The following is a 113,261-nucleotide window of genomic DNA, read 5'->3' as shown; positions in this document are numbered from 1 at the left end:
CCTATGGCGCTTCCGACTTCGTCTCCTGGTACGATGCCCACCCCGACTACCCCCGCGAATGGCCCCTTAATGCTAAAGAAATTGCGGTACTTGGCAACGGCAACGTAGCACTCGATGTCGCGCGTGTACTTTCCAAGCACGCCGATGACCTGCTGGTTACCGAGATTCCAGACCACGTCTATGAAGGTCTTAAGGCATCGCCGGTCACCGATGTTCACATCTTCGGACGCCGCGGCCCCGCTCAAATTAAGTTCACCCCGCTTGAGCTGCGCGAGTTGGCGCACTCCCGCGACGTTGACATCGTGCTCTACGAAGAGGACTTCCAGTTCGACGCCGCCTCCGAAGAGGCCATGGAGAACAACGCCCAAATTAAGGTCATGATCAAGGTGCTGCGCGGCTGGCTCGAAGACCAAAAAGAAAACCCCGGCACCGCATCCCGTCGCCTGCACCTGCACTTCTTGCAGTCACCGGCAGAGATTCTCGGTGAAGACGGCAAGGTCACCGGCCTCAAGATGGAACGCAATGAACTCGACGGCAATGGCGGCATCAACGGCACCGGCGAATTCATCGAATACCCCATGCAGGCTGTCTACCGCGCCATCGGCTACTTCGGCTCTGAACTGCCCGATGTTGGTTTCGACCCCAACCGCGGCGTCATCACCAATGTCGAAGGTCGCGTGACCGATAACGACGGCGAAGCCGTACCCGGGCTCTACGCCACCGGATGGATTAAGCGCGGTCCCGTTGGTCTCATCGGTTCCACTAAGTCTGACGCCCTCGAAACGGTCACCCACCTGCTCGAAGACCGCGAAAATCTCTACACCGCCAACGAACCGGCACCCGAGAAATTCAACGAATTCCTCGACTCTAAAGGCATCGAATACACCACCTGGGAAGGCTGGCACGCACTCGACGCCCACGAGAAGTCTCTGGGCGAAGCAGCGCTGGACGCCTTAGGTCAGCCGCGTAAGCGCGTGAAGGTGACAGACCGCGACGAAATGGTACGTATCTCGCGCGGACGTTAAGAGAGAGGAGCGAAAGTCAACTACCGTTCCAGCTCAAACATTAATGCTTTTAGCCCGCCCGATTGTTTTTGAGAACGCTATGGTTTTCGAAAACACAGGGCGGGCTAAAAGCGTTAAAACTCGCAAGTCGCCGCAGCTAACTTCCGCTCCCGGGTGATGAAGTGGGCAGGTGGGAGTGTCGTCGTTTTAACTCGGACGTCGGGGCAACATTCCAGGCCCTATTTCGTTAGCCAATCAGCACTTTCTCCAAGTAGGGGTTCAAGAAGATTCCCTGCGGGTCCATCTCCTGGCGCAGCGCCGTAAATGTCTCAAATTCCGGGTAGAGCTTGCGCAACTGCGCGGCGTCCTGCGTATGAATCTGCCCCCAATGAGGGCGTCCCCCATGATGCATGAAAATTTTTTCCAGCCCCTCAAAATATTCTTCAAAGGGCCGACGCCAATACTCACGCGCCGAAATGTAGACTGTCTCTCGCCCAAAAGCGGGGGATAGTGGAATATCATCTGCTGCAGATGTTCGCACCACGAGCGGGAATCCCGTCTGGATTTTTTCTTCGCTTAGGTGGGCGCGCACGTCCTTCATCACTGCCTGAAATTCTGCAATATCGAAGGCGTATTCCATGTTGTTCTGGTGCACAGTGCGGTTCTGCCCAAAAACGGAAGGAGCCAAATCGGCGTAGCGGCGGTTGCCCTTACCCCAGTTCGATACCTTGTTCAGCATGCCCTGACTAGGGGGAAGAGTTGCTCCCACTATGTTCATGATTTCAAAAACGCCGTTATTGAGTACGTAGTCACCCCCGTGGCGTCGCGCCTGAGAAAGACGGGCATGGGGAGCCATGTATCCCTCTGTTAGTAGAGGCAGGCGGGTCAGACGGCGCGTACGCACCTCTTTTGATCCCGGGAACCAGGAAAATTCATAGTGGTCTGCCCCGCGCGAGCGGTCTTCAAACACAGGGACGATATCGGAGTAGTGTCGCCCGCGTTCAGAAGCATGAAGCCGAAAGAGTGGGACTACGCGGAAGGTCAGCGATACCAGCACGCCCAGTGCGCCAAGCCCCACCAGGGAGGCACGGAAAATTTCGGGGTGGGAGGTTTCAGAGCATTCGAGTAAATCACCGGTTGCGGTAATCAGCTTCAGACTGGTCACTTGTGTGGAGAACCCGCCAAACCCTAGCCCCGTACCGTGGGTTCCGGTGGAGACCGCTCCTGCAAGAGTCTGCTGGTCAAGGCGTCCCAGGTTTTCAAAGGCAAGGTTGTAGCTCAGCAGGATTCGGTTGGCGTCGCGTACCGTGGTGCCAGCAAGGAATGTGGCTGTGGATTGATCTGTATCGACATCCACTACTCCTGTCAGATATTCCAGGCTCATCATCGTTTCAGTGGGTTGAGCGATGGCAGAGGAACTCTTGGAGGCACCCACCACCTTGAAACGCTGATCGGTCGAGGCGCAGTAAGCAACGAATTTTTGAAGGTCAGAAAGCGTGCGAGGTTTAAAGACGCGGGAGGGCGTGGAAATATGCCGGTTACCCCAGGTTTTCCATGCGTGCTGCGATGCTTCTGCAGTATCTTCTGATTTCTTCAGATGCGTCATTGCTACTCCCTATAGTGCGTTGATGGTGAGTCTATTTTCTCACTGTGTGCTAGAAACTACCCGAATATTTCCTGAAAAGAAAACTCTGAGTCCGGTGTAGTTTCTATAACTTTGAGGGAGTTAAAGTCACGATTTTATAAAGATTTTGAGGTTCTTCATTACGGTTGTACAACAATAATGGGTTCTCGTCTAAAAAGGTGGAGTTATTTCTCAAAACATGATGTGGTTGAAATATAGACAAGTTCACAGCCGCTTAGGCGAGGAGGAAAAATGTTCACTTCAACCCGTTTTGCACAACGTGCCGGTGCTGTTGCTGGTGTGGCTACTTTACTGGGATTCGGTCTAGTAGCTCCTGCTCAGGCAGCCCCGGAGGCGCCGGTTGATTCTCCCGCCGGTTCCTTACAACCTGCTGGCGATGTGCCCCCTACCTTTGGTGATCCGCTCACCACTCAGCTGTGCGGGGTCTCAGGCGATGGCCTAGCAACTTCTGGTTACCTCGAATGCCATCAGCTTTTCCAAAGCGGCGCTTTGTTTTGGAATGAGCTGATGGGTGCACATCAGGTACAGGGCGCTATCTATCAGGCGTGGGTCAATGAAGATTCACAGCCTGCCCGAGGAGTGGCTCCTGTGAATCAGCTTCAACCCACCACTAACGAAATTCCTGTAGCGGACGGCGTCCAACAGAGCTTCTCCTACGCTGACCAGGGGCGAGTGGTTTACTTCTGGTCACCTCAGACGGGCGCTCACTTTGTAGATGCGGATACCGCAGCTGGTCAGTATTTCCTCAACAATGGCGGGGCTGAAACCCTAGGGTTCCCGACAGGTGAGGTAGTCACTGCTGCCGATGGTTCTTCCGTTTTGCAGACTTCAGCCGGCACTATTCAGGCTAATTTTGGAGCTAACGGGGAGAGCGCTGGCAATTTCACAGCTTTCTAAATGACCCTCAAAAAATTGTAGTAAACACCGCACTATAACGACGTCGCCCCCTTCTCTCAAAGTCGCCCCCTTCTCTCAAAGTCGCCCCCTTCTCTCAAAGAGGAGGGGGTGACGTCGTTTATCTATTCATCTCTCAAAGAAATCCCAGGTCATAGTGGCGAAACAAGGTACCACTGTGAGGTGAGCCATTCTAGAATGGAGGAAGGACCGGCTCTTGAATTTTGAGCAAAAGATCAGAGCTGGAATAACCGAAACTAGGCGAGGAGAATTCCATGACCGAGAACTCATCACAGCACAAATCATTCGGTACCCAGGCTGTTGCCGCTCGCGATACCGGGGTAGATCTCACTAAAATTTCAGGCGAAATTATTGTGGGCATTGATGGTTCCGAGCAGTCGTATGGGGCGCTCATCTGGGCGGTTCACGAGGCTAAACGCCGTGATGTTCCTGTTCGTCTAGTGACCGCTTATTCGCTTCCGGTTTTCACGGGTACAGGTTTTGACGCGGGGTATTCGGTAGTGGATGAAGAAGCGTTGCGCGACGGCGTGGCGCAGATTCTTGACGAAGCTATTTCTCGTGTCGGTGAGACTGATGTTGAGCTGCGTGCCACGGTGGAAACGGGGGATGCTACCGGCGTCCTTTTGGAGCTTTCTAAGCGTGCTGAATTGATGGTTGTTGGTTCGCGTTCGCATGGCGGGTTCTTGGGACGCTTGCTGGGTACGGTTTCTACGTCGTTGCCCGCTCACTCTCACTGTCCTACAGTGGCGGTTCCTATGTCTTACGGGGACAAGATTGATAAGGATCGTACGCTGTTGAACCACAGTAAGACGATTGTGGTGGGTTCTGATGGTTCGGATCAGGCACGCGTTGCGATTTTGAAGGCCGCGGAGGAGGCTGATCGTCGTGGCGTAAAGCTGACTTTGGTGAATGCATTGGCTCCTTATACGGGTGCGTTGAATTGGGTGCCTGCTGCGGTTGATTTTGAAGCAATGTATAAGGAGATTGCTGATTTGCAGCGTAAGGCTGCGCACTGGGTTCGCGGTTATTATCCGGAGCTGGAGATTGAGTTTAAGTTGATTGACGGCTCGCCTGTTCAGGTGTTGTTGGAAGCTGGTAAGGATTCGAGTTTGTTGGTAGTGGGTACTCGCGGCCGTGGTGGTGTGGCGGGTATGCTGCTGGGCTCGACGTCGCAGGGTGTTTTGCATAATGCGGAGGTGCCGGTGATGATTGTGCCTGAGTTGGACGATGAGCGTGCGGATGAGGCTCCCACCGCTGAGATTAGTTGGGGATGAGGTTAGCGGGAGCGAGCGCGCGAGATGGAAGCAGATTTTCCGAGCGCGCGAGGAAGTAAAAATCTGTTGGAATCGGCGGAGCTTGCATAGCCGTAAGAGCTAACCGAATTGGACAGCGCTAGCCTATGTTTCGAGTTCAACCGGTTTCGGAAAAATAATTGAATAGTTGGGCAGGGGAGTTGCGCCGGGTTGTTGTCTATTTTTGATGGATTGCGGTCCCGGCGTAGCTCTCTTGCCGTCTCTGAAGAAAAAGTTGAAATTTTTTTGAAGTTTTTTGCGAGCGGGTTTTCTCCTTGATATTCCGCGGTTTTTAGTCGATTTATTGGCGGATAAATGACTTGTTTCGTGTTCCACGTTACAAGATTTTGAGCTGAAAATGGCGGGTGGATGAACTTTCGGTTTGCGCGTTAAAAAAAACTGTCGTAAGCTAGTTGAGGTTCGAAGGACGGGCAAGAGAAATCAAGCCGGTTCATCTACCTAGCCCCTATCGTCTAGCGGCCTAGGACGCCGCCCTTTCACGGCGGTAACACGGGTTCAAATCCCGTTGGGGGTACTGTAAATCTTCGGATTTACGGCCTAGTTGATTGAAACTTTGGTTGATTTCAACGATGGCCCCGTAGCGCAGTTGGTTAGCGCGCCGGCCTGTCACGCCGGAGGTCGCGGGTTCAAGTCCCGTCGGGGTCGCTCCGACCGTGTTTCTTTTAGAAGAAGCGCGGTTGTGGCATATCTAAGGGTATGCCTGGCTCTGTAGCTCAGTTGGTAGAGCGCACGACTGAAAATCGTGAGGTCACCGGATCGACGCCGGTCGGAGCCACAAATCCACTTGCATGGGCTTCTAACATGCAAGTGGATTTCTTTTTAAGCCTCAGCTTTAGCTGGGGCTTTTTCTTTTTAAGTAGGTGCGGAGGCTGAGATACCAGAGAAGTAAATGAGGTACCGCGTGGAGGCGGTATCTGGCACGTCTTTCTGGTATTTGGTATGAGGTACTCGTTCAAAGGAGTACCTCAATTCGTTTGGTGCCCCACCAAAAATTACTTCCCAAGGGGAGCGTCATATTACAAAAGATGACTCACTCTGCGTCATAAACTGTGGGTTGATAAGCGGAAGTACTCCCGAAAAGAGTAATTTCTGTCCCCACTATAGTGGAAGTTGTGTGAATACTACCCGAAGTTCACTCACTGTTCAAGGGCGCAGGGTTACCTTTAAATAACTATCTATCTACATCTCGCACTCCCCTTGAAAAGGTCGCAGCTTTGTCAACCGCGCTAATTAGCAACACCAAAAGGTCAAAATTTCGGTTCAAACGAACAAAATTCCTTTATCAGTTTCTTCTGTATCTCTCCCCGGTAATTCTTCTAACCACTATATTCCCGCTGGTCACCCCGCGGATTTCTGAGGTAACGGTAGGGCGCACGCAGCTCACCGAAATCATTCTTGCTGTTTCCATTACGGTGCCGTGGATGTCGCAGAGCATCTGCTTGCCCATCTACCGGTCTATGGGAGATTTGCTCGCAGACCGCGAAATGGACGCCTGCATGCGCCGGTTTGCCGAGTATTGGCTCAGTACCTGCGTAGCGGTTTTACCGGTGTTGCTGGTCTTTGCCGCACCTTTCTACTTTGCCCTGAACTGGGATTTCGCCGCCCTATTTGCCTTCCTGCTCTTGGGATTTTTGAATATGGCATTCGGGCAGCTTTTGGTTATTGCTAACCTTCCGACCACTAACCGCAATACCTGGGCTTTTGCTTGGCTGGCTTACGCGCTGGCATTGCTTTTGTTCCCTACCGTGTGGTTCCTGCCTCCGCTGATGGGCATGTTGGTGATGCTTTTCGTTCTCCGCCGGCATCTGCGCTATCTCACCGCTTTCAAGAGTCTGAACTATTCAGATATCGCTAAAGAAATGTTGCGCGGTTTCTTGCTAGGAACCGTCCTCTGGGCAGATAAGTATGTGCTGTTCATTGTTCAGGACGGGCACATGGATGTCGTCGCCGTTTACATGGGTCTGGTTCCGGCAGTTATCGCCTACAACTATTTCTTTGCGGCAGAGGCAACTAAGGTTGATCGGGCGGTGGCTCGTCTGCGTGAGACCATCCAGTCCAAGGGCTACCGCCAGGTGCAGAGTTATTCTGCCAAGGTTGAAACTCGCGTGGTTGATTCCACCCGCCGTACGCTGATGGTCGCCGCTGTCAGTTCGGCAATCGTTGCGCTCTTGATGTTCATCTTTGTTCACGAATCTTTTGCGCTGGCGCTTGCCGTCATCGTCTCGTCCTGGTTGTTCCTTGCCGTCACTATTTACAGCTATCAGGTGGACTACCTCGGCTCGCATACGATACCGCAGATGATTGGTTTAGCCCACCTGTTGCTGTGCATTATCGCCTTTGGTCTAGTGCCGCATACTGGCGGTTACTTCATCATCATGGTGGGGGAAGTTGTTCTGATGATGGTTTCTTATGTTGCCTTTCGCCGCATCTGGAAAGCACCTGCATATGACCTTTTCTGGCGCCACGCTATGGCCTGGTAAAACCCCCTGAACGCCTGGGGATGGGCGTTTATCAACAACACAAACACTCGCTGAAAGAGGTAGTCCTTTGACTGCAACCACCGTTTACAAAGAACTTCGCACCCCTGAAATTAACGAACACTATTCGGATCCTCAGTATGAGGACGTCGACGTCGCTATCGTCATGGAATCCACCTACCCGTTTTTGAAGGGCGGGGTATCGGCGGTGGTGCACGATATCGTGACGACCAATCCAGATATTTCTTTTGGAATTATCCACATTGCCTGGAACAAAAATTCTCCCTCTGAAGACCTCTACGGTGTGCCTGAGAACGTGCGCTGGGTGAAGACTATCTTTATCAGCTTGGAGGAGCATAAGGATGGGTTCGCCTACTCGACGAAGGACCTTAAGCTCAACGCGCGACAGCGTACGGCGGAGTCGCATACGATTATTGATGCGTTGCTGGCGCTGGTCAATGACGCCGATACGAACCCACTCTGGGAGGTCTATGACCGTATGTTCTCGGAGAAGAGCCGGCAGTTCCCCGGTTGGGCTCTTCTTGGAACTAAAGAGTTCATGCAGGTGTTTTTCAGTCGCATGTCGGTGGGGACTATGAGCTTCTCTGATGCGTTTTGGTTGCTGCGCACTTTCTTCTCGCTAGCGTATGCCCTCTTGCACGAGCGCATGCCCTATGCGCGCGTCTACCATGCACACACCACCGGTTACGCTTCGCTCATTAGTGCTGCTGCGGCCCGCGATAACGGTGGTTCGTTCTTGCTAACTGAACATAATCTTTACATCCGCGACACCATCAATACTCTGCTCGATCGCAATATGTCTTACCCCGTGCAGGTGGGCGATCCGGATGTTTTTGATGTCACCGAAGAACAGCGTGCGTGGATGATTTGGTGGATTCAGATAGGACGCTTCTGCTACCCCAGCGCCGAAAAAATCACTTACCTCTACCCCAAAGCGATTGAAGAAGCGAAGGGTCTAGATGGCATCGAAGAACGCTCTGTTATTTTGCCTAATGGAATGCTGATTTCGGATGTGAACGAAGCCTACGCCATGCGTCGAACCGCCCGCGAAAAAATTGAACTACAAGGTAAAAATCACCACTGGAAGTTTGTCTTCATTGCTCGCGTGGTACCGATTAAGGGGTTGCTAGACCTCATCGACACGGTAGATCTACTCAAAGAAGAAGGGTATTCGCTGCACATCGACTGCTTAGGACCTACCCAGCATGTGCCCTGGTACTACGACCAGTGCCGCGAAGCCATCGCGGCGAAGGGCCTAGAAGATTACTTCACCTTCCACGGCACGGTGAATGTGCGCGAAAAATTGGGCGAATTCGACGTCCTCGTCATGCCCTCTTACAACGAAGGTCAGCCGGTTGTGGCGCTGGAGGCGATGAGCGCGTCCATCCCCGTCATCGGCTCGGACGTCGGCGGCATGTCCCAGCTCCTCGATGACACTCTCATTACCGACGACGGCGATATGGTGGAACGCTGCGGAATCTTGACCCAGGCGGGGGACCCTGAGGGGTTTGCGCTTGCTCTCAAGCAGGTGATGGATAGCCCTGCATTCTATGAGGAGCTCTGCATCAACGCTCGTGAGCGCGTCATTAAGTTCTTCCAACTTCACGATGTGATGGATCGCTATAACTTTATTTACCGCGAACTCGGTGGTCTGGAACTTAAACCTGAGCAGCAGGGAATGACCATTGAATCGGTGAAGAGTGTTCCTTCTGAGCCTCTCCTGCCTACGCTAGCCGGTGAGAACGAGCAACTATCAGACACTTTCGTTCCCCAAGGTCAGCGAGAGCATAAGAAACCTCGGCGGATTGATAAAGAGCGCACCAGCCCCGTTCTGTTCGACCTTTCGTCTCAGTAGGGAGTATTTTGCCAAACCAGCGTAGGAGCAATGGGTTGTGGGTTCGCTACGGAGGAGAAGAAATCACAGATACGCAGGTGAAGTTCGCTGCCGAACACTACTCGGTGGCGATTCTGCAACCGCGCGAGGTGGACGCCGCGCGTCGTCTGAAAGAGCTCAACCCGAACATAACGGTGCTGTGCTACAAATGTCTCTCATCAACTCGCGAGTATGAGGGGCAGGCACCGTTTACATCGGGTGTCTCATTCGCCGAGGCGCAGGAACAAGAACGTGCTGGTCAGAGCTGGTTTGCGCGGCGCAAGGATGGCCAGCTTATCGAATGGGATGGCTACCCGGGGCACTTCCAAATGAACGTGTGGAACCCCGCCTACCGCAAGCAGTGGGTAGCAAACGTGAGCGCTGAGCTCGCGGATTCGCCCTTTGACGGCGTCATGGCAGATAACGACTTCTTTGGCGACTACTACGGGCTGAACCTTCCCATTCGCGGAGCGCGGCAGCTCCGTACCTTCCACCGCGGGCTGGATCGGCTGATTCGGGACGCCGGCAAAGCACTCAACCGGCAGGGCAAGATCCTGGTACCCAATATCGCGGAAGCACGCTGCGACCCCGGTAAATGGGAGCGCCACAGCGCCTTCGGTGGGGGCTTTGAAGAAGTCTTTATGGGCTGGGGCGCTGAGGAATTTCTCGACGTCGCCTCCACCATGGCACAGGCGCATCAGATGATGAAAACTCATGCCCCGGTCAAGCTTGTGCAAGCGGATGGAACCCGCCTGAAACAGCCGCGGCTCACCCTCCTGCGCGCGTCCACCGACGGTACCAACCGCCACCCCAATTTTCGAGCCGCATTAGCTGCGTTCTGGGTGTGGGGCGCGGGGGAGTGGACGGCGCTCGCAGGCACCGCACACGATGCCCACAACAGCACACCGTGGGTGCAGGAACTCGCCTGGGACTTGGGCAAACCTGAGGGGAAGTACCAGGAGAAAAATGGTGCGCTCGTCCGTCGATTCTCTAAAGGGTGGGCGGCAGTAAATATTTCAGACCACCCCTCCGGCAACATTCCTGTTCCAGCCGGATTAGAAGCCGCTCACGGCAAAGCTGTGCCCTCAAAGGTGGTGCTCCCACCCCACCAGGGAGCTATCTACCGCAACAGAAAACACTGATGCACCTTCTCTTCGCTTCGACGGCGGTAAAGTGTGGAGATATGCAGTATCTCTAGGCGAAGGAGCAGGTCATGACCGAACACGTAGGGCAAGAGTCCCAGATTCTCTTTGAAAACCGCGGAACTCTGGGCGTTATCACCGTCAACCGTCCGCGCGCACTCAACGCACTCAGCTATGACATGCTCCGAGGAATCGACCGGGCGCTCACCCAGTGCGAGAGCGATAGCCGCGTCAAAGCAGTGCTCATTCAAGGCGCTGGTGAGAAAGGGCTGTGTGCAGGGGGCGACGTCGTCTCGCTTTACCACCTGATTGACTCGGGCGATTTAGGCGAGGGCGAAGAATACTTTCGCGCCGAATACACCTTGAATAACCGAATTTCTAAGTCCCCTAAGCCTATCGTGGCTATCATGGACGGCATCGTTCTCGGCGGCGGAGTGGGGATCTCCGCGCATGCTTCCCACCGCGTGGTCACTGAAAAAACTAGGCTGGGCATGCCGGAAACCGGAATTGGTTTCGCTCCAGATATTGGTGGGCTCAAGCTACTTTCACAGGCGCCCCGCCAGCTCGGCACAGCAATGGCGCTGACAGGTCGGTACGTAGGCGCGGCAGATGCGATAGTCTGCGGACTCGCCGACTACTATGTGCACACCGAAAAACTTGGCGAACTTATCTCCTATCTCGAAAGCGCCACCGACGCTCAATCAATCGAATTGGTGATCTCCAAGTTCGTGGGCAACACCCCTGAATCGGTGATGGCTTTGAATGCCTTTTGGATTAACACGGCGTTCGCCGGGAACAGCGCCGAACAAATTCGCGACGCCGTGGCAGAGCACGCAGAACAGGGCAACCCGCTGGCGGCAGAACTCATCGAAGCAATGCGCCACAACAGCCCCACGGGAATTAAAACAGCCCTCTTCGGTATCCGCCGGGCAAAGACTGCGACCCTCGCAGAGACTCTCAACCGTGACTACAACATGGCAGTTAACGCTATGAGATCACACGATATGAAAGAGGGAATTCGCGCCCAAGTCATTGACAAAGACCGTGACCCCCAGTGGGATCCTGCGACCCTTGAAGAAGTCAGCGAAACCTATGCCGCTAGTTTCTACAATCAGCCAGACGGCATCGCAGGTCTTGGGCTAAAAGACTACTAACCTCGGCGTCTTTGCCGGACAAGAAATAATAAATCTGTCCCGCGCGTTATACAACCCGGGTAAAAAATGCTGATAAAACACCTACCGCAGAACAAAGGAGGAGACCAGCATGAGCAAACATGAACCTGATGACCTCAAACAGGCGCAAGAATTTTTGGTGAGCGTTGCAGAGAAACTGGACCTCGACCCCGCTATCGTGAAAGAAACCATGCCCTACCTATTGGGCATGACCAAGCACGTAGCCCACGACGCCGTTCGCCCCGCAGCGCCTCTGTCGGCTTTCTTGGTGGGGTTGGCAACAGGAACCGCGGGTGCCACCGACGCTCAGGGCGTGCGTGACCGTATCGAAAAAGTAGAAGAAGCAATGAAAGAGTTCTCGCATGGGCAGAGTTAACATATCGGTTCCCGCCACCAAAGTGCGCCGAAATGAAGACGGCTCGTACTCGGTAGACCGTCGTGCGGACGCGATTACCGCAGAGGAACCGCTGGAAATTCGGCTCTCAGGTGCCACCATCACTACCACCATGCGCACCCCCGGTAATGATTTGGAACTGGCGCATGGTTTCTTGCACTCGGAGGGTCTGATTCGCCAGGCACAGGATGTTTCGAATGCCCGTTATTGTGCTGGTGCTACCGGTCCCGATGGCCAGAACACCTACAATGTGTTGGACGTTCAAACTGCCAGTTATGTGCGTGCCCCCGGTCTTGAAAACCTGCGGTTGACTACCACTAACTCTGCATGCGGAGTGTGCGGGTCAGCATCCATTGGGTCAATTATGGACAAAGCCTACCGCCCCGTTCAGCCGGTCAAACTTTCCCCTGATTTGATCCTTTCTCTGCCGGAAGTGTTGCGCGGGGAGCAGAAACAGTTCCGCCGTACCGGGGGTATTCATGCTGCCGGTGCTTTCGAATCTGACGGCACGATGATTGTGGCCCGTGAAGATATTGGTCGCCACAACGCTGCCGATAAGGTGATTGGGCATCTAATGCTTGAAGATACCCTTGATACTCCCGGGCGCATTCTGGTGATGAGTTCGCGCGCTTCTTTCGAGTTGGTGCAGAAGGCAATTATGGCGGGTTTCTCGGCGCTGATTGCGGTGTCGGCGCCGTCGTCTCTCGCTGTTGAGCTGGCAAAGGAAGCCGGACTGACGCTGGTGGCTTTCACCCGCGAAAACCGGTTCAACCTGTATTCCGGAGAACTGGATATATAGGTTTGACGGGCGAGTGACCGTCTGAGCCTGTTTTGACCAGGTATACGTGGTCAAAAAGAGCTACGCCGGTCACTCGGCTAGTTAGTCCTCTAATTCTGCTTCCAGACGCGCGGTGTCAGACGCCCGAACTCGGTTCATCTTTTTCACGGCGTCCGTCCCACCGATAAACGCACCAAGGAGTCCTCCGGCAATTGCTCCTCCTATCAAGAGCGGGAAGAGTTCAAAATTTGAGGTTTGGCGGAGTACGACGTTGTACAAAATTCCCACTCCTTGAATCAGCTCCAGAACGACGACGATCGCTAAGGTCCCAGGCAGAATAATGGGTTTGGGGCGAGGAGCATAATGTTTACTCCACCCTTGGCCAAAAGCGATGCCAATTAACAGCGGGAAGAATACGAGTAGCGAGAGTAGCGAACGGACGCCAGGAATGGTCCATGTCAGGACTGCTCCCATTGAGTAGAGCGTGTAGGGCAAGGTACTGACGAAAACTGTATTTGACTGATTTTCGATTTTCTCTTGGTACTCGTCATCTACATATTCTTTGACAGTTCAGTATGAAAATCTCCAAAACGTTTGATGAGTGCGCTCACTGAGTTTCCTGTTCTTTCCCGAAAATTTGTTCCACTGATTTCCCCAGTACCTGGCAAATTTCTAATGCAAGGTGTACAGAGGGCGAGTAATTCCCTTTTTCGATATTTGCAATGGTCTGCCGAGAGACTGCAATTTTTTCTGCTAATTCACTTTGTGAAATATCGTTCCATCGCCGCCACCTACGGACTGAGTTAGGGGGTTTTTCATCCATGTTTGAGAAAGTTTCTTCGTAGAGTGTTTTCTTTAAATGTAAAGAATACTTTCCATTTAAGCAAGAAAAATTGCCCTGTGCTTTGAAATCGTCAAGAGAACAAAAGAAAAGTACATTCTTCCAGTAAAAATACATGCTTGAGCTTGTACTGATGTACGCGAAAATGTACAGAAACCCCAGGCAGCGTTCCGACGTCTCCCCCCTGTGACTTCATTTTCCTGATCAACCTTTCGCAGTCTCTAAAAGTTGCTAGAACCTTAATTTCCCCTCAGCAACCTGCTAGATTTGAAAGTATGAATGCGCCTCAAGAAACCTCAACACTCCCTACGGTAAGTAGCGTCAGCGAAGTTGCTAACGCCTACGACTACCCGAAAGTTGGACGCCGCGTAACTTCCGCAGCCGGACTCGGCGGCGTCTACCACGCCATGGAAATGGCAGGTAAAAACCGCGGACTTCTGCCCCTGCTGAAAATGAACCAGCACGGCGGCATCGACTGCCCTTCTTGCGCTTGGCCTGAGCCAAACCAGAATGACATGAACGTGGTCGAATTCTGTGAAAACGGCGCAAAAGCTGTTTCAGAAGAAACCACTCCAGACCGTGCCGACGCCGATTTCTGGGCAAAGTACACCGTCCAGGAACTGCGTGACCAGACTGACTTCTGGCTGGGCAAGCAGGGCCGTATTACCGAACCCATGCTCTATGATCGCTCCACTGGCGACGAACATTACCGTCCCGTCTCCTGGGAAAAAGCGTTCGCGCTCATTAAGGATCAGTTGAAGTCTCTGGACGATCCTAACCAGGCTGTTTTCTACACCTCGGGCCGTGCGTCCAATGAAGCTGCGTATGCTTTCCAGCTTCTCGCTCGTCGTCTGGGCACCAACAACCTGCCTGACTGTGGCAACCTCTGCCATGAATCAACCGGTGTAGCGCTCTCCTCGACTGTTGGTTTGGGTAAGGGCTCCATCACCATTAATGACCTTGAAACCACAGACTTGCTGATTTCAATCGGTCAAAACCCCGGCACCAACCACCCCCGTTCGTTGACTTCTTTCAAGAAGCTCAAAGAAAACGGCGGCAAGATGGTTGTTATCAACCCCATGCCTGAAACCGGTCTGATGGAGTTCAAAGAACCTCAGTCGGTCAAGGGAATGCTCGGTGTTTCGGAGAAGCTTGCCGACGAGTACCTGCAGGTTCGTCTTGATGGTGACCGTGCTTTCTTCCAGCAGCTTAACCGCGAACTTCTGCGCCGCGATGCCATCGATAAGGTATTCATCGAGAAGTTCACCTCCGGTTTTGATGCGACTGTTGAGCACCTGATGTCGTTGGACGACGCCGTCCTCGAACGCGGCTCGGGTATCTCGGCAACCGAGGTGAGCCGTATTGCCGACATGGTCGAAAAGGCTGAATCTGTCATTGTTTCTTGGACTCTTGGCGTTACTCAGCATAAGAACGCTGTTTCCACTTTGCGTGAAGTTATGAACTTCCTGTTGATGACCGGCAACATTGGTAAGCCCGGTGCCGGTACCGCGCCTTTCCGCGGTCACTCCAACGTGCAGGGTAACCGTACCGTTGGTATCTGGGAGAAAATGCCTCCCCGATTCTTAGATGCGCTGCAGGATTACTTCGGTTTTAATCCTCCGCGCGAAAATGGTCTGGATTCAGTGGATTCACTGAAGCAGATTCGCGACGGCAAGAATAAATTCTTCATGTCTCTGGGCGGTAACCTGGTGCGTGTTGCCTCTGATACCTCGGCGGTTGAGCGTGGCATGAGTCAGCAGGAAATGACCGTTCATCTTTCCACTAAGCCCAACGGCGCTCATGCTTGGCCTGGTGAGAAATCGCTGATTTTGCCTGTGCGTGCTCGTACCGATGAGGACATCCAGGCAACCGGCCCGCAGAAAATTACCGTAGAAAACTCTGCTGGTGTGGTTTCCGCTTCGATTGGTAAGCGCACCGCGAATAATGATCTCAACCTCAAATCAGAGGTCGACATCATTTGCTCCATCGGTCGCGAGACCTTCGGGGACGATTTTTGGCAGCCCATGATTGACGATTACGGCAACATCCGTAACGCAATCGAGGGAACCATCATTGGTTTTGACCGCTACAACGAGAGAATCGAACGCCCTGGCGGGTTCTACCTGCCTAACGGTCCTCGTCAGCGCGTATTCAACACCTCCGACGGTAAGGCTCATTTCTCGGTCAACGAGACCAACGTTATTGACCTACCTGAGAACTACTTCTTGATGTCCACGGTGCGTTCACATGACCAGTACAACTCGACCATCTACGGTCTGGACGATCGTTACCGCGGTGTTCGCCACGGACGTCGTGTGGTTTTCGTGAACCCTGAGGATCTCGAAAAGCGTGGTCTGAAGGACGGTGACCTGGTAGATATCGTTTCTGTTTGGGAGGACGGCGAACGTCGTGCACCTAACTTCCGTGTGGTGGCTTACGATCATGCCCGTGACTGCGTGACCACGTACTTCCCCGAGGCGAACGTGCTGGTTCCGTTGGATTCCTCTGCTGAAGAATCCAACACCCCCGTTTACAAGTCGGTTGTTGTTCGACTAGAACCTTTGGGCATCAACATGATGTAAATCTGGTGAGGCGCTAGAAAAGCCCGGTTCCGTTGCAGGCGGTGCCGGGCTTTTTTGTGCTGTTTGGGTTCCGGAAAGAAGAGGGTCACTAAATCAGTGAAAGTGCACTCAAATAAGTGCACTTTCACTGATTTAGTGACCCATTAGCGGTTGGCGCCCGCTAATCCCTAGCCAACTTTGGGGAAAGTCGGCACGGTAGCGCCAGCCATCTTCTCTACCACCCGGATAACCTGGCAGGAGTAACCGAATTCGTTGTCGTACCAGACGTAGAGAATCGCGGTTTTGCCGGTGACGATGGTTGCCAAACCGTCAACGATGCCCGCGGTGCGTGAACCAACGAAATCTGTGGAAACAACCTCATGGGAATCGGTGTAGTCAATCTGACGGCGCAGCGGGGAACGCAAGGAGGTCTCGCGGAGCAATTCGTTGAGAGCGTCCTTAGATTCAGGAGCTTTCTCCAACTGCAGGTTCAAAATCGCCATGGAGACATCGGGGGTGGGAACGCGAATCGCGTTACCGGTGAGCTTGCCCTCCATCTCGGGCAGAGCCTTCGCTACTGCCTTAGCCGCACCAGTTTCGGTAATGACCATGTTTAGCGCTGCCGAACGTCCACGGCGGTCGCCCTTGTGGAAGTTATCAATGAGGTTCTGATCATTAGTGAAGGAGTGAACGGTTTCTACGTGACCGTGAACCACGCCGAATTCATCTCCCATGACCTTCAAAACGGGGGTGATGGCGTTGGTGGTGCAGGAAGCGGCAGACAGAATCTGGTCTGAATCAGTAATGATGTTGTCGTTGACTCCGCACACGATGTTCTTCAAATCGCCCTTACCGGGAGCGGTGAGCAGAACGCGGGAGACACCAGGGCACTGCAGATGCTGGGAAAGACCTTCGCGGTCACGCCAGCGACCGGTGTTATCTACAACTATGGCATTATTGATGCCGTATTCGGTGTAGTCAACGGAGGCAGGGTCAGAGGAATAGATGAACTGAATGGGTGCACCGTTCGCTACGATGACGTTGTTCTCTTCATCCACGCGGATGGTTCCGCGGAAGGCGCCGTGTACGGAGTCGCGGCGCAGGAGTGAAGCACGCTTGTGAAGGTCATTCTCGCCGTTCTTGCGCACCACAACAGCACGAAGGTTCAGGCCTGAACCGGAGGAGCGTTCCAGCAGGATGCGAGCGAGAAGGCGCCCGATGCGACCAAAACCGTAGAGAACGACGTCCTGCTGAGCTAGCTCGACTTCGCCCTTCTTGTCGACGACCTCAGAGAGTTCGTTGCGAAGCCAACCTGCAAGGTCATCTGAACCGGATTCAACGAACTTGTGCCAGAGCTGGGCAATGCCGATGGAGCAGGGGCCAAGGTTGAGTGCAAGGAGCTCGTTGAGAATGGCGAGGGAGTTCTTGGGGTCTAGCTCTTCGTCATCAATCTGACGGGCAAAACGGTGTAGCTTGAGAATCTGAATGACAGAGCGATTGACCAGTGAGCGGCCGTGGATGCTTACCACCACGCCGTTTTCACGGTTGAGTTTGCCGATGAGCGGAATCATCGCTTCGGCATCAGCCTCGCGGTCGAGCCATTTTTCGTGTGCGTTTTCTAGCGCAGTGGCCACTGAAAAACCTTCTTCCTCGATCGAACGCCTTTGTATCGATCGGTTAGCGTGCAGGAGGATCTTATTCGTTCAAAACGCACGATGTGTCTGCACACGTTCGAGACGTTTTTGAATCGAATTGCACATCAAGCATAACTGGTTTGGGCGGCGTGTTCTGTATGTTTCAGGTGCTGTGGGGTATGAATCTGTTGCCGGTGTTTTGTCTGTTTGGTCTTGTGTGGGGGAGTGTGTGAAGTTGAGAGATAACACAGACGGTTTTCAGACATAACCGCACCTGCGCACGGGTAGAATGTGAGCATGCTGACAGTTATTGGCGAAGCCCTTGTAGACGTTGTAAATAAGCCCCACCAGCCGTTGCAGGCGCACCCGGGTGGTTCCCCGATGAATGTGGCAGTTGGGGTCTCTCGACTGGGCCATGACGCGGAGTTCATCGGTCGGTTTGGTCGCGATGAACACGGGCAGATGATCGTGGCTCACCTGAAAGATTCAGGCGTGAAAATTCCGATTTCTGCGGATGACAAGAAAACCTCTGTCGCACAGGCAAATATTGGTGAGTCTGGCGCGGCTGAGTATGAGTTCGATATTGACTGGTCGCTGGAATCTGCCCAGGATGAGCTTGCTTATGCTACGCGCCACTCCACCGCCGTCCACGTGGGGTCTATCGGAGCCATGTTGGAGCCCGGTGCATCTTCGGTAGTTCAAACGGTGAAAGATGCCGCAGAGACCGCGCTTATTTCGTATGACCCAAATTGCCGACCCACTATCATCCCGGATTCTTCGCAGGCTCGTGCGTGGGCGGAATCGGTGGTGCCGCACATCGACCTCATCAAAGCATCCGATGAGGATTTGCTGTGGCTGTACCCGAATCGCTCTATCGAAGAGACCGCACAGGCATGGCTTGAAAAAGGCGCCTCGTTGGTAGTGGTGACGCGCGGTGAGATGGGAGTGTACGCCATCAATTCCTCCATGGCTCCTTCTGGCGTTGAGATTCCCGCCTTTCGGGTTGAAGTTGCAGATACGGTAGGCGCCGGTGATTCTCTCATGGCAGCACTTATTGCTTATCTGCTAGACCGAGACATTGAAGGGGCCGCTGCCGCTGAAAAGCTGGCTGCTCTCTCTGTTGATGAGCTGAAGAAAATGCTGACCTACGCCACAACCGCCGCAGGTATTACAGTATCGCGTGCTGGTGCTAACCCGCCCTCGCGCGAAGAGCTTGAAGAAGTACTAAGCCAGGGTTAGTTTCGCTAGACTTAACCCAGTGATGAAACTTACCTAAGGAGAAACATGCTTGACCGCCAGCCTTACCAAGATTTGCCCGAATTGCCTACCTTCGAGCTTCGTTCCAGCGGTGTAGAAGACGGCGGATTGGCCGAAGACTGGATGCTTTCAGCGAAGATGGGAATCGAAAAGGGTACCGATACCATGCCGCAGCTTTCCTGGAGCGGTTTTCCTGAAGAAACCAAGTCATTTGTGGTGACTTGCTTTGACCCGGACGCCCCTACCCCTTCAGGGTTCTGGCACTACAGCGTGGCTAATCTTCCCGTTTCCACCACTTCCTTAGAGCGCGGTCACGGCAATCAGCTCCCTGCAGGTGCTGTTGCCCAGAAGAATGACGGCGGCTCCTTGGAATTCACCGGCTTTGCTCCTCCTGCCGGTCACGGCGCGCATCGCTACACCTTCTGTGTCACCGCCGTAGATACCGCAAAGTTGGACGTCGACGAGAACACCACCCCCGCCGTCGTCAATTTCAATCTCTTTACTCACGGTATTGCGCGAGCATTCCTTACCGTGATTCACGAAGAAAAATAATTCATGATCAAGCTGATCGCCAGCGACTTAGACGGTACGCTGCTGGGAAAAGATTTTAGGTTTCGCCCCCGCACGCTTGCCGCTTTAGAGGAAGCGGCGGGTGCCGGTATCGACATTGTGTTCGTGACCGGTCGCCCGCACCGCTGGCTGGATCCGTTGCGTGATCAGATGGAACATGACGCCTTTGCAATTTGCTCTAACGGCGCGGTGCTCTACCACCTAGGTACCGATGAGGTGGTTTCCACTGAGCTGACAGATATGAAAGACATCGCCGCTGTGCATCCCACGCTGGCGGCAGAATTTCCTGAGGCGTCTTTTACCCTGGAAACAATGGACACCGTATTTATCCAGGGGAAATACGAGTACGGTCCGGTGCTAGAGGGAGCCCAAATAGTTGAGGGTTCATTCGATGAAGTACTGGAGCGCGCGGACGGCGTCGTGAAATATCTGATGCAGGTGGACGGCGCTGACCCCGAGACTCTCTATTGGCGTACTTTGCCTTTGGTGGAGGATTACCTTGCTCTCACCATCGGAATCAACGGTGTTCCGTTGATGGAGATGGCACGCAAGGGTATGCACAAAGGGAAGACGCTGGCAAAGTTTGCCAGTGAACGCGGCATTAAAGCTAGTGAAGTCATTGCTTTTGGTGACATGCCTAATGACTTAGAGATGTTGCAGTGGGCGGGGGAGGGCTACGCCATGGCATCGGGATCACCGCGGCTTATTGAAGCGGTGGGTAGAACCTGCCCTCGATTTGATGAGGACGGCGTGGCGCAGATGATTGAGCGCGTTGTAGCTAGTCAGCCCAAAGTTATTTAACTGATGCAGCGTGGATAAGTATGCGTTCCTTAACCGTAATATTGCCTAATGAAGGGTCAGTTTTGGGTATTTATGCAATAAAAATCTTCTATAGTCGAATCTAAGTTACTGCCCGGTAGTAAGCTAGGAGTATGAATACTTTCGGCAAACCTGTCCCCTTTACCGCATCTTTTGAGCCTTTTGCGCATCGCGGTTTTGCGCTGGACGTACCCGAAAATACTATCGCCGCTTTTCAGAAAGCAGCGGCGCTGGGCGTGCGGTGGATGGAAATTGACGTTCATACTACCTCCGACGGTGTCGTCATCGTTTTTCATGACAGCACTCTCAACCGGATGGTGGGAATTTCTGGGAAGGTCTGCGACAAAACGTGGACTGAAATTCAAGCTTTTGATTTGCCAGGTGGCCACAAAATTCCCACGTTAGAACAAACGCTGGTTGAGCTCCCCGAGCTTTTCTTTAACATCGATGTGAAGGACGACGCCTCAGCGCAAGCTCTGCCTGAGGTAGTGGCAAAAACCGGGGCAATAAATCGTGTTCGCATTGCTTCTTTCTCAGAGAAGCGCAGAGCTGCGACCGTCAAAAAAATGCGAGCACTTGCACCAGATAGCGTTATTAAGACCAGTGCATCTGAGCTCGCTATGTATGGATTTTACGTAGCGGCGCATACCGTGCCCGCGTTGTGGCCTGTGATGAAACGGCTGGCAAGTCCGTTCTTCGAAGATTTTGAGTCAATGCAGATTCCACTGACTTATAAGTTTTTGGGCAAAAACTTTACGGTGGTTACTCCCCAACTGGTACAAACCGCCCACCGTTTCGGGTTGACTGTGCAGGTATGGACTATCGATAATCCTCAGGTAATGCGTGACCTACTCGAAATTGGAGTGGATGGCATCGTGACCAACCGATCGGACGTTTTGCGTGAAGTGTTAGACGCCGCCTAAAGTTCTATTTCCGAAAAACATGAAATCCCAGGCTTTTCCCAAGGTCTATCAATCCTCTTACAAGGTAAATGGGGTTATATATAAGTAACGGTTTGAGAGAGCCGAGCTGAGAAGCGAAATGTGTGTGAGTGATTCACCGTTTCTGTAGGTGAATCAGCAAATGGCCGTGCTGGGGAGCGCGGCCATTTGCTTTTAACGTGAAAGGTTATTTACCGAGTGAATCGACTCGTGGCTCCAGCGGTTCTGGCGCCGAGTTGCGGCGTCGGGCAATGAAAGCCATGAGGTGATATGTAATCAGGGTGGCGGCAGTTCCTAGCGCGATACCGGCGAACTGCAGGTTACCAATATCCCAGGTGTAGTCGGCGATGCCCACGATGAGGGCCACGGAGGCGGCGGTGAGGTTCACCTGATTGGAGAAATCCACTTTGTTCTCTACCCAGATGCGTACACCCAGCATACCGATCATGCCGTAGAGAACTGTGGCTGCGCCACCGAGTACGCCGGCGGGTACTGATGCTACTGCTGCGCCGAAGACGGGCAGGATGGAAAGCAAGATGGCGAAGATTGCGGCTACCCAGTAAGCAGCGGTGGAGTACACTTTGGTAGCTGCCATGACGCCAATATTTTCTGCATAAGTGGTAGTACCTGAACCGCCGCCTGCGCCTGCAATGGTGGTTGCTAGACCGTCTGCCATGAGCGCGCGTCCGGAGTATTTGTCGAGGTTGTCACCGGTCATTAGCGCTACGGATTTTACGTGTCCGATATTTTCTGCCACTAGAACAAGAATGACGGGAATGAACAGGCCCGCTAGATTCCAGTGAAATTCGGGAGTCTGGAAATGCGGTAGTCCAAAGAGCCCTTGGTTTTCCCAGGCTTCGTGGATAGCGGTGAAGTCTACTTCGCCACGGATGACGGCGGTGATGTATCCGATTACTACGCCCAGTAGGATCGAGAGTCTGCCGAAGATTCCTTTGAAGAGAACCGAAATCAGGATAATCGAGACCAGAGTGACGAGCGCTGTGACAGGAGCTTCCATAAAGTTCGCTTTGGCGCTGGGGGCAAGGTTGAAACCAATCAGCGCCACAATAGCGCCGGTGACCAGCGGTGGCATGAGTTTGGTGAGCCATCCGGTTCCGGCTATTTGCACGATGAGCCCCACGAGGAAGAGCGCGATACCCGCCATCACGATGCCACCGAGCGAACCGGCGGGGCCGTACTGGTTAGAGGCCGCTGCTAGCGGCGCAATGAACGCAAAGGACGAACCGAGGTAAGACGGTACACGGCCGGCTGTGAGTAGCAAGAAAAGGATAGTGCCAATACCCGAGAAGAAAAGGGTGGTGGACGGCGGGAAGCCGGTCAGGAGAGGAACGAGAAAGGTCGCTCCAAACATTGCCACTACATGCTGAGCACCAATGCCGATGGTTCGCCCCCAGGTGAGGCGTTCATAAGGTGCGACGACGGCACCCGGTGCTACCGTTTTGCCGTCGCCGTGTAGCCGCCAGGCAAAGGCAGAATGGCGCTCGGAATGTTCTGAGCTCATAGAAATGCTCCAAAAATCAGGGGTGTGAGAATCGTTGATTATTCTACGCGCCTGAATAAAAAGTGCAGGGATGTAGCTAACCGTAGAGCATCTAGCGAGGTGGAAAAGTGGCAGGAAAGAAGTCAGTGTATTTTCAGTCGATGAATGTATTACCTATTGCACCATTTGTAGCAACCTAAAATAAGCGAAATTGGGGGTGATTTACACTATCTTTCCCTTCCGCCGAAATGGTCAGATGGCTTACAATTAGGGGAGGTTCTGCCCACGATTCCAAAGGCTATCTCTGTGGTAACAATTCTTCTAGCTTTTTTCGTGGTGTGGCTGTGCACGCCGCTTATCTATCGAGGCTTGGGTCATAAGACTTTCTACGCACTGGCATTACTTCCTGCCGGTGCTTTCATCTATGTGCTCACCAAAACGTCCCAGATTATGAATGGTGAGCCCTGGGTTGAAAAATTCGAGTGGATTCCCGCTCTCAATCTAGAGCTGACTTTTCGTATGGACGTGCTGTCTTGGGTGATGAGCTTGCTTGTACTGGGCGTTGGCTCGCTCGTACTTTTTTATTGCACCTCGTATTTCAGTCACTCCTCGGAGAGCGTTGGCGGTTTCGCCGCTCACCTGTTCAGCTTCTGTGCGGCTATGTTCGGGTTAATCACGGCCGATGACTTTATAGTCATGTTCATCTTCTGGGAAATCACCACCATCCTTTCCTATCTGCTCATTGGCCACGCCCATAACAGGTTGTCCGCTCGTCGATCTGCCTTGCAGGCCTTGACGGTCACAACAGCCGGTGGCCTCGCCATGTTCGTCGGAATTATCATGTTGGGCCAGAGCGCCGGCACCTATAGCTTGGCAGAATTGGTAGTTCGCGGACCCCAGATCGTGGCAGATGTTGAAGCCGGGCACGGAATTTTGACGGGCGTGCAGCTCTCCGCCGCCCTCTTTCTGATTCTGTGCGGTGCGCTGAGTAAATCGGCGTTGTTCCCGCTGCATTTCTGGCTCCCCGGGGCGATGGCGGCACCTACGCCCGTCTCTGCTTACCTGCACGCAGCGGCAATGGTGAAAGCGGGTATTTACCTGCTGATTCGCTTCTCACCCGGCTACGGCATGGTCGCCATTTGGGAAAACACGCTGGTTATTTTCGGCGCTTTCACGATGGTTTTTGGTGGTTGGGTTGCTCTCAAGCAAACAGACCTCAAACTCATTCTTGCTTACGGCACCGTGAGCCAGCTCGGTTTTCTCGCACTGATTGTCTCAGCGGGAACACCTAATGCGCTCTACGCAGCTATGGCTATGATGCTGGCGCATTCACTCTTCAAAGCAGCGCTCTTCCTCACCGTAGGAATTATTGACCATCAGTCGGGCACACGAAATATCCACAAACTCTCGGGTATCTTTCGCAGAGCCCCTGTACTGTTTGCCGTCGGTCTTATCTCCGCGGCGTCCATGGCAGGTATCCCTCCGCTGGCTGGTTTCGTGGCCAAAGAAGCAGTACTGGAAACCTACCTTGAACGACTCATGCATGCAGAAAACGGTAGCGTGCTATTGCTCGATCTCGTGACTGTGGGCGCTATCGTGCTGGGCTCCATACTTACTTTCGCCTATTCTGCGCGTTTTGTGTGGGGAGCTTTCGCCACAAAACCTGCAAGCTTTATGGAGAATATTGATGAGATCAAGTTCTGCCAGACTCATTATGACCGCAACCCTGCAAAACTTGCTCACCTCGAAAAAAGCCCCGATACTCTTTTCCACCGTGTGAACTTCACCTTCATTGCATCGCCGGTGGTTTTGACCTTACTGACCATCGCATTCGGGCTATATCCCGAGCCGGTACACCACTGGATTTCTAGCCACCTGAAGAAAATAGGCGAATACGATCTTCACCTAGCCCTCTGGCACGGAGTGAACCCCGCATTCCTCACCAGTCTCGGCATCATGACGGTGGGTATGGTGCTTTTTCTTGCTCGCAACCCCATAGAAACGTTCCAAAACCGTATTCCCACCTGGCCAGCGGCGTCCACCGTCTACCGCAATATTGTTGACGCCTTGGATCGCCTAGCAGTATGGGTCACCGGTCAAACTCAGCGTGGTTCACTCGGCTTCTACCTGGGCATTATTCTGAGCACCGCGGTGACCGTGCCGACTATTGTGCTCTTCCTGGCAGAAACCCCTCCGCTAGCTAATATTCGCGTAAACGTGAACCCCGCTGAATGGGCTATCGCGCTGGTGATGATTACCGCAGCACTGGTAGTGCTCTGGGCACGCAAACGTTTCTTGGCGATCTTGATGGTCTCGGTAACAGGCTACGGCATGGCAGCACTCTTCGCTGTGCGTGCCGCCCCCGACCTTGCTATTACTCAGTTCCTAGTAGAAACCCTCTCGCTCGTCGCCTTTGTGTTGGCTCTACGAGTACTACCTCGAAACATCCGTAAGCAGAAGCTGACGGGCAAGCGCGAACAAACCCACCAGAGTATCCGAATCGTCATCGCTATTGGTTTCGGCATTTTGACGATGGCGCTTGCCATGTTTACCTTCTCCTCGCGGAGTCTGCAGCCCATCTCACTAGAACTACCCAAGATGGCGTACGAAATAGGCGACGGCACAAACATCGTCAACGTCATTCTCGTGGACACTCGTGGCTGGGATACCTTCGGCGAAATTTCAGTACTGGCTCTTGCCGCAACCGGTGTGGCATCCCTACTTTTCATTGAAGGGCGCCGTGACCGCGGCGCCTCTAAGAACCTGGATACTCAGGTGCTTCAAATCTTTGAGAAGCGCTACGCTGCACGCACGAATTTGACCGCTGAACAGAAGGTTGCCGGCCGTTTCTCTAGCGTGCACCGCGATCCTTTCATTGTTGCTGGTCGAACCCTGCCGCCCGAGCGTCGTTCAATTCTGTTAGAAGTCATGACACGCCTGCTCTTCCATACGCTGATTATGGTCTCGCTCTACCTGCTGGTGGTCGGTCACAACCTGCCTGGTGGCGGTTTTGCTGGCGGTCTGCTGGTCGGTCTCGCCTTTGCCGTGCGGTATTTGGCAGGCGGTGGGCGTGAGCTTCGTGCGGCATCCCCGATTCCTCCCGGCGTGTTCCTGGGAACGGGTCTTGCCGTTGCCGCGCTCTACGCTGCCACACCCCTACTCTTTGGCGATCCCGTATTTACCAGCTACACGCTCAAATGGTCTATGCCGGTGTTTGGCGACGTCAAATTCGTCACGGCAACTATCTTCGATATCGGCGTATATCTGCTGGTTATTGGGCTAGCGCTCGACGTCATCCGCTCCTTCGGCGAAAAGATCGATGTGAAAATTGATGAAAACCGCAAACAAGAAACACGGCGGCGCAACAATGCGGTGGCGGAGAAAAAACGACAGATCGCAGATAGAAAGGCAGCTACCGGTCAGCAATCCACGCAAGTTCTAGTCACTGAAGAAGGAGGCAACCGGTAATGGCAATTGATCTTAGCCTCATTCTTGTAATGGGCGTCATGTACGGCGTTGGCGTGTACTTGGTGCTCGACCGCACCATGACCCGCGTGATGCTTGGCCTCATGCTGCTGACTAACGCCACCAACATGCTCATTTTGCATGCCGGTGGTCCTGCCGGTCTGGCTCCTATCTTCAATAAAGATATAGCCGCCGGAGACTACTCAGACCCCCTACCGCAAGCACTGGTTCTCACCTCGATTGTGATTTCCTTTGCTGTAACCGCCTTAATGCTTGGTCTCATCTACCGCGCATGGGTCCTCTCCCGTGGCGATGAAATTAAGGACGACGCCGAAGACCGCAAGGTGGCAACGCAACCTTCGTACGACCCGGAAGAAGACACTCCGGCATCGACTGACAGCTCAGAATTTGATGGTGATGAGCAAACCCGCGAAAGGGAATTCAAAATCAAAGAGGAGAAAAGAAAATCCTCCGGTCGCGAATCGCAGAAAACTACGGCGCACATCGCTAAAGATAGTTCTGATATAGCAGGGCAGAAGGAACACGCATGAATACAGTAGCTTTAGCGCCCCTGTGTGTGGCAATTCTTTTCCTCGCGGCAGCGGTGACTTTTATCCTTTCATACCGGGTGCGTTTACAACGCTTGGTCTCGCTCGTTGCCCTGGTGACTGTTCTGTCCTTGGAAGCTACTTTGGTGGTCTCAGCGTGGGATGGCGAGCCGCAGGCAGTGTTGCTGGCTAACTGGCCGGCGCCTTTTGGTATCACTATGGTGGTGGACCAGCTTTCCTCGCTGTTGCTGGTGGTGAGCTCAATTATTTCGCTCGCCGTGTTGATTTTCGCTTCCGGTCAGGACATCGCAGATAACGACCACGAAGTGCCAATTTCGGTGTTTTACCCGACCTACCTGCTTCTTTTAGCGGGCGTCTCTAACGCCTTCTTAGCAGGCGATCTCTTCAACCTGTACGTGGGATTTGAGATTCTGCTGATGGCAAGTTACGTGCTCATTACAATGAATGCAAACACACCGCGTATTCGCTCGGGTACCACTTACGTCGTGGTATCGGTGGTTTCCTCGATTCTGTTCTTGACTGCTATCGGATTCATTTATGCCTCGGTGGGGACCGTCAATATGGCAGATCTTTCACTGAAACTGCAGACTTTACCTCTGGGTACTCAGCTTCAACTCCATCTGATGCTCTTGATTGCGTTTGGTATCAAGGCGGCTGTCTTCCCGCTTTCGCTGTGGCTTCCGGACTCTTACCCCACCGCCCCGGCGCCCGTTACTGCGGTCTTCGCTGGCTTGCTCACCAAGGTGGGCGTGTATGCGATTATACGAACAGAAACCCTCCTCTTCCCAGGGGGTGCGCTGGACGGGTTGCTCAGCGTGGTTGCTATCTTGACCCTTATCGTAGGAATTTTGGGCGCATTGGCTCAGGGCGACATCAAACGTATGCTCTCTTTCATTCTGATTAGCCATATCGGCTATATGATCTGGGGCATCGCGTTGAATAACCAGCTAGGCATGACTACAGTGGTGTTCTACATTGCCCACCACATCGTGATTCAGACCGGACTGTTCCTGGTGGTCGCGCTCATCGAACGACGCGGCGGATCAGCGAACGTTGAACGCCTCGGCGGCATGCTCAAGGTAGCCCCCTGGCTAGCGGTTCTCTACTTCATCCCAGCAATTAACCTGGGCGGTATTCCGCCGTTCTCAGGATTCATTGGAAAAGTCGGCTTGCTCCAGGCATCTGTTGAAGCTAATACCGGGATGGCCTATGCCATGTCTGGGGTGGGCGTCTTGGTCTCGCTTCTGACTCTGCTTGCCCTCACCCGCGTTTGGAACAAAGTATTTTGGCGCTCAGCGACCAAAGCAGAAAAACCCACCAAGGTTATTTTGCGAGCTGAGCACGATGCCACCGCAAAGGGAAAGAACCAATTGGATCGTCACGACCACAAGCCAATCCCCGTTTCGATGGTTGCTTCAACCGTGGGCTTAGTAGCAGTGGGTACTTCAATTACTTTCTTCGCTGCGCCGCTATTCCAGCTCGCTGAACATGCATCAGATAACCTCATGCATCCTGACCGCTATATCGAATCGGTTCTAGGACCTCAAACGCCTACCCGTGAGGACTACCTCGGTGAATTCCTGGACCAGCAAAACGCCGTAGATAATGAGGACGCAAGTAACGACGGCGAAGTGGTGACCGAATAATGACTCACTCCAATCATTCACTGTTGACCCGATTCCTCCACGGAATCCCCTCTTTTCTGTGGCTCACTTTCGTATGGTGTGCCGCCTGGCGAGATTTCGGGCTACCTAGCGTAGCGTTCGGCGCGATTCTAGCGCTTCTAGTGCTCTTGGTTTTCCGCCTACCCACGCTGTACCTCTCCAACAGGTTTAACATCTGGTATGCCCTGGTGTTTTTGGGGTACTTCACTTACCAGGTTGCCCGAGCCAGTATGGAAGTTTTCTGGTTCGCGTTGACCTACAAAGCACCTCTGCGTAACTCAGTTGTTGCGGTGAAACTTCGCACCGAATCCGACCTGTGGATTACCGCGATTTCGCATGCTATGTCGCTGATTCCGGGCTCTCTCGTCGTTGATGTTGATCGCGGCAACTCGATTCTTTACTTCCACGTACTGAATGCTTCGGGTCAAGACGCCGCGGAAGAATTTCGTGTTGAAGCCCATCGGATTGAAGCGATGATTCTCAAAGCGGTAGGGAGCAAAGAAGAATTCGCCATGATTACAGCGGACGAATCTCGTAGCAAGACGGCGAAAGGAAGTCACCGCGCATGAGTACTACCGTGATTTGGATCTGCGGTCTGATTTTGACCGTAGCGGCTTGCGGGACCGTGTACCGCATTTGGCGCGGTCCCACGCTTCTAGACCGGGTGCTTGCCAGCGACGTTCTCGTCTCGATTATCGTGGCGGTTCTGTGCGTGAATATGGTGGCTAAGGATTCCTACGAACTCATCACGCTGATTCTGCTGATTTCGATGGTGGGTTTTATTGGCTCAGTGACCGTTGCCCTCTACGCTAACAATGCGCCCTCCCGCGAGAAACGCCTGGAACCTTCCCGTATTCAGGAAGTTAACCGCAATGACCCGCAGGCTGCCCAGCGCTTGGCTGAAGCTAAACGTGTGGCGAAAGCTCGCAAACGCAAGAAGATTAAGGAAGGTAAATGATGGATGCTTTTCTCAATGTTCTAGAGGCAGTTTGCTTGGTTCTCGGGTGCCTGATGTCCTTGGGCGCCGCCATCGGTCTGATTCGGTTTCCCGATATTCTTTCCCGCCTCCACGCCGGCACCAAGCCTCAGGTTTTTGGTCTGATGCTTCTCTTGCTGGCTGTGCTGATTGATACTCGCAGTTGGGCGTATCTGCCGGTGTTGGTGGTCTCGCTCCTGCTGCAGCTGCTGACTATTCCTATTTCTGCGCATATGGTGGGCCGCTCCGGTTACCGTAACAAGCACTTCCCCGCAGGGGACTTGAAGCAGGATGATCTGCGTACCGTCATCGAAGAGGCAGAAGCCGAAGAGAACGCGACAGACCCCCAGGGTGAGGATTCGCAGCCGGAGAGCGACGTCGATTCTATGCGGACTTCGTAGTACCTCCCGAGTTTGATACAAACTCGGGGTGGGGACGTCGCACCCCGTTATTTTGCCCCGAAACCGCCGTTGGAGTGGAGGAGTTGGCCGTTGATCCAGCTGCCGGCGTCGGAGAACAAGAAACGGACTAAATCTGCGGTGTCTTGGGGTTTACCCAGATGCCCTGCGGGGGTCTGGGCGGCGAGATATTGTTCTGTTGCTTCATCCATCCACCCTGTATTGATGGGGCCAGGATTGATGAGGTTGCAGCGGAAACCTCGTGCGCCCAGCTCGATCCCGCTGGCAATCACTAGGCGATCGAGAGCTCCCTTAGACGAGCCGTAGGGCAGGTTATGTGCGGTGTGATCGCTGGTCAAGCCCAGTGAGTTCTCCAAATCCTTGCTCACGGTGGAGTTTTTCTGCGTGGTCAATAAGCTTCTGCGGTGTGGAAGGGTCTTCGAGGTTGACTGGGAGCAGCTCAACGTTTACACTTTGTTGGCGAGCAAATGTGACAAGTTCGTCGAGGTCAGCGTTGCTGCGGGGTAACTCCAGCCGGTCGTCGTAGGGGTGCCAGTAGTTCAGCAATAGGTCCCAGCCTTCGGATGCGAGTTGCTGGGCGACGGCGTAGGCAATGGAATTGCGGCGTCCGACTCCGGTGATTAGCGCTAAACGATTCATAGATTTCCTTACTGCTCACAGACTTTGTATCAAATCTCTTTACTACCGCAGCACTTTTTGCGCGGCCCAATCTAGCACCATACCGAGCGCACCGATTACCAGGATGACGGCGAGCATCTCGTCATAGGCTAAGCGGTCGCGTGCGTTGAGAATTTCATAGCCTAGCCCTGAAGAAACACCGAGCATCTCTGCGGGAACAATAATGACCCAGGCAATTCCCAACGCCAACCGAATCCCCGCGAGCACGTAAGGCTTAATACTGGGAACGACGACGGTGCGGAGCACCTCTGACGGGGTTGCCCCGAGAGTTTGGGCTACTTGGAGATGTTGCTGGTCGAGTGCACGCACGCCAGAAACCGTGTTCAGCGTGATAGGCCAGATTGCAGCCATTGCCACGAGAAAAATAACCGGTGATGAACCTACGCCAAAGAGTGCCACTGCAATGGGCGCCCAGGAGAGGGGTGACACCATGCGCAGAAACTGGACCAGCGGGGCTGAAAACTGGTTAGCGGCTTGAGAAAAACCGATGAGTAACCCCAGCGGAATGCCGACTAGTACGGCGATTGCAAGCCCGGCAAGTAGTCGCCAGAGGCTTACCCCAATATCAGAGAGCAGCACCCCGCGCCCTATCAACGCCGCAAAAGCTGAGGGAATATTTTCTGGAGCGAAAGCGGTGAGCATGGTGTTTCCCCGAGCTGAATGGGTAAAAACCCACCAAAGAGCTACCGCAAAAATAATTCCTGCGGCGCCCCACACCCACCCTGGAACGGTAGAGGTTCGCCGATTTTTTACCTGATGCGGGGTAGCTGAAACCGCTTCTTCTGGCTGCTCAGAGGTGAGTAGGCTCATGGGGTAACTCCTGAAGTTGTTTCGCCGTCGATCTGTTCTTGCCGGGTAGGTCCTGATTGCCCAAAAACTCCGAATCCGCCCACCGATGCAATCGCATGGGTCACTAATTCTTCATTCACTAGATCCCGGTGCACGCTGACAGGGTCGAGTTTGTTCAAGAAGTCAGTAGGAGCATCCATGAGCGTCTCGCGCATATGAACCACCAACTCTTCGGTGAAACTTGCGTACGGGTAAGGCTGGAACTGCAAGAGCTGCCCGCCCCAGGACGGATTCTTGACGGCGTCGCGGTGCTCTGAAAGATGATCGGTCATGGCACGTTCGATAGCCTTAGGTTTTTGCGGCAAAAAGTTATCTGAGAGAATCTTTGCCGCTTCTTTTCGATGCTCGCGGGCAAAAATCTGTGCTTCGACGAGAGCGTTAGTAAAGTTTTGGGCAATCTCGCCTTGTTGTTCGATAAGCGAGCCACGCATGAGTGTAACGCAGCAGGCGTGGTCGCGCCAGACGTCGCCCATGAAGCGGTGAATCCTACCTACCTTCGATGCCACTGCCGCTGCGTTGAACGGGTCAGCTACGGTGAATCCGGCGATGGTGCCGTTGGCAAGGGCGGGAATCATGTCAGAGGGAGCCATGACGACGAGGGCCACCTCGCCCCGATCGGCGTCGGCAGTTTTACGGATCACCGGGGTGAGCCCAGCCTCGCGCAGAATCTTCTGCACCAAAATATTATGAATCGAAAACCAGCCGGGAATAGCTACGGTTTTACCCGCCAGTTGAGCGGTCTCCACAATCGAGGGCGCAACCGTGAAAGCGGACCCGTTGACGTGATTCCATGCGACGATTTGAGCGTCAGCACCCACATCGTACTTCAGGTAAACCGCCATGGGCATGAGCAGATGAATGACGTCCACCGTACCCGAAATAAACGCTTCGGTCAGCGACGACCAGGAACGGAACATGACCGGTTTCGCCACCGAGATTCCGTGTTGGGTGTAAAGACCTTGCTTGTGAGCCAGCAGGAGAGGAGCGGAATCGGTAATGGGAAGGTAACCGATTTTGAGCGCTCCACCCACTTCGACACCCGCTGCTTCCTTACCCGACGCTCGTCCTAATGCTGCCGCGCTCGCCAGGGAGCCTCCGGCTGCCACGGTGCCGCCGGTAGCCCACAGCGCTGTGCGTCGAGAGATACGTCTACTCTTCTGGTGGGACACGTCTGTTCCTACAAAGTTGGGGAGTGGGCAGGTTTATCGGGCAGATCTTTCGCTGACTCATCGCGTAGTGAACCACTAAACGTAGCGCGGTCGCTATCCCCATCATTCCGGTAGTATTCGAGGATTTCCTCGTGGGTAACCTGCTCATGGGCGGGGGACCAAAATCGCGTAAAGCCTTGCTGGGCGCGGAAGAAACCGATTCGATCGCCTACCGTGAGCGCTTCGGAAATGTCGTGGGAAACCATCAGTACGGTGAGGTCGAGTTCTTCAATTAGACTGCGTAACCACCCCTGTAGTTCGCTACGGGTAGCGGGGTCGAGAGCGGAGAAAGGCTCATCTAAGAGCAAGAGCGACGGTTGAATCGCCAGAGCCCGACCAATCGAAACCCGTTGTGCCTGACCCCCTGAAATTTCATTGACCTTGCGATCTTCTAACCCCTGCAGACCCAACCGTTCGATCAGCCGATTAACGGTGGGAGCATCGACTCGTCCCGCGTTCTTCTTGTACTGAGTACCGAGCGCAATATTCTCTCGTACGGTGAGCCAGGGGAACAGCGCAGCCTGTTGAAAGACGACCGCATGGCGAGTTCCAGGCGCTACGTGCACGCTTCCTGAATCTAGTTCTTCAAGCCCTGCGACAGCACGTAAAAGGGTGGATTTTCCAGACCCTGTGTGTCCGAGGATGACGAATGCTTCACCGGGATTGAGGTCTAGCGAGACGTCGTGGAGAGTTGGCTCACTGGCACCGGGGTACGTTTTGAAGGCGTTAGCGATGGTGAGTGCGGGAGTGTTCATGAGTTGCTGCTGTGGCTGTTACTGGGCATGGCTGAGTTCATATCGGAGATGGCCCTCAGTAGGCGACTGCACCGGCAAGAACTGTGATTCGCGCAGTCTGCGTGCTGAGGGACTGTTGGTTTTGTAGGCTTTGCCGCCGACGGTCGCCAGTTCGATACGGGTGGCGGCGGTGGCAAGATGCGCGGCGTCAAGTCGAAGCTGCAACACGCGGCGTCGTTCAACCTGCTGGGGATGTTCAGCGAGCTCGGTGATTTCGGTGCGTAGACGTTCGTATTCGGCGCGGATGGTGGCGAATTCATCACGGAATATACCCTGGGCGACGTCGAGGTGATCAGCTGCAGAGTTCAGTGCGGCAGCGCCGAGCCCGAGGCAGAAAGAGGATTGCACCAACAGGAAAGGGGCGAGAATCTTCTGGAGAAAACCGGGGACGTCGCGGGTCATGATGTCGGCTTCAGGCACGAAGAGGTTTTCGATCTTGATAAAACCGGATTCGGTGGCATCCAGAGCTAGAAGACCTTTTTGGTATTTCACGTTGAAGCCGTCGGCGTCTACACGGGTCTGCACAATGTATTTGGTGGGTTCGCCTGCTGCGGCGTCGTCCACTATGACCGGGAGAACCACCACGCCGCCGGGGTAGAGGTTGGATGCCCAAGAGATAACTCCGTTGAGTTGCAAGCCGCCCTCTACGTGGGTGGCGTGTACCTGAATTTCACCGACTCCCGAGGAGTCCTTGAACGCCGCCGCCATGGCGGTAGTGCCGGTGGTTTCTCCGGTTGCTAGACCGTCCGGTAGCGGCAAATCAAGTGCATCAAAGAACGCGATGGTTGAGCGGTGCGCCCAGAGCGAGAAAGCTGTAGATGCGCATTCTGTGGCAAGATCAAATCCCACTGCGACCTGGGGCAGTAGTGAGCCATCCCTGCCCAGGGTCAACAATCCCTGGGAACCGAGTGTCCGCAATGTATCAAAAGGTGAATACTTATCGTGATCGACGTCTTCGGCGTGCTCTCGCGCCAGATCGAGTACCTGCTGGCGCTGGGGGTAATCAAAGAGAGGTTCAAGAGTGAAATCAGACATGGCGTGCTCTTTCTAGCGGCAAAACTTCTTGAAAAGCGGGGTGTAAATGCGAAAAAAGGGTGTAAAAACGCCGCCGCGCAGACTTATCACAAGCGGCGGCGGCGTTGCTAAAAGAAACCCTTATGCTTCGTTCAGCTTGAAGATGCGGTCAATAGGGGTGTTGACTGCTTCGCGTGCGCGGCGCAGAGCATCTTCATCAGGGGCGTCATAGAAGCAGAGGCACTTTGCGGTATCTTCGCGGACGTAGGTGCGCAAGAAAGAAACCTCGGGAACTTTTGCGTAGTTAGGGGAGTTTGCCTTCTTACGAGCGAGGTACTGATCCATGGTAATTTCCGCGGGAATGTCCCACTCAATCAGGTATTCGGCGTTGGACTTGAGCTTCTTGATATCGTCCAAATCTGCGCCGACGAGGCGAACTTCGTCCGGTCCTGCCAAGGAGGCCTTGCCATCGAAAGCAGTCTTGAAAGCATTGGCAAATACGCCGGGGTTGTTTGATTCTACGATCACGTAGATGGTCTTGAAATCAGAGGTTACCTGGGTTTCAATGAGCTCAGCTTCGGTCTGCTGCAGAGCCTGATCAGCATCTTCAATGAGCGCGGTTGCGTTCTCTTTGGAGGCGTCTTGCGGGGTGAGTTCTACGAGGTAAAGAGCCATGGTTGTTTCCTTTCTTGGACGTCGAATTCTGTAATGATCAACGTGTTTCACTGGAGAATGTACGCCACCTGCAAGGGCAGATGCTAGAGGTTCTTTATAAGAAGTAACTTGGTGCAAAGAAAGTTAACATGGGCTTGACGAGGTAGCTCTTTTCCGTTTCCCCAGTTTGTAACAGACTTTTGGGGCTGTACCAGGAAAGTCATGGTACAGCGCGGAAAGTATCGTACGAACTCGAGGCGGGGAGCCTCGCGGGGACTTTGGGCCAGAAACATGAAAGCGGACCGCATTCTATGCGGTCCGCTTTCACATTTCTGATACAAACTGGGTTAAGTCCAGCTCCCACAACCGATTAGCGGTCGATAGCTCCACCGCGAATGAGCTTCTCGTTGGAGAACTCGTAGAAGCCCCACTGGGTGAGTTCGCGCCCGTAACCGGACTTATTTACGCCACCGAAAGGTAGATCTGCCTGGGTGGTTACGTGCTCGTTGACCAAGGCCATACCCGTTACTAACTGATCCGCAACCTCAAAGCCGTGTTCGACATCGTCGGTCCAGACCGATGCCTGCAGGCCGTACTCGGAGTTGTTGGCGAACTTGATAGCTTCTTCTTCGTTCTTAACCTTGTAAATAACCAGGGCGGGTCCAAAGAGCTCGTTGCAGGAGAGGTCCGCGTCGAAATCAACACCTGTCAGTACCGCCGGGCTCATGAACCAGCCGGGGCGGTCAAGCTTTTCGCCACCGAAGTGCAGGGTTGCGCCGTCTTTCACTGCCTGGGCAATGCGCTCTACAGCTTCATCACGAGCGCCCTCCGAGGAGAGGGGACCCATCTGGGTAGATTCGTCTGAAGCGTCGCCTACTTTCACGCTCTGAGCGGTCTCAACCGCAGCTTGAACGAACTCATCATAGATGCTCTCCAACACGATAACGCGCTTGGGTGAGGTGCAGACCTGACCAGCATTCGCAAAACGCAGGAAGGTGAGTTTCTGCGCTACCTTGGCGACGTCCTTGACTGAATCCAAAACGATAGCGGGGTCGTTGCCGCCCAGCTCCATCACAGACTTCTTGACGTTCTTAGCAGCTGCCATTGCCACAGCGGTACCTGCACGCTCAGAACCGGTAACAGATGCTCCCTTGACGCGGAAGTCTTCTAGCACGGTCTCTACGTCTTCAGCGTTGAGGTAGAGGTTCTGGTAAGCGCCGTCAGTCAAACCTGCTTCGGAGAGAACTTCTTCGAATTTTGCGGAAGAAACGGGGCAGATAGATGCCTGCTTCATCAAAATAGTGTTACCCAGCAGAAGGTTTGGTGCGGAGAAGCGGGCAAGCTGGTAGTAGGGGAAGTTCCAGGGCATGACGCCGATGAGCACGCCCATCGACTCGTGGCGAACCAGGTTGGTGGGAGCACCCTTGGCATCAAGCTTTTCGTCTTCGAGAAGTTCTTCAGCATGGTCTGCATACCACTCAAAGATGTTAGCAACGAGCTCAATTTCACCCTTGGCATCGTTGACTGGCTTACCCATTTCTTTGCCGATAATTTCAGCAAGTTCTGCGCTACGATCGCGGAAGATTCCGGCGGCTTTGGTGAGAACTGCGGCGCGCTCGGTTGCAGGTTTCTTGTGCCATTCTTGGTATGCCTTATCCGCGGTGTCAATAATTCCGGGGATTTCGGAGGGGTTGATGGAGTCGAATTTCTGCTCGACTTCACCGGTGTTTGCGTTAGTTAGTGCGTAGGTGCCCATGAAGTTATTCTCCTTTTATCTCGGATAGAATCTAAGTCTGCTTCATGTTACTTTCTTAAACCTACCGCGGTATCTTCTTAAAAAACAGGTGTTGAAGAGGCTCTCTCAGTAACTTAAAAGCAAGGGGGTCCCTCGAAACATCGAGGAACCCCCTTGCTTAGATGGGGCAAAAACCGCAAAGATGTTTAGCGAATGCCAGCCATCTTCTGAGTAATCCACTTGTTCATACCCCAAAGCAAAAGACCGACCACAATGGTGCCGATACCCAGCGTGGTGAAGTAAGGAACTTCGGTTTCTACCGAGTAGAACTTAGCCAACCAGCCAGCGAGCACGGTACCTAAAGCAACTGAGGTGAAGTACAGCGCCACCATGTTCACTCTGTGACGTGCGGGAGCCAACTTAGTGGAGAGCGACGTGCCCACTGGAGAGATTGCAAGCTCAGCGATGGTGCATACGAACAAAATCAAAACGATCCAGCCAACGTTCACGCTCATGTTTCCTGCCTGAGTAAGGAAGATGAGGAACGCGATACCTACGCCGATGATGCCCAAGGCAAACTTGACCACAGTGGTGGGCTGGCGCTTGCCGAGGCGGTCCCACATGATGGTGAAGAGGGGCGCGAAAATGATGATGAAAATGGGGTTAATGGAGTTCACTAAGCTGGGCTTGAGCTCCATGCCCAGGATATTCCAGTTCAAGCGGGTATCTGAATACAGTGCCATTACAGTGAACTGCTGCTGGTATAGAGCCCAGAAGACGGCGTTACCAATCCACATGGGGATGAATGAAACCACGCGGGAGTGCTCCACCGAGGTGATTTGCTTGTCCCTCAAAATAACGGTGAACAGCGAAACCGCACCAATAGCGATGAACCCCATAACCCAGCTGGCGAGGTTACTGGGGGTAATGATGCCGGTGAACACCAGAAGAAGAATAACGACAAGAATAGCTACGCCCAGTAGTGAGTACTTCTTCTTTTCTGAAGAAGTAAGTGGTGCGGAGAGCTCATGCGCTGATTCAGGAAGGTTCTTGCGGGTCAGCGCGTACTGGGTCAGGCCAATTGCCATACCGATCGCTGCTAGTAAGAAGCCGGCGTGGAAGCCCCAGAGACCCCACCCAAAAGTAGTGAGCAAGGGGCCTAGGAGGGAGCCGATGTTTACACCCATGTAGAAGATGGTGAAGCCACCGTCGCGGCGGGGATCATCTTTGGCGTAGAGGGTGCCCAAGAGTGCCGAGGCATTCGTCTTTAGACCACCGGATCCGATAGCTACGAGAAGTAGACCTGCGATGACGCCGGCGGCACCGGGCAGCAAAGCAAGCGAGATATGGCCCGCCATAATCAAAATGCAGGAATAGAATAAGGTGCGTTCGGGGCCAAGAACGCGGTCGCCAATGAAGCCGCCCAAGATAGCAAGCAGGTAAACGGTGCCACCGTAGGCACCCATGATGCCTGCTGCGGTGGTCTCGTTGACCAGTCCAGATCCACCCTCAGTTACTGCATAGTAGAGGTAGAAGATCATGATGCCCTGCATGCCGTAGTAGGAGAATCGCTCCCACATTTCTACGGAAAACAGGTTTGCTAACATGCGCGGGTGACCAAAGAAGGTTTTACCGCTGGGGTTTAGCTCGCTGGTGGTGCGAACTGCGGCTTGGGAGCCGGTATCGTGCGGAGATGTCGTCATTTTTTCAACTTAGAACAGGGAACGCGCAGGGGATAAAGCGAGCTCCGGTGCAATGGTTTTTCCGTGTAATTCTAAACCTTAATTGCTTTCGGAATCATCTTTTCTATGCGATGAGATGCATAAATTTACGTTCTGGGTAAATGAGAATCCGGGGGAGAGTAACACTTGGGGGATAGTGAAAGGGGCTATTTTGATGCCCTTTGACCGGTGCAAAAGGTGAGAGAGATGAATACCTCAAAAAATAATACGCCACCTTAATATTTTTCCCACACTCCGGATGCGGATTATGGTTGACTGAAGTTATGACTACTACACCTCATAACTCGAATGAAAATAATATTCCTTCAAATCCGAATAATGCGGGTAGCAGCCGAGCTGTGAATTCCGATTCTGTTCACGATTCCGTTGCTGGAACCCCCAACAACACTCAGCAGTACGGTGAGCACCACAACGGGGCTCAGGCAAATGGCGCGCCCGTCGCACCGCAGTACACGGAGAACAACAACCATTACGTGAACGAACATCAGTATGGTCAGGTTAATGCGGCTAACGAAGCTGGCGTAAGTGCAGCACAGACTTCCAAGGTCGTGGGCATTATTGCTCTTATTCTTTCCATCATTCCTATTTTCTTCCCCGTCACTCAGATTATTGCAATCGTGCTGGGTATCGTAGGAATGTCTAAAGCAAAGAAAGCTCAACGTTTCGGTATCCCTGCTAAGGGCGGCAAAATTATGAGCATCATTGCAATTGTTATTGCGCTGATTTGGATCGTACTCGGTATTATTGGCTTCATTATGCTGGCTAATAACCCTGACTTCCAGGAACAGATGCGCCAGTTCCAGAACCAGTAATAGTTTTTAGCTTGAGAAAATCCGCTTCGGTTTCACCGGGGCGGATTTTTTGTTGTCCGTGTTGCTCCGCGTCGTCGTCCGTGGAAAAGTTAGATTTGATAGACCATCAACCTAAGGAGAAAACATGAACGACGATTTGCGCCAGGTAACTGTGGACGAAATCCCTGCAGATGCCAAGATTTTGGACGTGCGCGAGGACATGGAATGGGAAGCAGGCCATATTGAAGGCGCCCAGCACATTCCCCTCGGCGATGTTCCCGCCCGTTACGGTGAGGTGCCCCTGGATGAAGATGTGTATATCATCTGCCGCTCTGGTGGGCGCTCATTGAAGGCAACCGCCTACCTTCAGGATGCCGGTTTTGACGTGCTGAACGTTATAGGCGGCATGGGTGCATGGCAGGACGCCGAGAAGCCTATGGTCTCTGAAAACGGTGAAGACGCGCGCGTGATGTAGCTGCCGCTTTTCACCTAGACTGTTGAGATGACTCGTTCTCTTAGACTGCGTGCCCTCGATTTCATGGTGAATCCCCAGCTAGCTTTTCCTCTTATTGCTGGCGATTCTAGCTATGCCTTTTGGCTGGATTCTGCTCGCCCTGAATCACCTATGTCTCGCTTTTCTTATGTGGGCGTAGTGCCTAATCCCGCCCAGGTATTGCGGGTAGAAGAGGCGGGCGAGCAGAATCCGTGGGAGTTACTTTCTGAAGCTTTGACATCTGCACCGCAGGTGGATTTTGAAGATGTATCTGTGGAAGTACGCAACCACTTGAAAAGTGAACTGTTAGGCGGATACGTAGGGTATTTCGGTTACGAGTCGCGCCGTGCGCTGGGATTTTCCACACCCTATAGCGCGGAAACTCCCGATGCCCTCTGGATGCCCGCCGTCCGCTATCTCATGCTCGATCACATTGTGCAGCGCGCCTATCTGGTGGGAGATAGCGAGTGGATTGAGACAACGGCGCAAGCTCTAGCGGAAATCGCGGAGCAAAGTTCATCTGAAAATGAGGCGCCTTGGGGCGATACTCAGCCGCAGGCGGGGCTTCACTTTGCTGACCCCGACCGCGCCGAATATTTAACCGCTATTGAAGACTCTCTGCACGAGATTTATGAGGGTAACACCTACGAGGTCTGCATGACCGCAGAGACCCGCGCGTCATTACCTCGTGAAATAAATAGCCCGCGCGGCATATTCGATCTGTACTGCGCGCAACGTCAGCATAATTCGGCGCCCTATGCTGTATTTTTGAAGTGCGAGGACCACTGGGTTCTGAGTTCCTCTCCCGAGAGGTATCTCACGGTATCTGCGAATGGGCGCGCGGAAACTAAACCCATTAAGGGAACCATCGAACGCTTTGCCAATCCGCTGGAAGATTTACGTGCCGCCACCTGGTTACGGGAAGATCCTAAGACACGCGCGGAGAACCTCATGATCGTGGATTTACTCCGCAACGATTTATCGATGGTTAGTGAACCCGGCACGGTTAAAGTACCGGTGCTGATGGGCGTGGAATCTTACTCGACGGTGCACCAGCTTGTTTCCACGATTTCCTCGTTACTGCGCCCGGAAGTTTCTGCGGTTGACGCTGCCGCCGCTTGTTTTCCCGGTGGCTCCATGACCGGCGCGCCTAAGCCCTCCACCATGGAAATTATTGACCGATTAGAGCAACGTGCCCGCGGAATCTATTCGGGGTCGCTGGGATTCTTTTCGGCGTCGGGTGCGGCGAATCTTTCGATTGTCATTCGCACGCTGGTGGTTTTACCCAGCGGCGAGGTATCGCTGAGCGCCGGTGGCGCGATTGTTGCCGATTCTGATCCCGACGCCGAGTACGAAGAAATGCTCGCTAAATTGCGGGCGGCTCTCCCCGACGTCGCTACTTCTTAGCGATGTAGAGGGCGCCCGCAATCATGGGTAGCTGCATGGGTAGACGGCGCAGGCGCTTGGCGTCGGTGTCGAATACTCCGGGTATGTCGATTTTAGCGGTGTACTGGTAGACGTTAGCGGGAAAGACTGCTGCGAAGAGGGCTGCGGCGCCTAGCCCAGTCGCTCGACGTGCGCGCGGGGCAGTCAGCATTCCGAGCCCCAGAGCTAGCTCTGCGACGCCCGAGAGGTAGACGATGTCTTCTGCTTTGCCGGGAACCCATGGGGGGACGATGGAAGCGAAGTTTTCGACGGCGTCCTGCTTGAAGTGAAGGGCACCCATAATCGTGAGCCCCGCACCCATGCCGAGGCGGGTGAGTTTCTGGCCGGTGGATTCGCTGGGATCTTTGGAAAAAATGCTCATGGTTCTAGACTACCGAACCTCGCGGGTCACCAAATCCGTAAAAATGCACCCAAATACCTACACTTTTACTGATTTAGTGACCCGGGCCCGCGAAGCCACCCCGTTCGCTACACTTAAACCATGACTAAGCTTTCTGAAACCCTGCCCATTGACGAAGCACGCGAACGCCTGCGCCAACTCATCATGGAACTTGCCGTCGTCCGCGGCAAAGTAACCCTTTCTTCCGGTAAAGAAGCCGACTACTACGTCGACCTTCGCCGCATCACCCTGCATCATGAGGCATCACGCCTTGTCGGACAGGTTATGCTTGACCTCCTGGATAACGCCGGCATCGAATTCGACGCCGCAGGCGGTCTCACCATGGGTGCAGACCCCGTAGGCAACGCCATCATGCGTTCGGCAGGTGACCAGGACCGCGCTATCGATACTTTCGTGGTGCGTAAAGCTCAGAAGTCTTATGGCATGGGACGCCAGGTTGAGGGCCCCAGTGTTGAAGGGCGCAACGTCGTGGCTGTTGAAGACACCTCCACCACCGGCGGATCAGCTCTTACCGCAGTAGAGGCGCTCAAAAAAGCTGGCGCGAACGTGGTAGCTGTTGCAGTGATTGTTGACCGCGCAACCGGCGCCAAAGAACACATTGAAGAAGTAGCGGGCGTACCCTGCCTTTACGCATACTCAAAGACTGATTTAGAACTCGAAGACTAAGATTTTTACTTCACATGAGAGGGCGGAAAACTGCCCTCTCATGTGCGTTAACGCAGCAGAAAGCTTTTTCATGATTGACCCCGAAAACCCCTCAGAGAACCCCGAAACCTCGAACTCTCCACAGGTTCCCCTCACAGAGACACCTACTCCAGAAACCGACGGCGCCGCCGCCACCCAGTTTGAACAGTCTGAACACAACGTGGGTGTGGGGCCGTGGAAGGGTGAGCTACCCGAAGGCGACCACTGGGATCCCGAGCTGTTAGAGAAAGGCGACCGCCGCAACGTCGTCGACCAGTACCGCTACTGGAAGATGGATGCGATTATCGCCGACCTTGATTCCAAGCGCCACAAATTTCACGTAGCGATTGAGAACTGGCAGCATGACCTCAACATCGGCACCGTAGTGCGAACTGCCAACGCTTTCCTCGCCAAAGAAGTGCACATTATCGGCAAAAAACGCTGGAATCGACGCGGCGCTATGGTCACCGACCGCTACCAGCACGTGCGCCACCATCCCACCGTGGAGGAGTTCGTGCAGTGGGCGCAGGGGGAGGGGCTCACGATTATTGGCATCGATAATTTCCCCGATTCCAAGCAACTGGAAACCTATGATCTGCCAGAGAACTGCGTCTTTGTCTTCGGGCAAGAAGGTCCGGGGCTTTCCGACGAAGTGTATGAAGTCGCCCAAGATACCCTCAGCATTGAACAGTACGGTTCTACCCGCTCGATGAATGCCGCCTCAGCCGCCGCCATCGCCATGCACGCGTGGATTCGCAAGTTCGAGTTCGGTCAGCGAGTTAATTAGCCGCTTTCCGCCCGCTTGCTAATGCTCCTTGGATAGAAGCATGGCGTATGTCGCCAGCGAGGGTAATCTTGTTGCTTTTTGGAACAGGGTTAGAGTCTGCGCCGATGATGGGAAGAGCATGTTCTATATGATGGGTCGTCAGCAGCTTCCAATCATCAGCGTTATCGGCTCCTAGAATCTGGGCAGAACGTGCCGCAATCTGTTGGGGGTCATCGTTACGTAAACCGGTAGCGCTTACCTCCACCAGGTGCTTGCCCAAGGGCGCGTAAGAGGGAGCAATGTTAGATACTACGGCCGTGTGATTGAACAGAGGCTGTCCCGAGAGATCAAGATGAAGGTAACGGGATTCGGTTGGTCTAGTCGAGGTCGCAAACCACCAGGTAGTAAGAGCTCCCGTGGCGGGTTTATTGATGCCAGTTAAGTAAGACGATGCCAGAGGGTCAGCCGCAACAATCACGCGGTTAGCGGTGAGCGTAGATCCGTCAGAGCAAACTACTTCTACACCGGCAGGAGCTTCATTAATTTTTTCGACTGCGGTGTTAAACCGAATTGATTCTTTCACGCCCTCCAGAAGTTGCTTTACTATAGCTTCCATACCCTGAGCGGGCAGGGAAGGCGAACCCAGCACGAAGTACTTCATGAGATCCCTGGCGAATTTCACAGAACAAGACAGCTTCTCGTCCGCTACCACGGCAGCAAGAAAAGTACGAATCGTGCGATTCATCAATGGGCTGAACTGCGATTTGTCTAACGCATCTGCAAGGGTGATTTCGGAGGGAACTCTCAAAAATTCGAGAGCTGCCCGCGCGTCTTGACCTTTGAGCGTGCGCAGTAATCCACCAGCATTGTGTGGGGCGCGAGTGGGGTCTGCGAGAGTAATCTGTTTGCCCTGATGCCACACTGTAGCCCCGCGATCAAAAGCTTGTAGACCCAGGGATTTAAGATTTAGTTGTGAACGTGCCGCTGGGTAGGCAGGATTGAGAAGCTGAAAACCTACATCGCAGGTGAACCCCTCAATTTTCTCAGATGCGATACGCCCACCGGCCCTATTGCTTTTTTCAATAATTACAAAGTCAGTACCTTGGCGTTTGAGCTCTTGTGCCGCGACTAAACCGGAAATTCCTGCACCAATAATGATGGTGTTCATTGGTGACCTTTCTACATGAAGAACGTTATAGAAAGCTTATTATGCAAAGCTGAATCAAGCTATGGACATCGAGAATACTTGTACCTATAAATGCGTTATAAGCTGAGATAGATTAACCACCATAATTCGCTGGAGAATGAATGGCCTTACCTCAACCCGCTATTTCCTCTAAGAAGCTCTTATCAGCTCTTCTTATCCCACTCTTTATGGCGCTTTTGGCTGTATCTGTGGTGAATGTGGCTCTCACTCCTATAGGTAATTCATTGGGAGCTTCTTCGAGCCAAACCCAGTGGGTGGTCTCCGGGTACGCGCTCGCCTTTGGTGTTCCGCTGGTTGCTGCGGGTAGATTTGGCGATGCCACTGGACGGCGTCGCATGTTTATTCTTGGCATCACGACGTTTACCGTGGGTTCGTTGATAAGCGGTTTGGCCCCCAACGTAGAAGTATTGATTGCTGCGCGCGTGCTCCAGGGGCTTGGCTCAGGCTTTCTCAATCCTCAAACCACTGGCATTATTCAGAGTAATTTCTCCGGGCAAGCGAGGGCACGTGCCTACGGGATGTTTGGAACGGTAGTAGCTCTTGCGGTAATAGTGGGGCCTGTGATGGGCGGTTTCCTCATTCAGCTCTTTGGCGAATCTTTGGGCTGGCGCATGATGTTCTTGGTGAACGTGCCTATCGGTTTGTTGGGTATCTATTTGGCGATGAAATGGCTCCCTAACGATCGTCATGCAGCTGATTTGAGTAGCAATCCCCGCCGACGACATATGGATCTTGACCCTGTAGGCATGATTACCCTCGCGGTGGCAACTTTAGCGGTTCTGTTCCCCTTCGTACAGCGTAGCCAAAACCTGCTGATTTGGGCTTTGCTTCCCGCAGGTATTCTTCTTCTGGTCTTCTTCGTGGTGTGGGAAAGTCGCTATAAGAAGGCCGGGCGCCCTCCGATGGTGGACATGGACCTTATCAAAGAACCCGCCTTCCGCAACGGCATTTTGATTGTGACTCTTTATTTCTTGGGTAACACGAGCGTATGGCTGATTGTTCCTGTCTACCTGCAGTCGCATATGCATCAGAGCGCGCTGGTGGCGGCGTCCATCGGTATTCCCTCATCCATCCTCTCGGCTTTTGCCGCACCGTGGGCAGGTAAGCGTGTGCTCGGTGCCGGACGCCGTATGGTGATGGCTGGATTTATCTGCTCGATGCTCTCCATTGCCGGGGCTATGGCAATGATTGGCCCGGTTGAATCTGGGGCAGTTCCCGTGTGGGCGCTTGCGATCCCGTTGCTCTTGCTTGGCGCTGGTGGTGGTCTGGTGATTTCTCCCAACCAAACGTTGACTCTCAAATCGGTACCTACCAATATCAGTGGTGTTGCCGGCGGTATTCTTTCGCTGGGTCAGCGTATGGGTACGGCAATCGGTACCGCTCTCATTCCCAGCATTATGTACGGAATGGTGGCGGCGGGATACCACTGGAATATAGGCTTTGCCGCCGCGTTCGGCGGAATTCTGGTGTTACTAGCGGCTGGTCTGTCGGTTACTTTCCTCGACCGACGTCGTGAGGTCGCTGAAAATCAGCAGGGCTAAAGTTCTTGTTCGCATAAACCCATAATCCCCAACCTGTGAGTGGATTTTACCGGGGAATTCTTGGTCCAAATGCCCCAATCCCACACAAATAATCTGGTATTAGGTGGGTTTATGTGTGAAATAGTATGTCGATAACTCTTTAGTTTGCCCCTCTCCTTGGTAGAATTAGAGCAGATGAGCACCTCGTGCTGGGAGGGCTTCACCGCTAGCTCGGTGCGATGTGCTTTATTGAAGAAACCATCAAAACGGTGGTTAACATTTGACCCGAAGGAGTCAGCATGCCTATTGCAACCCCGGAAAAATATGCAGAAATGCTTGAAAATGCTAAGTCAAAAGGCTTCGCATACCCTGCCATCAACGTAACCTCTTCCCAGACCCTCAACGCAGCACTTCAGGGCTTCGCTGAAGCTGGTTCAGACGGCATCGTGCAGGCATCTACCGGTGGCGCAGCTTACTGGTCTGGTGCTTCTAAGAAGGACATGGTTGCTGGCTCTCTCGCATTCGCAGCTTACGCACGCGAAGTTGCTAAGCAGTACGACGTCAACATTGCGTTACACACCGACCACTGCCCTAAAGACAAGCTAGACGGCTTTGTTCTGCCCCTGATTGAGGAGTCCGAGAAGGCTGTTGCTCGCGGTGAAGATCCCATCTTCAACTCCCACATGTGGGATGGCTCAGCTATTGCGCTCGATGAAAACCTCGAGATCGCACAGCAGCTTATTGCTCGTACCTCTAAGAACCACCAGATTCTCGAAGTTGAGATTGGTGCAGTGGGCGGCGAAGAAGACGGCGTTGAAGGCGCTATCGACGACTCGCTCTACACCACTACTGCAGATGCTATTAAGACTGTAGAAGCTATTGGTCTGGGCGAAAAGGGCACCTACATGGCAGCTCTTACCTTCGGTAACGTTCACGGCGTTTACAAGCCCGGTAACGTTCACCTACGCCCCGAACTGCTCAAGCAGATTCAGGATGAAGTTGGCGAGAAGTACGGCAAGGATAAGCCTTTCTACCTCGTATTCCACGGTGGTTCAGGCTCCACCGAGCAGGAAATCGCAGATGCAGTTTCCTACGGTGTTATTAAGATGAACATCGATACCGATACCCAGTATGCATACACCCGTCCCGTTGCAGGTCACATGTTGGCTAACTACGACGGCGTCCTGAAGATTGACGGTGAAGTTGGTAACAAGAAGGTTTACGATCCTCGCGTTTGGGGTGCTAAGGCAGAAGCTGGCATGACCGCTCGCGTGGTTGAAGCAGCTCAGCAGCTTGGCTCCGTAGGTACTTCACTGAAGTAACCGCACGCTAGAAAAATGCCCGCTCTCCTGGAGGAGGGCGGGCATTTTTGTGTCTTTGCTGGTTACCCACTTCTTTTTCCTGAGGAGGAATCTCGGTAGCATGGGACTGTAAAACAACGAAGAAACGAGGATATTTAGAATGTCACTTGCTGGTAAAAATCTTCTGGACGGCCCAGACCCCACTTTCCTGCCTCGTGAGGCTGAGCTAGAGAACCGCATTCAATCGGCAGATCCTGCCGCAGAAATTGTCAAAGACTTTCCGAAGTCTTCTCTGGCATGGGCAAACCTCGCCGAAGAGGCCCTCGCCGCTGGCAACACCGTGGAAGGTTACGCCTACGCGCGCGTCGGCTATCACCGAGGCTTGGATGCGCTGCGCGGAAACGGCTGGAAAGGTCACGGGCCTGTACCCTTCTCTCACGTTCCTAATCAAGGATTCCTCAAAGCCCTATATCTGCTAGGCCAGGCGGCAGCAGAAATTGGGGAGACTGACGAAGCTGAACGAATCGATAAGTTTCTCGACGATTCAGACCCCACCGCTAAAGAGATGCTCGCAGGCGAAAGCGCCTAAACGTATCGTTTCTTAATACAGTGAAGCCCTGCATCGTAAAAGATTGCAGGGCTTCACTTTTTCACCAGCGCAAAACGCCAACCAGAGATTTATGCGGCAGGCAATTCGGGGAACGCTTCGGCTACTCCGGCAAAAGTGATTTTGCCGCCGTCGGTGTTCACCCCGAGCTGTAGCGTGGGGTCCGCTTCGAGTGCTTCCCGCACACCCTCTGCCAAGCGGAGAATATAGGGGAGAGTGGCGTCGGTGAGCGCGATGGTGGACGAGCGTGGCACCGCACCGGGCATGTTAGCCACGCAGTAATGGCGAATGCCATCGACCTCAAAGATGGGGTCTGCATACGTGGTAGGGCGGGAAGTCTCAAAGCAGCCGCCCTGGTCGATTGCAACGTCAATCAACAGGGTATTTTCTTTCATGTGCTTGAGGTCTTCGCGGCTAATAACGTGCGGCGCTTTAGCACCGGGGACCAGTACGGAGCCGATAATGACGTCCGCGTTCTCAATTTCCCTGCGAATGTTTGCGGGGTTTGAGGTGAGCACGCGAGCAGAGGAACCGAACTGGTCGGATAGCTGGCGCACGCGCGGGCCGTAGCCTTCAAGGATGGTTACTTCTGCGCCCAAGCCAACAGAGATTTGGGCTGCCTGGGTGCCAACATTTCCGCCGCCAATAACGACCACACGGGCGGGCGCAACACCGGGGGTTCCGCCGAGCAGGACGCCGGGGCCTCCTTCAGTGCCGAGCAGGTATTGTGCTGCGGCACCGGCGGCTAGCCGGCCTGCCACTTCGCTCATCGGTAGCAGGAGGGGGAGCAAGCGTCCGTCGCGCACTGTTTCGTAGGCGATTGAGAGAGTCTTGGAATTCAGAAGAGCTTCGGTGAGGGGCTTATCCGCCGCTAAATGCAGGTATGTGAAGACAGCGAGATCTTCCCGAAGATACTTGTACTCAGCCTCGATGGGTTCTTTTACTTTGACGAGAAGTTCCGCCTTGCCCCAGGCGTCGTCCTGAGTAACGAGCTGGGCGCCTGCCTTCTCGTATTCCTCGTTGGAGAATCCGGCGCCTTCGCCAGCTCCGGTCTCAACAAAAACTTCATGGCCTTTTGCGGTGAGCGCGAAGACTCCATCGGGAGTCATGCCTACACGCTGTTCCTGGGGCTTAATTTCTTTGGGTACGCCGATGCGCATTTTCTTTCCACCTCACGTCGTTGGGTAGCGGTAGTTCTTTAATACTCTCGCAGATTGAGGGCTAAGCCAACTGTCCCTCTCAATGTGAAGTGTGGTCAATTTTTTGGTGTTTTGGCGCTCAAAAAGCCACAAAATTGACCATAGTTTGACACACGTGGGGAGGCTACATTTCCTGGGGTGGAAAATGCTCGGATCGGGGTTCTTTGTAGACCCAGGGCATCAAATAGTGAATCATTAAGGTGAAAGCTAAAGCGCAAATAATGCAGATAAGTCCTAATGTAGCAGCATGGGGAATTGTGTGAATAAAGCAATATAAAAGAATTAAAAAAATAATGAGAAAAAAAGTATGGAAAAGGAAGGTTTTTCTAGGGTTAGTAATTTTTAGATCATAGGTGTATCCCCATGCAGAATTTTGCCCCAATGTCCATTGAATAAACCACATCACCGGAAGGAAAATCAAAACAACAGGAAGATTATAAATAATTTGTATCTGAGCAATTAGTGGGGTTAATCCGTAGACTGTTCCCATAAATATTGCGCTTTTCCAAGGACCTCCTGAACGGAGAACCCTTATCTGGTTGGTGATAGTAACGGTGCGGGATTTAGGCATGGTGGTCTTTTCTCAACGGATAGCGCCAGGGTATGAGCTTGCGGAAGTAATACAACGAGAGCGCAAAAATGATGCCGCCAAAAACGAGACTAGCCAGTACATTACCGCCCGAGGAGGTTATCGTGAGAACCAGAACCAGCAGGGGGATGAATACCAAAAAGACACCGGACGTCGACTGGGTGGCGCGCGGATAGGAGCCCTTATCTCCCCACCAGCGGTAATTCAAGGGATCAATCCGAGCAAGAATCACAATCGCCGCAAAGCTCAGAAGTGCTACTAGGAGAAGCCAGAGAATTCCATACGAAGCAGCCGCCGGGAGGAGCGCCATCATGGCTGCGGTGCCGAGAGCATTGGGCCAGGGCATGCCATAGCGTTCCTCATAGCGGACGCCGTCAAACACGCCCGTTTTGTCGGGTGGCTCTTCGGAAGGAGTTTCGAAACCGGGGTAGTAGCTTTCCATGTTTGCTCCTTTCCATAAGAATCAAAAACCGGTATAAACGGTAGGCTGCAAATATTTAGTGCTCAGGGTGACTGCCAGAAAAACTAAAAATACCCATATCTCAACTGCTAACTCGGATATTTCTAGGACCGCGAAAATCATTGTGAGAATGAAAGAAAACAATAGAATCAACGCGTTAAGGGCATTTTTCAATTTTTGAGTTTCGTTGGGAAATCCATCTTGATTCCAGCGCGTTAGAACAAAAATAGTGCCCAGATGGCCGGCAAGAGCAATAGCCAAAATTATGGTGGGGACGTGCGCCAAAAATGCATACATGAGCAGGGAATATGCCGCGCCGCGAGCATACGCCACGTGCCACGTTGTTCCGTTGATGAGCGGCCCAGGCGATTTTTCCTGGGCGCTAAGCTGTGGTTCGCTCAAAACTGCCTCCTCACGTGGTGTTCCTCCTATTGTAAAGGTTGTCACTTAAAGGAAGACAGGCCCAGAGAACCTAAGGTTCTCAGAGGTGGTATCCCCGATGCTCACCATCGCGCGTCGAACTGTGGTCAATTTTCTGGCGTTTTGACGCTCAAAAAGCCACAAAATTGACCATACTTTAGGAGTTTCTCGCCCGCAGAACTTTCATCACTGCTTTGGGTATCATTGCCCCACGAAAATATTCAAAATTGTAGAGATCAGCCGCAAAAATACGCACTTCAACCCATCCCGCTATATGAGTGCGTGCTCTGCGCTCTTCGTCCAATCGCATCTGCCGTAAACCAGTATGATGGACCCCTTCGTACTGGATGCTTATCTTTCGAGCAAAATCTGCCAGATCAGGCTCACACACGTACCTGCCGCAGCCATCACGAATCACCGGATTCACAGCTAACTCTGTGATGCCATATTCGCCTAAAAGTAGCCTCAGCTCTGTTTCTTTGACAGAATCGACCCCCTCTGCTGCAAGGTCTAGTGCCTGAAGGCAGACTTCTTTGCCGCGATGATTTTTCTTGTGTTGGAGATACTCCAACAAAGAATCCTTCGTAGTAAGAGAAACTCGTCGCCTTTGAGCCGCCGGCAACAAACCATCCGCCACATACACTAGTTGACGAGCGCTCATCATCAATCCCAGGTCTAGAAAAGTGCGCTCGACTGTAGTGATGCAATGGCTGTCATCTTCGGTGATTTCAGACTGGCTCAGCTTGCCTCGCAACTGCTTGATACCGCGGCGTCTCACCCGTTTGTTGTTAAGGGTATATAAATAAACATCAGTTGTTTCTTGCTGTTCTGGAGGCGTCCGGAGTCCATAAATTACAGAGGCTGATGGTCCTGCAATAACGCTACTTTCCACGCTTTGCGCAAATGTGTGGATTTTTTGTTCTGCTGAGATTTCAGCTCGGTTTAGAGCATAGATTTTATATCCCAGCCGTCGCACTTCCACTCGATGGGAAGCATAGGGCGAAACGCCGTCGGCTAAATTATTCGTCGTGAAGATAGGCGGTAAGTCGTCTACTTTGGGAGTGTTCACCATGAGTACATAGTGACCCAGAATCGTGCCTCTGGGACGGGAAGATCTAAATCTGTGGATAAACATGAGCTGTTTTGAAGATTATTTTTAATTGTGGAAAAAGTTTGGTCAATTTTTTGGTGTTTTGGCGCTCAAAAAGCCACAAAATTGACCAAACTTTCAGGCGCGAACGCAATCTAAAGTAAAAGAGAATCTACACTGGAAACCATGCGCTATACCTTCCTCGGCCCCGCCGGCACGTTCACCGAAACCGCTCTTCTTGCTGTACCTGAGGTGGCAACTTCCGAGCGTTTTCCTTCTAACTCTGTACCCGGCGCGTTGAACGCCGTCCGTGCTGGGGACGCTGACGCCGCGATGGTACCTATTGAGAATTCGGTGGAGGGCGGTGTGACAGCGACCCTTGATGCCATTGCTCTCGATAACAGCCTGCGCATCGTGCGGGAAATTCTTGTGCCCATCCAATTCGTGCTGGTGGCGCGCGAACACATTTCTCTTGAAAACATCACGAAAATTTCTACCCACACCCATGCCTGGGCGCAGGTTCGCGCGTGGGCAGAGCAACGAGTACCCACAGCCGAATACATCCCCGGTCCGTCCACCGCTGGTGCCGCGCTGGGCTTGCTTACCGAGCATCCACCCTATGACGCAGCAATTTGCGCCCCTGCAGTCGCCAAAACTCACCCAGAACTCAAGGTGCTGGAAGAGAACATCGGGGATAATAAGCACGCAGTCACTCGCTTTGTGTTGGTGGCTAAGAATCCCGAAATCCCCGCCGCTACAGGGGCAGACAAAACCACTCTCGCTATCCCGCTTCCCGAAGATCGCCCCGGCGCCCTGCTTGAGCTCTTGGAGCAGTTCTCTACACGCGGTATCAACCTCTCGCGTATCGAATCAAGACCGACCGGTGCTTTCTTGGGTTCTTACTTTTTCTCAGTGGATATTGATGGGCATATTTATGACGCGCGGGTCCGCGACGCCCTGCGGGGTCTCCACAGGGTCTCCCCGGATATCCAGTTCCTGGGTTCTTACCCTCGCGCTGATTCACGACCGACGAACGTCGACCCTATCCACAACGAAGACTCGTTCGACGCCGCCCGCGCCTGGGTGGAAACCCTCTTCCCGCAGGGACGCCCGGAAAATCTGCAACACTAAGGTCTGATCCGAGAGTGAGAGTTTGCTGAAGCTACGCTGTGGCTCTCACCTCCACGAATCAACCTTACTTATCGAACCACTTCTGCACTTTGCGGGAGCGATCTTCGAGAGTGTCCACGAATTCCTGCAGGATGGTGTCGCTAGAATCCGCGAGTTTTTGCTGCAGTTTTTCGCGGGATTCGAGAATTTCCTGGGGTATTTCGTTCCACGGACGTGTGCGTACTCTGTCCTCGGGGTAAAGGCGCACGTTCACCGCTGCGGGCACAATTTCGGCATCCAGATGGGTGGCGGGTTCCAGTACGTCGCCGTCGACCTCAACAGGCAGGGGCACGCCTTCAAAATCAACAGAAACTTTCTTGCCAATGAAGTGTTCCACCACGGGGGTGCGGCGGTCGAAGACGCTGGGGCCGAGCATGAATCGTGCAGATACGCGAAGCCAGCCCATGAGGCTACGAGGGGTCAAAACAATAACTTCGAGTTGACCATCGCGCGCGGTAATAGATGAGGTGAGTTTGATTCCGCCCTGGACTTCGCCACAGTTAGCGATGAGTACCGTGCGAATTTTGCGATCCAGAATAGTTTCGTCGTCGAGAACAATCTTGGCTGGTCGGCGCGGTGCCACCACGTTCTTCAGGCCCGACTGTACGTAGGCAACCCAGCCGAATCGTGCTTTGAGTTCCTCGTTGGCGTCGGTCATAATCTGTGCGTCGAAACCTGCGCCACCCATGACCAGGAAGTTGCGCACGGTTTCAGTGCGAGCTTCATTGCGCATATTGATGCGCACCATGTCGATCGGCTGAGTGTAACCGTGCAAGGCTGAATTTACGCATGCCTCAATATCCCAGTACTCCAGTTTGAGGTTACGCGCCAGCAAGTTGCCGGTGCCCAGGGGAACGATTCCGAGCGCGGCGTCGGAACCAGCAATACCTGCTGCGACCTCGCGCACGGTGCCGTCGCCACCGATGGCGATAACAATCTCTGCGCCGTTCTTCACGGCGTCTTTCGCCATCGAATAACCGGGGTCATCAACCTCGGTTTCGTAGAAGATGGGCTCGTCCCAGCCCGCTTCTGCAAGCTGCTCTTTCACTACCTTGCACCCGTATTGGGCGTTCACCTTGATGGGGTTGAAAATTACTGCCACGCGCTTGGGCTCTGTGGGTTCAAGCATCACGTGCCAGGGGCGATAAGTCGGAAAAATATCCGGACGTTTATTTTGTCCCGCTTTGACCACAGCCCACGAAACCGCGGTGTAAGTGACACCCAGCGCTAGGGCACTGATGGCGGCGATATTTTTCTTGTTTCTCTGCATGCTTACTACTTTACAGGGCAAACAAGCTCGACGGCGCTGGGCTGCTGTGTGTGGACTGAGAACATCCTTAAAACACATTCAACTTAAGTTCCCACCGCTAAGGCTTCTGTGAACCCTGCGAATGCGCGGCAAATGCGGTAAATTTAGAACTGTGATTGACATTAATCTTCTGCGCGAAAACCCCGAAATATTCCGTGAATCGCAGCGTGCACGCGGCGCTGACGTATCACTGGTAGACCAGATTCTTGAAGCGGACTCCAACCGCCGCTCGTCCATCTCTGAGTTTGAAAATCTGCGCGCTGAGCAGAAGGCTTTTGGCAAGAAGGTCGCTGCGGCGCAAGGCGAAGAGAAGCAGGCTCTTCTGGCAGAGGTCAAAGAGCTCTCCCAGCGAGTCTCTGCGGCAAAGACCGCTACCGACGACGCTCAGGCGAAGTTGGACGACCTGCTCATGACCATCGAGAACCTCATCATCGAAGGAATCCCTTCCGGCGGCGAAGACGACTTTAAGGTTCTGAAGACCGTAGGCGAGCCCCGTGATTTCTCAGCTGAGGGTTTTGAGCCTCGCGATCACCTAGAAATTGGTGAGCTGGTAGACGGCATCGATATGGCACGCGGTGCCAAGGTGTCCGGTTCCCGTTTCTACTTCCTCAAGGGCTACGTTGCTCGCATGGAGCAGGCGCTCTTGACCATGGCGTTGGATCAGGCAGTTTCCAACGGCTTCATTATGATGACCACCCCTACTCTGGTACGCCCAGAGACCATGAACGGTACCGGGTTCAACGTCAAGCATGACGACGAGATTTACCGCCTTGAACGCGATGACCTCTACTTGGTAGGGACTTCGGAAGTTGCCCTCGCTGGCTACCATGCCGATGAGATTTTGGACTTCTCTGACGGCCCCATCAAGTACCTCGGCTGGTCCTCCTGCTACCGCCGTGAAGCTGGTTCTGCTGGTAAAGATACCCGCGGCATTATTCGTGTGCACCAGTTCAATAAGGCAGAGATGTTTATCTACGCGCCCCAGGAACAGGCTGAGGATCTTCATGATCAGCTGTTGGGCTGGGAAGAGGAAATGCTGCAGAAGTGCGAGCTTTCCTACCGCGTGATTGATACTGCCGCTGGTGATTTGGGCTCATCTGCTGCGCGTAAGTTCGACTGTGAAGCATGGGTTCCTACCCAGGAGACTTACCGTGAGCTGACCTCAACCTCGAACTGCACCACTTTCCAGGCACGTCGTCTGAACGTGCGCGAGCGTACCGCAGATACCGTGGATGCCAACGGCAAGACCAAGAAGGGCGCTACCCGCTCGGTAGCAACCCTCAACGGCACGCTGGCAACTACCCGCTGGTTGGTTGCAATTCTGGAAACCCATCAGAATGAAGACGGTTCAGTGAACGTTCCTGAGGCTCTACAGCCTTACATGGGCGGTCTCAAGGTCATCCCCGTGGCGAAGAAGAAGTAATTTCTCACTGCACGGATAAAAATGTGCCTCGAAGGCAATTTTTATGAACCCGAGGGCTTATAAAAATTACCTTCGAGGCACATCTTTTTGTTTCCTTTAGTATCGTCTGTGCATCGTGCGGCGAGTTGCCGTGTGCATGTAAGGGTCAGACCCAAAGGTCTCAAATTGGATGTTTTTACCGGGAACGCCGTTGGCAATCAAACCTGAGCGCACCGTCTGCTTAAAATCAACAGGACCGCACACGTAGGCAAAGCTACGCGGAGTGATCTCTAGCTTTTTCATGTTGATATTTCCGGTGAAGTCTCCTTCACCGCTGGCCTGCAAGAAACTGATGAGCTTGCCGTGGGGGAGTTTGCCAGTGGCTTCTTCTAGCTCTTTGCGGTATGCCCAGGTGCGCAGCGATTCGTCGGCGTGTACGAAAATGACGTCGCGCGCCGCGTGCTCGCGTGCCAACTGGTGGGCGAAAGCAAGAGCAGGGGCGACGCCGATTCCCTGAGTAAAGACATAGAGGGGACTGAAGCCGTCGGTGACGGTCTTCTCAAGTGTGAGATCTCCATAGGGGTTAGAAATCTCTACGGTATCGCCTACCTGCAGTCCGGTAAGAATGGGGGAAATTTCTCCCGTTCTATCTAGTTCCACAGCGATGCGACGCTGGTTGAGACCGCAGGGTAGCGCAACGTACTGGCGGGGCTGACGCAAACCGTCTTTCGTTTTGACGATGACCGAGAGGTACTGTCCGGCTTTAACATCGCTGAGGGGAGTGTCGTCGGCAGGCTCGAATACCAAGTCGAAAATTTTGTCTGCTTTTTGTTCTTTTTTCACCAGGGTAAAAGGTGCGTTAACCTGGTCGTTCGCCTGGCTATCGTAGAGGCTACGTTCAATGCGAATGAGAGCATCTGCCATCATCCAGTAGATTTCCGTCCACGCATCGCGGAATTCAGGGGTGTATTCCTCGCCAAATTCTTTTTCGATGGCTTTGAAGAGGAACTGGTAGACCGTCACATATTCTTCAGCGGGAACACCCAGGGAGGCGTGTTTGTGTGCTACACGAGTAAGAATCTCATCGGGGCTGGAGCCGGGATGGTTCAGTACATAAGAGGCAAAGAAAGTGATAGAACCTGCCAGCGCTTGCGGCTGAGTTCCTACTGCCTGATCGACACGGGAGAACATACCATCGAGTAAGTCCTCGCGTTCGGTGAGCATGTCATCGTAAAACGCAGGGGTAATTCGCCTGATACGTTCTTGCATATCAGGTAACGTTTCTTCAATAATTTGGCGTGAAGATTCAGATAGCATGGTCCCTCATGTTTCCCGTGGACTCAAACGGCGCGTCTGAAGATGCCGTGTTGATTGGCCGCGACTATAAGTTTTCTATATCTAAAACCTACCCTAAGGGAAAAGTGGATTGCCTAGAAATATGTCCTTCTTATGGGTGAGTTAGTAAATGAGCCTTAAAGAAGAAAAGCCTCGGCAGAAAAACTGCCGAGACTTTTTCCTTAGGCGCGCTGGTGTTTTGCGTGCTCTGGAGTGAAGGAGTGGGCGTCGGCGCGCTCCCAACGCTCTTGCCATTCCTCGGGTACGTCGCCGGTGAGGAAAGCGCCAGGTTCGAACCAATCGTAGAGTTTTGCGTAGGACAGCGAGTGCGTGGAGTCTACACGGTGGAATACGTGCTCGGGACCCAGGTCTTTGAAAGAATCCAAGCCCATGGAGGCAAGAATACGCATTGCTGAGTTCATCACGCCTACGTGGTAATTACGCACGCGGGCACCCTTGTCATCAATATCGATACCGCGTTGTAGCCATGCGTTTTGAGTAGCTACACCGGAGGGGCATTCGTTGGTGTGGCACTTCTGCGCCTGTACGCAGCCCGTCGCCATCATCATACCGCGGGCTGAGTTAGTGAAGTCGGCGCCCAAGGCAATACGACGAACGACGTCGGCGCCGCCGGTAATCTTTCCGCCGGCTCCGATAGAAACGCGGTCGCGCAAACCTGCGCCAACCAGTGCGTTCTGAACAATAATCAGACCGTTGGTCAGCGGTACGCCTACTGAATCTTCGAATTCGAGAGGAGCTGCACCGGTTCCGCCTTCTGCACCGTCAACGGTAATCCAGTCGGGGCAGATGCCGGTTTCGATCATTGCCTTGCAGAGGGATAGAACCTCAATCTCCGAACCTACACAGAATTTAATACCTATAGGCTTGCCGTTGGATAGTTCGCGGAGCTGACCCACAAACTGCATGAGCTCTACCGGGGTGGTGAAAGCGCTGTGAGCCGCCGGTGAAATGCAGTCCTGACCTACAGGAACATGGCGTGCCTCAGCGATTTCTTCGGTAACTTTTTCACCGGGGAGGTGACCGCCCAAGCCGGGCTTTGCGCCCTGGGAAATCTTCACCATAATGCCTTTGACCTCAGGGGTCGCAGCTTTCTTGGCAAAGAGCTCGGGGTCGAACTTGCCGTCGTCGTCGCGGCAACCAAAGTAGCCCGAACCGAATTCCCAGATGAGATCCGCGCCGTGCTTCAAATGGTATTTGGTGAGTCCGCCTTCACCGGTTTCTTGAGCGAAACCGCCCATGGCAGCGCCCTTATTCATTGCCATTACGGCGTTAGCTGAGAGAGCACCGAAGCTCATCGAAGAAATATTGAAAAGTGAAATGTCGTAGGGCTGAGTGCAATCGGGGCCGCCCAGGCGCTGGAAAGGTTCTTCTGCCATCATGGGAACAGGCGCCATAGTGTGGCGTACGATGTCGTAGCCCACTTCAGAAATATCTTGCTCGGTACCGAACGCTTTCTCGCCGCTAAGACCCTTGGCGTACTCATAAATCATGGTGCGGGTATCTCGGTTAAAGGGGCGTCCATCACGGTTACTCTCAAAGAAATACTGGCGTAATTCGGGGCGAATGAACTCAAATCCAAAGCGTGCCCAGCCAATTACTGGGAAGTTGCGGCGGATAGAGTGCTTTTTCTGAAAGGCGTCATAGGTTGCGAGTCCTGTGAGGCCAATACCAGCGGTAGCTGAAGCCGCCTTTAAAATTTTGGAAGTTTTATCTGACATCTTTGTCTCTCCTGGGGTGCATGCTGCTGTTAAAGGTATATCAATTCTAGGGAAAACTAGTTCTTTAGAGCACACTTGGCAAAGGATTTTTAGGGTATGGCATGCATGCTTCTTTACGCTTCAAAAGATTCACATTCCGTTTCCAGGGAGTCAATCTGTACGCTGAGAAATAGATAATTCACACTGGAAAAGTAGCGAGGGTGATAAGTGTAATGGAACAAGTACGAGTGCATCCGCCGGTTCGGAGTAACTGGGTCAAAGAGGACGGAGCACGATATTTAGTAGCCCTAGACATTGATGGCACGCTGGTTTACCACGATGGCACCATGACCGACGCCGTGAAATTGGCGGTGCAGGATGTCGTCAGTGCTGGGCACGTGGTAGTAATTGCTACTGGGCGCTCTCGACAGGCGGCTCTCCCGATTGCCGAGATGCTAGGGATTGAACACGGGTACATGGTGACTTCTAACGGGGCGGTCACTTTGGAGCTTTCCCCCAAATTCGACAACGGATACCGAGTACTGGACACCGTGAAGTTCAATCCCACCCGCGCTATTGCTCTCTTGCAAGAAAAGGTGCCTTACGCGCAGATGGCACTGGAATCGCCGTCGGGCGAAATTTTCGCTACCGACGATTTTGAAGACGGCTCGTTCGGTGCCAAAACCATACCGGTCACTAAAGAAGAAATGCTTCAGCATGAGAGTGCTACTCGTGTGGTGGTCTTTGCTGATGATGTGGACCCGGAAACCTTCAAGAAGTCCATCTATGAGGCAGGTCTGCATGGGGTGAACTATGCCGTGGGATGGGCTGCGTGGCTGGACTTGGCCGCGCATGGCGTCTCTAAGGCGTCGGCGTTAGAGCAGATTCGACGTCACCTTCATATCGACCCCGCGCACACCGTTGCCATGGGGGACGGGCATAACGACAAAGAAATGATCCACTGGGCAGCGCGCGGAGTGGCGATGGGCGAGGCGCCTGATGAAATCATTGAGGCGGCCAACGACGTGACCCTCAGCGTGTACAAGGACGGCGTCGTGCCGATTCTCCAAGAGCTCCTCTAGAGACTCCTAGCGCAGTAATCTGAGTTTGTATCAGAAAAGTCGGTTTTGTACCAAAATTATGGTGGTACTTACCGGCTTTTTTGATACAAACTGCTTGTCTATGAGCCCCCATCACTTGGGTAAAGATAAGCATACTGTTATTCTTGATGAGTTATATATCCCCAATCATTCAATCTTCAACGTGAGGAAAACCAGTGGGTTCCTATCTCTCCGACCGCTGGCCACAGATACTCTCGGCGAGCTGGCAACATTTCTCATTGGTTGCCCAGTGCCTATTGCTAGCTACCGTCATAGCCATTTTCATTGCAGCGTTATGCTACCGCAGTAAAACCCTTTCCGGTGTTGCGAACTCAGTGTCGGCCGTGGGGTTGACCATCCCATCGTTCGCTCTCCTTGGTTTGATGATTGCGCCGCTCGGCTTTGGCGTGGCTCCTGCAGTTGTGGTCTTAACTTTCTATTGCCTTCTCCCCATTCTGCGTAACGCGTTAGTGGGGTTAGCGGGCGTCGATCGTTCGCTCATTGAAGCTGCCCGCGGCATCGGCATGTCATCTATGGAAACCTTCTTCAAGGTGGAGCTACCTATGGCATGGCCAGTTATTCTCGCTGGCATGCGCGTTTCTGCCCAAATGACCATGGGCGTTGCCGCCATTAGCGCCTATGTTTTGGGCCCCGGACTCGGCAGCTTCATCTTCTCCGGGCTCTCCCGCCTGGGCGGGGCGAACTCCTTTGAATCCGTGGTGACCGCCGTGGTCGCCGTCGTCGTTATTGCTCTTATTCTTGACGGGCTCCTGCTCCTGCTGGGCCGTCTTACCATCTCGCGAGGTATCCGTGCCTAACTCCACTGCAGAACACAACTCAAATACGGGCAACAAAGTTGCCTTCAACCCCTCGATGACCGAAATTACCGGTGCGACTATCCTGTTGGAGAACGTCACCAAGTCTTACGGTGCCAAAAAAGCTGCGGTCAACCAGCTCACCCTAGAGATTCCCGCCGGTAAAACCGTCATGTTCGTCGGTCCTTCTGGCTGCGGCAAAACCACCACGTTAAAAATGATTAACCGCCTGATTGAACCCACCAGCGGCAGAATCGTTATCAACGGTGAAGACGTCACGACCATGAATGGTGACGAACTACGACGTCGTATCGGCTACGTCATTCAGGCAGGCGGATTACTACCTCACCTGACCGTGGGGGCAAACGTGGGGCTAGTTCCCAAAATGCTGAAATGGGATAAACAGCGAATCGCCGATCGAACCGACGAACTTCTCGAACTCGTTTCCCTCGACCCTGAAATTTACCGCGACCGCTACCCCAAAGAACTCTCCGGTGGTCAGCAGCAGCGCGTGGGTGTGGCTCGTGCACTAGCTGCCGATCCGCCCGTTTTGCTCATGGATGAGCCCTTCGGCGCGGTGGATCCAATTACCCGCCAGCGCTTGCAAGAAGAACTCATTCACGTACAGGCTGAATTACACAAAACAATTGTGTTCGTGACCCACGACTTCGACGAAGCCGTGAAACTCGGCGACTGGATTGTCATCTTCAACGAAGGCGGCAAAATCGAACAATACGGCACACCTGAACAGATTCTGGCTCATCCCGCCAACGAATTCGTAGAGGATTTCATTGGTTCGGGTGCCGGCTTGAAGCAGCTGGGCCTCACCCGCGTACGCGACGTCGATATCCGCCAAGCGCCGGCTTTCACCGTGGGAGAGGACGCCGCAACTGCCGTCGCCCACATGAACGAAGCCGGGGTATTACGGGCTATTATGCTTGATTCCCGTGACCGTCCTATCGGCTGGGTGACTCGCCGTCAGCTAGAACGCATGACTACCGTCGGGGCAGCTCACGCCCGTCAGTTCCCCGTGGTATCCGATTCTGCAACTCTCGACGACGCACTGGACACCATGCTTGTGGCAGGTTCCTCGGATGCCGCTGTGACCGGTTCGCGCGGTGCTTACCAGGGCATTATCACTGTTCAAACCGTGATTAAGGCTATCGACCATATCTCTGCTGACCCCGAAGAAGTTTCCACACCCGTTGGCCACAACACCGGTGCGATCCCCAAGCTTGCAACGGGCGAAAACGGCGTGATCTCTTACGCTATGGATGAAGAAGAAACTGCCACTGAAGTAGAGAACGATTCTGCTCCCTGGGCAGAACATTCCGACCCTGCTGAGACCCACCGGGGGAGTGAGCGTGCATGAGTTCAGCTACTCAAGAGCAAACCGAAACGAAAGAAGCCACAGCGTCGCTGACCCAAGCTAACTCGTGGAAGGGTTTGCTGATTCAGCCCATCGTCTTGCTGGTTATTCTGGGCGTGATGTTCTGGTGGATGAGCACTGCAGACCTCACCGAGACTGAGCGCATCACCCTGAATGCTTCTTACCTCAGCACGCTGGCATGGGAGCACCTCAAACTAACCATTATTTCAGCGGTTATTGTGCTTGTGACGGCAATCCCCGTGGGCATATTGCTCACGCGCGGTCCCTTCCGTAAGTTGACGACGCCGGTGATGGCGCTGGCGAATATCGGTCAGGCAGCGCCTCCGGTGGGTCTGATTGTGCTTTTCGCTTTCTGGCTCAGCTTTGGTACTACCGCTGCGATTGTAACCCTGGTGGTCTACGCCTTCTTACCGGTTCTCAAGAACACCATGGTCGGACTAGAAGCTGTCGATAAGCGAACTATTGAAGCTGCCCGCGGCATGGGCATGAGCCCTGGCATGGTGCTGTGGAAAGTTGAACTACCCCTGGCGGTTCCCGTGATGCTCGCAGGTATTCGTACCGCGCTCGTCCTACTGGTTGGTACCGCAACTCTGGCAACCTTTATCAACGGTGGCGGTTTGGGCTTGCTCATCACCACCGGCGTCAATCTGGCACTGGATCGTGTACTCATTTTCGGCTCCCTGCTGGTAGCTGTCTTTGCACTTGCTGTTGACTGGATTGCACGCGTGATAGAAACCGCCGTTACGCCGAAGGGACTCTAAGCATGAAATTTTCTAAGCTCCACCACATCGGCGCAGTAGCGACCATCTCTCTGCTGGGATTGACAGGTTGCGGTCTGAAGCCCTCAACCTCAGAGGTTCCCGCTGCCTCTGCCGGTTCTATCCAACCGATTGACGGCGCCGAAGGGCAGAAACTCACCGTCGGTGCTAAGAACTTCACTGAACAGGTGATTCTCGGCAAAATTGGTGTGCTGGTGGCTGACGCCGCCGGGTTCGAAGTCACAGACATGACGAACATCCCCGGTTCCCAACCTGCCCGCAAGGTCATGTTGAACGGCGAGGTCGACATGGAATGGGAGTACACCGGCACCGCCTGGATGACGTATATGGGCAACAGCGAAAGCATCGCTGATCAAACCGCCATGTGGAATGCCGTATCCGAAGCAGATAAGAAAAATGGGCTCACCTGGGGTAAGCCGAGCGAGCTCAACAATACTTATTCGTTTGCCGTCCGCTCGGATTACGCTAAGGAACACGATCTGACCAAGCTTTCTGATATCGCCAAGCTCCCAGCAGAAGATCGCACTCTCTGCATAGAAGCCGAGTTTAACTCCCGCTCTGATGGTCTCAACGGGATGCTCAAAACCTACGACATGCCCCGCGGAGAAGCCAACGGTTTGCCCGATGGAAACATATCCATCATGGATACCGGCACGGTCTACACCGCCACGGCGGATGGCTCATGTAACTTTGGCGAAGTCTTCACTACCGACGGACGTATCAAGGCACTTAATCTCACCGTGTTAGAGGACGACCGCCAGTACTTCCCCGCCTACAACGCCGCCGCCGTGTTCAACACCGAAACGTTGCAACGTTACCCTGAATTGGAAGGCGCCTACGACCAAGTAGCGGCAAAACTCAATAATGACGTCATGATGGACCTGAACTACAAGGTCGACGTCGAGGGGCAGGATCCGGCGCAGGTTGCCTACGACTGGATGGTACAAGAAGGGTTTATCTCCGCAGCGAAGTAGATGAGTTCGCCGTCTATAAGTACCTCCATCCGATGCTGTGCCGGGCGGTCAATGCTCCCCTCTGCAGAGTAAAGTTTCTCCTATGAGCACCCTTCTTTTCGACCCGGACTGTGGATTGTGTACACGAGCCGCCGCTCTTTTGCGGCGGCTCGACCTGCGTGCAGATATTGAGCCGGGATGGCGCGAGGAGCTTATTGTTCATGGCGTTGACTTACGGAGGTTTGAGCGGGCTATTCCCTTTGTGCTACCGACCGGCCAGGTTGCTTACGGGGTGGTCGGTATTGCGTTGGCACTGAAAACAAGTCACAAGCGTTGGGTGCGAGGAACCGGCGTCCTGCTACTTTTTAGACCCGTTCGTAAGGTCGCCGAGAAAATCTACGGTTGGGTGGCAGACCACCGCGGCCAGTTACCCGGTTCGATGTGTTCGATGCGCTAGGTCTGGTGCCTGCGCAATCGGGGAACTCAGGAGGGAGAACGGATGCTCGGAGTTTTAGAAGGCTTCACCATTATTGGTGTAGTCGTAGCTGTGGGCTATGTTCTTGCCCGTGTTGAAATACTTCCCTCGAACGCCGGGGTGGTGCTCAACCGTTTTGCCTTTTTCGTTGCGCTACCTGCCTTGATGTTTGGCACCCTCTATCGTGCTGATCTTTCTATCATCTTCTCCAGCAGGCTACCTGTTGCGGCAATCAGCTTTTGCGTCGTTGCCCTGTTATACACGGTGATTTTTGGGGTTGTGCTAGGCCGGGGGATAGCCCGCACGGTTCTGGGCGCTACGGGTTCAGGTATGGTCAATGCCAATAATATGGGCTTGCCAGTTGCCACTTATATCTTTGGGGATCCGGCACAGGTGGCACCTATTTTGCTGTTCCAGCTTGTCTTTTTGACGCCGGTGCTGTTGGCGGTTCTTGATATCACCAGCCGGGGGAGGTTCAGCCTCAAGGACGTCGCCACTCAGCCTTTGCGGAATCCGCTGGTCATCGGATCCTTGCTTGGCGTGGTCTGCAACGCGCTGAACGTTCCTATGCTGGATATCGCGCTGGAACCGTTGCGCCTAATTGGCGGAGCGGGTATCCCGCTTATTCTGATTGCTTTTGGTATGTCTCTGCGAGGCAACAAACCACTAACCGTGGTAGATCAGCGCGCCGAAACATTGACCGCAGTTATTTTCAAGGTGGCACTAATGCCGCTGGTGGCATTCCTGCTCGGTTCGCTGGTCTTCCATCTTTCCCGCGAAGACCTTACCGCCGCCACGGTTCTCGCGGGTTTGCCGACCGCTCAGAACCTCTTTAACTACGCGTCGCGCTACCAAATTTCAGTCGTGCTGACCCGCGATATCGTACTGCTTTCCACCTGCGCCGCAGTTCCCGCCATGTTGCTGACTTCGTTCTTGATGCAGTGACTTTGCGCTAAATTAGCTGTCTTGATCGAGATTGATGAGTATCTCCGCCAGAGCTGGCAAAGCTGCTTCTTGCTCGTGATAGTAAGAACGCACCAGCGTTTTACTAACCGCCTGTGCAGATATTCCCAGCGCCTGAGCTACAGCTTTCTGCTGCCCACGCACCCCTGGAACGATGAGCGAGAGCACCCGATTTTCCGCGTCGGTGCGCTCGCTAGCGACGCGGAAAATGAGCCGCGCTAAACCCGTTGCTTGCTCTGAAAAAGCTCGATGATGCCCCAGGACAACGACGCCGCGCGCAGGTGACCCTGTTTGAGCTTGTTCGACGGCAAGACGGGAGAAATCCAGCGCGTCGCCTGAGCACTCGGGGGTGGAAATCGCACCGAGTGCTGCGGCGAATCGGGGTGCTTTCACCGCGCCGACTCCGATACCTGCCCAGAAACGAGCCTCTGGGGTAGCTAACAACATGGCTCGAAGCGCTGGTTCTGCGGATTCAAAACCACCTTGAACTTCATCGGGGTATGTCTGAATGAAAGGGATGGCTGGCTCAAGAGCGTTGAGCTGCTCTAGCAATTCAGAGAAATTTTCTGGGCTCTCGGGGGAACGAGAAATAAGGGTCACTACATACACACCCCTCAGTATGCCAAATCAACCGGGCAGGGTTGATGAAGTAACTCTCGTGTTACTCCCAGAAAAGCGTTTCTGCATATACTCCCGCAGCGAATAATTCTTCCTGCAATACTTGCCGACATCCCATGGGCAGTGCCAAACAGTTGTACCGCGCGTCGGTACCGATAAAACCGGTGGCTTGGCTAAAACCTGTTCGAATAGGGGCGAGTTCGCGGCAGAGCTCCATGATGCCGTCAAGGTCATCGGCAGAACCAAGGACCCAAAAAGAATCTTCTGAAGTGAGCTGAAAAAGTCCTACCGGGTAACCAGCGCCGGCACGTTCGTCCAATCGTGCCCAGCCGCCCATCTCTCCTGGACCATCGGGTGGCAATACTGAATCAAACTCCCAAGAACGCGCGTTTTTGAGCCACACCGGCATCTCATTGAGCACCAACGGTGCGTTGCCAACAGGCCAGGAAGTCCCTAAGAAAACACCTTTTTCTATGGCATCCCAAAATTCTTCCCGCTCTAAATTAGCGCCCACCGAGTTGAGCATACTTTTATCGTTCGCTGCCCCAAAATCTTCTACCCCGGTGCCTTTGAGCTCTATATACTCGCCAGAAGGTCCCTCAAAATATGCCTGATCCCAGAAAGTAGGACGAGTAGATATTCCCGCTTTTAGCAGTAAATCGTTGATTCCAAAGAGAAATTCTGGGTTGCCCAAAGCTACCGTTTGCCCCTTGAAATGAAAGAGGTAAGGGGTGCGTGCGCGTTCAGTGCGGTGCAATGGCACAGGTGGCTCCTTTCGAGCTCTTACAGGCAAGGCCTGCTGTTATTTTACTCTGCGGGGAAGGGAGAAGAATCTTCTGCAAGACGCACAAACCCGCCTAACTGAGACAACCCGGCGGGGGTCGTCGGTAGAAAATTGGTGAGAGAGGAAGATTTCACGAGCACAGCACACCATTGACCGCGGGATATCGCCACGTTGAGTCGGTTGGGGGAGAGCAAGAACTCTGCCCCGCGGGCCGATTCGCCGGCGGAGGACGCCGCCATGGAGACAATCACTACCGGAGCTTCTTGCCCTTGGAACTTATCGACCGTGCCTACGCGCACTCCGCCGTCTTCGTCCTTCAACCCTGCCGACTCTAGTTTTTCAGTGATGAGATCCACCTGGGCGTTATAAGCAGCAACTACCAAAATATCTTCGGGTTCTAAGGAGCGGTACTTTTCGGGGTGAGCTAAGTTTTCTGTCCACTGAGCGCCGATGAAGCTCCGCGCAATATGGGCTACCTCCAGTGCCTCTTCTATTGAAGAGGTAGTGTTTCCTCGATGGTCAACCTCTCGCACAAAAATCCCAGGTGCCCACCCAGCAAGCTCTCGCTGCGCACCGGCAGGCGCCGATTGGAGCTTACCGCTATAGGAGAGTAGCGAAACCGGGGCACACAATGCTGGGTGCATACGCCAGGAGACATCCAAGAAATAGCCTAACTTCTCGGGCAGTGTGTCATGCCCAGCAGAGAGCCAGCCGAGAGCCGATTCATCCACCGGGTAGGGGTGGGTGCCTTGGGTGACTTGAGGAAGCTGCTGGGGATCCCCCAATAGCAGCATGTTTTGTGCCGCGCGTGCAACCGCAAGCGTATTGGCTAGCGAATACTGACCGGCCTCGTCAATAACCAAAAGATCGAGTACTCGTGCATCAAATTTCTTATCGCTGGAAAAATCCCAGGCTGTGCCGCCGATGAGAAAACCAGCAGGTTCTTTGAGTGCCTGAGCCAACGCATTCTGGTCCACTTCCACCCAGGGTGCCTGGGACATCTGAGTTTTGCCGGCAAATTTTGCGACCTGTTCGGGGCGCACTTTGCCTTTTTCAATACAGCCCAGCAACACGTTTTCGACGACGGCGTGAGATTGAGCGACCACCCCAATCTTCCAGCCGTCCTGAATCAAACGACCTATCACATGCGAGCCTAAGAAAGTCTTGCCAGAACCGGGAGGCCCTTGTACTGCCACATAGGACCGATCCAATGCGGATACTGCCGCATAGATAGCCTCGATAGTGGCAAAAGAGCCGTGTTTTTCGACGTTAGGGCGCTCTAGGGTATGTCCAGGTTTGAGCCGGGGTGCTCGACGCCGCAGAATATCTAGTTCCGGCGCATCGGGAATCTCAGGTAGATACGCGCCTACCTCTTCCGCTAGACCTTGGAGAGACTGCTCCTGCGCCTTGGTTTGCAGTGGCTGCGGGGGAGTGAGCGCCATAGGAATCTGCGTGAATTCTTCTGCACCGCGGGGGAGTGATTCCCGAATACGCATATTCACCGTTCCATCGAGCTGAGTTTCGATACTCTCAATCGTTCCCCTGAAATCACCGGCCCGAAGAACATCGGGAACTATCCCGTCATTCGAAGCGGCGAACTTCTCTGCCTGCTCCGCTAACTTTGCCTCAATATAAGGTGGAAACGAATCCTGGTACATCAGATACAGACCACTATCGCCTTCTTTAAGCGAGGAACCTTCAGCCACCCGAGCCCGCACCCCCAACAACCGCGTAGGCTGAGCACGCGGACGATCCGGATCCTTCGCCCAATCTTCGACGACGTCGGCGCGTTCAAATAGCGCCACATTGCGGGTTTCCTCCCACTCCTCCACGGCAGATGCCAACCGGTCAAAGTGATCCCACCAGAACTGTTTGCGCTCGCGGCGGTGGTAACCGGTGGCAGAAGCAACCATGGCAATGGCTTGCTCATCTGCACCCAGCCCCTGCTCAGGGTCAAGATTCTCTACAAATTCAATGAGGGCTTTTTCTGCTGCAGACGCTTCTTCGCGGTCTTTACCCGACGCCGCTACCAGCTCCTCCAGCGGCCCCTGTGCGGCGTCGTCCCCGCTCGAATGAGTCAGAACGTTTGCGGATTCTTCAGCGGCATTTCGCCCCGCCAACTCCAATAACCAATTACGCAAGCGCAGGGTGGAAACACAGTCATACTCGTTATAGTCAGCAATCGAACTCTTGATATGTTCTGCTAGCTCTGCATTGCCGGTGTCTCTAGCGGTGCAAAAATCTGCGTAGGCAACCACGGAAGCACCGGCGTCAGTTACTTCTCCACCGCGTAAATTCTCACCCATATAGAGTGGCTCAAGCTTTTTAATGCTGTAGGAATTTTCGCTAATTCTCAGCGAGTGGCGCACGGTCTCAAAAAGATCAACCAGCACGTTTTCTCGCAAGAGTTCATCCACGGTTTCTTCACCCACGCCATGGCGTGCCGCTAAGCCCCGTAGCGCGCGTTTCTCATAGTTTGCATAGTGGTAAATCTTCATCCCAGGGTACTGCTGCCTGCGCCGGCGCACGTACTCTAAGAAATCCATGAGGGCGCGACGTTCCTCCACCCGGTCATGCGCCCAAAACGGAATAAACCGAGCAGTCTCTGCGGAGCTATCGGCTTCAACTACCCCAAAGAGGTACTCCAAACCCCATGAACCTTCGCCATCCTGCCACAGCGGATCACCTTCGAAATCGAAGAAAATATCACCGGGGTTAGCACGAGGTAACGAACCCAATGTGCTACTGGGCAAAAGAGCGTAGGACACAGTATGTGACTGCCCGTTTTTAGTGAAAGTGCGCGAACCATCGAACCCAGCTAGCCCAGTCTGTAAGGCCGCCTGATCTTTAAGCTTCTGATATGACGCCGGCAAGTACCCCCGCTGCGGCTCTAAAGTAGCCAACTCATCAATAGTGCGAATCCCATACTTTGCCCACAAATTATTGCGGGTGCGCACGCTCATGCCAGCCACCAACAGCATGTCCCGGTGCTTCTGAATTTCAACGGCGCACCGCTCGCACCTGCCACAGCGGGCAACATCTTCCGACCCAAACCAGCTCACCGCCTCTACGCCCTCTTGCGAATGGCGCGCTAAGGTGTCGAGGAAGCGGCGTCGGCGTTCGCGAAAGACCGGCAGAATCTCATAGATGTTGTGGGTTGATTCTTCTCCGGTTCCGAGAATCAGCACGGCATCTGGATGAACAGCGAACTCTGCTTTGAGGAGCTGATCCGCATAGGCTGCTAACTGAAGGAGCGCAGTTACTTTAGCGTGGCGGGCCAGTTTAGTGTCGTACACCGCGAATTCTCCGGGGCCAGTTTTGACGAGGAAGTCTGCTCGCCCGTGAAATTCGCCGTCAAAGAACGATGCTTGAAAGACGACGTCGGCGCCAGCTTCAAGCGCCTGCATAGTTTCGCGGTGTTTAGCTTCCAGTGCTTCTCGCGAATAGTCTGAGGCAGGCTCTACCTCATATACTCCGGTATGGGTCTCAGGGTTCCACTGCCCAAACCGTTCTTTGAACTGTTCTAAAACCGCGTTTTCATGCTGATCTCCCAAGACACTGGTGCGTGCCAGTAATGCATCTTCTGCAAAATCGCTGCGGGGGATTCTGCCGAGTTTTTCATCGAGCACCTGAAGCGAGGCATACTCACAAGTGGCAGCGAGCACAAGATCGCTGGCAGAAAAGACAGCGTGACGCTGAGACGTTCCGTCAGAAGTAGGCAAGAAGAACATAGTTTTCTCTCGACGAGGGGTACTGGTGCTTCCAACCTAGCAACGTCCACTGACAAGATAAGCACTTCTGCCGCCGGGAGAGGAGAAAAATTTGCGGGGAGCGTGTCGTATTTCAAGACACGATGCCGTGTGTCCAGAAAATAATTTATTCGAAACTAACTTAAAGTTTAGTAAGTATACGTAATAATTAGTGCGATAACCCAGCGGAGCAATTTAACTTTTTTATTTAAATAATTAAACAATTTTTCATGTTCACCTTGCAGAAATAATGAAATGTATTTGCTGGAGGAGCTCTTGTGGCTCATATTCCGCTCTGGCGGGATGATGCCCTGCATAGCTGGCTGACAAAATTGATATGAAACCGCACATTAGTATTTATATTCGAATCATTCGAATATAAAGAAAAAGTTTCGATAAGTTGATTGGGATTTAGATAACGATTCTATAAAGTTGTGCCTGCACAGCTTCATTTCTCCCCCCCCTACCAGAAAAGCTCGGAGAGGCGATTTTATGTCAAAAAATACTATGAACCAGATAGGTTCCTTCTCTCTATCCCGCCGCCACGCAGGCCTTGCCGCCCTCGTCGGACTGGGAACCCTCGCCGTGAGCTCGGCAGCGCAGGCATCATCCAGCGATATTCGAACCGTCAGCGCGCAGTACCGTGCCTCCGACGCGCAACGACTACTCGACCTCGTTAATGAATACCGTGCCGAACATGGGCTGGGCGCTCTTCGCCACTCGGCTACTGTTGCCTCGGTGATGGATAATGAAGCGAAACGACAGTTTGACCAGGGCTTTTTCTCCCACGGCACTGAATTTCTCAACAACCCTCAGGTTCAGGGCTACTCTTTCGTACGCGAAGTCATCGCACTTTCCTATAACGACGACATCAGCCAGCTTCTAGCTTTCTGGAAGAGCTCACCGGCTCATAACGCCGCTATCCTCGCTCCGTCTGCTAACACCTGCGGCATCGGCCTGTGCTACGGCTACGGCAACAACCTGCCCTGGCGCGTCTTGGGCAACATGGGCATTTACCGCTACGATACCGACGGTCCCTCGGATATTCAGAACACCGTCTCTGGCGCCAGCACAGCGGTGCAACCTAGCGGCTTTAAGGTTCGCGATGGCATTGCTGCCGGTTACTACCGCGACGGTGGAGCGGCCCGATTCGGTGAGCCCACCATGAACGAACGTGGCGGACTGGTCGACGACGGCGCCTGGCAGAACTTTAACAAAGATGGCAACACTACCACCTTCATGTGGTCTAACTACACCGGTGCGCACCCAGTATTTCGCCAGGGCGCTATCGGTCGATTCTGGATTAACAATGGCTGCGAAAACACACTGGGTTATCCCACGATGGCAGAGCAGGGTGGACTGGTCGACGGCGGTTACTACCAGGTCTTCAACAAAAGTGGAGCACGTTCGAAGGTTCTGTGGAGCCCCGCAACCGGTGCGCATGCGGTCTTTGAAAACGGCGCAATTGGTGCTGAATTCGCGCGCCGTGGATTTGAAAACGGCGTAGGGTACCCCACCACTGAGGAATACTGGGACGGCATTTTCGTCCGCCAGAACTTCAGCGGCGGCCAGGTTATTTCTTGGAACTCATTCACCGGTGCAGTTTCTGTAGCCTAAGTTCTCATAAGGGTACTCATTGGTGAGAGCTCAGCCAGCACAGCAGTAAGGTGAACTGGCTGGGTCTGGCATGAATCGTTTCTGCGAGCTCTTGCGAGCCAGACGAGAAGGTTAGTTCACCGTTGCTGTGCTGGCTGAGCTAACTAGAACCAATTGATTACCTTTACTCCTGAGTCTTAATGGTTGGTGACTACCGCTACTGACCTGTCGATTGCGTTTTTTGCCTGGGCGGTATCTGTGACATTGTTCGTGATGAACGAGTAAATGAGAACTTGCCCGTTGTCTCGCTCGGTGTAACCGGTGAGGGCAATAACTTTGTTGAGCGTTCCCGTTTTGCCTCGGGCGTACCCTCGGGCGGCGGCTTCGGCGGAATCATCAAACCGTGATTCGAGGGTTCCGCTTCCGCCGGCAACGGGGAATCCGCTGAGCGCAGCACTCAGGCCGTTCTCATCGTTGACCATTGCGCGGACGATTTGAGTGAGGGTTTCATGGGTGACTTTATTGTCCATGGAAAGCCCGCACAAATCGGTTTGAGCAAGACCTGCGGTAGAAATCCCGTCGGCTTCTAAAGTAGATCGTACTAAATCTTTGGCGGCCTGTTCGGAGCCCTCTTTGCCGGCGGCTACCGCAGCATTTCTGCCCAAGGCCTCGGCGAGCATGTTGTCTGATTCTTGCATCATATAGGCAGCCTGCTCGCTGACGGTCGCAGACTCTACAGCGGCAACAGTGGCGGCGCCGTCGTCCGCCTTTTTCTCCTTGCCCAAGGTGAAAGTGATGCCTTGTTGAGCGCCTAGTTCGTTGAGGGTATCGAGCAGGTGCTGCTGTACTTCTTGGGCTGGCTGAGTAGGGCGGTTGGTGGTAGAACGTCCGTCTGCGCCCGGTGAATAATGCGAGTAAAAAGCAACAGGAGCCAGGTTGTTCACAAACCCTGCGTCTATATCTTCCTGCGCCCACGCGCTATTGATAGCTGGGCCAGAATAAAGCGACGTATCCAGGTTGAGAACAAAGTTTTTCTGGTCTTGCTGTGCCAGGGCATCGATAGTTTTCTGCGCTAAGGTTTGCAACCCTGCATGTCCTACTACTAAATCTTCGTTGGACTTACCGGTCCCCAGCAGGGTGTCTCCACCGGCAACAAGGGTCAGGGTATTCTCCGCTTGCTTGACGGCGGTGGTGTAGCGAGCTGCAGGATCCGCGTGACGCATTAGCGTATAGTCGGTGAGAATTTTGAAGTTAGAGGCAGGAATCCTCGCCGCATCTGCACGGTGGGAGTAGAGCAATTCGCCGGTGGCGGCGTCGGTCACAGTGCCCGATATGTTGCCCGCATTAAAAGATTCTGCGATGGGTTTCAGCTGAGTATCTAGAGCACCTGCGGTTAAGGTTTGAGTTGCCGTAGGAGTCGCTGCGCCGCTGGGAGCAGGAGCGGAGAACGACGGGTCTGCGCCGTCTTGAATTTCTTGAGCCTGCTGAATGTGCGGAAAAGCCCACGCCCCGGTAGCTATGGCGCCAGCGGTAAGGAGAGCGGCAATTCCCCATCCCGATCTGGACGAACGCGCGGAGGAAGAACGAGAAGATGAAGCCGGGGTATCAGCTGACAAGGGGGATTTACCTCCGAAAGCGTCAATTCAGTTGAAAAACTGCGAGGAACAAAGGGTACTGAGATAGACTGTACACCGAATGGTCGGGAGCAATTCAAACAATTGCTCTCATTTCATACGCACCTGAAAGGACTCTTATGGAACTCGATGTCACTATTGAAATTAACCGTGGCTCACGCGTTAAGTACGAAATCGACCACGAAACCGGCCGCCTGCGCCTGGACCGTGTGCTCTTTACTTCTATGCAGTACCCCACCGCTTACGGCTACTTTGAAGATACCCTGGGCGAAGATGGCGATCCACTGGACGCCATGGTTCTGATTAACGATGAGCTCGTACCCGGCGTTCTCGTTGAGTCACGCCCCGTCGGCGTTTTCAACATGACCGATGAGGCTGGTGGCGACGCTAAGGTTCTGTGCGTTCCTTCTGACAAGCGCTACGACGAAATCAAGGAAATCGAAGATATCCAGGAGCACGTCAAGGCTGAAATCGCTCATTTCTTTGAGCGCTACAAGGATCTTGAGCCCGGCAAGTGGGTTAAGGCTGAAGGCTGGGAAGGCCGCGAAACCGCTGAGCGCCTCGTTCGTGAAGCTCAGGAGCGTTTCAAGGAATCTCACTATGAGACAGCTGCTGAAGCTGAAGCTGACGACAAAAACTAAGATGTAGCTGATATGTAAAGCCGGTGAAGCAGAGAAATTTGCCTCACCGGCTTTTCGTTTGTCTGAGAGCTGCATCTTCGAAACGGGGTAAAAAAGTACACAGTTTCAGCTTAAATACACTCTCTAGCTTGTATTTATGCCGAAACTTTGTACTTTTTGCGAAAATCCAGAGACGCTCATCTTTTGGAACAAGCACCAGTAGACTGGGATAGATGACTTCTGCGAATATAACTCCTCAGTCCCAGGGCACTTCTTCCATTATCCGATGGGAAACTGCCGCGAAAGTAGCTAAGAATTTGGCTCCGGCTGGCCCTAAGGTAAAACCGGCGGACATGCGTGCCGCCGTCGAGAGCATGCGCTACGCTACCGTGGCTTCAGTAGATTACGTCTACGAGATTACCGGGCTTGAAGCCGCTCATAACCTGCGAGATTCCGAAGTGCTTATCGTAGACCGCGCGACGTGGGCGAAGGCTAATACGCAGTCTTTCGCCGTTATGCTTGACCCGGTGGGGGATTCCCTCATGGGGCAAAAATTTGCAGAGATGACTGACTCGCAAAAGAACCTGGCATCTGTTGCTGGCTCAACTGAGCTCGGCGGGGTGCTCGCTTATCTTTCCACTCGCGTGCTGGGTCAATATGATCCCTACGCCGCTTTAGCAGGACACGGTGCCGAAGGCGGGCGACTCATGATTGTAGCTCCCAACCTCATCCAACTTGAGCAAGAGCTCAATGTTGATCCCGAAGATTTCCGCCTCTGGGTCTGCCTCCACGAACAGACGCACCGCGTTCAGTTTGCTGCCGCTCCTTGGATGCGCGAGCATATTCTGCACCTCATGCAGGCTATGACCGAAGAACTGGGCGCCACCAGTGAGAATCTGATGGAGCGCGCGCTGTCTGCGGCGTCATCGCTCAAGAACTCCAAAGAGAGTGATTCATCGCAGAAAACTAGCGGCGTTGAAACCGTTATGTCCGCTGAAGCCCGTGAATTACTGAGCCAGATTACCGCGGTGATGAGTCTGTTGGAAGGTCATGCCAATGTAGTGATGGACGCCGTCGATTCTTCGATTGTGCCGACCGTTCGAACCATTCGCCGCCGCTTCAACCGCCGTAGCGAAACCCAGAAAATACTCACTAAATTTATGAGCAAGCTCTTGGGCATGGACCGCAAGCTCCGCCAGTATAAAGACGGCCAAAAATTTGTTCAGTTCATCGTGGACGCGCGGGGTATGCAGCAGTTCAACCGCATCTGGGACGGCGCGCAGAACCTTCCCACCGAAACCGAAATTCATAATCCTCAGGCATGGATTGACCGCGTCTTAGGTGCAGAGATCGAATCCGCTCGTGGTGGGCAGAAATAATGCAGGACGGGCGTAAGGGTCGCCTTCACCCGGCAGTAGGTTTTGCGCGAAACGAGGTGGCAGAAGCACTTAACTCTGTGCTGGGAGACAACACCGTTGCTGCCTCCGGTAAAAAAGCACCCCGACCTGATTCTGAGCAGGAGAAAAAGCTAGTTCTCGTGGGTTGCTCGGGCGGTCCTGATTCGCTGGCGCTGGCGGCAATTAGCGCGCACTTTGCCCGCCGCGGATCGATTGCCGTAGGAGCAGTGATAGTAGATCATCAAATGCAGGAAAACTCTGCAAAAGTTGCGCGCCAAGCAGCGCAACAGTGTGCAGATCTGGGGCTTTCCCCTATTCTGATAAAAACAGTAGAGGTAGAGCATGCTTCGGAGGGGCCTGAAATGGCGGCGCGTACAGCCCGCTACGGTGCTTTTCGAGAAGCCGTGGATCAGACCAGTGCTGCCGTACTTTTGCTAGCACACACCCTCGATGACCAGGCAGAAACAGTCTTGCTCGGTCTTGCGCGAGGGTCGGGAACCAAATCCCTCAGCGGCATGCCACGGGTTCGAAACATAGATAGTCTGACCCTGGTTCGCCCTCTTTTGAACGTGCGGCGCTCACAGATTCAGCAGATTTGTGAGGCTGAGGGGTTAGAACCGTGGAACGATCCCACGAACTTTGATCAGAGTCTGATGCGTGCGAAAGTCCGCCACTCGATACTTCCCTATCTTGAAGACAACTTAGGCGGCGACGTCGCGGTATCGCTGGCACGCACCGCAACCATTATTGGCCCTGACGCTGAGTATATCGACGAGCAGGCACACCAAAAATTGCAGGACATTTCCCTGAACCTAGAACAGGTAGGGGGAGTGGAAAATCTGCGCCTCCAGCAGCCGTTGCAAGACCACCAAAGAGTGCGCGTTCTTAACCGCGCGGCGCTCTCCTCCTTGCACCCGGCGCTCTTGCAACGAGTACTTTCACTAGCCGTAAAAGCTGTAGGCGGGCAGAACCCCAGCTTTGAAAGGCTCACCGCCTTGACCGCTTTCGCCGCTGAACACAGTATTGGCGGCCCCGTGCAACTTGCCGGGCATGTGAGCGTGTATCGGCGTCGTCCAGGAATAAGGATTTCTACCCCCACCGGAGAATTCGACTTGAAACAAACCGGAATTCTTGTTTTTATCGAAAATAAATAGATTTCTTTTATCCATAAGGTAGATGCACCTGACGCCTGGCACAGCGTCGGCAAGCGATCCCTCTCGCCTGAGTTCGCTGGCGCTCGCTGAGGCGATTCACGCCAGACCCAGCCAGCTTGCCTCCCGCTGCGCCGGACTGTCGGTGCAATCTTAGGGATAAACCCCGGAAGTCTCAAATGTTTAGAAAACTACTGGCTTCCTGCTACTTTCTAGGCACAGAGAATCAACAACCGGTACACTGATTTTAGGTTCACATCTCGAGAAAGAAGACCCCAACTCGTGCAGGAAAAAGACGTACAGAACGATATCAAGCACGTTCTCTTCACCAAAGAAGAAATCGATGCAAAGATTAAAGAACTTGCAGGGCAGGTTGACCGCGATTACGCAGGCAAAGACGTCCTGCTGGTCGGTGTGCTCAAGGGCGCCATCATGGTCATGGCAGATCTTTCCCGCGCTCTGACCGCTCACTACACTATGGACTGGATGGCTGTTTCTTCTTACGGCTCCGGCACTAAGTCTTCGGGCGTTGTCCGCATTCTCAAAGACCTTGATACTGACCTCACCGGTCGTGATGTTCTGATTGTTGAAGACATCGTTGACTCAGGTCTGACTTTGCAGTGGTTGCAGCAGAACCTGCAGCACCGCGGCGCTAACTCTGTTGAAATTTGCGCTTTGTTGCGTAAGCCTAAGTCGGTTAAGACTGATGTTCAGTGCAAGTATGTTGGCTGGGATATCGAGCCTGAGTTCGTGGTCGGTTACGGGTTGGATTTCGCTGAGCGTTACCGCAACCTTGATTGCATTGCCACTTTGGCACCTCACGTATATTCCTAATTTTTAGGGTGAAAATCCCGGTGCGATTCCCCCTTGCTGCGGTGGGGTCGCACCGTAATTTTTTAGCCCGAAGTGGAACAAACGCTAACTTATAGGAAGTTTTCAGCGTTGCCTTGTACATTGGGCAAGTACATTTCGATGTGCAACTTATTCTTTCTGCCCGCATATGCAGAATGGTTAGGGCGGCGCCCGCCGTCTTTATGGAGGACTATTAGCCTTGGCGCAAAAAACTAACGACAAGAATCCCGGTGAGAAGAAGGGGTTCTTCAATAAGCTCATTTCAGGACCTTGGTTCTGGGTTATTCTTGCGGTCATTATTTTTTTCTCTATGTCGCTGAGTAGCCTATTTGGCGGTGCTAGCCGCGTAGACACCAATGTTGGTCTTCAGTTGTTGAATGACGACAAAGCGGTCAGCGCCAAGATGTATGACGGCGATCAGCGCGTCGATCTGGAGCTTAAAGACGAGTACACCAACTCTGAGGGGCGTAATCTCGGTAAGAACGTGACGTTCTACTATGTAGAGCCCCGTGCAACCGACGTCGTTAAAGCAATTGATGATGGACACCTGGATAGCTATACCGATCAACCGGTAGAGAATAACTGGTTCCTTTCAATGCTGAACCTGATTATTCCTTTCTTGCTGATTGGCGTGGTTTTCTGGTTCCTCATGTCCCGTATGGGCGGTGGCGGTTCGCAAATTATGAACTTCTCCAAGTCCAAGGCGAAGAAGTTCAATAAGGACAACCCCACGGTTCGTTTTGCGGATGTTGCAGGTGTTGACGAGGCATTGGCTGAGCTTGAAGAAGTTCGTGAGTTCCTCGCTGAGCCTGAAAAGTTCACCCGTTTGGGCGCAAAGATTCCTAAGGGCGTACTGCTCTACGGCCCTCCCGGTACCGGTAAGACCTTGTTGGCTAAGGCTGTTGCGGGTGAGGCTGGCGTACCGTTCTACTCCATTTCGGGTTCGGACTTCGTAGAGATGTTCGTGGGTGTGGGCGCTTCGCGTGTGCGTGATTTGTTCAAGGAAGCAAAATCCAACCCCTCTGCCATTGTTTTCGTGGACGAAATCGACGCCGTCGGCCGCCAGCGCGGTGTTGGCATGGGCGGCGGTAACGACGAGCGCGAACAGACCTTGAACCAGCTGCTGGTTGAGATGGACGGCTTTGATGGAACCTCCAACGTCATCGTTATTGCCGCTACGAACCGACCAGATGTTTTGGACCCCGCGCTTCTTCGCCCCGGTCGTTTTGACCGCCAGGTGGGTGTGGATGCTCCTGATCTCAAGGGCCGTCAACGCATTCTTGAAGTTCACGCTGCAGGTAAGCCTATTGACCGCCGCGTTGAGTTGTCATCGGTGGCTAAGCGTACCCCCGGTTTCACCGGTGCGGATCTTGCGAACGTCATGAACGAAGCTGCTTTGCTGACTGCTCGTGACGGCGGAAACGTGATTGACGAGCGCGCGATTGATGAGGCTATCGATCGTGTGATGGCTGGTCCGCAGCGTTCCTCACGCATTATGAACGAACACGAACGTAAGATTACCGCCTACCATGAGGGTGGTCACGCTCTGGTTGCAGCCGCCCTGCGTAATTCTGCGCCCGTTACTAAGATTACGATTCTTCCTCGTGGCCGTGCTCTGGGTTACACCATGGTGATGCCGGAGGACGACAAGTATTCCACCACCCGCCACGAACTGCTTGACCAGATGGCGTATGCGATGGGTGGACGCGCGGCTGAAGAATTGATTTTCCATGATCCTTCAACCGGTGCTTCGAACGATATTCAGAAGGCAACCGATACTGCACGCAAAATGGTCACCGAGTACGGTATGAGCTCGAAGATTGGTTCTGTGCGTTTGACCGCCCAAGAATCCGACCCATTCCTCGGCGGCGGTGGCGGAAATTCCAACAACTACTCAGACGCTTTGGCGTTGACGGTTGATCAGGAAGTTGCTGCTTTGCTTTCGGACGCCCACGATGAAGCATACGAGATTTTGCGGGATAACCGCGACGTCCTCGATCGTCTTTCCTTCGCTCTTTTGGAGAAGGAAACTCTGTTGGAGAACGAACTGCGAGAGATTTTCGCTGATGTTCGCAAGCGCCCAGAGCGTAGCTACTGGTACTCCAAGGAGAACCGCGAACCTTCTGATATCCCTCCGGTAAAGGCACCTTCTGAGCTGGAAGAGGAGAAGAAGGGCAGCATCCGCCAGGATGAGACTGAAGAAGACAGCATCGTTCAACAGCCGGTGATTGAACCGGAAACTGGAACGGTAGAAAAGCCTGCCACCGATGTAAATCCTTCACCTGGGTTGGGCGGTAACGGTCCTTCCAACGGGGGTATCAATGGTGGGGATATTCATAATCCCTGGGGAGGAAATCTCTAATGAGCATTGATCAGCCCCGTATCGAAGCCGCTGTGCGGGAAATCCTTGAGGCAATCGGGGAGGACCCGAACCGGGACGGCTTGCAGGACACCCCTGCACGTGTAGCTCGTGCTTATGCGGAAATGTTCAGTGGTCTGCATGAGGATCCGAAGGAGCTTCTGAGCAAGACCTTCGATATTGAACATTCTGAGATGGTGCTGGTAAAGGACATTCCGTTTTACTCTACCTGCGAGCATCATCTGGTCCCTTTCTTTGGAACTGCTCATATTGGGTATATCCCGGCAGAGAACGGGAAAGTTACCGGGCTGTCTAAGCTGGCTCGTGTGGTTGATCTGTTCGCTAAGCGCCCTCAGGTGCAGGAGCGTATGACTACTCAGATTGTTGAGGCTCTTGAAGAGAGTCTTCAGCCTGCAGGCGCCATCGTCGTGGTGGAGGGGGAGCACATGTGCATGAGTATGCGCGGCGTGCGTAAACCCGGTGCCAAGACGGTGACGAGCGCAGTGCGTGGTCAATTACGTAATGAGGCTACTCGTGCGGAGGCTATGAGCCTGATTATGAGTAAAAACTAGTTTTTACTAGGTAAAGATAAAAGGATGCCGGGGAAATAAATCCCCGGCATCCTTTTATATAGAACTTCTTTGAGACCTGCATGGGTGGATTTAGCTCACCGTTGCAATGACCGGGGTATCCCCATGATGCAAAATTTCAGTTTCTACTTCAAAGACTGCACGTAACAATTCAGGGGTAAGGAGGTCACGAGGGCTACCTTGTGCTTGTAGGGTACCTTCTTTCATCACGAGCAACTCGTCGCAGAAACGTGCAGAGAGGTTAATATCGTGGATTGCAACCAGGGCTAGGGCGCCTGTGGCACGTACTTGCTCGCGTACCTGTGCTAATAAGAACAACTGCTTATTGAGATCGAGAGCGCTCGTTGGCTCATCAAGAAGCATCACCGCAGGCTTAGCAACAAGCATCTGGGCAAAGGCTACCATTTGCCGTTGCCCTCCAGAGAGTTCACTGAGATAGCGGTGTGCGAGATGAGAAATTTTTAGGTCGCACATTACCTCAGCAGCTAGATTCTCCACACCATGGCTAGAAGAATCCCGAGAAGCTGACACCATGACGGTCTCAAAAGCTGTGAGTGCTGCAGAACCTGGTAAATCTTGAGGAACATACCCGATATGGCGAAAGTGCTCTTTGGGGGCAATCTGTTTGCCGTTTAGAGTTACCCTCACAGTACCTAATTGCGGCTTATGTACTCCCGCTATTGTTTTGAGAAGGGTTGATTTACCACAGGCGTTGGGACCAAGTAGGCCTACTACCTTCCCAGAGGTAAGAGGGGCAACGGTGAGATTATCGAGAACTTGATGCTTGCCGTAGGCGGTATGTAGCCCGTTGACCTCTACTGAAGTTTCTACCATTGGGTTCTCTTTCTAGTCATAATGATGAGGAAGAAGAACGGTACACCTACCAAGGCAGTAATAATTCCAATGGGAATAGCGATTCCTGGAACAATTACTAGGCTCAAGGCGTGGGCAGCGCACAGGATTCCAGCTCCTGCCGCCATCGATGCAGGAAGGAAATAGCGTTGGTCCTCGCCGACGAGTAGACGGGCAATATGCGGTCCTACAAGACCGATAAAGCCAATTACTCCGGCAAAAGCTACAGCAGTTGCCGCCAGAACTGAAACCAGTATTAGTACAGTGATTCGAACGCGGGCGACGTTGATGCCCATTGCCCGTGCCCGTTCGTCGCCTAAGCGCAAAGCAGTGAGTTTCCATGAGAGCACCCACATCCACGGCAATGCAATCAGCAAGATTCCTGCAAGGACGATATTTCCCAACCAGGTTGCTCGCGTCAGGGAACCCATAGTCCAAAAAACAATCTGCTGGAGTGCCTCGGTAGAAGCCTTGTACTGCAACAATGCCAGCATCGCTTGAAACATGAAAACTAGTCCAATGCCTAGAAGAATCATGGTTTCCGAACTCGCTCCGCGAAGTACCGAAAAGAAGACAATTAATGATGTAGCAGCAATGGCGCTAACCCACGCCACAAAGGCAAGGTTGAGCTGAGGGAGGGGCAAAAAGCTCCAGCCTAAAACGATGGCGCTCGCCCCACCCAAAGCCGCTGCGGCAGAGATACCCAAGGTGAAGGGTTCAGCCAGCGGGTTGTTCAGAATTGTCTGCATCTGCGCACCTGCAGCACTGAGAGAGACACCGATGAGTACTGCCATCACCGACATCGGTAAGCGGAGTTTCCAGAGTACTGTGCGCTGAGTTTCAGAGAGCGCGGAAGGGTCAAACACTCCGTGGATAACTTGCATAAACCCGATATCAATCGGACCTACAACGGTGCTCACGATAAACGCAATGGTAGCTGTGGCTATCAACAACCCAATAAGTGTCCAGCGCCGCCGTACCACTGCCCGGTGAGTGCGTACAAGTGATGAAGGGGTCTCGCTAGCGATTGCCATTTATTTCTGATCTACCTTGTGCTGAACGAAGAATGTTCCAGAAGCTTCAAAGGGCTGGAAATCTTGGTGTGCCTGCTTGATTTCCTGGTCCATATCTAGGTCGGTAAAGAGTTCAGGGTGTAGCCACTGAGCAATTTGTTGAATGGCGAGGTAGTTCAAGGGGGAGTCGTAATACTGGTGCCAAATTCCGTAGAATTCCCCATTTTGCGGTGCTTTGAGTTGGTCGAAACCTGGGGTTTTGAGCAGTCCTGCCAGAGTGCTCTCTGCATGAGAGTAATCGGTGGCATAACCCAAAGAAACGTGAGGTACCGGTTGAGGCTTATCTTTTTTGGGTGCCCAGGAGCCACCGGTGGCTATGATGACCTCTGGTTGCTGTTCGATTACTTTTTCAGGGGTAAGAGATCCTTCTTCGCCATCGAGGAGGTTATCTCCGATATTTTCTCCGCCTGCAACATTTATAAATTCCGCAAAGTTTGATTTGTTGAACGACATGCAGCAATCGGTCTGGCCGGCTGCACGCCAGAGGAAAGTACGGGGCTTGGAATCGGCGGAAGCAACCTTTTCTTTGACGCCTTCAACTACCTGCTTCCAGTGCTCATTGAACTTCTGAGCCTGCTCCTCGCGGTCAAATACTTTGCCAAATATATCAACGGAAGCTGTGGTGTTCTCCAAGGGGTGCTGGCGGAAATCAGTAACGAGGTATTTGATTCCTGCTGTATCCATCTTGTCAATCATGCCTGTGCCCTGGGCGGCATCGTAGTGGTCTTTGGTGATGATGACGATGTCGGGGGAGTAGGAGATGAGGTTTTCAACCGTTACATCGCCTTTGGCAATAGCTCCGATAGTGGGAACATCGTTGAGTTCGGGGTGAGTTTCTTCTAGCTTCTGGTAGAAGGAGGGGGCGCTGGTTTTGAGATCTGAACCCATAGCGACGACGTTTTTGAAAGGTTCTTCGTGGTTCAGGATTGAGGTGGCAAAGAGTGCGCGTCCTTCGCCGAGGACTATGCGCTCGGGGGCTTTATCAAATTCCACGGTGTGCCCGATGACGTCGGTAACTGTGAATGTTTCTGAAGAATCTTGGGTGGATGATTCTTCAGTAGAAGTGGTTCCGCAAGCGGTGAGAGATCCGAGAAGTGTTGCTACAGCGAGAGTGCTGCCAATGCGCTTGAGTAGTCTCATGAGCTGCTTTCTAATGAATGTACTAAGTGTGAACAAAATAATAAGTAAGGTAATACTTACTTAGGTAGACCTTACCCGTACTTTAATCGTGTGTAAAATTACTTTTAAACAGGTCTAGAGGTAGCAAGCGCGGCGGAGCTGGAAGAAAAACCCTTTGCTCAGTGAGATGATAAAAATCCACGATGAACAGAGGAGCTAATGATGGAAAATATTCGTGGCTGGGGATCGTACGAAAATCTCCCTGCTGACAGAACTCTGGTCATGGGAATCCTTAATGTCACCCCTGACTCCTTCTCAGACGGCGGTCAACACTATGGGGTGGAAGACGCCGTGGCGCACGCCCGGCAGATGATTGCAGACGGCGCAGATATCATTGACGTCGGAGGCGAATCGACCCGTCCTGGATCGGTGCGTATTACTGCCGAGGAGGAGCAGCGCCGTATTCTGCCGGTCATTCGAGAACTGGCAAAAATGGGTGCGGTGATGAGCGTGGATACCCTTAACCCCGAAACGGCTCGCGCAAGTATTGAAGCCGGGGCGCACATCATTAATGATGTTTCGGGAATGAGCCTTCGCGACGACATGATTGCCGTAGCTGCTGATTTGCAGATTCCCTATATTCTGATGCACGCCCGAGGCGATTCCAACACCATGGATTCAGAGGCCATGTATGAAGACACTGTTTCTGAAATTTGTGAGGAACTCACTACTCTGCGTCAGCGGCTGCTGGATGGCGGTGTGAAACCGGAAAATATCATCATTGATCCTGGTCTGGGGTTCGCCAAAGCTGGGGATCAGGACTGGGAATTGTTGGCAGGAATTGACCGCTTGAAAGAGTTGGGTCACCCTGTGCTGATTGCCGGGTCCCGCAAACGTTTTGTTGCCACCTTGCTAGATGCGGAGGATGATCGTCGAGCGCAGTCGCTCGGGCATCATCGCTCGCCTGCTAATCGAGATGGGGCGACCACTACCATAAGCACTATTTCTGCTCAGCAGGGAGCTTGGGCAGTACGGGTACATAATGTGCAGCCCACTGCCGATGCCATTGCGGTGGTGGAAACCCTACGGCGGGTAGCAGAAAAATAAGTTGGCGTCATATCGGCTCTCTTTTATTTCAGCTACTGAAGTGGCTGGCGTAATTTTTTGAAATAGGAGGGAAGAAAAGAGGGGAGTTCTTGTGATATTGACCTCGCCTTTCTTCGGTGGTTTTTTCTGTCCGCAAAAAATCCCCCTGATTATTGCGGGTAGAATGTGCGATTAATGAATGAGACTGCATATATTCATTTCTAAGGAATATGCCTTCGGAGTGATTAATGAGGATAATAGCGTTTAAGGATGAGCCTTTTACCCTCAAGATGGAAACACTATAAGGAAACCAGTGACTCTCACCGAAAAATCTGCAATGTCTAGCACTTCTGTTAATCAGTATGCGCGCATGGATCGCATCACTCTGACTGGAGTGGGGGTAGTGGGTTATCACGGTGTTTTAGATTCTGAAAAGCAGTCCGGCCAACCCTTCTTTGTAGATATTACGATGTTCACTGATTTTCAACGCGCCTCTGAAAGTGATGATGTTGAAAACACCGTGAATTATGCCGAGGTTGCAGAGTTAATTCGGGATGTCATTACCGGAGATTCCTTGGATTTGATTGAGACTCTTGCGGAAAATATTGCGCAGGCTGTTTTGGCTCGTTTTCCCTTGGAAGCTGTGGAACTTACCGTCCATAAGCCAAAGGCACCCATCGAGGTTACCTTCTCTGATGTTTCTGTCACCGTATTCAGGGAGAGAAAATGTCTGTAAAAGCTATTCTCGCTTTGGGGTCTAACCTAGGCGAAAAAGAAGAAACATTAGTGCGTGCTATCGGTGATATCTGTAGCCACGACAAAATTGTGTTGCGAAAAATCTCTCCCATGGCAATTACAGAAGCGGTAGGCGGTCCGCAGGATCAGCCCGATTTCTTGAATCTTGTGGTGGAAATTGAAACGACTTTACGCCCCTTTGAACTGCTGCGTTTTTGCCAGAGCGTAGAGCAAAAGTATCACCGTATCCGCGAGGTACGATGGGGGCCGCGCACGCTGGATATTGACATCATTGAATACGGCAGTTTAGAGATGGACGAACCTGATCTCACCCTGCCTCACCCCCTAGCGGCAGAGCGGGCTTTTGTGCTGGAGCCCTGGGCTCGCATGGATCCTGCTGCCCAGCTTGAGGGGCAACTGGTCAGCAAGTTAGCTGAGCAGGCTGATGATTTTGACGGCATCATTGAATTCCGAGACGCCCCGGTGGTGTGCGAATGAGCTCGCTGAAAATGCGAATTCTTCTTCTTGTCTTTGTTGTTTCTTTGGCTGCAGGGGCGTTGCTCAACGGACTGAGCGTGGGCGCCGGTGGTCCTGAGCTTCAATTGCCTGCCACTGTTCTTGTGGTCAGCGTGATTTATTGCGGTATTTTGCTGTGGTTTGGCGTGCAGGTCTCTAAGTATCGGGATCGCGAAAGAAGGCAGGACGCTCGCGCTATGAATCCGCTCACCGCTGCTCGCACAGTGGTATGGGCTCAAACTGCAGCGTATGTAGGGGCGATATTTTCTGGCTGGAATGTTGCCCTAATTTTCTATCACCTGGGGTTACTGTCCGTTCGTGCTACCTGGGGCCCGGTATGGGGCGCAATCATCGGAGTTATCTCAGGTGTGCTCATGCTCGTGGTGGGAATTATCGTGGAGAACATGTGCAAAATTCCGCCGGGAGATTCTGACGACGACGGGTCGGGCTCCCTTGCCCCCAATACCGAACAAGCTAACCGAGGTCTGGCGCGGCGTCGTCCTGAATAAGCGATAGACAAGGGCAAACGTTTCGTCTACGGCGGACAGGTTCGAGTTTTTCGTTCCTGGGGAGGATGCGTTACGCAGACGAGATTGAGACAATAGGGGCAGGTAGCCTCATTCTGTCGGAACCACCGAGGAGAACAATGTCAGCATCTCTCGAAAACCCGCCTACCCGCCTGGAGAGTCCGCAACCCTCTTTGGATACGGATATCGATCGCGTTGCGTGGAAAAGGGTATCTCCTCGTTACTTGAAACTTCGTCTGGTTCAGCGCAGTATCTGGACTATCCTCTGCGTGGCTCTCAGCGCTATTCCGTTACTGGGGCACTATATTTTTCATTGGAACGTCCCCCTCTGGCTGGGGTGGGGTTTAGTTGCTCTGATGCTGCTTTGGCAAGGGGGTCTTTTTGTTCTTGTACCTCGTCAGGTGCGCTCCTGGGGATACTCTGAATATCCCGAGCACCTATTGCTGACCAAGGGTGTGCTCACTCGTTCTGCTACCGCTGTACCCTACGGCCGTATGCAACTGGTGGATGTCAGTTCTGGACCTTTAGAAAACATGCTGGGGCTGGCTACGGTGGATTTAAAAACCGCTTCGGCAGGTACTAACGCGGTGATTCACGGCTTGGAACGGGATGAAGCGCACCGGTTGCGCCAGGTGTTAACCCTGCGCGGTGAAGAACGCATGGTGGCAATGTAATGAGCGAAGTCCCAGCGGAAGAAAAACAACCAAGCCTGAATTGGTGGCGCGCACATCCGCTCTCGCCGCTGACTCAAATGTGGGTTATCTTTGCGGTTATCGCGTGGAATGTGGGAATCTCCTTGTACCAGGAATGGGATAACGACGAGGGAGATTTTATTGTGCGAGTAGGGGAGTCTCTCTGGCAGATTATTGCAGAAAGCTCCTTTTTCTTTAAGCTCGCCATCCCGTTATTTCTGCTGGCTTTGGTTCTTATCTATTGGAGCTGGTTTGTTACTTTTTTCGCGGTGGGTTCAGACGCCGTGTATAGACGCTCGGGGCTTTTGACCAAGAAGTACCGCACGGTGAATCTTGAACGTATTCAATCTATTGATATTGTGCGGCCGTTTTTACCCCGCCTCTTGGGGCTTTCCCAAGTGACGGTGGACGTAGCTGACGGTACCGATTCAGCTTTCAAGATTGAGTACCTCAAGCACTCCGTTGCGAATGAGTTTCGCAGTAGTCTCTTGCGCAAGGTTCGAGAAGCAAAATCCGGCGGGGTGTTGGAGGTAGGTGCACAGACGGATACGGTGTCAGATCCTGCCACCACAAGAGCGGCGGATTCATCGGCTGAAGAAACGGAGTCAGCGACAACAACGGAGGAGCGCCAGCTTACCCGCCTACCGGTGGGGCGTCTGGTGCTGTCGATTCTACTGAACCTCAAGATTTGGTTCATTCTGTTGTTCACAGTAGTTTCCGTTGGCACACTCGTGTGGGCGAGCGATAATATCTGGGGCGCCATTGTCGGAAATCTAGCGATCGTCCTGATGGCGGTAACTACCGCATGGAATGAATTTAATCAGGGATTTAATTTCAGAATTTCCCACAGCTCTGAAGGGCTGAAAATTCGTAAGGGGCTCACCAACTCCACTACTCAGTCTGTCCCTACCGGCCGTATCCAAGCCTTAGAAATCAAACAGCCTCTGCTGTGGAAACGCCTGGGATGGTTCACGGTTACGATGAACGTGGCAGGGTACGGGCTAGAGCTCAAAGAAGAAAGTGTTCACCGTTCAAACCTCATGCTGGTTGCCACCGAAGAGGAAATAAAAAAGGTACTGCCCCTGGTAGTTGCTCAGCGCTGGAACGCGCAGAGTGAGGTGAAGACATTCCCGCGTGTACTTTCTGGACCTATAGCTGACGACGGATTCACGCCCGCTCCGGCGTCCTCCCGCTGGTTTGACCCGCTAACTTATCGCCGCAACGGTTATCTGCTCACCCCAACTTTCTTACTCATCCGCAGAGGTCTACTGACTCGACGTCTGACTGTGGTTCCCCACGACTGCATTCAATCGGTTGAGCTCTCTTGCGGGCCACTGCAGCGCAAGACAGGGCTGGCAACGCTGAAGTTTCATTCGGTCGAAGGACAGATTACTCCGCAGGCAAAGAATATCGATCGAGACAATGCCAAGAAGCTCCTAGCTCGTTACTAAGCCACTAACACGAGTGAAGAAAATTAACCCAGAGCACGTACAATTTGCAGGATGAAGGAGGCGAGTAAAGTAGAGACCGTGAATTCTTCAAAACCAGCACGCCTGGGAATCGGAATTATTTCCGCGGGCAAAGTAGGTGCGGTACTCGGTGCTGCACTCCGAGAAGCCGGGCACGCCATCGTGGGTGTTCACGCGGTTTCAGAAGCATCACAAACACGGGCAGAAGCCCTTCTTCCAGGCGTACCCGTGTTGAGTATCCCTGAAATCGTTGAGCGCTCAGAAGTTGTCCTCCTAGCAGTTCCAGACGATGCCCTACCTGCACTCGTTAACGGATTGGCAGAAACTAACGCCTGGCAGGCTGGGCAGATTATTATTCACACCAGCGGACGCCACGGCACGAACGTCCTGGATCCAGCGCGCGAAAAAGGTGCGGTTGGGCTGGCAATTCACCCGGCAATGACATTCACCGGTCTCTCCCTCGACCTCACCCGCCTGAAGAACTGCAGCTTTGCCGTCACCGGTCCCGCAGCTTTCCTTCCCATTGCCCAAGCTCTCACCGTAGAAATGGGAGCGGAGCCAGTTATCGTTGCCGAAGGCGATAGACCGCTCTATCATGCGGCTCTAGCCCATGCCTCAAACCACCTGGTCACTATCACCGGTCAATCCCTTCAAATTCTTGAATCCATCGGCATACCCAACCCAGCCCACTACATCGAGCCCCTCTTACGAGCAGCCCTCGATAACGCCCTGGCATCAGGAGAAAATGCTCTCACAGGACCCGTCGCCCGCGGCGATTTCAACACCGTCAGAACCCACCGCGAAGAACTTCAGGGATACTCCCAAGAAGAAAATGCAGACGACATCACCACCGCCTACCTTGCCCTAGCAAAAGCCACCGCAATCCGAGCATACGAGCGCAAAGTTCTCTCGAACGAACAATTCGAGCAAATTATCAACGCGCTCAACGGCTAAAATACTTTCTGGTACACACAACGAAAGGACCGCTCACACCGTGACTGATAGTCCCTACATCGTCCGAACAATTGACGAGCTCCAAAAACGAGTGCGTAAAGCACTGAAGAAAACCCAGCAGGAACTCAACGCTCAAGCAACCGAGGAATCACCTGCCGGGCAATCCTCTTTAGGGTTTGTACCCACCATGGGCGCTTTGCACGACGGGCACGCAACTCTTATTCGGCGCGCACGCGAGCAGAACGAGGTCGTTTTAGTCTCCGTATTTGTGAACCCCTTGCAGTTTGGTCCCAACGAAGATTTTGACCGCTACCCCCGTCAGTTGGAAAACGACGTCGCGCTCGCTACCGAAGCTGGCGCAGATATAGTTTTTGCACCTGCTGTTGAAGAGATGTATCCCGCGGGCGCTCCCCTGATTACTGTTTCCTCAGGCAAGCTTGGCACCATGTTCGAGGGCAAAACCCGCCCCGGACATTTTGACGGCGCGCTCACTGTGGTCAATAAGTTCTTCAACATTCTTACCGCAGTTCGGGGAAAGCATTCTATCTATGCGTACTTTGGACAGAAAGATGCTCAGCAGCTTTCTCTGGTTCAGCGTATGGTTCATGATTTCAACCATTCGGTGATTATTAAACCTGTTTCGATTGTGCGTGAGGATAATGGTTTGGCGCTGTCTTCTCGCAACCAATATTTGAGTTCCGAGGAGCGAGAAAACGCGCTCGTGCTATCCCGCACCCTTGCACTGCTACGTGAAAAAGAAATTACCGGTCGAATCAGCGAGAGCGATTTGGATATGGCTCGCGAAAAAATTAATTCGACTCCGGGGATCCGCCTGGACTACCTCGAAGTAGTTGACCCCATGACGTTTGAGACGCCTACGGAGAACTCGCAGCAGGTTCTTGCACTCGTTGCCGCCTATGTGGGTGAAACTCGCCTCATTGACAACATGGAACTGCACTAAAATTATTCTCTTAATCAACTTTCGATAGGCTTTATACGTGACTAAGAACGACAAGGGCGCTACGCCCGAAACCCCGACCATTTCAGACCTGTCCGAGCAGATGCAGATTCGCTTGGAAAAGCGTGCGAAACTGCTCGAATCAGGTCGTGAAGCATACCCCGTAGGTGTGCCCGTAACCCGCACGATCGCGTCAATCCGTGAGCAATATGACGGCAAGCTGGAAGCTGATGACACCACCGGTGACATCGTGGGCATTTCAGGTCGCGTGGTTTTCGTTCGTAATACCGGTAAGCTCTGCTTTGCCTCGCTCCAGCAGGGCGATGGAACCCGAATTCAGGCGATGATTTCCCTCGCTGGTGTGGGTGAAGAAGCTCTGGCCGATTGGAAATCTCTCGTTGACCTGGGCGATCACGTTTTCGTACACGGTGAAGTAATTTCATCGCGCCGTGGCGAACTTTCTGTGATGGCAGATAGCTGGCAGATGGCGTCTAAGGCGTTACGTCCTATGCCTAATCTCCACAGCGATCTGAGCGATGAAACTCGGATTCGCCAGCGTTACCTCGATTTGATGGTGCGCCAGGAAGCCCGCGACATCGTCGTCAAGCGTGCAAAGATTACTCAAATGGTTCGCGACGTTCTCAACAACCACGGTTATATCGAGTTGGAGACACCCATTCTTCAGCTGGTGCACGGTGGCGCCTCGGCACGTCCGTTTGAGACCCATCTGAATGCTTTTGATCAGAACATGACCTTGCGCATTGCAACCGAGCTGTTCCTCAAGCGTGCAGCTGTGGGCGGGCTGGAACGTGTATACGAAATCGGTCGTGTGTTCCGTAACGAAGGCATTGATTCGACCCATAGCCCCGAGTTCACCACCTTGGAATGCTACGAAGCGTATGCAGACCAGTTTGTGATGGCAGAGCGTATGCAGGAAATTATTATGACCTGCGCAGATGCTTTGGGTATCTATGAAATTGAGACCGATAAGGGAACCATCGATTTGCGAGGCGAATGGAAATGGCTCTCGGTTTACCCCGGTCTTTCAGAGGCGGTAGGTCAGGAAATTACTCCTGAGACCCCCGCTGACACTCTGCGAGAAATCGCGCAGAAGCATGAGATTCAGATTGACCCGAAGTGGGACGCCGAGAAGCTGGTAGTTGAGTTGTTTGGTGAGATTGTGGAGCCTACTCTGCTGAACCCCACCTTCGTCTACGATTACCCACCGTCGGCACAGCCGTTGGCTCGCCCTCACCGCGATAAGCCGGGCGTTATCGAGGCCTGGGACCTCATTATCGGCGGTATGGAGCGCGGTACTGCATTCTCCGAGCTCATTGACCCCGTGGTGCAACGCGAGCGTTTGACCGAGCAGTCCCGCCTGGCAGCAGCTGGCGATGACGAAGCAATGCAACTTGATGAAGATTTCTTGCGTGCGTTAGAGCATGGTGCTCCTCCGATGGGCGGTATCGGTTTGGGCATTGACCGCCTGATTATGCTGTTCACCGGCGTAGGCATCCGTGAGACTATTCTCTTCCCGCTTATGAAGCCTGAAGCTGAGTAGCTAAAAGTCTGAGAGAGAAAACCTCAAAAGCGTTGCAGTTCATTTCTGAAGCCGCGTTTTTGAGGTTTTCGCATTATGGTTGAACAGTACCCGTCTAAGGTAAGTGAGTTGGTATGGACTACATCATCGCAATTATTCCCTCGGTGTGCGCCGGCATCCTGTTGTATTTGATTTTGCGTTGGATTACACGCGCCGATCGTACTGAACGCACGGTTCAGCGAGAAATGCAGGACGACGCTGCGCAGTGGTATGAAAATGTGAAGCGCTCAGAAGGAACTAAGAATCCATTTGGCAAAGAGAGCGGAGAAAAATCTTCTAAGGATTCAAATATGAATAAGTTTTAAAGTTATATCCTGATTTCTCCGAATAATAGATTATTGATATATTATAGAAATCAAGAAGCTAATATAGCTTAAATTTGTCGATGTTACTCATGCTAGTGACCAAGAGTCGTATTTTGAAAAATATCCTCTCTCAATTCGGCAGTTATACCTTTGTCTTAAACTCAGGAGAAATAAAATGGCTCAGAAGGTAAAGATTATCCTTGAAGATGATCTTGATGGTGGCCCCGCAGAAGAGACGGTTCGGTTTGGTCTAGACGGCGGCCAGTATGAGATTGATCTCTCTAGCGCAAACGCTGCACGTCTGCGTGATGCTATTCGCCCCTTTGCGACGAAAGCTCGTCGTGTTCAGGGCGCACGCACCCCCGGTCGCCCTGCCGGTTCACGTAACACTGGCGCGACTAAGCGTAACCCTGAAACCGCATTGATTCGTCAGTGGGCTAAGGATAATGGTTACGACGTTTCCGAGCGCGGTCGTATTCACCAGGATATTCAGGATAAGTACTATGCAGCTCAGAAGCAGAACTAATCTTTAAATCTGAAAAGGAGGGGGCGAGCAAAAGCTTGCCCCCTCCTTTTGCGTAGGAAAGATGGGGGGCGGTTTAGTCGAGTGGACCGATAGGTTTATATGCGGAATTTACTTAAATTTATTGGCTCATTTTTTCAACTCTGACTATTGCTAAATTAAATTTTCTCAAATTCGTCCCCATTTATGGCTGCAAATTGAAATGTCATTATTCTATACATTTACTTGGAGTCTCCACCTCAATAGCTGTGTTAATTTAACAAATACTCTGCGGTGTTATCTCAGCGGCATTTCTGAACCATGCTGAAAGCTGAGGGCAGAATACGCCAGCAGAGAGCTTTCACCCCGTGCGAACAGTAGAGTTTTCCCCCTCAAACCCAAGTAATCTTTTTCCTAACGTTAGATTTGTTAGGAGTGTTCAATGTTTGAACGATTTACCGACCGTGCGCGGCGCGTGGTGGTTCTTGCGCAGGAAGAAGCGCGCATGCTCAATCACAACTACATCGGCACGGAACACCTCCTGCTGGGCTTAATCCATGAGGGCGAAGGCATCGCCGCTCGTGCGCTTGAATCCATGGGAATTACCTTGACCGCCGTGCGAGAGCAGGTTCAGGACATTATTGGTTCTGGTCCTCAGGCTCCCAGCGGTCATATTCCTTTTACTCCGCGCGCAAAGAAGGTTCTCGAACTTTCAATGCGGGAAGCTATTCAGCTGAACCACGGATACATCGGAACTGAACACATCCTTCTCGGTATGGTTCGCGCCAATGAAGGTGTAGCTAATCAAGTTCTTTCCAAACTGGGTGCAGAACCAGCAAAGGTTCGCCAGACTGTCACTGATATGATTTCTGGTTACCCCGGTAACGGTGAAGGCAAAGAGACTGCAGGCGTCGGCGCTGGCCAGTCTAAAGAAGGAACCCCTGCTGGCTCCGCCATCCTCGATCAGTTCGGCACCAACCTCACCGCAGCAGCGCGTGAATGCAAGCTAGATCCGGTTATTGGTCGCGGCAATGAACAAGAGCGTGTTATGCAGGTGCTCTCCCGCCGTACCAAGAACAATCCTGTACTCATCGGTGAGCCTGGTGTAGGTAAGACCGCTGTAGTTGAAGGTTTGGCACAGTCCATCGTTCATGGTGACGTTCCAGAGACCCTCAAAGACAAGCACCTTTACACCTTGGATTTGGGCTCATTGGTGGCAGGTTCTCGCTACCGCGGTGATTTCGAAGAGCGCTTGAAGAAGGTTCTTAAAGAAATCCGCACTCGCGGTGACATCATTCTTTTCATCGACGAAATCCACACCCTGGTGGGCGCAGGTGCCGCTGAAGGCGCCATCGACGCCGCTTCAATCCTCAAGCCCATGCTGGCTCGTGGTGAGCTTCAGACCATTGGTGCAACCACTTTGGACGAGTACCGTAAGCACATTGAGAAGGACGCCGCACTTGAGCGTCGTTTCCAGCCCATTCAGGTTGATGAGCCTTCGCAGGCTCTCGCCGTCGAGATTCTCAAGGGCGTCCGCGATAAGTACGAGGCACACCACCGTGTTTCCATCTCTGACGAAGCGTTGGAATCTGCAGTCAACCTTTCGGCTCGCTATATCTCCGATCGTTTCTTGCCCGATAAGGCAGTAGACCTTATTGATGAGGCAGGCGCTCGTCTGCGTATTCAGCGCATGACCGCTCCTCCTGAGATCAAGGTTCTAGAGGAACGCATTTCTAAGCTGAAGTCCCAGAAGGAAGCTGCAATCGCGGCTAACGAATTCGAGAAGGCCGCTGACCTTCGCGATAAGGAACAGAAGCTTGCCCAAGAGAAGGATGAACAAGAAAAGGCATGGCGCTCTAACGGCGATGCTTTCGGTGAGGTAACTCCCGAGGTCATTTCTGAAGTTCTTGCCGCCTCTACCGGTGTTCCTGTTTACAAGATTACCGAAGAAGAATCCGGTCGCCTGCTCAAGATGGAAGATGAGCTACACAAGCGCGTCATCGGTCAGGAAAACGCTATCAAGGCGCTTTCACGTGCCATCCGCCGTACACGTGCAGGTTTGAAGGATCCGAACCGCCCCGGCGGCTCATTTATCTTTGCTGGCCCCACCGGTGTAGGTAAGACTGAGCTTGCGAAGTCGCTGGCAGAGTTCCTCTTTGGTGATGAATCAGCGCTCATCACCTTGGATATGTCCGAGTACCAGGAAAAGCACACCGTTTCACGTCTGTTCGGTGCGCCTCCCGGATACGTCGGCTTCGAAGAAGGCGGCCAGCTGACCGAAAAGGTTCGCCGCAAGCCCTTCTCCGTCGTCCTGTTCGATGAGGTTGAAAAGGCACACGCTGATCTCTTCAACTCCCTTCTCCAGATTCTCGAAGACGGTCGTTTGACCGACTCCCAGGGGCGCGTAGTGGACTTCAAGAACACCGTTATCATCATGACCACCAACCTGGGTTCACGCGACATGGCTCGCAAGGTTCCCGTTGGTTTCCAGGGTGGCGGCGATCCCAGCGGTGACTATGAGCGTATGCAGGCTCGTGTGATGGAGGACCTCAAGGAGCACTTCCGCCCCGAGTTCCTCAACCGCGTTGACGACATCATTGTGTTCCCGCAGCTTTCCGAAAAGGAAATCTTGCAGATTGTCGATCTCTTCGTAGGACGCTTGGCTAAGCGTCTTGCAGAGCAGGACATGAGCATCGAGCTCACCGACTCTGCCAAGATTCTGATGGCCACCAAGGGCTATGATCCCTCGATGGGCGCCCGTCCGCTTCGCCGCGAAATGCAGCGCAATATCGAAGATGTTCTCTCTGAAAAGATTCTGTTCGGTGAAATCAAGGCGGGAGACAAGATCACCGTTGACGCCGAAGGTGAGGGTGATTCGGCGAAGTTCACTTTCTCATCCCAGCCGATGAGTGAGATGGATGAATCTGCAATGGATTTCTCGGCTTATGAAAATAAGGACGACGAAATTATCCCCGCAGAACCTCAAGCTCAGGTAGCTAACGAAGCTGCCGAGCACAAGGCGGAAGAAGAGCAGGCAGATTCTTCTGAAGAGAAGAGCGCTCATATCAATCTTCCTAAGACTGGCGAAGATACTGAATAGGTAGTTCTCTGCGTGTAGAGGGGGGCTCCGCAATAATGCGGGGTTCCCCCTTTTTTTGTTCACAAAAATAATTTGTTCACATATTATGAACATATGAAAAATGTGAACGAACCTGGATGGGCAGAGCAGATCGAGGAGCGTCTTAAAGATTTGGGATTGAGCACCTTAGAATCTGAACAAGGTGATGGAACACTTCTTCCTTTGCTTAGGGAGTATCGAGACAGCACAAAAAACAGCGTAAACGCGTTCCTGTTTTTATTAGAGGTTGGAGGGCTCTCTCATAAAGATAATTCCATTGAAGAAAGTGATTACCTTCTGTGTTTACCTTATGTCTCTCGTTCGATGCATGAATGGTTACGGGATCAAAAGCTAAATTTTATCGATGCTTCGGGCAATGCTTGGATTGATGTACCAGGAACGAGAATTTGGGTGGAAGGCCGCCCCAAGTCCGTTCCTTCCTATGGCACAATTGGTAAGTCTCGAGCCTTTAAAGCTACAGGTTTGAAGATTATCTTTGTCTTGCTTGTCTGGGAGGAACTTCTCAACTCAACGGTGAGAGAAATAGCGGACGCTGCAGGTGTCTCCATTGGAGCTGTCTCGAATACACTCAAAGATTTGGTGCAAGAAGGTTACCTAAGTGTCGAAGGACGACACCGGCGATTTAGAAACATGCGTCAGTTGCAGCAGCGCTGGATTGAACACTATATAACTGAGCTCATTCCCAAACTTAAGACGCGTCGAGTCCAAGGGCCTACTCCAAAAGAGTGGCGCGAAGTAATCGAAGACGAAAATTTGAGCCGCTATTCGATGAGTGGTGAAAATGCTCTGGCTTTACACGGACTCGGAATCGCACCTGAAAATACATTGCTGTATGGGCACTACCCCTGGCGCGAAGTCATAATGAAATTCCGTCTAATTCCAGACGCACATGGAAACACTCTGTTGCGAGAACAATTCTGGAACAATCCACTGGGCGACAATAAAACGCCGAAACTTTTGATATATGCAGATGTTTTAGCCACTCAGGATAGTCGACAAATCGAAATTGCAGAAAAACTAAGAGTGGAATTTGAAGAGTTTTAAAGAGTCACCTATACAAGATGTATTTGCCTACCTTTCTCTCCTGGTTCGGGAACTAGATGCAGTTTTTGGAACCCATCAATATATGATGATTGGTTCTTACGTCAGGGATATTTATATTTGTGTGAAAGCCGGTTTTGAAGCGCCAAGGAGTACCCAGGATGTAGACTTCAGCGCACTTGTGGTAGCTGAAGAAACTTTTCTCGAACATTTAGAAGCGGTAGGTAGAAAATCTGGACCAAAAGAAGGAAACCGAATTACTTGCCGTGTTCTCAATGGTACTGATGTGGATATCTTGCCCTTCGGCACATCTTCTGTTGGAACTCTCTTCAGACACAGGGAAGCAGAATGGGACGTTACAGGGCATGAAGAAGCATATCGATTCTCAGAAATAGTAGAGCTTTCTGCTGACCCTCAAATTTCAGTTCGCATACCTACGATAGATTGCATGTTGGGTTTGAAAATTATTGCTTGGGATATGCGCCAGCAGGAAGGCAATTATAAAGATGCTCAAGACTTTTTCTATCTTCTTAATGCGGGCGTTGTTATTGAGGTAAAGGGCAATGAGCTTTGGGAACAATACCAAAATTTGTTGGAACAGGCAGAATATGATGCTGAAAAGGCAGCGGCTTTACTTATAGGCATAAAGTTGAGAGAGCATTTTACAGGAATGGCGCTTGACCGTGTTTTGAATATTCTGAAAGATACTGAGCAGAGGAGATACTTCTTTACTGTGGCAGATGGGCGGGGTGTGTCAAAGCCCCTCGTCGAGAATGCTTTTTCCCAGTTCGAGTTTTTTATGAGGGTCTTATCTATGACAGGAAGGAATAAGCCAACTAAGGTTTACCCCCGCCCTTGTTTACGATGTTCCTTCGACTGGCCAATCAGCTCGTTACCCTCTTGCAGAGTCAGGCGTGCTACTTGCCACAGAGGGAGTGACTTATTGCCCTAATACGGTGGGAAATACCCGCACGATTTTAGAGCTCTAGAGCGAAACTTTGCCGTCTCGCTCCCGTGCTAGTCCGTCTTCAATGAGTCCGTTGTAGCAGCGGATAACCTGGTCAGTTGGAGAATTTAGCTTTTTGAGGTTTTCTAGTGCTGGAACATTTTCGTCAGGGTATTTCAAATCTGCGGTAGCGGGGGAGAGTAAGAAGTCCCGAGGTAGAGGACCTGTGGCTTCGCGCAGTACCGCCATCATGGCTCCGCGGAGTTGGCGATCGGTGCCCGCCCATGCTTGTCCGCGAGGTACATAGTCGGGTTCAGGTTTGCCGGCCAGTATCCAGGCGCATTCTGCCTGAACAGGGCAGGCTTCGCATTGAGGAGACTTCGCGGTGCAGATAAGGGCTCCTAGCTCCATGGTGGCGGCGTTCCAGAGCACTGATTCCTCTAGACCATCTGGCATGAGTGCTTCAGCTAAACGTGTTTCAGCGGCAGTGAGCGATTTTGAGGGGAGCGCTTTACCCAATACTGCGCGTGCATGGACGCGGCGAATATTAGTATCAATTACTGTGGCTCGACCCCCGAAAGCGAAAACGGTAATGGCGGCAGCGGTGTAGGAGCCTACTCCGGGTAAAGCCAGTAAATCTTCGTAGGAAGCAGGCACCTGTCCGTCGTGTTTCTCAACAATGGCCTGGGCGGCGGCGTGAAGCCGCAGAGCGCGTCTGGGGTATCCCAATCGCCCCCATGCTCGGACGACTTCCGACGAGTCGGCTGCAGCTAAATCGGCAGGGGTGGGCCAGCGTTCCATCCATGTCTTCCAGATAGGCAAAACACGGACTACTGGAGTCTGTTGCAACATGAATTCGCTGACCATCACAGCCCATGCTGTGCGGTCTTCTGCGCGCCATGGAAGGTCACGGGCAAAGCGTTCAAACCATTCAATTATATTCTGATGAAGGTATATAACTTTTTGCTGGTTGAGTTGGGATTTTGTCGAAGAAGAAGCCACTTCAATACCTTAGATGATTTCAAGTAAAGATAGCGAATAGTTGTCTCGAACGCCTGAAAAAACAGGTACTCTATACACATGTCTGAAAACGATTATGAAGAAGTCTCTAGCGTCGCTACCGAACCTTCCCCTGATGTGTATCGCCGTCGTCGCCTCCTCGCACTTGCTGCGCTTTTGCTCGTTTTGCTCCTCCTTATTTGGGGCATCGTCGCCATGGTGAGAGCCATGAGTGGAAATAATAACGAAAACGACGCGGCAACCGTAGCTACCGCGTCAAGCTCGGCTGAGCCCTTTAGCGACTTTAGTGAACGTCCCTCAGAATCGGCTTCTTCTTCCGCTAGCGCTTCAGCATCTGCTTCAGACAACTCCTCCGCATCTGCAAGTGAGTCTTCTGATCCTTCAGCCTCGGCTACAGACATCGCGGGAGCGAGTGAATCAGCGACCCCTTCTGCTGAGCCTTCCGAAACTGCTACCCCTGCCCCCGAGGAAACTACCCCCGCAGTAGCTACTGCTTGCACCGCGCAGAACTTGAATGTAACTCTGAGTGCTGACCAGAAAACTTACGCGGCAGGTCAGAACCCTGCACTGGCAGTTACTTACACCAACACTGCTGGCGATCCCTGCTTGGTAGGCGGTGAAGCGCCCCAGGTAGACATCAACATCACCTCCGGTCCCGCCCAGGTCTTCAACCTAGCCCAGTGCCAGAAAGAATCCACTCCTGAAGCAGAGCTCGCTGCTGGAGCGACCGAGACCAAGGTAATCGCTTGGGATCGTAAACTCAACGCTTTGGGTTGCGGGACTAACCAGACTATTAAGCCGGGATATTACTGGGCAACTGCCACCGTCAACGGTGTTGCATCGGAGCCTACCCGCATCATAGTCACCGGTTAGAGTTGACTACCTTTCCTCTTGGGGGGAAAGAACGAAAAGGGGGAAGTGCTCATCTGAGCACCTCCCCCTTTTCTATAACCTCTTCAGAATTACATAAAGCGTTCGAGTAGAGAAGACTCCGCCATCAGTGAGAGAGATTCCCGGATGGTTCGTGCACGATGTTCACCGATGCCGTCTACAGCCTTGAGGTCATCCAAATTAGCGGCCATCAGACCTTGCAGTCCGTCGAACTGCTCTACCAGGCGCTCGACGACGGCACCCGGCATTGTTTTTACGTCAGCAAGAAGACGGAAGCCGCGGGGAGAGAGGGCCGAATCAAGGTCGGTCCCAGCAAGTCCAACGGTTTGAGCGATGATGGAAAGATCTACGATGTCTTTATCGTCAAGTTTTTGAAGTTTCTCTACTGCGCTCTGTACGGCGCCTTCGTCGAGTTCTTCGCAGGTGAGGTAATCGCGCAAGATGATTTCTGTGTCGGGCATTTCAGGGCGGGTGAGTTCTTCATGCTGAAGAGCAATGAGGCGTCCGCTGGTACCCAGTTCCAGAATGTAGAACCCCACTTCGATTGAGATTCGGCGTACCATCTCCATGCGTTGCAGGGTGGTGGCGACATCTTTCATTGTTACGTTAGCTTCGATTTCTAAAGATGAGAGCGACTGTAAAACCTGTTCTAACCGATTGGTATAAGACTCAAGAGTCTGAATAGCCTGGTTAGCGCGGCTCATTAACGATTGGGTGTCTTCAACCGTGTATCGGAGACCATTGACGTAGACAGAAATCAGGGACATCGAGGAACTAACGGAAATAACGGGGAACCCGGTTTGTCGTGCCACTCGCTCTGCAGTTCGATGTCGGGTGCCCGACTCATGGGTTTCGATACTGGGATCGGGCAGAAGCTGCACACCAGCGTTCAATAACATGGTGGCTTCTTTATCACAGATAATCGCGCCGTCCATTTTGGCGAGTTCCCTCACACGGGTTGCTGAGAACTCGGTATTAATGGCAAAACCACCAGAAGAAATGGACTGAACTGTTTTGTCATTGCCCAGAACAATGAGCGCACCGGTATGACCACGCAGGATCCTTTCTAGACCTTCGCGCAGTTCAGTACCCGGAGCGATTCGGGCAATAGTTTTCATCAGAGAATCACTATAAACAGTCAGCACCTTCTTAGTTTAAGGCAGGGAATGCAATGTTCAGACAAAAATTCTTGTGATGCTGAGCTGGCGGTTAGTTTTTACCTTGCGGAAAGAGAAGCGCTAGAGCTTCGGGGAGAGACGCTACTTCTCTGACCGATACATTAGCGGGGACTTCTCCCACACCGTTAGGAGACGCTGGAACGATAACGTGAGTGAATCCCAACCTGCCGACCTCTGCAATGCGTTGGCGGATGCCTGGAACCGCACGTACTTCTCCTGCTAGCCCAACTTCACCAAAGACTGCAAGCTTGCGGGGGAGCGGCTTGTCCTGTGCCGCCGAGGCAAGCGCCATGACAGCGGCAAGATCGGCTGCTGGCTCGGAAATTTTGGCGCCGCCCACGGTAGAAATGTAGCAATCGAGTTTGCCCACATTGAACCCCGCACGTTTTTGCAGAACCGCTAGGAGCATGGAGATGCGTGCATTATCAAGACCAGAGGTGGCTCGGCGAGGTTGCGGAGTTGCCGACTGGTCAAGAAGAGCTTGAATCTCGGCAAGGAGAGGGCGTCGTCCTTCCATCGTGACCGTCACGCACGTCCCAGCTACCGGGTGCGGAGTGCGGGAGACGAACAGCCCGGACGGATCGGTGACGGGCGCGATGCCGTCTTCGTGCATATCGAAGCAGCCGACTTCATCGGTAGGACCAAAACGGTTCTTAATAGCTCGTAACATACGAATCGCGGAGTGCTTATCCCCCTCAAACTGGCATACGACGTCCACCAGATGCTCCAAGAGACGGGGTCCCGCGATGGTTCCTTCTTTGGTGACGTGTCCGACCAAAAGAGTGCACATGTTACGTGCTTTTGCCACGGAGATGATGGAAGCTGCGACTTCCCGCACCTGAGTTACACCGCCAGCTGAACCTTCAACTTCACCGGACGCAAGGGTCTGGACAGAGTCCACGATGAGGAGCGCGGGATTGACCTGCTCAATATGCGCCAGCGCCGTAGCCAAATCAGTTTCTGAGGTTAAGTAAAGAGTCTCTGCTACTGCTCCAATGCGATCGGCACGCAATTTCACTTGCGCTGCAGATTCTTCACCGGTGATGTACAGGACGTCTCGGGATTTTTGTTGCCCCGGATTGCGCGCAAAAGTAGCTGCGACGTCGAGCAACAGAGTTGATTTACCAACGCCGGGCTCACCTGCCATCAAGATAACCGCACCGGGGACTAAACCGCCACCCAGCACGCGGTCAAATTCTGAGTTTCCCGTGCCCATGTATTGGGCGATGGTGGAATCCACCTGAGCAATGGGTTGAGCAGGGGATTGCACAGATGACGCCGCAGTTGTTTTAGCGACGATTGACCCACCTTTTTCTTCGACAGTGCCCCACTGCTGGCATTGCCCGCACCTACCTACCCATTTGGCGGTGGTCCAGCCACACTCGGTGCAGCGGTAGGTGTTAGCAGTTTTAGAAGTTTTGCGAGGACTCATAGGTTTATCGTAGGGCAGAGGGCTGACAAGTTAAGGCTCTTTTTCGCCAGGCTGAAAGGAAAGAACCTATTCGTCGTCAAATGGATCCTCTTCCTGCTTTCTCAACACGATATTGAGCGCGCGGGTGTCATCTGGCTTGAGATTTTCAGTGTTGTCTTCTTCGTTAAAAGTATTTACAACGCGTGATGTTTGCTCAACGCGCTTTATCTTGTTGGTGCGAGGAGCATGTTCGGTCATGGATTCGCCCAGCGGAATCAGCAACTTAGAGGCATCCTTGTGGTTCAAGCCCGTGGCTTCCAAAAGATCAGTAACTAGTGGTCGTAGCATCAGCACCAGCGATTCAGCTTCTAACGTTTTCACACCCATGAGACTAGGCTCTAGGGTGCTACTAACGCCACTTAATGTTCGTCTCACCCGAAGGCGAAGTGCTACTCTATCTTTCTGATCTGAGAGGTAGAAAACTTCCCCTAAATCTGCGACAGCTACTGAAATCTGTCGTAAGACATCGGAAATAGATTCAATAGCATCTTGAGATATCCGTACATGATTAATCGTCGATGCCATCCGCCTGTTCAACACGCGTGTGTTGCGAATTGCCAAATCTAATCCAGTGAGAATGTTTGAGTATTCATCTAGCTCTTCGCGGTATCTTCTACCTAGCATCGAAAGCTTAGCCATACCTTTAGCGGTAATGACATCGCCCTTGGCCGCTTCATAAAGTGGTTCCAAGCTACGCGCTTGCTCTAGCGCCGACTGAGCTTTATCCCAGTCGTAGCGATCAATAGATTCTGCAGAGTTTCGTAATACATCTGCAAATGATTCGGAGAGCTTTTGTAGGTTCGTGCGTGGTTCTGCCCTGGGATCTTTGGGGAAGAAAAACATTAGCAAGAAAGCGAAGAGACCACCCACAATAGCATCGACACTTCGGGCAAAGACACCATCTGATGTGGGAACCATTAGCACCACAAGACAGGATTGAAGCCCCATCTGAATCGTAAAGATGATGCCGTTATCTAAAAAGCGGGCTATTTGAATGGAAAGAAATAGAACCACAGCCGCTTGCCAGACCCCTCGACCGAGTAACAGCATCAGCAAATCGCCGATAAAAATTCCGAGTGTCACTCCGATTGTTACTTCAAGCATTCGTCGAGAATGAGTGGCGCCTCGCACGTAGCCCAGAGAAACGATTGCTGCTGTTGCCGCGAAGATTGGTTCATGATGTCCCAGCACGGAATGGGCGAAAGCATATGCACCAATTCCTGAAACAACAATTTGCAAGGACTGAAAAAATCCTTGCTGAACGCGCATCATGCCTTCATGAAAACGAGTGGCGATTTGTTGTCCAAAGTCAGATTTGGTTTCATCGAGGCTCATAGCTTTAAGTCTAGGCAGAGGTTCCTGAATAAGGACTATTGAACGTTGTTAAACGTCTCTCAGAGTTAACTTTCTATTTACCTCTCCCTCTAAAACAGGCTACCTTTCGCTCCTAGAGTCAAACGTTGTAGGGTCCGAAAGAATTCATTATTCGGGCATTTCACACATGAGGGGAGCCGACGGCGTGCTTCCTCACTCGGCTCGTTGTAAAGGAAATTTTCTTGAAGACTAAGGCATTCGCAGGCGCTGGTTCTCTTGCACTCATTGGCATGCTCGCTCTTTCTGCATGCGGTTCAGATAACGCAACCGGCACTTCTACCGGTGATAAAGCATCTGACTCAAACATCTCCGGTTCTTTGAAGGGCATCGGTGCTTCTTCTCAGAAGGCTGCAATTGATGCATGGGAAGCTGGCTTCACCTCCTCTAACTCCAAGGCAACCGTAAACTACTCACCCGATGGATCGGGTGCAGGTCGTAAGGCTCTTCTTGCTGGTGGCGCGCAGTTCGCTGGTTCGGATGCTCACCTTTCCTCTGATGAGTACGAGCAGTCCAAAGAGAAGTGCGGCCCTGAAGGCGCAATCGATATTCCTGTTTACATTTCGCCTATCGCTATTGCTTACAACCTTCCCGGTGTTGATTCCTTGAACCTGGATGGCGAGACCATCGCAAAGATTTTCAAGGGTGACATCAAGAAGTGGAACGACGATGCTATCAAGAAGCAGAACGACGGCGTTGACCTTCCTGATACCAACATCACCGTAGTCCACCGCTCTGACGATTCTGGTACCACCGAGAACTTCACCGAGTACTTGGCTAAAGCATCCAACGGTGCTTGGGATAAGGAAGCAGACGGCAACTGGCCTTCAGATTACGCAGGTGAATCCAACAAGGGTACCTCCGGCGTCGTTTCTACCACCACATCCACCGAGGGTGCAATCACCTACGCTGATGCTTCAGCAGTGGGCGACTTGGGTAAGGTCAAGGTGAAGTCAGGTGAGGAATACGTGGAGCTTTCACCTGAAGCTGCAGCAAAGACTGTTGAGGTTTCAGAAAAGGTTGGCGGCATGCACGCTAACGATATGTCCCTGGACATCAACCGCACCCCTGAAGAAGCTGGCGCTTACCCTGTAGTGCTCGTTTCCTACCACATCGTTTGCTCACAGTACGACAACCAGGAAACTGTTGACCTCGTCAAGGCATACGAAAACTACGTCATCTCCGAAGATGGTCAGAAGACTGCAGCTGATTCAGCTCACTCAGCTCCTCTAACTGACACCTTGCGTGAAGATGCGAAGAAGGCAATTGACGCAGTAAAGGTTGCTGGCTAGTAACCTCCAAACAGTACGGTGTGGCCGAGTTCTTAGAACCCGGCTGCACCGTACACGGCGTTGAGGGGACACCGCGGATTACGCCGCGAAGCATACAGAGAGAAACCACATCAACGAATAAACTCCCGGGCTCACTAGCTGAAGTCAGGATTGAGACATTCGTTCTAAGGACAAAAGGCATCAACCAGATATGTCAATTACTTCTGATTCACCGAACGGGCCGAGCACCCGTCGTAATAGCTCTAAAGAACTTCCCGACGTAGGCAACCCGGCAGCAGATAAAATTTTCTCGGGTATCTCCCTGAGCGCAGGCATTCTCATCCTCGTTGTTCTCGCTGCAGTTGCAATCTTCCTTATAGCACAGGCGCTACCGGTATTTTCTGCAAATGCCGAAGAACTTACTGCAGGTAGCTTCCTGAAATACATTTGGCCTCTGACCATTGGTACTCTCATTGCATCGGCCATTGCTTTGTTGATTGCTACTCCGGTGGGCATTGGCGTGGCGCTCTACATTTCCCACTATGCACCCCGCCGATTCGCTAAGACCATCGGTTACATTATTGACCTTTTGGCAGCGATTCCTTCGGTTATCTTCGGTGCATGGGGCGCGGCAGTGCTGGCACCCAAGATTGTGCCTTTCTACGACTGGCTCGCTGCTTACTTCGGCTGGCTACCCATTTTTGCCGGCCCTGCTTCGCAAACCGGTAAAACTATCTTGACCGCCGGCATCGTTCTGGGCATCATGATTCTGCCCATCATCACTTCAATGTGCCGTGAAATTTTTATTCAGACTCCCAAACTTCAGGAAGAAGCTGCGTTGGGTCTGGGCGCTACTCGCTGGGAAATGGTGAAGATGACTGTTTTCCCCTTCGCCCGTACCGGTATCGTTTCATCCGTCATGTTGGCTCTTGGTCGTGCTTTGGGCGAGACGATGGCAGTTACCCTGGTGCTTGCATCCGGCCCGCTCAACGCTTCCCTTATCCAATCCGGCAACCAGACTTTCGCTTCGGAAATCGCCTTGAACTTCCCTGAAGCATACGGATTGCGCATGTCCGAGCTTATCGCCGCCGGTCTGGTGCTGTTTGTCATCACCTTGATCGTCAACGTGATTGCTCGTATGATCACCAGCCGCTACAAAGAATTCTCAGGAGCTAACTAAACATGAGCTCAGCAGCAGTAACTTCTTCCCGCTTTACTAGCGGACAGGCTCCCAAATGGTTGACCCCCGTGGTGGGGTTGGCAGCTATTATCTTGGGCGCGGCTCTTTCCGCACTCATCGGATTCTCGGTGGCAACCTGGGCGCTTTTCGCCGGACTCATCTTTGTGATCGCCGGGCCAATTCTCATTGGCATGATTGAAGGACGTCGAAAGGGCAGCGATGCTTTCGCCCGCTTCCTGGTGTACGGTACCTTCCTTATCGCTCTGATTCCTTTGGTTTCAGTTCTCTGGACTGTTCTCTCCAAGGGAATCCCCGGTCTCTCTGGCAATTTGCTTACCACCTCGATGAACGGTGTTACCGGCGTCGTCGATAACAAGACCGCTGCCGGCGATCAGCCCATACTCGGTGGTATCTACCACGCGATTATCGGCACCTTGGAAATCACTGCGCTAGCCACCATCATTTCGGTTCCCATCGGATTGCTCACCGCTATCTACTTGGTGGAATATGCAACCGGTGGACCGCTCAGTCGGGCTATCACTTTCTTCGTTGACGTGATGACGGGTATCCCTTCAATCGTGGCTGGTTTGTTCGCGGCGTCGTTCTTCGCCTTCGCAACCGGCAGCCCTTCAACTCGTACCGGTTTTGTAGCTGCAGTAGCGCTATCGGTTCTGATGGTTCCTACCGTGGTACGCAACGCTGAAGAAATGCTACGTATTGTGCCGAACGAATTGCGCGAAGCATCCTACGCGCTGGGTGTACGTAAATGGCGCACCATTATGAAGGTAGTTATCCCCACCGCAATCTCAGGTATCGCATCTGGCGTTACTCTGGCAATCGCACGTGTGATTGGTGAAACTGCTCCCATTCTGGTGACTGCTGGATTCGTCAACTCCATCAACTTCAACGCTTTCAGCGGATGGATGGCAACCCTGCCCACCTACATCTACTATCAGATCATGACTCCGACCAGCCCCACCTCGCCTCAGGTTTCTGAAACCCGAGCATGGGCAGCTGCGTTGATTCTAATTTTGATTGTGATGCTTCTGAACCTGACTGCACGAGCCATCGCTAAGGCATTCGCGCCTAAAACCGGCCGCTAGAATCACCGGTAAAACCCCAATAGATTTCGATAGCTCAGCTATTCCACAAATTCTTGAGTAAAGGATAAAACATTGTCTAAGCGCATTGATGTTGAGGACCTCAACGTATATTACGGCGACTTCCTGGCGGTTGAAGATGTCAACATGACTATTGAGCCCCGCTCCGTCACCGCGTTCATTGGCCCCTCTGGTTGCGGTAAGTCAACTTTCCTCCGCACCCTCAACCGTATGCACGAGGTTATTGCCGGTGCACGCGTTGAAGGCAAGGTCATGCTCGATGGCGATGACCTCTACGCTAAAGGTGTAGACCCCGTTTTGGTGCGTTCACAGGTGGGCATGGTTTTCCAGCGCCCTAACCCATTCCCTACTATGTCCATTCGTGAAAACGTGTTGGCTGGTGTTCGGTTGAACAACCGCAAGATTGCCCGCTCCGATGCTGATGATCTGGTAGAGAGCTCTTTGCGCGGTGCTAACTTGTGGAACGAAGTGAAAGACCGTCTTGATAAGCCGGGTTCTGGTCTCTCCGGCGGTCAGCAGCAGCGTTTGTGCATTGCCCGTTCAATTGCTGTTCGACCCAACGTGATTTTGATGGATGAGCCCTGCTCGGCTCTTGACCCTATCTCAACCCTGGCTGTTGAAGACCTCATCAACGAGCTGAAAGAAGAGTACACGGTGGTTATTGTGACTCACAATATGCAGCAGGCTGCTCGTGTTTCGGATAAGACCGCGTTCTTCAACATTGCAGGTACTGGCAAACCCGGCAAGCTGGTTGAATACGCTCCTACCCAGGAAATCTTCAACAACCCCAAGCAGAAGGCAACCGAAGACTACGTTTCCGGTCGCTTCGGTTAAGCCCAGTCTTTGCGGTTGAATAGGTTATTTATCAGGTTTTGATTTTCTCAACCTAGTACAGCACAGCGGAGCCCTTCCAGGAGGAAGGGCTCCGCTGTGTGTTTGAAAAAGTTAGATGGTCGAATGCAACCTAGGCTGCAGTGTCGGCAGAAGAATCCTCGGTTTCTTTCACCAGGGAAAGCTCAAACTCTAGACTAATCTTTTCTGAAACCATGACTCCGCCAGCATCGAGGGCAGCGTTCCACGTAATTCCCCAGTCTTTGCGATCGATGCGACGTCCACCTTCGAGCCCAGCGCGAATATTGCCGAAAGAATCTTGGTTGATTCCGGTCAAATCTAGAGGAATAGAAACAGGTTTAGTGACACCGTGCATGGATAGCTCACCCATGGCGATGAACTGGTTCTCGTCCACCTCATCAATAGAGGTTGAGACGAATTCAATAGTGGGGTAGTGGGCGACATCAAAGAAGTCATTATTGCGGAGATGCTCATCGCGTTGCGCATTACGGGTATCGATGCTGTCTACGCGGATGGACACGTTCGCGTAAGACTTTTTCCAGTTTTCTGGGTCAATGAAAGCGGTCCCTTGAACATCGTTAAAAGCCCCTCGGACTTTAGTTACCATTGCATGGCGCGCCGAAAAACCGATGCGAGAGTGGTCAGGATCGATGGTCCATTTACCTGCAAACTGAGAATCAAGTGCCAAAATATACCTCATTAAAAGATGAGCAAAACGTGGTTTTTAGAAAATCCAGCAACGCATTTTATGTAAAAAATAAAATGGTATGAAGATAGATTTGTGGTAAATCCAGTATATTTGATTTTGTTTTTTATTGTTAGGGTCAGTTGTACACTATATCGCCCATAAAATCTGGGGTATGGCTAGGGTGGATGTTCGAGGCGGTCGGATCAGGCTCTTGGGCTCTATAGTTTCCTCTATGCAGGGTATAGGTAGATATACCCTCATAAAGTACATTCTGCTCCACTGTAAAAAATGAGGCAGTTGGGAAAAATAATAGATATGAAAAATACATCAACTGCTTCAGGCATAGCACCAAGAAAAAATCTTTGGCGCTCTCTCGCTTCTCCCGCTTATCTTTTCTCAAAAGCGCCCTTTATTGCGCTTTTCAACTTACTTCTTCTGGCAGCTCTCGCCAGCGTCGTTGGGTCGCTCTCTGCCACCCTTATTTTTCTTTTGCTGCTCCCGCTGGCGGGCATGGCATTTGGTTACTTTGAACGATGGCGTCTGAATACGATGGGCTTTGGTCCTCTGGAAAATAATCATGTGGAGGTATCGCGGTCGAATATTTGGGAATGGATCAAATTCCGTTACACCGAACCTGCAAGCTGGCGCGAGGTACTAGCCCTGGTCGTTGCCTCAATTATCGGAGCTATTAGCGCCGGGCTACTCATCGTTGAAATCTCTGTGTTTTTCGTTGCGATAGGACTGATGGTTTCCCTGCTACGCGGCCAAGAAATCACCAACTGGTCTGTTTTTTCTCACCGGGGAGAATACTTCATCGAGCAGAATTCAGCGGTCACTAATGCACAACAAGTGTTCGCTCTGCCGGATATCACCTCAAATCTCTGGTGGATTTTCTTGCTTCTCGCCCTGCTGACCATCCCGCTGAGTGCTTACCTCAACGGCGTCGTCGCAGCTACTTCTGGCAGCATCTCTAAATCTTTGCTTGCACAGCGCCCCGAAGAATACGAGCGTCAGCTGGAAAAGATTTCTGCATCGCGCAGCACCATCATGGATTCGTTTGAAACAGAACGACGCCGCATTGAACGGGATTTGCACGACGGCGTGCAACAGGAGCTGGTGAACGTCAATATGCGCCTGGGGCTGGCAGAAATGGAAGCTAAGCGACTAATTTCTACCGGGGCGGATGCTCAGCTTTTGACCGAGCACGTGAGCGGCGCACGAGTACAGATCAATCACGCGTTGGAGACTTTGCGCAATACCGTCCGTGGTATCTACCCAGCAGTACTGGAGACGCACGGTCTGGGCGCGGCACTGGATGAGCTTGCCCACCACACCTTGTTACCTGTTCGTTTGAATTACCTGGTCAATGAGCGTCTGAACCGTGAGGTCGAACGTACGGCTTACTATGTGGCTAGTGAGGGAATCGCAAACGCCTTGAAGCACTCCAAAGCATCCGAGATTGGGGTAGAGGCTGTAACCGCCCAAAACAATCTGGTCCTGACCGTCACCGACCACGGCGTGGGTGGAGCCCACATCGGTACTGGTAGCGGTTTGAGTGGGTTAGCGGAACGCGTAGCTACCCTAGGTGGTCAGCTTAGTGTCAGCTCGCCCCAGGGTGGTCCCACGGTTCTGCGCGCAGAATTGCCCTTGCGACAGGGCTAATCGCGAGAATGGAGGGTTATTCATAGATCGCCTAAACCGCCAGGCAAGCACAGCAACGGTGAACTAACCTTCTTGCCTGCTTCGCTAGCGCTCAGTAAGGCAATTCATGCCAGCCCCAGCCAGTTCACCTTGCTGCTGTATTTGCCTGGCTCTTGCCTTTGAGAATACCCCTCCCCATCTCTGCGAATGCGCTCTCCAATGAGGGCGCATTCATCGTGTACGGCAGGTACCGTTAAAGAGCCACTCCAGAAGAGAAAGAAACTACCATGCGAATTGTTCTTGCTGAAGATTCCGCGCTTCTACGCGAAGGTTTAGTGATGGTGCTGACGCATCTAGGGCATGAGGTCATTGCCCAAGCAAGTACCGCTGGGGAGCTAATTGAAATGGTGCAGCGCGAACAGCAGGTACAGCCGCTCGATATCGTGATTACAGATGTTCGGATGCCCCCTCACCATTCATCCGATGGGCTAGAAGCTGCCGCGCTTTTACGCGAACAGTTCCCCGGTTTGCCGATTCTGGTACTGAGCCAGTACATCGCAGCCGCCTATGCTCGGGAACTCTTTAGCGCAGGAGCTAACGGGCTAGGTTATCTTCTCAAAGATAGAGTGGGAAATATTGAAGAATTTGCCCGTGCAGTGAGCACGGTAGCCGCCGGCGGTACCGTGTTGGATCCCGACGTCGTCACGCATCTGATGAATACTGCGGTTACGACGCCACAGGGATCGCTAGCTACTTTGTCCCCGCGGGAGCGAGAAATCTTGGAACTGATGGCGCAGGGGCTCTCTAATAAAGAAATCGAGGATAAACTGGTGGTATCGGCTCCTACAGTTTCAAAACACATCGGTAATATTTTTGACAAGCTGAAACTTCAGCCGGACGAGGGGAATCGCCGCGTGCGCGCCGTTCTGGCTTTCCTTGAACAGGGCACGGTATAGACTGCCTCCGAACATTGCCGAACTACTCTACTGGGTTAGTAGAGGAGAAAGAGCCAGCATAAAAATCGCTGAAATGCAGAAAGCAGCGGGAATAGTTGCAAACCAGGTGAGCAAAAGCTTCATGGCAATTCCTGGGCGGACAGAACTGAATCGTTGGTTTAAACCGGCACCTAGAACCGAACTAGCGGCAAGATGCGATGAAGAAACTGGGGTGTTGAGAATCAGTTGACACAACAACATAAAAGTTGCTGTGGTACCTTGAGCTACAGCACCGCGGAACGGATCTAAGCGAACCATTTTGTAGGCGAAGGTATGACCAATGCGCCAGCCGCCCATCAAGGTTCCTGCTGTTAAAATTGCCGCACTGATGATGCCCGCTAACGCAAGTGGCCAGCCATGGGCAGGTAGAGAACCAGCAACGCAAATCATCAGGAAAATCATGACGGCACGTTGACCAATTTGTATACCGTGGACCAGCGAAATAATTGAGTTGGCAATGGATAACGCGTTTCGGGCAACTTTGTTTACTCGTCGGGGGTAAGATCGCGCAACCAGCATAGATAGCGGTGAAACCAAAAGCCAGGCAGTGCCGAAAATCAGGACCGGTACTAAAACCAGAGATATTCCAAAAATGGAGAGGGTTGACTCTGAAAAGGGTAATCCTAGTGAGTAGCCTACCGAGCGAGCTGCCCACAACGACCCCAATAACCCCCCCAACAGCGCGTGGGTGGACGAAGAAGGCATACGCAACCAAAAAGTAATGAGACCCCAACTAATCTGGGCAATCAGCGCAGTGAGGAGCATCGCCAGCCCCACGTCGTTAGAGGGCAATAGCAACCAGCGATTTGCCAGTTGCGTCAACAGGACAGCGGCAACTATGAAACCTAGAAAATTCAGGACGGCGCTAATCGTCAAAGCGTATTTAGGGGTGAGCGCGCGGGTGCGCACCGCAACCGCTACAGCGTTTGGAGCGTCGTGGAATCCCGAGACTAGAAGAAATCCTGCTAGCCCCAGAAAACACAGAAGTACCAGTGCGAGAGTCACGGGTTAGGATTCCTGCACAATAATTCGACCAATATGGGTTGAGACGGAGCGCATAGCTTGGGATGCTCCGGTAAGTTCTTCAACAAACTGAACTGTTTTGAGATAGCGATCTGTCTTGTATAAATCCAAAATCTCTGCCTTATAGACTTCACCGGTTCGGGTTGCCTGGCGGGAGAGTCGAATCATATCCATCCAGTACTCGTCGGTACCTTTGAGCTCACCCAAACGAGGAATAATGGCAGAAGTGAGCACTGCCTCCCGCTGAATTAAATCCAACAAGGTGGTGGCGTTGGAGGTAAACCTGTCAATTTTAAGAAGGGTAAGCACATGTCCGGCGCTCGTCAAACGTTCGACGGCGCTCATCAAGTGGTTCGCCAAAGTGTATAGATCTTCACGCGGCAGCGGCGGCGCAAAAGAACTACGCACCTGAGTCATTGCGGTAAAAAAAGTATTCTGACTTTGGGATTCATGCTCCAACATGTTGGCAAACACCTCAGGATAGTTCTCTTTCCCATGGGAACCCACCATCTCCGAAAGAAGCGCGGCTGCATCAGCTACCTGGTTCGAGAGCGACGCCAGGGCTTCTAAAGATGCGCTTTCCTGGGGGAACAGCTGCTCGAACACGAGTTCTCCTTGAGGTGTCGATTTATGAACGTCAGGTTATATATGCTCCCTCAAAGATAACTGCTTAGGGTTAACAAACTCG

104 protein-coding genes and 3 tRNA genes are annotated in these 113,261 nt (G+C 52.8%); 69 read left to right on the top strand and 38 right to left on the bottom strand.

The genetic code is table 11. The features are described from left to right. On the top strand, positions 1 to 1,025 hold a 1,025-nt coding region (locus A7E48_RS09050; protein ID WP_068172461.1), incomplete at its 5' end, for a pyridine nucleotide-disulfide oxidoreductase. Positions 1,026 to 1,251: 226 nt separating this feature from the next. Here A7E48_RS09050 and A7E48_RS09045 read toward each other — a convergent pair. After that, on the bottom strand, positions 1,252 to 2,610 hold the full coding sequence (locus tag A7E48_RS09045; protein ID WP_083147331.1) for a D-arabinono-1,4-lactone oxidase: 1,359 nt from the start codon (positions 2,608 to 2,610) through the stop codon (positions 1,252 to 1,254). 270 nt (positions 2,611 to 2,880) lie between these two features. On the opposite strand from A7E48_RS09045, the gene A7E48_RS09040 reads away from it, so the two are divergent. The 11 genes from A7E48_RS09040 (at position 2,881) to fdhD (ending at position 12,755) form a co-directional block, all read left to right on the top strand. Beyond that, entirely contained in the window at positions 2,881 to 3,546 is a 666-nt protein-coding gene (locus A7E48_RS09040) for an LGFP repeat-containing protein (RefSeq protein ID WP_068172458.1), read from the top strand. Positions 3,547 to 3,818: 272 nt separating this feature from the next. Continuing rightward, positions 3,819 to 4,838, top strand: coding sequence for a universal stress protein (locus tag A7E48_RS09035; protein WP_068172455.1), 1,020 nt, complete (start codon positions 3,819 to 3,821; stop codon positions 4,836 to 4,838). Positions 4,839 to 5,318: 480 nt separating this feature from the next. After that, a tRNA-Glu gene (locus A7E48_RS09030) sits at positions 5,319 to 5,391 on the top strand. A 57-nt stretch (positions 5,392 to 5,448) separates the two neighbouring features. Continuing rightward, a tRNA-Asp gene (locus A7E48_RS09025) sits at positions 5,449 to 5,522 on the top strand. A 57-nt stretch (positions 5,523 to 5,579) separates the two neighbouring features. After that, positions 5,580 to 5,652 (top strand) — tRNA-Phe (locus A7E48_RS09020). 439 nt (positions 5,653 to 6,091) lie between these two features. After that, positions 6,092 to 7,357, top strand: coding sequence for a hypothetical protein (locus A7E48_RS09015; protein ID WP_083147330.1), 1,266 nt, complete (start codon positions 6,092 to 6,094; stop codon positions 7,355 to 7,357). A 67-nt stretch (positions 7,358 to 7,424) separates the two neighbouring features. Beyond that, entirely contained in the window at positions 7,425 to 9,230 is a 1,806-nt protein-coding gene (pelF, locus tag A7E48_RS09010; RefSeq protein WP_068172452.1) for a GT4 family glycosyltransferase PelF, read from the top strand. An 8-nt stretch (positions 9,231 to 9,238) separates the two neighbouring features. Then, positions 9,239 to 10,390 (top strand): putative glycoside hydrolase, encoded by a 1,152-nt coding sequence (locus A7E48_RS09005; protein WP_068172449.1) that lies wholly within the window; start codon positions 9,239 to 9,241, stop codon positions 10,388 to 10,390. 71 nt (positions 10,391 to 10,461) lie between these two features. Further along, positions 10,462 to 11,544, top strand: a complete 1,083-nt coding sequence (locus A7E48_RS09000; RefSeq protein WP_068172446.1) for an enoyl-CoA hydratase/isomerase family protein — start codon at positions 10,462 to 10,464, stop codon at positions 11,542 to 11,544. 109 nt (positions 11,545 to 11,653) lie between these two features. After that, complete coding sequence (locus A7E48_RS08995; RefSeq protein WP_068172445.1) at positions 11,654 to 11,938, top strand: DUF6457 domain-containing protein; 285 nt, start codon at positions 11,654 to 11,656, stop codon at positions 11,936 to 11,938. Further along, on the top strand, positions 11,925 to 12,755 hold the full coding sequence (fdhD, locus tag A7E48_RS08990; protein ID WP_068172442.1) for a formate dehydrogenase accessory sulfurtransferase FdhD: 831 nt from the start codon (positions 11,925 to 11,927) through the stop codon (positions 12,753 to 12,755). Before A7E48_RS08995 ends, fdhD begins: the two co-directional genes overlap by 14 nt. Positions 12,756 to 12,836: 81 nt before the next feature. Here the strand turns inward: fdhD and A7E48_RS08985 are convergent, their stop codons facing one another. After that, entirely contained in the window at positions 12,837 to 13,208 is a 372-nt protein-coding gene (locus A7E48_RS08985) for a hypothetical protein (RefSeq protein WP_141669432.1), read from the bottom strand. A gap of 133 nt (positions 13,209 to 13,341) precedes the next feature. Continuing rightward, entirely contained in the window at positions 13,342 to 13,557 is a 216-nt protein-coding gene (locus A7E48_RS08980) for a helix-turn-helix transcriptional regulator (protein WP_068172437.1), read from the bottom strand. Positions 13,558 to 13,850: 293 nt separating this feature from the next. On the opposite strand from A7E48_RS08980, the gene A7E48_RS08975 reads away from it, so the two are divergent. After that, positions 13,851 to 16,157, top strand: coding sequence for an FdhF/YdeP family oxidoreductase (locus A7E48_RS08975; protein ID WP_068172434.1), 2,307 nt, complete (start codon positions 13,851 to 13,853; stop codon positions 16,155 to 16,157). A 167-nt stretch (positions 16,158 to 16,324) separates the two neighbouring features. On the opposite strand, the gene A7E48_RS08970 is transcribed toward A7E48_RS08975, so the two are convergent. Further along, positions 16,325 to 17,770: a glyceraldehyde-3-phosphate dehydrogenase gene (locus A7E48_RS08970; protein WP_083147328.1), complete on the bottom strand. Its 1,446-nt coding sequence runs from the start codon at positions 17,768 to 17,770 to the stop codon at positions 16,325 to 16,327. 297 nt (positions 17,771 to 18,067) lie between these two features. Here A7E48_RS08970 and A7E48_RS08965 point away from each other — a divergent pair, with 297 nt between their 5' ends. The 4 genes from A7E48_RS08965 (at position 18,068) to A7E48_RS08950 (ending at position 21,339) form a co-directional block, all read left to right on the top strand. Further along, complete coding sequence (locus A7E48_RS08965; RefSeq protein WP_068172431.1) at positions 18,068 to 19,009, top strand: carbohydrate kinase; 942 nt, start codon at positions 18,068 to 18,070, stop codon at positions 19,007 to 19,009. A 45-nt stretch (positions 19,010 to 19,054) separates the two neighbouring features. Continuing rightward, positions 19,055 to 19,579, top strand: a complete 525-nt coding sequence (locus A7E48_RS08960) for a YbhB/YbcL family Raf kinase inhibitor-like protein (RefSeq protein WP_068172429.1) — start codon at positions 19,055 to 19,057, stop codon at positions 19,577 to 19,579. A gap of 3 nt (positions 19,580 to 19,582) precedes the next feature. Next, the gene (locus A7E48_RS08955) at positions 19,583 to 20,398 is read left to right on the top strand and encodes an HAD-IIB family hydrolase (protein ID WP_068172426.1); all 816 of its coding nucleotides are present in this window, start codon (positions 19,583 to 19,585) and stop codon (positions 20,396 to 20,398) included. Positions 20,399 to 20,529: 131 nt separating this feature from the next. Continuing rightward, complete coding sequence (locus tag A7E48_RS08950; RefSeq protein ID WP_068172423.1) at positions 20,530 to 21,339, top strand: glycerophosphodiester phosphodiesterase; 810 nt, start codon at positions 20,530 to 20,532, stop codon at positions 21,337 to 21,339. Between the two features lie 205 nt (positions 21,340 to 21,544). On the opposite strand, the gene A7E48_RS08945 is transcribed toward A7E48_RS08950, so the two are convergent. Then, complete coding sequence (locus tag A7E48_RS08945) at positions 21,545 to 22,879, bottom strand: uracil-xanthine permease family protein (RefSeq protein ID WP_068172420.1); 1,335 nt, start codon at positions 22,877 to 22,879, stop codon at positions 21,545 to 21,547. 285 nt (positions 22,880 to 23,164) lie between these two features. Between A7E48_RS08945 and A7E48_RS08940 the strand changes: the two genes are divergently transcribed. From A7E48_RS08940 to mnhG, 6 genes are read left to right on the top strand one after another with little or no spacing between them, the layout of a single operon-like run. Beyond that, on the top strand, positions 23,165 to 26,326 hold the full coding sequence (locus tag A7E48_RS08940; protein ID WP_068172417.1) for a Na+/H+ antiporter subunit A: 3,162 nt from the start codon (positions 23,165 to 23,167) through the stop codon (positions 26,324 to 26,326). Further along, positions 26,326 to 26,874 (top strand): Na(+)/H(+) antiporter subunit C, encoded by a 549-nt coding sequence (locus A7E48_RS08935; RefSeq protein WP_068172414.1) that lies wholly within the window; start codon positions 26,326 to 26,328, stop codon positions 26,872 to 26,874. Before A7E48_RS08940 ends, A7E48_RS08935 begins: the two co-directional genes overlap by 1 nt. Beyond that, on the top strand, positions 26,871 to 28,538 hold the full coding sequence (locus A7E48_RS08930; protein ID WP_068172412.1) for a Na+/H+ antiporter subunit D: 1,668 nt from the start codon (positions 26,871 to 26,873) through the stop codon (positions 28,536 to 28,538). The genes A7E48_RS08935 and A7E48_RS08930 overlap by 4 nt, the downstream gene beginning before the upstream one ends. After that, complete coding sequence (locus A7E48_RS08925; RefSeq protein WP_068172409.1) at positions 28,538 to 29,125, top strand: Na+/H+ antiporter subunit E; 588 nt, start codon at positions 28,538 to 28,540, stop codon at positions 29,123 to 29,125. Before A7E48_RS08930 ends, A7E48_RS08925 begins: the two co-directional genes overlap by 1 nt. Continuing rightward, positions 29,122 to 29,514, top strand: a complete 393-nt coding sequence (locus A7E48_RS08920; protein WP_068172406.1) for a monovalent cation/H+ antiporter complex subunit F — start codon at positions 29,122 to 29,124, stop codon at positions 29,512 to 29,514. The genes A7E48_RS08925 and A7E48_RS08920 overlap by 4 nt, the downstream gene beginning before the upstream one ends. After that, entirely contained in the window at positions 29,511 to 29,933 is a 423-nt protein-coding gene (mnhG, locus tag A7E48_RS08915) for a monovalent cation/H(+) antiporter subunit G (protein WP_068172404.1), read from the top strand. Before A7E48_RS08920 ends, mnhG begins: the two co-directional genes overlap by 4 nt. Before the next feature lie 47 nt (positions 29,934 to 29,980). Here the strand turns inward: mnhG and A7E48_RS11620 are convergent, their stop codons facing one another. The 9 genes from A7E48_RS11620 to A7E48_RS08875 form a co-directional block, all read right to left on the bottom strand. Next, positions 29,981 to 30,319 (bottom strand): SDR family oxidoreductase, encoded by a 339-nt coding sequence (locus A7E48_RS11620; RefSeq protein ID WP_369796777.1) that lies wholly within the window; start codon positions 30,317 to 30,319, stop codon positions 29,981 to 29,983. Beyond that, positions 30,264 to 30,590 (bottom strand): hypothetical protein, encoded by a 327-nt coding sequence (locus A7E48_RS11615; RefSeq protein WP_369796776.1) that lies wholly within the window; start codon positions 30,588 to 30,590, stop codon positions 30,264 to 30,266. The genes A7E48_RS11620 and A7E48_RS11615 overlap by 56 nt, the downstream gene beginning before the upstream one ends. A gap of 42 nt (positions 30,591 to 30,632) precedes the next feature. After that, positions 30,633 to 31,439 carry an ABC transporter permease gene (locus A7E48_RS08905; protein WP_083147327.1) on the bottom strand — a complete coding sequence of 269 codons (807 nt, stop codon included), beginning with the start codon at positions 31,437 to 31,439 and terminating at the stop codon, positions 30,633 to 30,635. Continuing rightward, entirely contained in the window at positions 31,436 to 32,647 is a 1,212-nt protein-coding gene (locus A7E48_RS08900) for an ABC transporter substrate-binding protein (RefSeq protein WP_141669431.1), read from the bottom strand. Before A7E48_RS08900 ends, A7E48_RS08905 begins: the two co-directional genes overlap by 4 nt. Positions 32,648 to 32,655: 8 nt before the next feature. Next, the gene (locus tag A7E48_RS08895; protein WP_068172401.1) at positions 32,656 to 33,441 is read right to left on the bottom strand and encodes an ABC transporter ATP-binding protein; all 786 of its coding nucleotides are present in this window, start codon (positions 33,439 to 33,441) and stop codon (positions 32,656 to 32,658) included. 18 nt (positions 33,442 to 33,459) lie between these two features. Continuing rightward, the gene (locus tag A7E48_RS08890) at positions 33,460 to 34,515 is read right to left on the bottom strand and encodes an acyl-CoA/acyl-ACP dehydrogenase (protein WP_068172397.1); all 1,056 of its coding nucleotides are present in this window, start codon (positions 34,513 to 34,515) and stop codon (positions 33,460 to 33,462) included. Between the two features lie 120 nt (positions 34,516 to 34,635). Further along, positions 34,636 to 35,169 (bottom strand): DUF4242 domain-containing protein, encoded by a 534-nt coding sequence (locus A7E48_RS08885; RefSeq protein WP_068172396.1) that lies wholly within the window; start codon positions 35,167 to 35,169, stop codon positions 34,636 to 34,638. Between the two features lie 349 nt (positions 35,170 to 35,518). Beyond that, positions 35,519 to 36,904, bottom strand: a complete 1,386-nt coding sequence (locus A7E48_RS08880) for an aldehyde dehydrogenase family protein (RefSeq protein WP_068172391.1) — start codon at positions 36,902 to 36,904, stop codon at positions 35,519 to 35,521. Positions 36,905 to 37,089: 185 nt separating this feature from the next. After that, a complete protein-coding gene (locus tag A7E48_RS08875; RefSeq protein ID WP_083147326.1) occupies positions 37,090 to 38,586 on the bottom strand; it encodes a peptide MFS transporter in 1,497 nt (498 codons plus the stop codon). 302 nt (positions 38,587 to 38,888) lie between these two features. Here A7E48_RS08875 and A7E48_RS08870 point away from each other — a divergent pair, with 302 nt between their 5' ends. The 3 genes from A7E48_RS08870 to A7E48_RS08860 all read left to right on the top strand — a co-directional run bounded on the left by A7E48_RS08870 (position 38,889) and on the right by A7E48_RS08860 (position 41,316). Next, entirely contained in the window at positions 38,889 to 39,437 is a 549-nt protein-coding gene (locus A7E48_RS08870) for a DUF4190 domain-containing protein (RefSeq protein ID WP_068172389.1), read from the top strand. A gap of 124 nt (positions 39,438 to 39,561) precedes the next feature. Beyond that, complete coding sequence (locus tag A7E48_RS08865; protein ID WP_068172386.1) at positions 39,562 to 39,891, top strand: rhodanese-like domain-containing protein; 330 nt, start codon at positions 39,562 to 39,564, stop codon at positions 39,889 to 39,891. A 27-nt stretch (positions 39,892 to 39,918) separates the two neighbouring features. Further along, entirely contained in the window at positions 39,919 to 41,316 is a 1,398-nt protein-coding gene (locus A7E48_RS08860) for an anthranilate synthase component I family protein (RefSeq protein ID WP_083147325.1), read from the top strand. Here A7E48_RS08860 and A7E48_RS08855 read toward each other — a convergent pair. Beyond that, positions 41,306 to 41,716: a hypothetical protein gene (locus A7E48_RS08855; protein ID WP_068172381.1), complete on the bottom strand. Its 411-nt coding sequence runs from the start codon at positions 41,714 to 41,716 to the stop codon at positions 41,306 to 41,308. The genes A7E48_RS08860 and A7E48_RS08855 overlap by 11 nt on opposite strands. Before the next feature lie 120 nt (positions 41,717 to 41,836). Here A7E48_RS08855 and pyrE point away from each other — a divergent pair, with 120 nt between their 5' ends. Together pyrE and A7E48_RS08845 are read left to right on the top strand one after the other, a co-directional pair. Beyond that, positions 41,837 to 42,421 (top strand): orotate phosphoribosyltransferase, encoded by a 585-nt coding sequence (pyrE, locus tag A7E48_RS08850; protein WP_068172377.1) that lies wholly within the window; start codon positions 41,837 to 41,839, stop codon positions 42,419 to 42,421. A gap of 70 nt (positions 42,422 to 42,491) precedes the next feature. Continuing rightward, complete coding sequence (locus A7E48_RS08845) at positions 42,492 to 43,226, top strand: TrmH family RNA methyltransferase (protein ID WP_068172374.1); 735 nt, start codon at positions 42,492 to 42,494, stop codon at positions 43,224 to 43,226. Here A7E48_RS08845 and A7E48_RS08840 read toward each other — a convergent pair. Continuing rightward, positions 43,219 to 44,373 (bottom strand): NAD(P)/FAD-dependent oxidoreductase, encoded by a 1,155-nt coding sequence (locus tag A7E48_RS08840; RefSeq protein WP_068172372.1) that lies wholly within the window; start codon positions 44,371 to 44,373, stop codon positions 43,219 to 43,221. The genes A7E48_RS08845 and A7E48_RS08840 overlap by 8 nt on opposite strands. A gap of 140 nt (positions 44,374 to 44,513) precedes the next feature. Here A7E48_RS08840 and A7E48_RS08835 point away from each other — a divergent pair, with 140 nt between their 5' ends. The 3 genes from A7E48_RS08835 (at position 44,514) to A7E48_RS08825 (ending at position 47,822) form a co-directional block, all read left to right on the top strand. Then, on the top strand, positions 44,514 to 45,953 hold the full coding sequence (locus A7E48_RS08835; RefSeq protein ID WP_068172369.1) for an MFS transporter: 1,440 nt from the start codon (positions 44,514 to 44,516) through the stop codon (positions 45,951 to 45,953). Between the two features lie 278 nt (positions 45,954 to 46,231). After that, positions 46,232 to 47,254, top strand: coding sequence for a class II fructose-bisphosphate aldolase (gene fbaA, locus A7E48_RS08830; RefSeq protein WP_068172366.1), 1,023 nt, complete (start codon positions 46,232 to 46,234; stop codon positions 47,252 to 47,254). Positions 47,255 to 47,393: 139 nt separating this feature from the next. Then, entirely contained in the window at positions 47,394 to 47,822 is a 429-nt protein-coding gene (locus A7E48_RS08825; protein ID WP_068172363.1) for a DUF3151 domain-containing protein, read from the top strand. Between the two features lie 89 nt (positions 47,823 to 47,911). Here the strand turns inward: A7E48_RS08825 and ald are convergent, their stop codons facing one another. From ald to A7E48_RS08800, 5 genes are all read right to left on the bottom strand, one after another. After that, on the bottom strand, positions 47,912 to 49,000 hold the full coding sequence (gene ald / locus A7E48_RS08820) for an alanine dehydrogenase (RefSeq protein WP_068172360.1): 1,089 nt from the start codon (positions 48,998 to 49,000) through the stop codon (positions 47,912 to 47,914). A 163-nt stretch (positions 49,001 to 49,163) separates the two neighbouring features. Beyond that, positions 49,164 to 49,610: a hypothetical protein gene (locus tag A7E48_RS08815; RefSeq protein WP_068172357.1), complete on the bottom strand. Its 447-nt coding sequence runs from the start codon at positions 49,608 to 49,610 to the stop codon at positions 49,164 to 49,166. Beyond that, entirely contained in the window at positions 49,603 to 50,070 is a 468-nt protein-coding gene (locus tag A7E48_RS08810) for a hypothetical protein (protein ID WP_068172354.1), read from the bottom strand. The genes A7E48_RS08815 and A7E48_RS08810 overlap by 8 nt, the downstream gene beginning before the upstream one ends. A 21-nt stretch (positions 50,071 to 50,091) precedes the next feature. Next, positions 50,092 to 50,490 (bottom strand): hypothetical protein, encoded by a 399-nt coding sequence (locus A7E48_RS08805; RefSeq protein WP_068172351.1) that lies wholly within the window; start codon positions 50,488 to 50,490, stop codon positions 50,092 to 50,094. Between the two features lie 175 nt (positions 50,491 to 50,665). Further along, a complete protein-coding gene (locus tag A7E48_RS08800; protein WP_068172348.1) occupies positions 50,666 to 51,580 on the bottom strand; it encodes a hypothetical protein in 915 nt (304 codons plus the stop codon). 204 nt (positions 51,581 to 51,784) lie between these two features. On the opposite strand from A7E48_RS08800, the gene pheA reads away from it, so the two are divergent. Then, complete coding sequence (gene pheA / locus A7E48_RS08795) at positions 51,785 to 52,729, top strand: prephenate dehydratase (RefSeq protein WP_068172346.1); 945 nt, start codon at positions 51,785 to 51,787, stop codon at positions 52,727 to 52,729. Between the two features lie 64 nt (positions 52,730 to 52,793). Here the strand turns inward: pheA and A7E48_RS08790 are convergent, their stop codons facing one another. Beyond that, positions 52,794 to 54,038, bottom strand: coding sequence for a diacylglycerol kinase family protein (locus tag A7E48_RS08790; RefSeq protein ID WP_068172343.1), 1,245 nt, complete (start codon positions 54,036 to 54,038; stop codon positions 52,794 to 52,796). 151 nt (positions 54,039 to 54,189) lie between these two features. Here A7E48_RS08790 and serS point away from each other — a divergent pair, with 151 nt between their 5' ends. Then, positions 54,190 to 55,500 carry a serine--tRNA ligase gene (serS, locus tag A7E48_RS08785; protein ID WP_068172510.1) on the top strand — a complete coding sequence of 437 codons (1,311 nt, stop codon included), beginning with the start codon at positions 54,190 to 54,192 and terminating at the stop codon, positions 55,498 to 55,500. A 96-nt stretch (positions 55,501 to 55,596) separates the two neighbouring features. Here the strand turns inward: serS and A7E48_RS08780 are convergent, their stop codons facing one another. Together A7E48_RS08780 and A7E48_RS08775 are read right to left on the bottom strand one after the other, a co-directional pair. Next, positions 55,597 to 56,796 carry a globin domain-containing protein gene (locus A7E48_RS08780; protein ID WP_068172341.1) on the bottom strand — a complete coding sequence of 400 codons (1,200 nt, stop codon included), beginning with the start codon at positions 56,794 to 56,796 and terminating at the stop codon, positions 55,597 to 55,599. Positions 56,797 to 56,996: 200 nt separating this feature from the next. Beyond that, positions 56,997 to 58,553, bottom strand: coding sequence for an FMN-binding glutamate synthase family protein (locus A7E48_RS08775; protein ID WP_068172338.1), 1,557 nt, complete (start codon positions 58,551 to 58,553; stop codon positions 56,997 to 56,999). 212 nt (positions 58,554 to 58,765) lie between these two features. Here A7E48_RS08775 and A7E48_RS08770 point away from each other — a divergent pair, with 212 nt between their 5' ends. The 7 genes from A7E48_RS08770 to A7E48_RS08740 all read left to right on the top strand — a co-directional run bounded on the left by A7E48_RS08770 (position 58,766) and on the right by A7E48_RS08740 (position 64,989). Beyond that, positions 58,766 to 59,614 (top strand): Cof-type HAD-IIB family hydrolase, encoded by an 849-nt coding sequence (locus A7E48_RS08770; protein WP_068172335.1) that lies wholly within the window; start codon positions 58,766 to 58,768, stop codon positions 59,612 to 59,614. Positions 59,615 to 59,808: 194 nt separating this feature from the next. After that, entirely contained in the window at positions 59,809 to 60,450 is a 642-nt protein-coding gene (locus A7E48_RS08765; protein ID WP_068172331.1) for an ABC transporter permease, read from the top strand. Between the two features lie 55 nt (positions 60,451 to 60,505). Then, positions 60,506 to 61,819, top strand: coding sequence for a betaine/proline/choline family ABC transporter ATP-binding protein (locus A7E48_RS08760; protein ID WP_068172507.1), 1,314 nt, complete (start codon positions 60,506 to 60,508; stop codon positions 61,817 to 61,819). Continuing rightward, positions 61,816 to 62,598, top strand: a complete 783-nt coding sequence (locus A7E48_RS08755; RefSeq protein WP_068172328.1) for an ABC transporter permease — start codon at positions 61,816 to 61,818, stop codon at positions 62,596 to 62,598. The genes A7E48_RS08760 and A7E48_RS08755 overlap by 4 nt, the downstream gene beginning before the upstream one ends. Before the next feature lie 2 nt (positions 62,599 to 62,600). Then, positions 62,601 to 63,590: a glycine betaine ABC transporter substrate-binding protein gene (locus A7E48_RS08750; protein ID WP_068172325.1), complete on the top strand. Its 990-nt coding sequence runs from the start codon at positions 62,601 to 62,603 to the stop codon at positions 63,588 to 63,590. 82 nt (positions 63,591 to 63,672) lie between these two features. Beyond that, on the top strand, positions 63,673 to 64,026 hold the full coding sequence (locus A7E48_RS08745; RefSeq protein ID WP_068172323.1) for a thiol-disulfide oxidoreductase DCC family protein: 354 nt from the start codon (positions 63,673 to 63,675) through the stop codon (positions 64,024 to 64,026). A gap of 42 nt (positions 64,027 to 64,068) precedes the next feature. After that, positions 64,069 to 64,989, top strand: coding sequence for an AEC family transporter (locus A7E48_RS08740; protein WP_068172321.1), 921 nt, complete (start codon positions 64,069 to 64,071; stop codon positions 64,987 to 64,989). A 12-nt stretch (positions 64,990 to 65,001) separates the two neighbouring features. Here the strand turns inward: A7E48_RS08740 and A7E48_RS08735 are convergent, their stop codons facing one another. The 3 genes from A7E48_RS08735 to A7E48_RS08725 all read right to left on the bottom strand — a co-directional run bounded on the left by A7E48_RS08735 (position 65,002) and on the right by A7E48_RS08725 (position 70,140). After that, positions 65,002 to 65,607 (bottom strand): recombinase RecJ, encoded by a 606-nt coding sequence (locus A7E48_RS08735; protein WP_233126049.1) that lies wholly within the window; start codon positions 65,605 to 65,607, stop codon positions 65,002 to 65,004. A 61-nt stretch (positions 65,608 to 65,668) separates the two neighbouring features. Next, the gene (locus A7E48_RS08730; RefSeq protein WP_068172315.1) at positions 65,669 to 66,388 is read right to left on the bottom strand and encodes a hypothetical protein; all 720 of its coding nucleotides are present in this window, start codon (positions 66,386 to 66,388) and stop codon (positions 65,669 to 65,671) included. A gap of 44 nt (positions 66,389 to 66,432) precedes the next feature. After that, positions 66,433 to 70,140 carry a bifunctional RecB family nuclease/DEAD/DEAH box helicase gene (locus tag A7E48_RS08725; protein WP_068172312.1) on the bottom strand — a complete coding sequence of 1,236 codons (3,708 nt, stop codon included), beginning with the start codon at positions 70,138 to 70,140 and terminating at the stop codon, positions 66,433 to 66,435. A gap of 510 nt (positions 70,141 to 70,650) precedes the next feature. Here A7E48_RS08725 and A7E48_RS08720 point away from each other — a divergent pair. Next, positions 70,651 to 71,775, top strand: a complete 1,125-nt coding sequence (locus tag A7E48_RS08720) for a CAP domain-containing protein (protein WP_068172299.1) — start codon at positions 70,651 to 70,653, stop codon at positions 71,773 to 71,775. Between the two features lie 176 nt (positions 71,776 to 71,951). Here the strand turns inward: A7E48_RS08720 and dacB are convergent, their stop codons facing one another. Beyond that, positions 71,952 to 73,370 carry a D-alanyl-D-alanine carboxypeptidase/D-alanyl-D-alanine-endopeptidase gene (dacB, locus tag A7E48_RS08715; protein ID WP_068172296.1) on the bottom strand — a complete coding sequence of 473 codons (1,419 nt, stop codon included), beginning with the start codon at positions 73,368 to 73,370 and terminating at the stop codon, positions 71,952 to 71,954. A gap of 137 nt (positions 73,371 to 73,507) precedes the next feature. Between dacB and ppa the strand changes: the two genes are divergently transcribed. From ppa to folE, 7 genes are all read left to right on the top strand, one after another. Beyond that, positions 73,508 to 74,029 carry an inorganic diphosphatase gene (ppa, locus tag A7E48_RS08710; protein ID WP_068172293.1) on the top strand — a complete coding sequence of 174 codons (522 nt, stop codon included), beginning with the start codon at positions 73,508 to 73,510 and terminating at the stop codon, positions 74,027 to 74,029. Between the two features lie 212 nt (positions 74,030 to 74,241). Continuing rightward, positions 74,242 to 75,387, top strand: coding sequence for a zinc-dependent metalloprotease (locus A7E48_RS08705; protein WP_068172290.1), 1,146 nt, complete (start codon positions 74,242 to 74,244; stop codon positions 75,385 to 75,387). Next, positions 75,387 to 76,559: a tRNA lysidine(34) synthetase TilS gene (gene tilS, locus A7E48_RS08700; RefSeq protein ID WP_068172286.1), complete on the top strand. Its 1,173-nt coding sequence runs from the start codon at positions 75,387 to 75,389 to the stop codon at positions 76,557 to 76,559. Before A7E48_RS08705 ends, tilS begins: the two co-directional genes overlap by 1 nt. A gap of 22 nt (positions 76,560 to 76,581) precedes the next feature. Continuing rightward, entirely contained in the window at positions 76,582 to 76,713 is a 132-nt protein-coding gene (locus tag A7E48_RS11500; protein WP_255376927.1) for a hypothetical protein, read from the top strand. Between the two features lie 125 nt (positions 76,714 to 76,838). After that, positions 76,839 to 77,390, top strand: coding sequence for a hypoxanthine phosphoribosyltransferase (hpt, locus tag A7E48_RS08695; RefSeq protein ID WP_068172283.1), 552 nt, complete (start codon positions 76,839 to 76,841; stop codon positions 77,388 to 77,390). Between the two features lie 328 nt (positions 77,391 to 77,718). Then, positions 77,719 to 79,770, top strand: coding sequence for an ATP-dependent zinc metalloprotease FtsH (ftsH, locus tag A7E48_RS08690; RefSeq protein WP_083147334.1), 2,052 nt, complete (start codon positions 77,719 to 77,721; stop codon positions 79,768 to 79,770). Further along, entirely contained in the window at positions 79,770 to 80,339 is a 570-nt protein-coding gene (gene folE / locus A7E48_RS08685) for a GTP cyclohydrolase I FolE (RefSeq protein WP_068172280.1), read from the top strand. The genes ftsH and folE overlap by 1 nt, the downstream gene beginning before the upstream one ends. A gap of 90 nt (positions 80,340 to 80,429) precedes the next feature. Here folE and A7E48_RS08680 read toward each other — a convergent pair whose 3' ends face one another. The 3 genes from A7E48_RS08680 to A7E48_RS08670 are packed head-to-tail and all read right to left on the bottom strand — an operon-like array spanning position 80,430 to position 83,422. Next, positions 80,430 to 81,191: an ABC transporter ATP-binding protein gene (locus tag A7E48_RS08680; protein WP_068172277.1), complete on the bottom strand. Its 762-nt coding sequence runs from the start codon at positions 81,189 to 81,191 to the stop codon at positions 80,430 to 80,432. Next, on the bottom strand, positions 81,185 to 82,243 hold the full coding sequence (locus A7E48_RS08675; protein WP_068172274.1) for an iron ABC transporter permease: 1,059 nt from the start codon (positions 82,241 to 82,243) through the stop codon (positions 81,185 to 81,187). Before A7E48_RS08675 ends, A7E48_RS08680 begins: the two co-directional genes overlap by 7 nt. Then, entirely contained in the window at positions 82,244 to 83,422 is a 1,179-nt protein-coding gene (locus tag A7E48_RS08670) for an ABC transporter substrate-binding protein (RefSeq protein ID WP_068172262.1), read from the bottom strand. A gap of 198 nt (positions 83,423 to 83,620) precedes the next feature. On the opposite strand from A7E48_RS08670, the gene folP reads away from it, so the two are divergent. The 14 genes from folP (at position 83,621) to A7E48_RS08600 (ending at position 97,877) form a co-directional block, all read left to right on the top strand. After that, the gene (folP, locus tag A7E48_RS08665) at positions 83,621 to 84,508 is read left to right on the top strand and encodes a dihydropteroate synthase (RefSeq protein WP_068172259.1); all 888 of its coding nucleotides are present in this window, start codon (positions 83,621 to 83,623) and stop codon (positions 84,506 to 84,508) included. Positions 84,509 to 84,857: 349 nt separating this feature from the next. Then, positions 84,858 to 85,223, top strand: a complete 366-nt coding sequence (folB, locus tag A7E48_RS08660; RefSeq protein ID WP_068172502.1) for a dihydroneopterin aldolase — start codon at positions 84,858 to 84,860, stop codon at positions 85,221 to 85,223. Further along, complete coding sequence (gene folK / locus A7E48_RS08655; RefSeq protein ID WP_068172256.1) at positions 85,214 to 85,720, top strand: 2-amino-4-hydroxy-6-hydroxymethyldihydropteridine diphosphokinase; 507 nt, start codon at positions 85,214 to 85,216, stop codon at positions 85,718 to 85,720. Before folB ends, folK begins: the two co-directional genes overlap by 10 nt. Further along, the gene (locus A7E48_RS08650) at positions 85,717 to 86,247 is read left to right on the top strand and encodes a DUF3180 domain-containing protein (protein WP_068172252.1); all 531 of its coding nucleotides are present in this window, start codon (positions 85,717 to 85,719) and stop codon (positions 86,245 to 86,247) included. Before folK ends, A7E48_RS08650 begins: the two co-directional genes overlap by 4 nt. A gap of 137 nt (positions 86,248 to 86,384) precedes the next feature. Then, positions 86,385 to 86,939: a PH domain-containing protein gene (locus tag A7E48_RS08645; RefSeq protein WP_158004415.1), complete on the top strand. Its 555-nt coding sequence runs from the start codon at positions 86,385 to 86,387 to the stop codon at positions 86,937 to 86,939. Then, positions 86,939 to 88,408, top strand: a complete 1,470-nt coding sequence (locus tag A7E48_RS08640; RefSeq protein WP_068172250.1) for a PH domain-containing protein — start codon at positions 86,939 to 86,941, stop codon at positions 88,406 to 88,408. The genes A7E48_RS08645 and A7E48_RS08640 overlap by 1 nt, the downstream gene beginning before the upstream one ends. 51 nt (positions 88,409 to 88,459) lie before the next feature. Further along, positions 88,460 to 89,380: a Rossmann-like and DUF2520 domain-containing protein gene (locus tag A7E48_RS08635; protein ID WP_068172248.1), complete on the top strand. Its 921-nt coding sequence runs from the start codon at positions 88,460 to 88,462 to the stop codon at positions 89,378 to 89,380. Positions 89,381 to 89,420: 40 nt separating this feature from the next. Next, positions 89,421 to 90,341: a pantoate--beta-alanine ligase gene (gene panC, locus A7E48_RS08630; protein WP_233126048.1), complete on the top strand. Its 921-nt coding sequence runs from the start codon at positions 89,421 to 89,423 to the stop codon at positions 90,339 to 90,341. Between the two features lie 100 nt (positions 90,342 to 90,441). Then, positions 90,442 to 91,899 carry a lysine--tRNA ligase gene (gene lysS / locus A7E48_RS08625; protein WP_083147333.1) on the top strand — a complete coding sequence of 486 codons (1,458 nt, stop codon included), beginning with the start codon at positions 90,442 to 90,444 and terminating at the stop codon, positions 91,897 to 91,899. A 113-nt stretch (positions 91,900 to 92,012) separates the two neighbouring features. Further along, a complete protein-coding gene (locus A7E48_RS08620; RefSeq protein ID WP_068172236.1) occupies positions 92,013 to 92,243 on the top strand; it encodes a hypothetical protein in 231 nt (76 codons plus the stop codon). 175 nt (positions 92,244 to 92,418) lie between these two features. Further along, positions 92,419 to 92,769 (top strand): Lsr2 family protein, encoded by a 351-nt coding sequence (locus tag A7E48_RS08615; protein WP_068172233.1) that lies wholly within the window; start codon positions 92,419 to 92,421, stop codon positions 92,767 to 92,769. A gap of 418 nt (positions 92,770 to 93,187) precedes the next feature. Then, positions 93,188 to 95,845 (top strand): ATP-dependent Clp protease ATP-binding subunit, encoded by a 2,658-nt coding sequence (locus tag A7E48_RS08610; protein WP_083147322.1) that lies wholly within the window; start codon positions 93,188 to 93,190, stop codon positions 95,843 to 95,845. Between the two features lie 93 nt (positions 95,846 to 95,938). After that, entirely contained in the window at positions 95,939 to 96,928 is a 990-nt protein-coding gene (locus A7E48_RS08605) for a type IV toxin-antitoxin system AbiEi family antitoxin (protein ID WP_068172230.1), read from the top strand. After that, positions 96,915 to 97,877: a hypothetical protein gene (locus A7E48_RS08600; RefSeq protein ID WP_068172227.1), complete on the top strand. Its 963-nt coding sequence runs from the start codon at positions 96,915 to 96,917 to the stop codon at positions 97,875 to 97,877. The genes A7E48_RS08605 and A7E48_RS08600 overlap by 14 nt, the downstream gene beginning before the upstream one ends. A 33-nt stretch (positions 97,878 to 97,910) precedes the next feature. Here the strand turns inward: A7E48_RS08600 and A7E48_RS08595 are convergent, their stop codons facing one another. Continuing rightward, positions 97,911 to 98,873 (bottom strand): A/G-specific adenine glycosylase, encoded by a 963-nt coding sequence (locus tag A7E48_RS08595; protein ID WP_068172224.1) that lies wholly within the window; start codon positions 98,871 to 98,873, stop codon positions 97,911 to 97,913. 78 nt (positions 98,874 to 98,951) lie between these two features. On the opposite strand from A7E48_RS08595, the gene A7E48_RS08590 reads away from it, so the two are divergent. After that, positions 98,952 to 99,764, top strand: a complete 813-nt coding sequence (locus A7E48_RS08590; protein ID WP_068172221.1) for a hypothetical protein — start codon at positions 98,952 to 98,954, stop codon at positions 99,762 to 99,764. An 89-nt stretch (positions 99,765 to 99,853) separates the two neighbouring features. On the opposite strand, the gene disA is transcribed toward A7E48_RS08590, so the two are convergent. The 3 genes from disA to A7E48_RS08575 all read right to left on the bottom strand — a co-directional run bounded on the left by disA (position 99,854) and on the right by A7E48_RS08575 (position 103,766). Continuing rightward, a complete protein-coding gene (gene disA, locus A7E48_RS08585) occupies positions 99,854 to 100,900 on the bottom strand; it encodes a DNA integrity scanning diadenylate cyclase DisA (RefSeq protein WP_198924138.1) in 1,047 nt (348 codons plus the stop codon). A gap of 91 nt (positions 100,901 to 100,991) precedes the next feature. After that, complete coding sequence (gene radA / locus A7E48_RS08580; protein WP_068172215.1) at positions 100,992 to 102,392, bottom strand: DNA repair protein RadA; 1,401 nt, start codon at positions 102,390 to 102,392, stop codon at positions 100,992 to 100,994. Between the two features lie 66 nt (positions 102,393 to 102,458). Further along, complete coding sequence (locus tag A7E48_RS08575; protein ID WP_068172212.1) at positions 102,459 to 103,766, bottom strand: aromatic acid exporter family protein; 1,308 nt, start codon at positions 103,764 to 103,766, stop codon at positions 102,459 to 102,461. A gap of 221 nt (positions 103,767 to 103,987) precedes the next feature. On the opposite strand from A7E48_RS08575, the gene pstS reads away from it, so the two are divergent. From pstS to pstB, 4 genes are all read left to right on the top strand, one after another. Further along, positions 103,988 to 105,094 carry a phosphate ABC transporter substrate-binding protein PstS gene (pstS, locus tag A7E48_RS08570; RefSeq protein ID WP_369796775.1) on the top strand — a complete coding sequence of 369 codons (1,107 nt, stop codon included), beginning with the start codon at positions 103,988 to 103,990 and terminating at the stop codon, positions 105,092 to 105,094. Between the two features lie 190 nt (positions 105,095 to 105,284). Continuing rightward, a complete protein-coding gene (gene pstC, locus A7E48_RS08565; protein WP_083147321.1) occupies positions 105,285 to 106,253 on the top strand; it encodes a phosphate ABC transporter permease subunit PstC in 969 nt (322 codons plus the stop codon). A 2-nt stretch (positions 106,254 to 106,255) separates the two neighbouring features. Next, entirely contained in the window at positions 106,256 to 107,356 is a 1,101-nt protein-coding gene (pstA, locus tag A7E48_RS08560; protein WP_068172208.1) for a phosphate ABC transporter permease PstA, read from the top strand. Positions 107,357 to 107,428: 72 nt separating this feature from the next. Continuing rightward, complete coding sequence (gene pstB / locus A7E48_RS08555; protein WP_068172206.1) at positions 107,429 to 108,208, top strand: phosphate ABC transporter ATP-binding protein PstB; 780 nt, start codon at positions 107,429 to 107,431, stop codon at positions 108,206 to 108,208. A gap of 130 nt (positions 108,209 to 108,338) precedes the next feature. Here pstB and A7E48_RS08550 read toward each other — a convergent pair whose 3' ends face one another. Then, complete coding sequence (locus A7E48_RS08550) at positions 108,339 to 108,914, bottom strand: YceI family protein (RefSeq protein ID WP_233126047.1); 576 nt, start codon at positions 108,912 to 108,914, stop codon at positions 108,339 to 108,341. Positions 108,915 to 109,229: 315 nt separating this feature from the next. On the opposite strand from A7E48_RS08550, the gene A7E48_RS08545 reads away from it, so the two are divergent. Then, positions 109,230 to 110,576, top strand: coding sequence for a sensor histidine kinase (locus tag A7E48_RS08545; RefSeq protein ID WP_068172195.1), 1,347 nt, complete (start codon positions 109,230 to 109,232; stop codon positions 110,574 to 110,576). A gap of 266 nt (positions 110,577 to 110,842) precedes the next feature. After that, the gene (locus tag A7E48_RS08540) at positions 110,843 to 111,511 is read left to right on the top strand and encodes a response regulator transcription factor (RefSeq protein ID WP_068172193.1); all 669 of its coding nucleotides are present in this window, start codon (positions 110,843 to 110,845) and stop codon (positions 111,509 to 111,511) included. A gap of 27 nt (positions 111,512 to 111,538) precedes the next feature. On the opposite strand, the gene A7E48_RS08535 is transcribed toward A7E48_RS08540, so the two are convergent. Both A7E48_RS08535 and A7E48_RS08530 read right to left on the bottom strand, forming a co-directional pair. Beyond that, positions 111,539 to 112,555 carry an inorganic phosphate transporter gene (locus tag A7E48_RS08535; protein WP_083147319.1) on the bottom strand — a complete coding sequence of 339 codons (1,017 nt, stop codon included), beginning with the start codon at positions 112,553 to 112,555 and terminating at the stop codon, positions 111,539 to 111,541. A gap of 3 nt (positions 112,556 to 112,558) precedes the next feature. After that, positions 112,559 to 113,179: a phosphate transport regulator gene (locus tag A7E48_RS08530; RefSeq protein ID WP_068172188.1), complete on the bottom strand. Its 621-nt coding sequence runs from the start codon at positions 113,177 to 113,179 to the stop codon at positions 112,559 to 112,561. Positions 113,180 to 113,261: the final 82 nt, after the last annotated feature.

The sequence above is a fragment of the Rothia sp. ND6WE1A genome (assembly GCF_001683935.1).
Classification (GTDB): domain Bacteria; phylum Actinomycetota; class Actinomycetes; order Actinomycetales; family Micrococcaceae; genus Rothia; species Rothia amarae.
This window is presented reverse-complemented; position numbering and strand designations above follow the sequence as displayed.

Bases quoted from the DNA above. Each gene is read 5' to 3' on its own strand.
- A7E48_RS09045 (WP_083147331.1), bottom strand. From the start codon at position 2,610: ATGACGCATCTGAAGAAATCAGAAGATACTGCAGAAGCATCGCAGCAC.
- A7E48_RS09040 (WP_068172458.1), top strand. From the start codon at position 2,881: ATGTTCACTTCAACCCGTTTTGCACAACGTGCCGGTGCTGTTGCTGGT.
- A7E48_RS09035 (WP_068172455.1), top strand. From the start codon at position 3,819: ATGACCGAGAACTCATCACAGCACAAATCATTCGGTACCCAGGCTGTT.
- A7E48_RS09000 (WP_068172446.1), top strand. From the start codon at position 10,462: ATGACCGAACACGTAGGGCAAGAGTCCCAGATTCTCTTTGAAAACCGC.
- A7E48_RS08995 (WP_068172445.1), top strand. From the start codon at position 11,654: ATGAGCAAACATGAACCTGATGACCTCAAACAGGCGCAAGAATTTTTG.
- fdhD (WP_068172442.1), top strand. From the start codon at position 11,925: ATGGGCAGAGTTAACATATCGGTTCCCGCCACCAAAGTGCGCCGAAAT.
- A7E48_RS08985 (WP_141669432.1), bottom strand. From the start codon at position 13,208: ATGGGAGCAGTCCTGACATGGACCATTCCTGGCGTCCGTTCGCTACTC.
- A7E48_RS08980 (WP_068172437.1), bottom strand. From the start codon at position 13,557: ATGGATGAAAAACCCCCTAACTCAGTCCGTAGGTGGCGGCGATGGAAC.
- A7E48_RS08975 (WP_068172434.1), top strand. From the start codon at position 13,851: ATGAATGCGCCTCAAGAAACCTCAACACTCCCTACGGTAAGTAGCGTC.
- A7E48_RS08965 (WP_068172431.1), top strand. From the start codon at position 18,068: ATGCTGACAGTTATTGGCGAAGCCCTTGTAGACGTTGTAAATAAGCCC.
- A7E48_RS08960 (WP_068172429.1), top strand. From the start codon at position 19,055: ATGCTTGACCGCCAGCCTTACCAAGATTTGCCCGAATTGCCTACCTTC.
- A7E48_RS08955 (WP_068172426.1), top strand. From the start codon at position 19,583: ATGATCAAGCTGATCGCCAGCGACTTAGACGGTACGCTGCTGGGAAAA.
- A7E48_RS08950 (WP_068172423.1), top strand. From the start codon at position 20,530: ATGAATACTTTCGGCAAACCTGTCCCCTTTACCGCATCTTTTGAGCCT.
- A7E48_RS08945 (WP_068172420.1), bottom strand. From the start codon at position 22,879: ATGAGCTCAGAACATTCCGAGCGCCATTCTGCCTTTGCCTGGCGGCTA.
- A7E48_RS08935 (WP_068172414.1), top strand. From the start codon at position 26,326: ATGGCAATTGATCTTAGCCTCATTCTTGTAATGGGCGTCATGTACGGC.
- A7E48_RS08930 (WP_068172412.1), top strand. From the start codon at position 26,871: ATGAATACAGTAGCTTTAGCGCCCCTGTGTGTGGCAATTCTTTTCCTC.
- A7E48_RS08925 (WP_068172409.1), top strand. From the start codon at position 28,538: ATGACTCACTCCAATCATTCACTGTTGACCCGATTCCTCCACGGAATC.
- A7E48_RS08920 (WP_068172406.1), top strand. From the start codon at position 29,122: ATGAGTACTACCGTGATTTGGATCTGCGGTCTGATTTTGACCGTAGCG.
- mnhG (WP_068172404.1), top strand. From the start codon at position 29,511: ATGATGGATGCTTTTCTCAATGTTCTAGAGGCAGTTTGCTTGGTTCTC.
- A7E48_RS11615 (WP_369796776.1), bottom strand. From the start codon at position 30,590: ATGAATCGTTTAGCGCTAATCACCGGAGTCGGACGCCGCAATTCCATT.
- A7E48_RS08905 (WP_083147327.1), bottom strand. From the start codon at position 31,439: ATGAGCCTACTCACCTCTGAGCAGCCAGAAGAAGCGGTTTCAGCTACC.
- A7E48_RS08895 (WP_068172401.1), bottom strand. From the start codon at position 33,441: ATGAACACTCCCGCACTCACCATCGCTAACGCCTTCAAAACGTACCCC.
- A7E48_RS08890 (WP_068172397.1), bottom strand. From the start codon at position 34,515: ATGTCTGATTTCACTCTTGAACCTCTCTTTGATTACCCCCAGCGCCAG.
- A7E48_RS08885 (WP_068172396.1), bottom strand. From the start codon at position 35,169: ATGGCTCTTTACCTCGTAGAACTCACCCCGCAAGACGCCTCCAAAGAG.
- A7E48_RS08880 (WP_068172391.1), bottom strand. From the start codon at position 36,904: ATGGGCACCTACGCACTAACTAACGCAAACACCGGTGAAGTCGAGCAG.
- A7E48_RS08875 (WP_083147326.1), bottom strand. From the start codon at position 38,586: ATGACGACATCTCCGCACGATACCGGCTCCCAAGCCGCAGTTCGCACC.
- A7E48_RS08870 (WP_068172389.1), top strand. From the start codon at position 38,889: ATGACTACTACACCTCATAACTCGAATGAAAATAATATTCCTTCAAAT.
- A7E48_RS08865 (WP_068172386.1), top strand. From the start codon at position 39,562: ATGAACGACGATTTGCGCCAGGTAACTGTGGACGAAATCCCTGCAGAT.
- A7E48_RS08860 (WP_083147325.1), top strand. From the start codon at position 39,919: ATGACTCGTTCTCTTAGACTGCGTGCCCTCGATTTCATGGTGAATCCC.
- A7E48_RS08855 (WP_068172381.1), bottom strand. From the start codon at position 41,716: ATGAGCATTTTTTCCAAAGATCCCAGCGAATCCACCGGCCAGAAACTC.
- pyrE (WP_068172377.1), top strand. From the start codon at position 41,837: ATGACTAAGCTTTCTGAAACCCTGCCCATTGACGAAGCACGCGAACGC.
- A7E48_RS08845 (WP_068172374.1), top strand. From the start codon at position 42,492: ATGATTGACCCCGAAAACCCCTCAGAGAACCCCGAAACCTCGAACTCT.
- A7E48_RS08840 (WP_068172372.1), bottom strand. From the start codon at position 44,373: ATGAACACCATCATTATTGGTGCAGGAATTTCCGGTTTAGTCGCGGCA.
- A7E48_RS08835 (WP_068172369.1), top strand. From the start codon at position 44,514: ATGGCCTTACCTCAACCCGCTATTTCCTCTAAGAAGCTCTTATCAGCT.
- fbaA (WP_068172366.1), top strand. From the start codon at position 46,232: ATGCCTATTGCAACCCCGGAAAAATATGCAGAAATGCTTGAAAATGCT.
- A7E48_RS08825 (WP_068172363.1), top strand. From the start codon at position 47,394: ATGTCACTTGCTGGTAAAAATCTTCTGGACGGCCCAGACCCCACTTTC.
- ald (WP_068172360.1), bottom strand. From the start codon at position 49,000: ATGCGCATCGGCGTACCCAAAGAAATTAAGCCCCAGGAACAGCGTGTA.
- A7E48_RS08815 (WP_068172357.1), bottom strand. From the start codon at position 49,610: ATGCCTAAATCCCGCACCGTTACTATCACCAACCAGATAAGGGTTCTC.
- A7E48_RS08810 (WP_068172354.1), bottom strand. From the start codon at position 50,070: ATGGAAAGCTACTACCCCGGTTTCGAAACTCCTTCCGAAGAGCCACCC.
- A7E48_RS08800 (WP_068172348.1), bottom strand. From the start codon at position 51,580: ATGGTGAACACTCCCAAAGTAGACGACTTACCGCCTATCTTCACGACG.
- pheA (WP_068172346.1), top strand. From the start codon at position 51,785: ATGCGCTATACCTTCCTCGGCCCCGCCGGCACGTTCACCGAAACCGCT.
- A7E48_RS08790 (WP_068172343.1), bottom strand. From the start codon at position 54,038: ATGCAGAGAAACAAGAAAAATATCGCCGCCATCAGTGCCCTAGCGCTG.
- A7E48_RS08780 (WP_068172341.1), bottom strand. From the start codon at position 56,796: ATGCTATCTGAATCTTCACGCCAAATTATTGAAGAAACGTTACCTGAT.
- A7E48_RS08775 (WP_068172338.1), bottom strand. From the start codon at position 58,553: ATGTCAGATAAAACTTCCAAAATTTTAAAGGCGGCTTCAGCTACCGCT.
- A7E48_RS08770 (WP_068172335.1), top strand. From the start codon at position 58,766: ATGGAACAAGTACGAGTGCATCCGCCGGTTCGGAGTAACTGGGTCAAA.
- A7E48_RS08760 (WP_068172507.1), top strand. From the start codon at position 60,506: ATGACCGAAATTACCGGTGCGACTATCCTGTTGGAGAACGTCACCAAG.
- A7E48_RS08755 (WP_068172328.1), top strand. From the start codon at position 61,816: ATGAGTTCAGCTACTCAAGAGCAAACCGAAACGAAAGAAGCCACAGCG.
- A7E48_RS08750 (WP_068172325.1), top strand. From the start codon at position 62,601: ATGAAATTTTCTAAGCTCCACCACATCGGCGCAGTAGCGACCATCTCT.
- A7E48_RS08745 (WP_068172323.1), top strand. From the start codon at position 63,673: ATGAGCACCCTTCTTTTCGACCCGGACTGTGGATTGTGTACACGAGCC.
- A7E48_RS08740 (WP_068172321.1), top strand. From the start codon at position 64,069: ATGCTCGGAGTTTTAGAAGGCTTCACCATTATTGGTGTAGTCGTAGCT.
- A7E48_RS08725 (WP_068172312.1), bottom strand. From the start codon at position 70,140: ATGTTCTTCTTGCCTACTTCTGACGGAACGTCTCAGCGTCACGCTGTC.
- A7E48_RS08720 (WP_068172299.1), top strand. From the start codon at position 70,651: ATGTCAAAAAATACTATGAACCAGATAGGTTCCTTCTCTCTATCCCGC.
- ppa (WP_068172293.1), top strand. From the start codon at position 73,508: ATGGAACTCGATGTCACTATTGAAATTAACCGTGGCTCACGCGTTAAG.
- A7E48_RS08705 (WP_068172290.1), top strand. From the start codon at position 74,242: ATGACTTCTGCGAATATAACTCCTCAGTCCCAGGGCACTTCTTCCATT.
- tilS (WP_068172286.1), top strand. From the start codon at position 75,387: ATGCAGGACGGGCGTAAGGGTCGCCTTCACCCGGCAGTAGGTTTTGCG.
- A7E48_RS11500 (WP_255376927.1), top strand. From the start codon at position 76,582: ATGCACCTGACGCCTGGCACAGCGTCGGCAAGCGATCCCTCTCGCCTG.
- ftsH (WP_083147334.1), top strand. From the start codon at position 77,719: ATGTCGCTGAGTAGCCTATTTGGCGGTGCTAGCCGCGTAGACACCAAT.
- folE (WP_068172280.1), top strand. From the start codon at position 79,770: ATGAGCATTGATCAGCCCCGTATCGAAGCCGCTGTGCGGGAAATCCTT.
- A7E48_RS08680 (WP_068172277.1), bottom strand. From the start codon at position 81,191: ATGGTAGAAACTTCAGTAGAGGTCAACGGGCTACATACCGCCTACGGC.
- A7E48_RS08675 (WP_068172274.1), bottom strand. From the start codon at position 82,243: ATGGCAATCGCTAGCGAGACCCCTTCATCACTTGTACGCACTCACCGG.
- A7E48_RS08670 (WP_068172262.1), bottom strand. From the start codon at position 83,422: ATGAGACTACTCAAGCGCATTGGCAGCACTCTCGCTGTAGCAACACTT.
- folP (WP_068172259.1), top strand. From the start codon at position 83,621: ATGATGGAAAATATTCGTGGCTGGGGATCGTACGAAAATCTCCCTGCT.
- folB (WP_068172502.1), top strand. From the start codon at position 84,858: ATGGATCGCATCACTCTGACTGGAGTGGGGGTAGTGGGTTATCACGGT.
- folK (WP_068172256.1), top strand. From the start codon at position 85,214: ATGTCTGTAAAAGCTATTCTCGCTTTGGGGTCTAACCTAGGCGAAAAA.
- A7E48_RS08650 (WP_068172252.1), top strand. From the start codon at position 85,717: ATGAGCTCGCTGAAAATGCGAATTCTTCTTCTTGTCTTTGTTGTTTCT.
- A7E48_RS08645 (WP_158004415.1), top strand. From the start codon at position 86,385: ATGTCAGCATCTCTCGAAAACCCGCCTACCCGCCTGGAGAGTCCGCAA.
- A7E48_RS08640 (WP_068172250.1), top strand. From the start codon at position 86,939: ATGAGCGAAGTCCCAGCGGAAGAAAAACAACCAAGCCTGAATTGGTGG.
- A7E48_RS08635 (WP_068172248.1), top strand. From the start codon at position 88,460: ATGAAGGAGGCGAGTAAAGTAGAGACCGTGAATTCTTCAAAACCAGCA.
- lysS (WP_083147333.1), top strand. From the start codon at position 90,442: ATGCAGATTCGCTTGGAAAAGCGTGCGAAACTGCTCGAATCAGGTCGT.
- A7E48_RS08620 (WP_068172236.1), top strand. From the start codon at position 92,013: ATGGACTACATCATCGCAATTATTCCCTCGGTGTGCGCCGGCATCCTG.
- A7E48_RS08615 (WP_068172233.1), top strand. From the start codon at position 92,419: ATGGCTCAGAAGGTAAAGATTATCCTTGAAGATGATCTTGATGGTGGC.
- A7E48_RS08610 (WP_083147322.1), top strand. From the start codon at position 93,188: ATGTTTGAACGATTTACCGACCGTGCGCGGCGCGTGGTGGTTCTTGCG.
- A7E48_RS08605 (WP_068172230.1), top strand. From the start codon at position 95,939: ATGAAAAATGTGAACGAACCTGGATGGGCAGAGCAGATCGAGGAGCGT.
- A7E48_RS08590 (WP_068172221.1), top strand. From the start codon at position 98,952: ATGTCTGAAAACGATTATGAAGAAGTCTCTAGCGTCGCTACCGAACCT.
- disA (WP_198924138.1), bottom strand. From the start codon at position 100,900: ATGAAAACTATTGCCCGAATCGCTCCGGGTACTGAACTGCGCGAAGGT.
- radA (WP_068172215.1), bottom strand. From the start codon at position 102,392: ATGAGTCCTCGCAAAACTTCTAAAACTGCTAACACCTACCGCTGCACC.
- A7E48_RS08575 (WP_068172212.1), bottom strand. From the start codon at position 103,766: ATGAGCCTCGATGAAACCAAATCTGACTTTGGACAACAAATCGCCACT.
- pstC (WP_083147321.1), top strand. From the start codon at position 105,285: ATGTCAATTACTTCTGATTCACCGAACGGGCCGAGCACCCGTCGTAAT.
- pstA (WP_068172208.1), top strand. From the start codon at position 106,256: ATGAGCTCAGCAGCAGTAACTTCTTCCCGCTTTACTAGCGGACAGGCT.
- A7E48_RS08545 (WP_068172195.1), top strand. From the start codon at position 109,230: ATGAAAAATACATCAACTGCTTCAGGCATAGCACCAAGAAAAAATCTT.
- A7E48_RS08540 (WP_068172193.1), top strand. From the start codon at position 110,843: ATGCGAATTGTTCTTGCTGAAGATTCCGCGCTTCTACGCGAAGGTTTA.